Raw genomic sequence first — 113994 nt, 5'->3', positions numbered from 1 at the left:
GGCTGCCCGTCTTGCCGACGGAGAGGACCTCCAGCAGGCGGCGCCGCTCCATCGCCCGCCGGATCTTCGAGACCAGCTCGTCGCGGGAGACGGGCTTGGTCAGGTAGTCGTAGGCGCCCTTCTGGAGGCACTCGACGGCGGTCCGGGCGTCGTTGACGGCCGTCACCATGATGCACTCCGTGTCGGGGCTGGCGCTCTTGATGATCTCCAGGAGCTGGACCCCGTTGATCCAGGGCATCGTGATGTCGATGAGCGCAACGGCGTAGCGGTCGCCCTGCTGAACGGACTGCGCCGCGACGCGGGGGTCGCTCTCCACGCGGATGTCGCGGATGCCCGAGCTGATGAGGCCCCGCTTGACGCTGTCGAGGCAATCCATTTCGTCGTCGATGACAAGAACCATTTCGCTCATGTGTCCAGACTCCTCTTTACTCGGTTGGTTTGCCCGCGCCCCGTTGATCCGTCAGGTCGGGCAGCACGACGCGGAAGGTCGTGCCCCGGCCGATCTCGCTGTCCACGGCGATGGAGCCGCCGGCGGACTCGATGAGGTTCTTCGAGATGTAGAGCCCCAGGCCCGTGCCCAGCCCCTCCGCCTTTGTCGTGAAGAAGGGGTCGAAGATGCGGGAGGCCGTCTTGCGGTCCATCCCGCAGCCGTTGTCCTCAACCTCGATGACGAGCCCCCCGCCGTTCTCCCTCCGCCGCACGGTGAGCCGGATGCGGGAATCCGGCTTGTCCGCCGCCTGGGCGGCGTTGATCAGCAGGTTGATGAGGGGCTGCTCGATGGCGTCGGGGTCGGTGACCATCCCGGGCATGTCCTGCTGCACGTCCACCTCGAAGGTCCGCACCGTTTTTCGGATCTGCGTGTGGCAGATGGCGACGGCGCGTTCCACGACCTCCGTGGGCCGGATAGGCCGGGCACCCTTGTCGTCCCGCTTGCGCGCGAATTCCTTGAGCTTGGCCACGGTGGCGTTGATCCGCGTGGAGCCGTGCTCGATGTTCTCCAGCAGCTTCAGCACGTCCTCGCGGAAATCCGCGTACGGCATGCCCTGGACCTCGTAGGCGGGGTTCTTCGCGGCGTGCTCGTCCAGGACAGGCAGGATCTCCCGGATGTAGTCGCGCAGGATCGGCATGTTGAAGCTGATGAAGTTGTTCGGGTTGTTGATCTCGTGGACGATCCCGGAGACCAGCAGCCCCAGGGAGGCGAGCTTTTCGCTCTGGATCAGCTCCCTCTCCATCAGGCGCTGCCTCGTCCGGTCGGTGATGCGGATGATGGCCATGCTGTCGCCGGCCGCCACGGCGTGAACCGGATAGACGAACACCTCCTCGTACCGGGCGGCATCCCCCTTCGTCGCCAGCTCCCAGCGGGCCGGCTCCTGCCCGGCGATGGCGGCCTGGATGAGGTTGACCTCCTCCTGGCCGTAACGCTGCCGGAAGGGCTCCACGCAGGGGGCCCCGATCATCTCCCGGTAGAGCGTGGCGCCGAGGAACTGCAGGGCCGCCCGGTTGAGCATGATGACCGTCATGTCCTCACGGACCATGAGCAGCGGGTCGGAGATGCCGTCGAAAACCGACCGGAGCGTGTTGCGGCTCTCCCGGATCTGCTGCTCCGAGCGGACGCGGTCCGTGATGTCCCGGCCCACGCCCTGGTGCTCGACAAGGGCCCCGGCCTCATCGTAGATGGCCCGGCTGGTCCACTGCAGCCAGCGCAGCGTTCCGTCGGGTGCCCCGACGCGCAGCTCCAGCTGGAAGACGGGCCGATCCGGGGCCAGGGCGCCGTAGGCCGCCCAGAGTTTCTTTCGGTCCTCGCGCGGGATCGACGGCAGGTAGCGCGACCCGAGAACCCTGTCGCGGTCCTGTCCGAAATAGCGGCAGAAGGCCTCGTTGACGAAGGAGATCGTCCCGTCGGGCCCGAAGCGGCAGATGATCTCCGTCTGGTCCTCGACGATGGCCCGGTAGAGCTGCTCGCTCTTGACGAGGGCCTCCTCGGTCTTGCGGTGCTCCTCGAGCTCGATCCGCAGCAGCATGTTGGCCACGTCGAGCTCCCGGGTCTGCTCGGCGACCTGCTTCTCGAGGTCCTGCTTGGCGAAGAGCAGGATTCGGGCGGCCTTCTTCTGCGCCGTGATGTCCAGGGCCGTGAAGACGGCCCCGGCATCCGGGCTCTTCGGATCGATCGGGGCGGCACTCAGGTGGACGTCGATGACGGCGCCGTCCTTGCGCCTCCAGCGCGTCTCGACCGATCCTCCCATCCCGGCCCTGATTCCCGCATGCAATTCCCTGCCCACCCGTTCGTACTCCTCGCGGTCGGGGTAGAGGATGCGGATGCTCTGGTTCCTGAGTTCATGGCCTTCGTGTCCCGTGAGCGCGGTCATCCCCTCGTTGACCCAGCCCAGGACCTGGCCCTTGACCATGCCCACGCCGATGGGGGCCGTGCGGAGAATGCTCGCAAGCAGGGCCTCGTTCTTCCGCAGGGCCTCCTGGGCCTGCTTGAGCTCGCTGATGTCCGTGACGATGCCCGTCGAGCCGGCGATGCGGCCGTCCCGGACGAGCGGCCTCGACCGCGTCAGCGCCGGGAAGCGGCTGCCGTCCCTGCGGAGCATCGTGTACTCCTGGTAAACAAGCGGTGTTCCTTCCCGGATCAGCTTCATGTTTCGAAGCATCAGCTCCCGGTCCTCGGGAGCAACGACGGTGCTGAAGTTGACCCCCGCCGCCACTTCCTCGGCGGAGTACCCGAACATCTCCAGTGAGGCGTTGTTGGCGTAGTGCACCAACCCATGGAAGTCCGCCTCGTAGATGCCGACGGGCAGGTGATCGGCAAGTTCCCGGTACCGGGCCTCGCTGGCACGCAGGGCGGCCTCGGCCCGTTTCTGCTCCGTGACGTCGAGGGCCGTGACGACGACCCCCTTGCTCTCGTCGCCGGGGAAGACGGGTGCCATGCTCAGCAGCACGTCGATTGTCGAGCCGTCCTTTCTCGTCCAGCGGGTCTCCGCCGTCCCGATCGCGCCGCGCTCGATGCCCCGGTAGAACTCCTCTCCCACGCGGAGGAACTCCTCGTCGCTGTCATAGAGGATCCGGGCGGAGTTCCCCACCAGCTCTTCCGCTCCGTACCCGGTCATCTCCTGGTATCGGTCGTTGACCCACTTCGGGGTGCGTCTTTCACCGAAGGAGATGCCGATCGGGGCCGCCTGGAGGATGCTTTGCAGCTTGGCCTCGTTTTCCCGCAGCGTCTGCTGGGCCTGCTTGAGTTCCGTGATATCCGTCACGACCCCCGTGGACCCCACGATGCGGCCGTCCCGGACCAGGGGCCGCGCCAGCAGCAGGCCGGGGAACCGGCTGCCGTCCTTGCGGAGAAAGGTGTACTCCGCGTTTATGACGTCCTTGCCCTGGCGGACGCCCTGCGACCGCATCACGGCAACCTCGCGCTCCTCGGGGGCGATGACCCGGAGGAAATGAATCCCCTGCCGGACCTCGTCCTCCCCGTAGCCGAAGAGCTGCATAGCCTTCGCGTTGGCGTAGGTGAAGGTGCCGCCGAAATCCGCCTCGTAGATGCCCACGGGCAGCAGATCGGCCATTTCACGGTAGCGTTCCTCGCTGGCCCGCAGGGCCTCCTCGGCCTGCCGCCGCTCCGTCACGTCACGCACGACCCCGCCCACGCCCATCCGGCCCTCGCCGAGATCGACGGGGAATTTCGTGACCTCGAGGAACCGTCCGTTGAAGTGCAGGTCCTGGGCCGTCGCGCTGCCTCCGCCGGACAGGGCGGCCAGATCCCCTTCCCGGAACATGCGTGCCGATTCCTCGGGGAAGATCTCGAAATCCGTGCGTCCCCTGACGTCCTCTTCCCGGGTGCCGCAAAGCTCGCAGCACGCACGGTTCATGAAGAGGTAGCGCAGGGCGTCGTCCTTGAGGAAGATGATGTCCCGGGACGAGTCGATGAACTGCCTGAGCCGTTTCTCGCTAAGCCGACGGGCCTCTTCCGCCTTCCTGCGTTCCGTGATGTCCCGGGAGTACTCGATCACGCCCTCGAGTGCCCCGGTGTCGTGATTGATCAAGGGGTAGCTGAACACCTCGACCCACCCCTTGTTCTCCCCGTCGGCACCCGCGATGGGATGGACCCCCGAGGCGGCCTTTCGCGTTTCGAGGGTCTTCAGGGTCTGACAGCCCGTGCAGGGCCGTCTCCTGCCGTAAAAGGCCTCGTGGCACTTCCTGCCCGCAATCGGCCTGACGTGGGGAAACCGATCTTCGACCGTCTTGTTGACGCGCAGGATCGTCATGTCGGGCGCCACCACCATGATGCCGTCCTGGATGGCGTCGAAGACCCCGGCGAGGAAGCGCTCCCGGTCGCGGAGGGCGGCATGGGTCTCCCGGAGGGCCCGCTCCCTTTCCTCGCGCTCGATGGCGGCTCCGAGGATCTCCGATGCGGCCCCGAGGGGTGCGATCTCGTCTTCACTCCACTCGGTTTCCCCCGTGTAATCGGCAAACCCGATGAAGCCCCACCAGCGCTCGCCCGACAGGATCGGGACGACGGCGATGGCCATCTGCCTGTCGAGCTCCAGTTCCCCCACGACCTGTTCGGGGAAGCTGCCGATGGACCCGTAGATGGGCCTTCCCTCGCTCTTGGCGTAGACCCACTCCGAGAAGCGGACGGCCAGTTTCGAGTTCCGCAGGAGCTTCCGCCGGCCGCGCGCCCCGCGGGCCCGGGGGGCATGCCACTCATAGCTGCGCAGAACGGCGATCTCGCCCCCACCGCCGACGCGGTTCTCGCAGAGGAAGACGTGGGAGGCGTTCATGGCGGCGCCGAAGCGCTCCAGGACCCGTTCGATCCGTTCCCGCCAGGAGTCGCTCTTCAAAAAGACCTCGGCGGCATAGGTGACGGCCTCGAGGATGGCGGCCCGTTTTTCCAGGACCTCCTGGGTGTATTTGCGGAACGTGATGTCCCGCCCCACAGACTGGTACTCCAGGACGTTGCCGCTGTCGTCGAACAGGGCCCGGTACGTCCACTGGTTCCACAGGATGTCGCCGAACGCGTTCTCCACGCGGTATTCGACGGTGTCGACGGGGCGCTCCGGCCTGAGCCCCTGCAGGCGGGAGTAGACATTCTCGCGGTCGGCCTCGGAGACGGAGAGCAGGACGTTGCGCCCCTGCAGGTCGGCTTTCTCGAGGCCGAAGTACCGGCAGTAGGCCTCGTTGACGTAGGTCAGGGTGCCGTTGGGCTTGAACCGGCAGATCAGCTCCGTCCGGTCCGACTCACCCGGCGAATCGTGCGCGTCCCCCGTCCCGGCGGCCGTGCCGGGCTTCCGGCTGATCTCGTAGAGCGCGCCCTCGGAGAACACGGGGTTGCCGTCATCGTCCCGGATGTCCTTGACGACCCGGTAGAGCCTGCGGATCCGGCCGTCGCGGCCGAGGACGGCGCAATCGCTCTCCGACGCCGATTTGACGTCCTGCCCGGCAGGCGGAACCGCGGGGGCGGGTTTCGCACGCTCCTGACGCGGGCCCGCATCGGGGCGACTGCCCGATGAACGGTTTATGGCGGGGCGCCGGGCCGGCCTGTCCGCCGAGACGGCCTTTTGCAGCCGCTTTTCGGCATCGATCAGCTTCTCGATCAGGTCCTTCTTCGAGAGTTTCTCATACTTCGGCTTTTGCATCGTTTTCGCCGTTTCCGGAGGGAAAATTCGACAACACGACGTTCGTAATGCAAAACTCGAACCGGACGGCGCGGGGAAAGAAAATTGAGGGGCCGGGCAGACGGCCGACCGGCCCGCCGGGCGCTGCCCCGCCGCGGGGCCGGCGGACCCGGAGGCCGGCGGGGATTCAGTTGGAGTGATTCAGCGCGTAGAGGTCATACCCCCGCATGAAGACCCACTCGATATCGATCTCGTCCGCAAGGCAGGGGCGGATCGACTTGCTGCGCGGCAGGACCTTGCGGAGCTCGTCGACACAGGGAAGGGACCGTTGCGGCATGGCGACCCTGATCTCGGAGGGGGTGTCCTCCAGCACGATGATCCGGTTGGCCGTGCAGTACTTCTCGCCGATGACCCCCTGCAGGTGAGGGTACAGGACGACACGGTCGAGCGATATCTCCTGGATGCCCTGATCGGTTCCTCGTCGTTCCATCTCGGCTGGACCTCCTTGTGGTTCTTGCCGGTACCATGTGCGTCCGGCCTTGCCATCCCATGAGGCACAGGGCATGCCGGACGCGGAGCAGGAGTGCCGGATCGCCGTTATGCTATTCAAATCGGGATGTTATGCAATATCATGGGCAAGACGGCCCGAACCGGCCCGGAGCCGGGGGGCGTCCCAAAACGGCCTTCGAATCGGCAATGTCTTGAATATGAAGCAGATTTTAGATTGCTCCAAAATGGGAGGGTCCGTTCCGGCGGCGGTTCCCCGCAGGAGCGCACGCAGAAAAAAAGGCCGCGGTCGGCCGCGGCCCTCTTTTCTCGCCGGATTTGATTCCCGGCCTCGCTACTTCCTGTAGGGACCCGCCTTCGGGTTGTCGAGGTGGTCTTTCAGGTTCTTCTTCCGGTCGGCAGCCTCCTTGTCGATGGCGGCCTCGCGCCTCCTCAGTTCCGACTGGTCCGTAGTTCCGAGCCGGGTCTTCGGGGGGTTGTCACGGAGACGCTCCTTCTTCTGCTCCGCCTGCCTGTCGATTTTCTGACTTTGCTGTTTGTAGCGGTCCTCGCGGTCCTTCTGGGTCCACTCCTTTTTTTCCTCGTCCTTCTTCGCCTTCTTGCTCTGGGCAAAGGCGGGGTCAGGGGCCAGGCCCGAGAACGCCGCAAAGGCAATGACCGCCGACAGGTAAATCATCCACTTCTTCATAACTCCTCCCTGCGAAGTGATAGGCGGCGCAACCGCCGCCGACCCCAACGCCAGCAAGCACCGCACCTGCGGCACGGACGAGCGCGGACGCACAACGCGGGACCCGTGATCGAGGAATAAGGAAGATGATCAGCTTCGGCAGACTCGGGGCAACGACGGCAGGGGAAAAGAAATGGTGGAGATGAGGGGGATCGAACCCCTAACCTCCGCATTGCGAACGCGGCGCTCTCCCAATTGAGCTACATCCCCACTGTTTCCCGACTGTCGGAAGGAGAACCGTTTATACACCAGCGGAAAATCCCCTGTCAAGGACTTGTTCGGGGGAATTTGGGGGCACAGAACTTGCAAAATTGCTTCTCGCTTTTCCGATTTTCTTTCACGCTCATCCTGGAAGGGGACTGACCTATGGCAAGAATCGACGACCTGTTCGCCCTGCAGCACGACCGGGGCGCCTCCGACCTTCATCTCTTCGCCGGCTCGCCCCCGGCGCTGCGCGTCCGCGGCGACATGGAAAAGATCGCCGACGAGCCCCTCGACGACGAGGAGCTGCGCGAGATGCTCTTCGAGATCCTCACCCCCAGCCAGCGCAAGGAGATCGAGGAGACGGGCGACCTGGACTTCGGCTACGAGGTCGAAGGGCTCGCCCGCTACCGCTGCAACTACTTCAAGCAGAAAAACGGCATCGGCGCCGTGTTCCGCGAAATCCCCTCCACGGTCCTCACCATCGACCAGCTGGGCCTGCCGCAGGTGCTCAAGCAGCTGGCCATGCTGCCGCGCGGCCTCGTGCTCCTGACGGGCCCCACGGGCAGCGGCAAGTCGACGACGCTGGCGGCCATCATCGAGCACGCCAACGCGAACCGCAAGTGCCACATCGTCACGATCGAGGACCCCATCGAGTTCGTGCATCACCCCAAGCAGTGCATCATCAACCACCGCGAGGTGGAGACGCACACGCAGTCCTTCGCCAAGGCGCTGAGGGCCGCCCTGCGCGAGGACCCGGACATCATCCTCGTCGGCGAAATGCGCGACCTGGAGACGACGATGCTCGCCATCGAGGCGGCCAACACGGGCCACCTGGTCCTCTCGACCATGCACACCATGGGTGCCACGCGTACGATCGACCGCATCGTCGACATGTTCCCCGCGGACCAGCAGTCCCAGATCCGGACCTCGCTGTCGGAGTCGCTCAAGGGGGTCATGTCGCAGGCCCTCTTCAAGCGCATGGACAAGCCGGGCCGGATCGCGGCCCTCGAGATCCTCCTGGTGACGCCCGCGGCGGCGAACCTGATCCGCGAGCAGAAGACCTACCAGCTCATGACGGTCATCCAGACCGGAAGGCGGATGGGGATGATCTCGCTCGACGACTCCATCGCCGACCTGCTGCAGCGGCGCCTGATCAGCCCCGAGGAAGCCTTCGAGAAGGCCGTGGAGAAGGAACGCTTTGCCAAGCTCCTCAAGGCTCCCCCTCCGGAGTTCTGAGGGCCTCGAGGATTCTCCTCGCCTCGTCCGTCCGCCCGCTGGCGCTCAGGGCCTCCGCAAGCGAAAGCTTGTAGAAGGCATTGGCAGGGTCCGTCGCGCCCGCCCGGCGGAACGCCTCGGCCGCTTCGGGGGCGCGGTGCTCTTTCATCAGCCTGTTGCCCAGCCGGAAGTAGTAGGTCCCCTCGAAGTCGGGGTTGACGCCGACGGCCTCCCCGTAGGCCTCGAAGGCCTCTTCCAGCCGCCCGAGCATCACGAGGGCATCGCCCAGGTCGCACCGGTAGAGCGGCTCTTCGCCGGAGGCCGCCGCGGCCCGGCGAAACGCGCTCTCGGCCCTGCCGTAAGCGCCTGCCAGCATGTAGGCGTGCCCCATCTTGTTGAGAAACATCCCCTCCTTGCCCGGGAAATCGTTTTCGATGGCCCGGCTGTAGGCCGCCTCCGCCTCGTCGAAGCGTCCGGCGGCGATCAGCGCCCCGCCGACGGAGGCGTGAAAGACCGACGAGTCGGGCTCCTCGGCTGCCAGCTTTTCGAAGATCCCGAGGGCGTCGGCATGTCGGCCTGCGCGCAGGTAGGCATCACCCAAAGTGTGGCGCAGGTGGACGTCCTTCTTCTGGGCGGCCACGGCCCGCTCGCAGACCTCGACGAGACGGTCGTACTGCCCCGCCTCCCGGAAGAGGCGAACGAGCTCATCGAAGGCAAACCCCGTGAAGAGCTTTCTGGACAGCTCCTTCTGGAATAGCTTTTCGAACTGGGCCACCGCCTCCTCGACTTCGCCGTTGTCCTTGAGGGCCCAGGCCAGGCACAGGACGAAGGAGTCCATGTCGGGCTTCATGCGGATGAGCTGCCGGTAGACGGCGATCGCCTCCGGGTATCGCTTCTCCTTCATGTAGAGCTGCGCCATGCGCTCGTACTGCTCGGTATTGGTCTGTTCGGTCATCTCGTCTCTCCCTTCACACACACGGTGCTGCCAAGAATACATGCCCCAAACGCATCCGCTCGATGCGGGCACGACGTTGAGAAGTTAAGAAGGTGAGAAGCTTGGATTCGGTTCCGATAACCCGCAACGTGGCTAATTCTCACAAGTTCCTCGCTTCCGTGCTTCCTGACTTCCGGCCTTTTCCGGGGGAACGTATATACCCAATCCATTGGCGATGCAATCCAGAAAAACCTGCCCGCGCAGCGGCTGATTTTACCGTTGACAACGGGCAACCGAATAACTATATAGCCATATAGCAATATGAAGGGTGCTGCCATGAAGGATTTCATCCGGGTCATGAAGGCCCTGTCGGACCCGAACCGGGTCAAGGTGGTCAAGATGCTCCAGCACAAGGAGATGTGCGTCTGCGAGATGCAGGAGGCCCTGGGCATCGCCCAGCCGACGGTCTCCAAGCATTTGAAAATCCTCGAGGATGCGGGGCTCGTGCAGTCGAGGAAAGACGGGCTCTGGGTGAATTACCGGCTGGTTGACGGTGAGGCCAACCCCTATGCCGCCGAGATGCTCAGCATGATGGGAAGATGGCTCGGCGACGACCGCGAAATCCGGCAGCTCCTCCGCCAGCTTCCCGAAATCCGACGCGAGGAAGTGAGAAAGAAGCCGGCCGTAACGGGCGGAAAGGCCCACGGCAAGGTGTAAGCGGGACGGCAAGTCCCTCCGCTGATTGAAAGGAGTTTGTCCATGCTGATGGAATTGATCATGGCAGGTCTTCTCGCCCTGGAAGACTATGTCGCAACGCACGTGCTGACCTGCCTCGTGCCGGCCTTCATGCTGGCGGGCGCCATGGTGGCCTTCATCAACCAGGAGGCGATCCTGAATTACCTGGGCGAAAAGGCCAACAAGGTGAAATCCTTTTCGCTGGCCGGCGTGGCCAGCTTCTTCGTGGCCGCATGCTCCTGCACGGTCATCCCCGTTTCGGCGGGTTTGTATTACAGCGGGGCCGCCATCGGCGTGGCCTTCATCGTGCTCTGGGTCGCCCCCTCGGCCAACATCCTCTCGCTGGTGTACACGGGAAACATCCTGGGGGGTGAGATCGTCGTGGCGCGCGTGGCGGCATCCCTGGCGATGGCCTTTGTCGTCGGTTGGGTGATGACGCTGGCCTTCCGCAACGAGGTGCGCGAGGAGATCGCCGCGGAAGGGACCCGGGAGAAGGGGGAGATCGTCTCCCGGAGGCACGTGATCCTTCTTGTTCTCATCGTCGTTTCACTGCTTGCCCCGAACTATATCGGTCAGACCGGACCCTACTGGCAAAAGGTGATCATCTGGGGCATCGCAACCGTCATCCTGTTCGCCTACGCGCTCAAGATGTTCTCGAGAGACGAGATCAAGAGCTGGCTGCGGGAGACCTGGTGGTTTGTCCGGATCATCCTGCCGCTGCTCCTGGCCGGCGTTTTCGCCGTCGGTATCATCGGGAAGCTGCTGCCGGAAGAATGGATTCGCCAATGGCTGGGCGGCAACGGGGTTTTGGCCTCTTTCATCGCCACGATGATCGGCGCAATCAGCTATTTCGCCACCATGACGGAGGCCCCCTTCGTGGACACGCTGATGAAGCTCGGCATGGGGAAGGGGCCGGCGCTGGCGCTCCTGCTCACGGGGCCGGGCCTGAGCCTCCCGAACTGGATCGCCATCGCGCGGGTCTTCGGCCTCAAGAAGTCCGTCGTCTACGTCATCACGATCGTCATCCTCGGGACCCTTGTCGGATGGTTCTTTGGAAACTACATTCTCTAGTAGGAGGTGCCTGTCATGAAAATCCAGGTCGCCGGCCCGGGCTGCGCCCGTTGTGATGCCACGGAGAAAAACGTTCTCGAGGCATGCAGACAGCTGGGTCTCGACGCCGAGGTCACCCACGTCCGCGACATGCTCCAGATCGCCAAGCTCGGCGTCAGGATGACCCCGGCCGTCGTGGTGGACGGGAAAGTGGTCGTCGCAGGGAAGATCCCGTCGGTGGACGACCTCAAGCAGCTTCTTTCCGGCGTGCAATGACCCGATTCAGCCGTGCCTCGATGCCGGGAAGCCCGGCGGCTTGCCCACACCGGCACGACGGCATGGAATCGGGGGAAAAGACCTTGGGCACTCGGCATGACGCATCATCATGACCATCAGGGTTCCCCTGAGCTCTCCTGGGGCCGGCGGCTGATCGCCACCATGATCATGAACCTGATCATCCCGGCCGTCCAGATCGCCGGGGGGATCCTCAGCGGCAGCCTGGCCCTGGTGAGCGACGCGCTGCACAACCTGATGGACTTCGTCGCCGTGCTGATCAGCTACGCGGCCCTGCGCATCGGGCGGCGCGGCCCGTCGCTGGAGCAGACCTTCGGCTACAGGCGCCTGGAGGTGCTGGGCGCCGTGCTGAACGTGGCGCTGCTCTTCGGCGCCGGCTTCTACATCCTGGTCGAGAGCTGGGGCCGGTGGCAGGCCCCCAGGCCCATCGAGGGCGCCATCGTCATCGGGGCGGCGCTGATCGGGTTTGCGGCCAACTTGGTTGCGACCCTGCTGCTGCGTTCGGGCGCACGGGAGAACCTCAACATGCGCGGGGCCTTCCTGCACATGCTGACCGATGCCCTCACGTCCCTCGGGGTTGCCGTCCTGGGGGTCATCTGGCTCTATCGGCCGTGGTACTGGCTCGACCCGGTCGTCTCGACGCTGATCGTCGGCATGATCCTCTACAGCGGGTGGGATATCCTCAAGGAGGCCCTCGGCATCCTGATGAACGCGACGCCCCCGGGCATCGACCTGCTCAGCATCAAGCGCGAGGTGGAGTCGCTGGAGGGCATCGAGGAGATGCACCACCTGCACGTCTGGAGCATGTCCTCGGGGCAGGTTGCGCTGGCGGCGCATGTGCAGGTGAAGGACCAGATGCTGAGCCAGGTGGACGATCTGGCGGACCGGGTGCGGGAGAGGCTCCTGCATCGCTTTGGGATTCAGCACCCCGTGCTGCAGTTCGAGACGCGGGCCTGCAAGGGAACGGGGCTTCTGTGCTGCGACCTCCACGATCGGCCCCGTCATCCGCTGGACGCAGGGAGGGCGGACGAGGGCAAGGAAGGACATGGCTGAAAAGGACATCACGCAGATCGTCGTCAACGGAAACCGCATCGGCATCGTGGGGCTCAGGGCCGCCGCGGAGGCGATGGGGGAACCCTGGACCACAAAGGGCGACGATGCGATCCGGGCCGAACTGCTCCGCCGCCTGTCGGAGGCCAACTACATCCCGCGAAAGCTGATGGACGACTACGGCCGGGCCCTGCTGCGGGAGTACAGGAAAATCCGCGGCATGCCCGTCGATGAGGCCGAAGAGACCCCGGATGGCCTGGAGATCCGCATCCTGGGCCCCGGCTGCGCCCGCTGCGACCTGATGACGAAGGAGGTCATCGCAGCACTCTCCGAGATGGGCGTGGCGGCGGGCGTCGAGCACGTGACGGACATCCGGGAAATCGTCAAATACCGGGTCATGGGCTCGCCCGCCCTCGTCATCAACGGCAGGGTCGTCTCGGTGGGCCAGGTCCCCGACCGCGGGACGATCAAGAAGCGGGTCACCGAAGCCGCGGCGAAGGGGCGCGGCGGCAGTGAGGAAAAGCCGTTTCGCGACAGGGGCCGGTGAACCGACTCCGCCCCGATTGACGCCCGGGGCGGAGAGTTCGTTTCGTTTTGAAAGGAGGAGATTGCATGTCTTTCAAGTCCATGGGGTTCATCGGAGGCGGGAGGATCACGCGGATCATTCTCGAGGCATGGAATCGAAAAAGGATGCTCCCGGCAAGCGTCATCGTCAGCGACACGAGCGCCGAGGTCCTGCAGAAGCTCAAGGAGAAATTCCCGAAGATCCAGACCGTCCAGGGCGACAACGCGAAGGCGGCGGGCCAGGACCTGGTCTTCCTCGCCCTGCATCCGCCTGCCGTCGGGGGCGGGATCGCGGAGATCAGGGCAACGCTCAAGCCCGGGGCCGTTCTCGTCTCCCTCGCACCCCGGTTCACAATCAAGGCCCTTTCCGAGGGGCTCGGGGGATTCGACCGGATCGTGCGGATGATCCCCAATGCCCCGTCCATCGTGGGCGAGGGCTACAACCCCGTCGCCTTCGGCCCGGGCATTTCGAAACAGGAAAAAGAGGACCTCTCGAAGCTCTTCAAGAAGCTGGGCGACTGCCCGGAGGTGGACGAGGAAAAGCTCGAGGCCTACGCCATCATCACGGCGATGGGCCCCACCTACCTGTGGTTCCAGCTCTTCGAGCTCTACGAGCTGGGCAAGTCCTTCGGCCTCACCGACAAGCAGGCCTGGAAGGGGATCAAGAAGATGCTCAAGGGCGCCGTCGAGACCGTCGACGAGTCGGGCCTCACGCCCGAGGAGGTGATGGATCTCGTCCCCGTCAGGCCCCTGGGGGATGACGAGGCCGTGATCCGCAACGCCTACCGGACGAGGCTCACGGGTCTCTACCAGAAGCTCAAGGGATAGGTACCCCGTGAATTCCAATGCGTGTTCGAACAGGGCTCCTTCCGCGAAGAGACGGTTTTCGACCGCTCGAATGTTCGCTCCACTGCAGGCGCAAAAACTCGACCTTCAGTCTCAAACAGTTTGCGCTGCGGCCGTTTCGCTTCGCGAAGAGCGGGTACCGAAAACGCGTCTCACTTCGCTATCAAGAATCCTGTGCAATCAATCACCCGTGAATGAACGAAAGGAACTTTTCATGCAAAAAAAGAAGGTGCTCTTCGTCTGCATCCACAACAGCGCCCGCAGCCAGATGGCCGAGGCCTGGATGAACCATCTCTGCGGCGATCGCTTCGAGGCCGAAAGCGCGGGACTCGAGCCGGGGACCCTGAACCCGCTGGCCGTGGCCGTCATGAAGGAGGTCGGGATCGACATCACCGGGAAATCGACGCGGAGCGTGTTCGACGTGTTGAAGGCGGGGACCCTCTTTTCCCACGTCATCACCGTCTGCGACGAGTCGGCGGCCGAGGCCTGTCCCATCTTCCCGGGTCCGGCCAAGCGCGTCCACATGGGCTTCACCGACCCGGCCCGCGTGGAGGGGACAGAGGAGGAAAAACTCGCCCGGGTCCGGGTCATCCGGGATTCGATCCGCGAGGCCGTCGAGGAATTCTGCAGGCGGGAGGCCGGCCCGCGGGCGGGCTGACTGCGAGGGGAAGAAACCGGAAACCGACAGGGGGTGTGCGATGAAAGAGAGCCAGGGAGCGGTGCGGATCGAGATCCTGGACCCGCAGGGACTGCAGGGGGAGCAGCTGGAGCGTGACGTGCGTCAGCTCCTCGACGAGATGAAGATCCAGGGGCAGATCACCCGTGTGACGGAGGCCGGCCGGATCGAATCCTACGGGCTGCCTGCCACCGCGGGATTCGTCCTCAACGGCCGGATCGTTTCCGCGGGCAGCCTGCCCGACCGCATGCGCGTCAGGCAGCTTCTGCGGGATCTGATCGCGTCCGGGGAGTGCAAGGCCGGAGCCTGACGGGGCGCGCCCCCGGCGCGGATGCGGCTGCGGGACTGCTCGGCACGGCACTGCACGCAAAAGAGAGCGTCTGAAACACCGAATCCGGAAACGGGGCGGCGGGTGCATGGAGCGCCGCTCGGGAAACGGGGAGCATCATGAACGCGCTGGTCATCATGGCAATCGGTCTTCTGGTCCTCTCCCTGGTTTCCGGGATGCTGGGCCTCGGGGTGGCCTTCTCCGCCGTGCCGTTCCTGGGGCTTTTCCTGCCGGATCTCGTCCACCAGGTTCAGCCCCTGAGCCTTCTGCTCAACGGCATCACGGCCCTCTTCGCCGTCTTCGGGTTTGCCCGGAGCGGGCTCGTGGACTGGCGAAAGGCGGTCACGCTGGCCGTGATCACCACCCTGACGGCCCCGGCCGGCGCCTGGCTCGTCCAGTACGTGGACCAGGTGTACGTGTGGTTTGCCTATCTTGCATCGGTTCTCTACCTCTCGTACCGTCTTTTCCGGCCCGTGCAGGAGCGGCCGGGGCAGGAGAACTTCCGCCTCGCCCTCATCCTCGCCGTGCCCATCTCGGTGCTGAGCGGTTTCCTGGGCATCGGGCCGGGCTTTCTCCTGATGCCGACGTTGATCCTCGTGGGCTTCAACACCAAGATGGCCGCCGGGATCAACGCCTTCGCCGTCTGCCCGCCCTCGTTTTCGTCGCTCATCCCTCACATCGGGACGGCTCAATGGGACTTCAATCTGACCGTCACGCTGCTGATCGTCGGCGCGGCAGGCTCCTTCGTCGGCGCGAGGCTGACGAGCCTCTATGTGCCCGGCGGGCGTCTCAAGCAGCTCTTCGGCGTGCTGATCGTCATCATGACGGCCTACAAGATAGCCACCCTGTTCGGGTAAAGCCGCAGGCCCGTTCAGGGTACCTGGAATGAACGCGGCAGGGCCTCATATCCCCTTCCCTTGCGGATAGATAATATCCAGATGGACACTGGGAAGCGGATACCATGTATCCATTTCATCGGCCGCAGCGAGTTTCCTCCACAGTGAGAGTTCTGATTACATCAATATTATCAAGATGTTAATATGAAGCAGGCCTGATGGCACATCTTGTGTACCAAGCGGGGGTCAAATACACACCCGGAAGAAAAAAGGAGTTCACGTCATGAGAAGAGCATTCGCAGTTGCAGCGGTCCTCTCATGGTGGCTGCACTGGCAGCAATTTACCCTGCCCATGCCGCAAAAGGCTGCCCCGGAGGCAGTATGGGCTATGGCGGAGGATACTGCGGCGCGGCTCTACTGAACCAGCCGGGCCTGAACCTGACCGCGGAGCAGATCTCGAAGATCCGGGCCATGGACGAACAGTTCGTACGGGAGACCAAGCCCCTCCAGGACAAGCTCTGCAGCAACAGCAGTGACCTGAAACGCCTCTGGATGCAGCGCACGCCCGATCAGCAGAAGATCAGCGCCCGGCAGGCCGAGATCCGGGCGCTGAGGGATCGGCTGCAGGACAAGGCGACAGCCCATCGGCTGTCGGTCCTCAACGTGTTGACCCCGGAGCAGCGGGACAAGGTGCAGATGTACGGCGGGCCGGGGACGCACCGCCGGGCAGCCTGGCGATAGGCAAATCAGCCACAGCGAATTCGGATGCGAGGCAAGGCATGGCCGGTCATCGCGGAAGAAGCGGTGATGACCGGCCCTTGCCGGGGGCCATTGCGTGACGGGCAGGCGAGAAGAGAAACACCGCCGTGCAGAAGGCGGCGAAAACCACAGGAAGAAAGGAGAACGGACATGAAGAAAACGTACGTTGTATTGCTTGCGGCAGTCCTGGTTGTCGGACTCACGGCCGCCACGGCCTCGAGCGCGCCGTGGAAGGGGTACCGCGGCAGCGGCGGCTGGGGGACTGGTACGCCCTACAACCAGATGTACAACCCGGCCAATGTGGAGACCCTGTCGGGCGAGGTGGTCAGTATCGACAAGACAGTCCCCATGAAGCGGATGGATTACGGCGTTGCCCTCGTCGTCAAGACGGAGAAGGAAACGATCCCCGTCCACCTGGGGCCGGGCTGGTTCATCGAGCGCATCGAAAAGCCCTTCGCCGTCGGCGACAAGGTGGAGGTCAAGGGCGTGCGGGGTACCTTCCTCGGCAAGCCCGCCATCATGGCGGCGGAGGTCAAGCGCGGAGCGGACGTGCTGGTGCTCCGCGACGCGAACGGTGTTCCCGCGTGGGCGGGCTGGGGCTGGAAACGCTAGGGGCATCCGGGGACCCGGTGTCTTTTCGGAGCCGGGTCCCTTTTCATGACCGGCCGCATCACCACGAACAGCGGAAATCGCAGACAAGATGTTTCGGAAGAGCCTGCATGGAATTTCTCTCCTTCACTTCGCCTGGCCGATCCCGGTCGTGCTGGTTCTGAACGCGATTCTGCCGTCCCTGATCGGCGAGTTCACCTTTGTCAGCGGTGCCGCCGCTTTCTGGAAGGTCCCGGTCCGCTATCTTCGCCTCAGTCTTTTTCTTGTTGTGCCCCTCCTGATTCTTCCCCCCTTCTGCCCGCTCATGCGGCGGCTGCTGACCCGGGGGGACCGGGAACTGGTTCAAGTTGAAAAAGCCAGGGACCCCTGGCCCGTCAATCTCTGGTTCCTGCGCCCGCTGCAGGGGACCGGCCTCGCGCTGCTCTTCGGCACGAAGTTCATCGGGATGGTCCAGGAATACACGGGCACGTCCCTGGGCAAAGCCGCGATCCTGCCGCCATCGCAATTCTCGCCGGGCCGGTTTCTCGTCTCCACGGCCATCGTCGTAGCGGTCTCCCTCCTCCTGTCGTTTCTCTGGTCCCTCGACGATCTGGGCGTCAGGCACCGGAACAGGAAGACGGGGGAGGTAAAGATGGTCGGGAAGTATGTCGGGATGCTTTTGCCGGTCCTCTTCGGTTTCGGCGGCATCTTCGGAATCCTGCGAGACACTCCGTGGCCTCTCGCAGCATACTATGCCGTGCAGATGACCGTCGTTCTGTATCCGCCGTTTGCGACCCTTGCCGTCTGCCACGCGCTGTACCTGCGAAAGAAAGGCCCCCTGCTGCTGCAGCGCATTCAGTCGACTCCGGCCGACGCAGCATGAAGCGCCATTCCGGCATGATTTTCTGCGGATGACAGGCCTTCGAGGATTTCCACAACCGTCTGCACACAGGGCGCGCACACGTTCTTGAGCATCTCCTGCTCCCTGAACCGCCTCTGGCCTGCTTGCGTCGAGAGGTCGCAGCCGCTGAGCAGGGCCCGGCAGATGCAGCTGCCATGCCTTTCGGCAAAGCGATCCATCAGGTCCCTCGTCTTCGCATAGGTCATGTCCATTGCCGAGCGCTCATCGCTGCTCCCGCGGCCATGCCTCAACCCCAGGACGAGGATCCCTCCCGTGACGGCGCCGCAGACTTCCTGTTTGCGTCCCATGCCCGCACCCAGGCCGCAGGCGATCTTCAGGGCCGTGTCCGCGTCCAGGGCACTCTCGTCCAAGAACGCATACAGAACGGACTGCGCGCAGTTGTACCCGCTCGTGAACATTTCTACGGCGATGTCGGTCCTGCTCGGCACGGCTGCTCCTTGCGATGCTTCCGAGACGCTTCCGACTTGCATGCCCGAGGCAGACGGCCGTCACGACGGGGTGTGAGGCTTGGTTCCCGAGACCCTGACGCTGAGGACCGTCTCTGCGGCCTGCCGCGCCAGCTCTTCCACGGGGAGACTGAGGGATTCGGAGAGCCCCGAAAGCATGGGGTCCGTCGTGACGCAGTCCACGGGAAAGGGCGCCTCGTCATGGACCGTGACGTTCTCGAAGCCCGCCTGCCGCATGACCTCCAGGTAGTCCTCCTTGAGAGAGGCGCCCGCAACACAGCCGACGTAGGCCGCAACGGAGTTCTTCAGGGCATCCGGCAGCGGCCTCGCCAGCACGATGTCGGAGACCATGAGACGGCCCCCCGGTTTCAGGACCCGGAAGGCCTCGCGGAATACGCGGCCCTTGTCGGGGGCCAGGTTGATGACGCAGTTGGAGATGATGACGTCGACGCTGCCGTCTTCTACGGGGAGGTGCTCAATGTCCCCCAGCCGGAACTCGACGTTCGCGAAGCCGTCCTTCCGGGCGTTCTCCGTCGCCCGTTCGACCATCTCGGGGGTCATGTCGACGCCGATGACCCTGCCCGTCTTGCCCACCCGTCCGGCAGCCAGGAAGCAGTCGAAGCCGGCCCCGCTGCCCAGGTCGAGGACCGTCTCGCCTTCCTGCAATGACGCCAGGGCGATGGGGTTGCCGCAGCCCAGGCCCAAGTTCGCCCCCTCGGGGACCGCCGCGATATCCGACTCGGCATAGCCGATCTTCCTGCCGATTTCCGTGAGGGCAGGCCCCCCGCAGCACGAAGCCGACGGGCAGCACGAGCCGGACGCGGCGGCAATGCTCCCGTACTTTTCGCGCACGATGCTCTTGATGTCCTTTTCGTCCATATCATCCTCCGATGCGTGTCAGCGGGTCATCATGATGGGTTCGAGGAAGTCCTTCACCCTGTCGGCCAGGAAGTCCGCCCTGACAAGGGTAAAGCAGCAGATCTGCCCGTCCTTCTCCCAGCTGATGAGGGCGAACTTGTCGCCCGTCGCGATTCCCGCCCGCTCACGCAGCTCCTTGGGCAGGACCATCTGGCCCCGCTCGTCGACGCTGATGAGCGACTCCATGCGGCAGCGGGCCTTGAAGTCGCCCGGCGCGGAACAGCAGGCCTCGTCTTTTTTGCCTTTCGCCATGGGGCAGAACCTCGAATTCTGTGAATTATGATATATCAGATGAATCGGAATTATCTGATTCTACGGATGCTGTCAAGAATTTTCTCCGGTGGTCCAAGGGGGCGACAAGCGGGGCCGTCAGGGCACGCATCCCCTTCCGGCACCGGGACGCAAAAGACCCGGGGATGTTGTCTCCCCGGGTCTTGCGCGGCACCTCGTTCCTTTCAGGAGGCCGATTGGACGGCGCGGTCGGCCTGGCGCGCGGCAATGAGGACGGGGTCCCAGGCATTCGAAAAGGGAGGGGCGTAACTGAGGTCGAGGTTGATCATGTCCTGGACGGTCATGCCGGCATGCAGGGCCGTGGCAAAGATGTCGATCCGCTTGGCCGCCCCCTCGATGCCGATGATCTGGGCACCCAACAGCCGGCCGGAGCCCCTCTCAGCCAGAACCTTCACCGTGATGGGTCCCGCCTGCGGGTAGTAGCCCGCCCGCGTCGTGCTCTTGATCGTGGCCGCGGCGAACTCCAGCCCCATGTCCCGGATCTCGCGCTCCTGAAGACCCGTCCGGGCGACCTCCCACCGGCAGATCTTGCTCACGGCGGTTCCCACGACACCCGGAAAGGTGGCGTAGCCGCCGCCGAGGTTGATCCCGGCCACGCGGCCCTGCTTGTTGGCGATCGTACCCAGGGCGATGTGCACGGGCCTGCGGCTCACGAGATGAAAGGACTCGGCGCAGTCGCCCGCCGCCCAGATGCCCGGGGCACCGGTCTGCATGCGGTCGTTGACGCGGATGGCACCGCGCACCCCCAAGGGGACCCCGGCCCTCTGCGCCAGCGCGGTGTTGGGCCGGACGCCGAGCCCGAGGATGACGATGTCCGCGGGCAGGGTCCTCCGGTCGGTCACGACGGCCTGCACGCGGCCGTCGGCCACCTCGAAGGCCTCGAGCGACTCGCCGCGGTAGAGCTGCACGCCGACCTCGGCGACGGCGTCGGAGACGAGGGCCCCCATGTCCGGGTCGAGGGTCCCCATGACCTGCTCCGCCCGCTCCACGAGGGAAACCTCCAGCCCCCGGAGGATGAGCGCCTCGGCCATCTCGAGGCCGATGTAGCCGCCGCCCACGATGACGGCTCTCGCCGGCTTTTCCTCGTCCAGCACGCGGCGCACCGTGATGCCGCTCTGGAGCGAGTGCAGGCCGAAGACCCCCTTGGCCTCCCAGCCCGGGACCTTCGGGCAGAACGGCATTGCGCCCGTTGCAATGAGGAGGCTGTCGTAGGGCTCCCACCAGCCCTTTTTGCTCTGGAGGTCCTTCACCAGCACCCGCCGGTTCTTCGGGTCGATCTCCTCGACCTCGTGGTGAACGCGGGCGTCGATGCCGTACTCCGCCTTGAATGTCTCGGGCGTGACGGCGATGAGCTTGCTGAGGTCGTCGACAACCCTGCCGACGTAGTAGGGGATGCTTCAGGCCGAGTAGGAGGTGTGCGGGCCCTTCTCAAAGGCAATCACATCCAGGTTCTTGTTCAGCCGCTTCGCCTGGGCGGCGGCGCTCATTCCCGCGGCGTCCCCGCCGATGACCACGAGTCGCTCCTTCGCCATAATAGAGGACCTCCCGCAACGGATGATGATGGAATCCTAGCACAAAACGCCCGGCGGGGGGAACGGATTCCCGCGGTTGCGCGCCGATCAAACGTCGAGATGGAAAAAGAGACGGGCGAAATAGCTGATCCCGAAGGTCAGCGCGGCGACGCCGAGACTGATGGCGGCCATCTCGGAAAAGCGCTTCCGGAAGGGGATGTCCTGGGCGACGGACACGTAGGACGTGAACATCAGGATCACCAGCAGCGCATTCGCCAGCGTGCATGCGAGACTGAGATAGGGGTTGTCCAGCACGAGATACGGCAGGAGCAGGAACAGGACCGTGCCGAGGTAGGTCACGCCCGTGTAGATCGCCGCCCGCAGGGGATGTAGCACCTCGCCCTCGGACTTGATGGAAAGGTACTCCGATGCGGACATCGAAAAAGCCCCGGCGACGCCCGTGATGAAGCCCGCCAGGGCAATGAGCCGGATTTCCCCCAGGGCCAGGGTGAACCCCGCCAGGGCGCCCGTGAGCTCCACGAGGGCGTCGTTGAGCCCCAGGACGATGGAGCCGACGTACTTGAGCTTCTCGTCGTCGATGATCCCGATCAGCCGCTCCTCGTGGTCGGCCTCTTCCCCGGATACCCGGTCGAGGCCGGCAACGGCGCCCGACAGCTCGGCGTAGGCCGCCGCCGCGCCGCCTTCGCCCTTCTCCATGAGCTTGAGCCCGAAGGTGAGGCCCAGGAACCGCGCAACCAGGTAAAAGAGCCAGACCTTCCACCGGACGGGGGCGACGTCCGTCCCGGTCAGGTCCCGCAGGAAGTTGTAATGGGCCCGTTCGCAGTCCCCGATGTCCCGCAGGATCCGGGCGTTCTGCTCCTTCTGCGCAAGCGCCGCGAGCCGGTGGTAGACGTGAAATTCCGTGATCTCGTTTCTCTGGGCCTCCAGGATCCGTTCCCGGACGTCGGCCGGCAGCGTGCCGTGTTTCATGCTCTCCCCCACGACGGAGTCCCGCTCCGCCCGTTGCGGGCGCGGGGGGCAACCCCTCCGCGGCGGGACCTTGACCGCGGATTATAGGGTCTTTGCAGGGGGATTGCAATCCGGGAAAGGCGGAGAGAACGTCCGTGAAGGCGGGCTGACGGCGAAAAAAAAAGGCTGAAGGTCGTTGTCCTTCAGCCCCTTTCTCATTCGGCCCCTGCACTCAGGCCTGCTGCTCGAACGCGGTGTCCGGTGCGTCGGCCGTCCGCCCCTCCGTGCGGAACATGGACATCGTCGAGGCGAGCTCCTCGGCGGCGGCGGCGTTCTTCTGGGTCACCTGGCTCATCTCGTTGACGGCCTTGTTGATCTGGACGATCCCCTGGGACTGCTCCTGGGATGCCGCGGCGATCTCGGCCATGAGGGCGACCACCTTGGCCGCCGCGGCGGTCACCTCGTCGAAGTCGCCCCTCGTCGCCTGGGCCAGCCGCTCCCCGTCGCGAACCTTGCTCACGATGTCATCGATCAGCTCGGAGGTGTTCCGGGCCGACTCGGTGGCGCGCAGGGCGAGGTTGCGCACCTCGTTGGCCACGACGGCGAAGCCGGCGCCGGCCTCCCCGGCGCGGGCGGCCTCGACGGCGGCGTTGAGGGCCAGGAGGTTCGTCTGGAAGGCGATCTCGTCGATGCTCTTGACGATGTTCTGGGTCTGCCGGCTCGCCTCGGCGATCTGCTGCGTCGACGCGGCCAGCTGCGCCATGGACCGGTTGGCCTTCTCCATGATCTCGTTGGCCGCGCTCATGAGCCGGTTGGCCTCTTCCGTGTTGCCGGCGTTCTGCCGCGTCATCGACTCCAGCTCGTCCAGGGAAGCCGCCGTCTCCTCGAGGGTGGCGGCCTGCTCGGAGGCCGACTCGGAGAGGTTCTGGGCGATTTCCTTCGAGTGGCCCACGGCCTCGCCCATCTTCACGCGCATGGTGTTGACCGACTGCGCAAGCTGTCCGAGCTCGTCCGTCGACGCCGATGCGACCTCGTGGGTCAGGTCCCCCTCGGCGACGTGCTGCAGGACTTCCATCGTTTCCGTCAGGCGCTTCGAGATCATCCGCGTGATGAGCAGGCTCACCGTGACGGAAAAGACGACCACGACGGCGGCCACGAGGATGAAGTTCCGCAACATGGCGCTGAAGCCGGCCTTCGAGGCGCCGTGATTTTCCTTGCCGAGGCGGTCCTCCAGGGCCTGAAGCTCCGAGAGGGCCTTGTAGACGGCCTGGAACTTCCCGTCGACGGGGCCCATGAAGGTCAGGGCGACGCTGTAGTCCGCCATGGCCATGTCGAGGACCTTGACGGCCTGCTCCCGGTAGGGCTTGAAGTGGCCCAGGGCCGTCTCGAGGAGCTTCTTTTCCTCGGGCGTCAGGTTTTCCTGCTTCGCAAGCCCCTCGGCGAACTGCTGCGTCTCGGCGAGGGTCTTCAGCTGTTCCTTCACCAGGGCGTCGATGATCTTCTCGTCGGCGTTGGACCCGGCGAGGCTGACGATCTTGTAGAGATTCTTGTGGACGACGTTGACGTCGTTGATGATCCGCGCACAGCTCTGGTAGCCGACAAAACGGTTGTTGTAGAGGTCGTCGATCGCCGAGGACTGGCTCGAGAACCCCACGTATGCCATGGCCACGAGCACGACCATCGAGACCAGGACGACGAGGGGCGGGGCGAGCAATTTCTTCGTCATGGACAGGTTCGAAATCAGTTTCTTCATCCCGCAGATCCTTTCACCTGATCGGGCGGAAAAAGCCGGCAGGGGTCATGCCCTGCCGGCATCCGGATTCCTACTTGTAGGTCCCGCAGCAGAGGATGATGTCCCCCGCCTTGAGGACGTACGTCGTCTTGGCCTCGACCTTCTTGGTCTCGGGGTTGAGGTACTTGTAGTCCACCCAGCCGGAGCCCTTCGTCTTGGCCGTCTCCACGATCTCCTTGCGGAAGAGCTTGCCGTCCGTGTCCGGGACGTCCATGAGGTTCTTCCCGATGAGTTTCGGGTTCTTGGGGTGGGCGACGATCGTTGCGCTCATGTCGTAGGCAAAGACGTAGAGCTCGCCCTTGTCGAACTGCCCCTTGGCCTTGTTGATCTCCTTAATGGCCGCGTCCTTGCCGTTGGCCTTCACGAAGGCGGCGGCCTTTTCGACGAGGGCCTTCGCGTCCTTCTGGGACGCCGCGGCACCCGGCGCAAACGCCAGTCCGAACACGAAACACAGCGACAACGCACAAATCAGGACTCTTTGCATCGATCTACCTCCCTGTGGGAAATTGGCATTTCAAATTCCTCGCACCGAGGTGCCGGGAATCAGGAATGGGTTTGTCCGTTGATATACCCCGCACCAAGCTGCGGGGGATGCGCGTACAGTCGTTTTCACGTCAAAGATGTGACACGATTGAAACCGAAGACAGGGATTAGCATAATCCATGCCACACGGCGGAACTCGTCCGCTGCGCCTTCAAGCCCCGCCGGACCGCAGTCAAATAAGGTTTTGCAGCCCTCGGGCAAATGGTGTATGGTGCGCCTGTCCGCGGCGGGCCCGGGATGCCCTCCGCGAGGTGAACGGATCAAGGAGAGGACCGATGGCAGAAGACATCCGATGGGTCAGGACGCACTGCGCGCGCATGGATCACGGGGGCTGCACGCTTCTCGTGGGGGTCCAGGACAACAAGATCGTGAAGATCAAGGGGGACCCGACGGGGTTCCTGAGCAAGGGCTATACCTGCATCAAGGGGCTCGCCTCGGCGGACAAGCTCAACCACCCGGACCGGCTGCGCCACCCCCTGAAGCGGGCCGGCAAGCGGGGCGAGGGGAAGTGGACGCGCATCTCCTGGGACGAGGCCCTGGACACCGTCGCCCAGGGTCTACTCAAGGTCAAGGAACAGTACGGCGCCAAGGGTGTCGCCTTCGGCGTGGGGATGCCCAAGGGTCTCGACCACTTCATCCAGATCCGACTCGCGAACATTTTCGGCTCCCCCAACGTGATCGCCTCCCAGGACGTCTGCCACGCGCCCCGGGAGATCACGGGCGTGCACACCTGCGGGTTCTACCCCGTGGCGGACCTGCACTACCCGAGCAGGCTCGTCGTGCTCTGGGGCAGCAACATCACCTCCACCAACGAGGAGGGCGAGATCTGCAGCATGCTCATGAAGCAGATCAAGGACGGCACCGAGATCATCGTCATCGACCCCCGGCGCATCGACCTCGCGAGGAAGGCAAAGCACTGGCTCCAGCTGCGGCCCGGGACGGACGCGGCGCTTGCCCTGGGCTTCCTCCACGTCATCATCGGGGAGGGCCTCTACGACAGGGAGTTCGTCGAGAAGTGGACCCATGGCTTCGACGAGCTCGCGGCCCACGTGAAAGACTGGCCGCCCGAGAAGGTCTCCGAGATCACCTGGGTGCCGGCCGACACCATCCGCCAGGCCGCCCGGGCCTACGCCGCGGCCAAACCCGCCGCCATCCAGTGGGGCAACCCCATCGAGCACGTCACCCAAACCTTCGAGACGACGCGCGCCCTCATCTGCCTCATGGCGATCACGGGCAACCTCGACGTCCCGGGCGGGAACGTGGACCCCCGGGACCCGAAGATGCTGGGGCTCGCGCCCCTGGTGCGCGCCGACCTCATCCCCGACAAGCGCAAGGAGATGATCGCGAATGCCCACGGCGTCATCCCGCGGCTGATGACCAACGCGCCGGCCTTCTTCCGGAAGGCGATCCTGGAGGACAAGCCCTACCCCATCCGCGGCGCCTACATGATGTGCTGCAACCCCATGCTGTCCTACGCCGACAGCCGGCTCACCTACGAGGCCTTCATGAAGCTCGACTTCCTCGCCGTCGCCGAGATCTTCATGACCCCCACGGCGGCCCTGGCCGACGTGGTGCTGCCCGCCGCGACGCAGTTCGAGTTCAACGACATCGGCCACATCGGGATCGGCCACGGCTACATCCTGGCGCGGCCCAAGGTGGTGGAGCCGCCGGAGGAGTGCTGGCCCGACATCAAGATCATGAACGAGCTGGGCAAGCGCATGACGCCGAAGGAGCTCTGGAAGGAGGACTTCAACGAGTTCGCCGAGGACGTCGTGAAGCCCGCGGGCCTCACCTACGCGCAGTTCTGCGAGAAGGGCTACCTGAAGGGGCCCGAGCGGTTCAAGAAATACGAGGAGAAGGGATTCTCCACGCCGACGACCAAGGTCGAGCTGCGCCTCAGCACGGCGGAGAAGTTCAAGCTCTCGGCGCTTCCCACGTACAGGGGGCTCCCCGAGGCGGAGGACCCGGCATACCCCCTGGTGCTCACGAGCGCCAAGAGCCGCTACTACCTGCACTCCTCGTACCGGTGGGTCGAGAAGCTGCGCAAGATGAACCCCGACCCGAGGCTGGAGATCCACCCGGAGACGGCCGCGAAGTACGGCATCGCCGAGGGCGACAGCGTTCTCATCGAGACCCCCTACGGGAAGATCACGCAGAGGGCCTATCTCACGGATGCCCTCGACCCGCGGGTGCTCTGCGCAGCCCACGGCTGGTGGTTCCCCGAGGCAAGCCCCGAGACCCAGTACGACTGGCAGTCGGCCAACTTCAACATGCTCACGTCGGTGGGCAAGCTCGGCAGGGAATACGGGACGCCGAACCTCAAGGGGCTGCCCTGCCGGGTGAGCAAGGCGTAAACCCGGATCCAGGGTTCGGCAAGGGGAAACATTCAGCAGGAAACAGGGGCCGTCCTGATACGGACGGATCCTGGAAAACCCCGACCGCATGCGGTCGGGGTTTTCTCATGTTGACAGAACGCGGTGTGCGTCTCGCATTCCTTTTTCCCTAAGGTCTTGATTTCCAGTTTTCATCCTTTGTGCTACATTTCAAGCCAAAATCACCTTGAGGGAAAGCAATCGTGCAGATTCTCAAGGCGGGCGTTCTCTACTTTGCGCTCGCGTTCGGTGCGGGTTTTGTTCTCGGGACGGTCCGCATCCTGTGGCTTCTGCCGCAATTCGGCGAGAGAACGGCCGAACTGATGGAAGCCCCCCTGATGCTGATCGTAATCATCGCCTCGGCCCGATGGGTGGTCCGGCGGCTTGCCTTGCCGTCCCATACGTCCAGCAGACTCGGGATGGGCATGATTGCTCTCTGTCTCTTGCTGACCGTTGAATTCACGATCGTCCTGTGGCTTCGCGGCCTGTCGATAGGCGAGTACTTTGCGGCCCGCGATCCGGTGGCCGGCGCCGTTTACTTTGCCATGCTCGCGGTGTTTGCACTCATGCCGCTTGTGGTAGCCCGCAGATGAGGCTTCGATCCCGCTGAGCAAACGGCACCAGCGGACGATGCTCCGCAGTGCGGCTGATAAGAAACCCTCCGCCCTCCCCTGCCCGAATCGTGATTGAAAACGGGCAAGCACAGAAGAGCGCAGCCCCCGATTCTACATCAGACCGTATTTCTTCAGCTTCAGGTGCAGCGTGCGGCGGGTGATGCCCAGGCGGCGGGCGGCCTCGCTCTTGTTGCCCCCCGTCTCCTCGAGGGTCCTGAGGACCGCAGCCTTCTCCAGGGCTTCCAGGGATGCGTCCGTGACGGCCGGGGCATCGGCCGCCTGCCCGGCGGCCGCGGGCACGGTCTCCGCCTCGAGCACGGGCGCCACGTCCTGCTCGTCCAGGATGTCGGCCCGGCAAAGCACAACCCCGCGCTCAATCGTGTTCATCAGTTCCCGCACGTTGCCCGGCCAAGGGTAGCGCAGCAGGCGGTCCATGGCGCGCGGGGTGAACCCCTGGAGCGGCTTGCGGTTCTTCTCCGCAAAGAGCTTCAGGAAGTGCTGGGCCAGAAGCGGGATGTCCTCCCTGCGCTCCCTCAGGGCGGGAACGCGCAGGTTCACCACGTTGAGGCGGTAGAAGAGGTCTTCGCGGAACCGGCCTTCCGCGACGAACTTCAGCAGGTCGCGGTTCGTGGCGGCAAGCACGCGCACGTCGACCCGGATGAGGTCCTCGCCACCCACGCGGGTGAACTCCCGCTCCTGCAGGACCCGCAGGAGTTTCACCTGCATCCCCAGCGACATCTCGCTCACCTCGTCGAGGAAGATCGTCCCCCCGTCGGCCTGCCGGAACTTGCCCTCCTTGCGCCGGTCGGCGCCGGTGAAGGCGCCTTTCTCGTGGCCGAAGAGCTCCGACTCCAGCAGCGTCTCCGTGATGGCGGCGCAGTTGATGCGGATGAAGGGCCCCCTGCTGCGGGGGCTGTTGGCGTGGATGGCCCCGGCGATCATCTCCTTGCCCGTGCCCGATTCCCCCGAGATCAGCACCGTCGCCTCCGACGGGGCCACCTGGGCCACCAGGTCCAGCAGCCGGGTCATGGCCGCGCTGCGGCCGATCAGGTTCCCGCGGTCGAAGCGGGCCCCGAGGCTCTCGCGCAGCAGGCGGTTCTCCTCCCGCAGGTGCGTGTGCTCCAGGGCACGCTCCAGGGAGAGGCGCAGCTCGTCGAAGTCCAGGGGCTTCGTCAGGTAGTCGTAGGCCCCCTTCTTGAGCGCCTCGACGGCCGTCTCCACGGAGGCATATGCCGTCATGAGGATCACGGGCAGGGCTGGGTTGAAGCGGCGGATGGCCTCGAGGGCCTCGATGCCCGAGACGCGCACCATGCGAATGTCCATGAGGACCAGGTCGAGGGGCTCCTTCCCGACCGACTCGACGGCCGCGGCGCCGTCGTCGGCCTCTCGGACCTCGTAGCCCCAGCCGCTCAGCAGGGCCTTCAGCATCGTCCGGTGGGCATAGTCGTCGTCGACGACGAGGATCACATTCTTGGCGTTCATGTCTGCTCCTTCCCGGCCGTCCCGGCGGGCAGCAGGATCGTGAAGACCGTCCCCCTGCCGGGCTCGCTTTCCAGGCTGATCTCGCCGCCGTGGGACTCGACGATCCGGTGCACGATGGCAAGCCCCAGCCCCGTCCCCGAGGGCTTCGTCGTGAAGTAGGGGTCGAAGACCCGCCCGAGGTCCTCCTTCCGGATGCCCGTCCCGGTGTCGCCGACGGTGATGCGGAGGGTTCGGCCGTCCTGCAGGGCCAGGCCGACCGAGAGGACGCCTCCCTGTTCCATGGCGGCCAAGGCGTTGAGGAAGAGATTGAGGAACACCTGCGTCATGCGGTCCGGGTCAACGAGGACGGGCGGCAAGCCCGGGGCGGCCTCTATCCGCACGGCGATCCCCTTCTCGCGCGCCTGCCTCTCGATCGTGTCCGCCGCCTGCCGGACGAGGCCGGCCGCGTCGGTCGCCTTGCGCCTCAGCTCCACGGGGCGCGAGAATTCGAGAAGCTCGGTGATGACCCGGTTGAGGCGGTCCACCTCCTGGATCATGATATCCGCCATCTTCACGTCGTCGGGCACCCCGCCGTACCGCTGGCGGAAGTAGGTGGCAAAGCCCTTGATGGAACTGAGCGGGTTGCGGATCTCGTGGGCCACCCCCGCGGCGAGGCTCCCGACGGCGGCAAGCCGCCGGCTTCGCTCCACCTCGTCGCGCAGCCGCTGAAGCTCAGAGAGATCACGGAGAAGGGCGATGCGGCCGATCGGCACCCCCTCGTCATCCTTCAGGACCGCCGCGATCACCTCCAGGGGCACCGTCCTTCCTTCGCGGACCGTGCACGCGAACTCCCTCTCGACGATCGGCCGCTCCGGGACCAGGCCCCCCAGGATCTCGAGGCACGCAGGGGGAAGGATTTCCGCGGCGGGCCTGCCGAGCGCCTCTGCCGACGGCCGCCCGAACAGTCTTTCCGCCGTGTCGTTGAACACCGCCACCCTCCCGTCGGGATCGACGGCTACGAGCCCGACGGGCATGTGCGCCACGAGGCTGTCGGAGAGGGCCTTGACCCGGGTCAGCGAGGCCCGGACAGACCGGTAGCCCAGGGCAAGGAGAAGGGAGACGATCCCGGCCACGCTGATCAGCAGGAGCACCGAGGCCGTGATGACCGTGTTGCGGGTGTCCTGGGCGTGGGCCTCCTGCACGGGCGTCCTGTCGAGGCCCACGAAGATCACGTAGGCGGCGCCCTGCCTCTGGCCGCTGAAGCCCGCAAACGGCTCCTCCCGGGGCGCAAACCGGCGATAGACCTCGAAGGTGCTTGCCCCGTCGGCCCCCTCGATGATCCGCCACTGCGCATGGCCCTCGCGGGCAAGGGCCGTCAGATCCAGGCCCGTTTCATACACCTCGCCGATCACGCCGGGATCGCTGTCCGCGAGGATCCGGCCCTTCGTGTCGGTGATGGTGAAGTACTCCACGCCCGGCTGCTGGGCCGTCTCGATGAGGAGCTTCTGCAGCTGGAAGCTGCCCCACCGCATCCCCTCGCCGGCCCTCGCCCCCGCCTCGAAGGAGCGGATGATGGCCTCGCCCTTCTCCAGGAGAAGCCTCGTGCTCATGTCCCTGTGACGGGTGACATTCTCCCAGGTGAGAAAGGCAAACAGAGGGACCAGGAGCGCCACGGCACCGAGAATCACCCAGGGGGGCACGAGGAGCCACAGCCTTTTTCGCTCAGCGGTTCTCACAGGCTACCGTCATGCAAAACTCTTTGTCATTGTCCATGAAGTTCGCGAGTTGAGAATTCAAGAAGCTCAGGAGGAATCAAAGGCTCAACCCGCCCATGCATCCGGGAACCTCTCGCTCCGCACATCGAACATTCCCTGAATACTTTCTTCACTCCTGTATACACTTTATGGATACATATTATCCACTTTTTTATCGCACTCCGAGCGGCAGAACGGATGAATACACGAAAAATATATGCGAATTCGGCATCTTATAAATAAATGATTCAGATGGCACGATCGTTGCCCTATGGTCTGGGCAAGAAAACAACTTCAAAGGAGATTGAGACCATGAAAAAGATGATGATCGTTCTCACAGCCCTTCTTCTCGTGACGGCCTTCGTGATGCCCGCCGACGCGAGGGGTGGTAAAGGCCGCGGATACGGCTTCTGCAACGGCAATGACCTTTCGGGCGTGCAGGGCCTGAACCTCACGGCAGAGCAGAAAACGAAGATCGCCGACCTGCGGACCGCGCACCTGAAGGAGATCAAGCCCCTCGAGGACAAGATGCACAGCAAGAGGGGTGATCTCAGAATCCTGTGGCTCGAGAAGAGCCCTGACGAGGCGAAGATCCGCGCAACGGAAAAGGAAGTGCGGGCGCTGCGCGACCAGATCGACGACAAGAAAGCCGATTACCGCTGGTCCGTCTACAAGGTGCTCACCCCGGAGCAGCAGGAACTGCTGAAGCAGAACCGGGCGATCGGGCGCTGCTTCGGCCCCGGGCCGGGTGCCGGCAAGGGCATGGGCCCGGGCAAAGGCCCCGGTGCGGGTCCCAAGATGGGGTCCGGCATGGGCTACGGCATGGGCGGCATGCGATAAAATAACCGTAAACGCGAGACCTTCTTCACAGGCACTTCCCCCTTTGCAGGATCACCCGGCCCCCTCTGCCGGGTGATCTTTTTTTCTGACCGCAAGACCCGCTTGAACCCGATCCCCTCGAGGCGTTCTCGAATTCATTTGACTTTTTCACGGAAGCAGTTCAGAAAAAACGCCATCTTCTCCTTGCCGGCCTTCGCATCCGGCCGAACAGGAAAGCGGGACATGCTGAAGGACGAACTGGACCGTCAGCAAAGGCATTGGGACCGGGCCTACGCGGCCGTGATGGATTTCTTCGGCGAAGAGCCGAGCGGCGCGGCCCGAAGGGCGGCGGAACGCTACCTGGAAGGGGGCTGCAGCCTCCTGCTGGAGCTGGGCGCCGGGCAGGGACGGGACACCCTTTACTTCGCGGGCCTGGGGCTGCGGGTCTATGCACTGGATTACAGCGAAAGCGGGCTCTGGGGAATCATCGACAAGGGCGTCAAGACCGACCTGGGCGAGATGATCGCACCCGTCTTTCACGACCTCCGCAAACCGCTTCCTTTCGAGGATGCCTCGATCGACGGCTGCTTCTCCCACATGCTGTACTGCATGGCCTTCAGCCGGGCGGAGATCGGGTTTCTCAACGGGGAGGTCCGCCGTGTCCTCAAACCGGGGGGACTGAACATCTACACGGTCCGCCACAAGGGGGACGCCCACTACGGCCAGGGAACCCATCTCGGCGAGGACCTTTACGAGATGAACGGTTTTGTCGTACACTATTTCGACAGGGCCATGGTCGAGAGCCTGGCCGAGGGGTTCGACATCCTCGGCATCGAGGAGTTCGAGGAGGGTTCGCTCCCGCGGAAACTCTTCCAGGTCACGTTGCGCAAGAAGTGAAAATGGTACGAATCTTGAACAAAAGCATGGTCATGAAAACGACCCTCACCGGAAAAGAGAAGCTCAATATCCTGCTGTCCCTCGCCGGGATCGCGCTGGTGTTCGTCTACGCCTACTGCGGGGACTCGTGCTCGTACCTGCAGGGCTCACTCCTCGGGATCGACCTCAAGATCATGGGGGTCCTCTTCATGGGGACGCTCATCGTGCTCAGTCTCCTCGGCCTCGCGGATTACCGGCTCTTCCTGCTGTCGGCCGGCGTCGGGGCGGAGGCCTTTCTCATCGGCTTCCAGGTGCAAAACGACGTCTTCTGCCCCTACTGCCTGACCTTCGGGGCGGTCCTGCTGCTGCTCTTCGCGATCAACCTCGACTGGTCGAAGCGCAGGATGGTGGGAATCTTCGCCGCCTTGGGGCTGCTCACCTTCATCGTCTTCTTCGAAGGGTCCGCGACGCCCGCGTACGCGGCGGAGCCCGTAAAACCCGTCTTCGGGAACGGACGGGTCCACGTGCGGCTCTACAGCGACTACTTCTGCGGCCCCTGCTCGAGGCTCGACCCGGAGATCGCCCAGCCCATCGCGGATCTCGTGAAGAAGAACGCCATCCGGGTGACCTTCGTCGACACGCCGGTGCACCAGCACACGACGCTCTATGCCCGCTACTTCCTCTATGCGCTCAACGAGAAGAAGGACATCGACTACGCCAACAAGGCGCGCCATGCCCTCTTCCAGGCCGCAGCGCTCAACATCACCGAGCGGGAGAAGCTGGAGGAACACCTGAAGAAAAGCGGCATCAAGTTCAAGGTCTTCGACCCGACCCCGACCTTCAGCTTCCTGACGGGCTACCTCACCGAGGACAAGGTCCGCTCGACGCCCACCGCAGTGATCCTCGACAGCGGCCGGAAAAAGGTGGTCAAGGGTCCGGCCGACATCGCCCGGGCGATCGGGGAGATCCAGTAGGGGTGCGGAGCACCTGACGCTGACACCCTGCGCTAATCACGGCCACGGACGATCAGCACGTCGCAGGCCGCATGACGGATGACCCTGTCCGCCGTGCCCCCCAGGAGATGCTCCTTGATCCCCGCCTTGCCTCGCGGGGCCATGACGATGAGGTCAACGCCCCGGTCCGCCGCGTCCTGCACGATCTGCTCGTAGGGGACGCCGCTTCGGACGCTGGCCTCGACGGAGAGGCCCTTGGCCTCGGGGAACTTTCCGATGAACTTCACGACCTCGTCTCTCGAGGCCCTCTCGAGGTCGGCCTGCACGCGCTTGATCGTCGTTTCCTCGAGCCAGTATTCGCCGACGTTCAGCGGCAGCACCCTGACGACGTGGAGGACGGCGAGCTTCGCCGAGTAGGCCTTCGAGAGATCGAGGGCCTTGCGGAAGGCCCTCTCCGAATAAACGGAGAAATCTGTGGGCACCAGGATGGTTTTCGGCTGGAACATGGTTCACCTCCTCGCTTCTTCCCAAGACAATACCCGGGCGCCGATTTGACGCCCCGGGGCCGTCACGCCGCCCGCGCATGGCGGGGCTGAGCGCTTGCCGGCCGCTGCTTGCACCCTGCCGGCTGCCGGGCGCTCATCGGGCGGCGGATTACGCGGCGGTGACTGAGCCTGTGCGGTTACCCCGATGCCGGTACGCCTCGGGAATCGGACAATCGCGGCACCGCAACAGGTTGCTCTTGTAGACGTAATCGAAATAGTCTCCCTTCATCAGGTCCGAAAAATCCTCTCTTCTTGCCTGCAGCTTGCGCTGCCTGCAGCCCCAGAGAGTAATTCTCAGATCCCCCGGCTGGTAGGGGCACTTGATCATTCTTCTTCGATTTCTGCGAAGCCACTGTTCGATCTGATGGGATGTCATTTTCATGATCCGGACTCCTTTCCGCAGCCGACGATTCAGAAGGAACCATCTTCGACCTCCCGCAATGACGCCCGGCTGCGACCGGGTATTCGCGGGCCAAAGAGAGCGGGCCATGAAGACACGGAACGGCACGGCGGCGAAGAGAACACCGGGCATGTGGGGGGGGCGGAATGCAGCACACGGACGAAACGCACCGGATGACGGGGTGCCGGCTTCCCCCCGCACAGCGCAAGACGATCAAGGGGTGTTTACCTTTTTCCGCAGGAGGAAGTAGATCGTCCCCTTGTCGTCGATTCGGATCGGACGGGTCTCGACCGGGCAGGGAAGCTCTATGGTTCGACTGACGGCGTTGTTCCCCGCCGTGCCCCTCATCAGGAGGCAGTCCTCCACGATGGAAATCTGGATGTCCCCGGGATCGCCGTAGGTAAACGACAGGGCGATGACGATGGCCTTGACCCCGTCCCACATGGTCACCCGCGGGTCATCCCTCTCACTTCGGGTCACGTGGATCCACGGGGAGCGCTCGAAGCGGGTTTCCCGGCGTTCCCTTTCCCCGGACTGTCGCCCGGGCTGTCGGGCGGCTTCATGGACAGAGGGTGCCATGGGGTCATCCTCCTTTATCGGGCCGTGCCCTTGACGGATTGAAATGCAAGATACCTCTCGATGGTCTCCAGCATCGCAATCTCGTCCTTGAGGCTGCGGGGAGTGCTTTCGTTTTCCCCGAAAAAGCGCCTAATCGATGCCCTGAAGGACGACTGCGCGGCGCGGCTGTTCTGCCGCCCGGAATCCCTCCTCTTCAGGACGATCGAGACCAGCCCATTCTCGTTTTGCACATCGATATCATCGCCGTTGACCTCGTACGGCAGTTCCAGTACGTGGGAGAATGCCGCCGGGGCCTTTTTCGCCCGGTGGGTCCCCCCCTCCGCATTCGGCAACTCCGGGCGGAGAGTCCCGTCGAAGATCAAGCTCATGCCCTGCGCACGAATCCGGAGATCCTCGAGGCCGAGGTCACGCAGATCCGCCGAGATGAAAAGACCTTCCGACCCGGCCCACATGTATATTCTCGGGGGCTCCGTTCCCCCGGAGCCGTTCGGTTTGCCCAGGGGCACTGATTTGGTTCGGATCCGACTCAAGCCTTCCGCTCGGGGCAGGGGCACATCGGCCCGATACGCATGCCGGGACATGGGAAAACTCCTTTCAGGTCAGGGTTTCGAGGGCTTGTTTCCGGTCGTCGATGTGCTGAACAGATGCTGGCGGATGCGCGAAAACGCCGGTTACCGAATCGTGTTCGTGCGTCTCCTTATGCCCATTTGCTCTCTCAAGCATAATTGTCCGGATGGCAATATTGAAAAAATAATGGTTGAATAGTGTGCAAAAACACTATTTCAAAAAGGAGGAAAGGTAAGTCCTGAGATTGACTCTCTTGTTGGTCAGGCCCAGTTTTCTTCTCAGGTGGGCCCTGTGCGTGTCGATGGCAAACTTTGACAGGTCCATGAACTGTGCGATTTCCTTTGTCGTCTTGCCCTCCTTGATGAGATTGGCCACCTGGATTTCCTTCTGCGTGAGATTCAGGAACTGCATGGACAGCTTCTGCGCAAAGGGGGACATGATGCCCTGCAGGTTCGATTCCAGGATCTGGAGGCGGGTCAGGTCCTTCTGACCGGACAGGCTCTTTTTCAGCTCCCTGAGGTGCGGGATGACAAGCTCCTTGACGCTGGCAAGGATTCTTTTTTCCAGGTCCGTCTTGTCCTCTTCCCTTTGCTTGAGCAGCACGCGCAGCGCTGCATTCATCTCCTCCAGGGCATGGGTCTTGGACTTCAGCTCCTCGGCCATCGTCCTGAGGGTTTCCTCGTCCCGCTTTCTGTCCGTGATGTCCAGGAAGGACAGCACCGTTTTCTTCGTCCCCGGCATCATGGCGACCGTCGCGTAGACGTCCCGGATGCGCCCTTGCCTGTCCGTGTATCGAAACTCGTAGTTCCTCGGCGCCGCATCCGGGTCGAGCCTGCGCAGGCGGTGATACCCCATCACACGGTCCAGATCCTCTTTCCGGATGAGTTCCGTCCAGCTTTTCTTCCCCTCGATCTCGCCGGCCTCGTAGCCCGTTTGCGCCGTGAACTCCCTGTTGACCATGGATATGGTCGTGTCCTCCTCGACGATCATCATCGCCGCCGGTGTCGTCTCGAAGATCGTGCGGTACATGCCTTCCGATCTCTTGAGCTCATCCTCCACGCGCTTCATGTCCGTGATGTCGATCGAGGTGCCGACCCACTCGCGGATGCTCCCGTCATCCTCGAAGAGGGGGACGCCGCGGACCAGCCAGTGCCGGTACACCCCATCCTTTCTGCGTACCCGGTACTCGACCTCGTAGGCGCTCTTGGCTGCGACGGCCTTGCGCCATTCCTCCAGGGCACGCTCCCGGTCATCCGGGTGAATCGCATTTGCCCATCCCGCACCCTTGATTTCCTCCTCGCTCTGACCCGTGAAGGCCCTCCACGCGGGGAGATCCTCGACCAGTTCCCCGGCGGCATTGGTCGTCCAGCCCAGCTGCCCGGTCAACTCGATGTAGGAACGGTGGCGCTGCTCGCTCACGCGCAGGGCCTCCGCCGCCCGCCTGCGTTCGGTGATGTCCTCGACCATCTCGATCGCCGCCACGACCCGGCCCCTCTCGTCCGTAACGGGCGTCGCGATGATTCGGTAGTGCCTGACGGTTTCTCCCGACGGCGTGTCGGTGACGGCCTCGTGGACACGGCCGTCCCTGAGCGTGCGAATGGTGGGACAGTAGGGGCAGACGTCGTTTGCCGGCGGGTCGTTGAACGATTGGTAGCACAGGGGCGCGGCAGCCGGGTCCACGCCGGGGAACCATTCCCGCATCTGGCGGTTCAGGGTGAGGATCCGCATCTGCGGGTCGATCATGGCCACGCCGACGCCGATGTTTTCGATGATGTTGCGGTACTTCTCCTCGGCCTGCTTGAGCTCGAGCATGAGCCGCTTCATGGCCCCGCGGGGTTCGGCGGCGGATGCCCCCCGATCGCCCTTCGCCTTCGGTCCCGCCCGTATCCGTTCGGCTTTCCTCCGCTGCGCCATGATGTGCACCTCCTCGACGGATGCCAGTTCATTGTATCGGGCACAGAATGGGCTGCGCAAGGGCCTTCTGCAGGCTCTCCCGGTTGCCGGGGGCGCCCGGCTACAGGTGCTCCCACAGGATCTTGACCCCGATCCCGATGAGGATGAGCCCCCCGGCAATCTCCACTTTCCGGCCGAGCCAGGTCCCGATCCTCCCGCCGAACACCATCCCCGCCCACGTCATCGCGAAGGCCGTGACCCCGATCACGGCGCTCGGGTACAGGATCGCCCCCCCGACCAGGGCGAGGCTCAGGCCCACGGCCAGGGCGTCGATGCTGGTGGCGACGGCCAGCATCAGCAGGGTCCACCCGCGGGTGGGGTCCGCCCCCGGGACCCCGCCCGCCCCGTCTTCCCGGAAGGCCTCGACGATCATCTTCCCGCCCACGAAGAGCAGCAGCGCGAAGGCCACCCAGTGATCGTAGGCCTCGATGAGCTCCGCAACGGCGCGGCCGGCGGACCACCCGAGCAGGGGCATGGCAGACTGGAAGAGGCCGAAGGCGGCGGACATGCGCCAGACGGCCGCCCGGGGAGGGTTCACGAGCAGGACCCCCGTGGCGACGGCCACGCTCAGGGCATCGACGCCGAGCCCGATCGCGATCAGCAACACGGTCAAGAAATCCATGGCGCGCGCCCGCCCTGTTCAGCTCCGGTCCGGGGGGTTGAGATGACGAAGGATCGCCCCGGCCAGCTTCGCGGTGATCCCCGGGACTCTCATGAGGTCCCCGGTCCCCGCCCGCCGCAGCGCGTCCACGTCGCCGAAGTGCCGCAGGAGGGCCCTTTTCCTCGCAGCCCCCACGCCCGGGATGCCGTCCAGCACGGAGAGCGCGTTGCGCTTCTCCAGCCTCCGGCGGTGATGCGTGATGGCGAACCGGTGCGCCTCGTCGCGGATGCGCTGCAGGAGCAGCAGCGCCGCAGGGTGTTTCGCGAGGTAGACGGGATCCTTTCGACCCGCGAGGTAGACGTGATCCTGCTCCTTCAGGGAGGGCCGGCGGCGCGCGCCGCCCGCATCGCCGGCCTGCGGCGACCCCTTGGCCAGGCCGATCACGTCGAGATCCCCGATCCCGAGCTCGCGCAGGACCTTGACGGCCATGCCCACCTGCCCCCGGCCGCCGTCGACCATCAGCAGGTCGGGCAGGTCCTCCCGGCTCTCGAAGCGCCGCTTCAGGACCTCGTGCATGCCCGCGTAGTCGTCGGGCCCCTCGACGCCCCGGACGTGGTAGAGCCGGTAGCCCGACTTGTCGGGTCTGCCGTCCGAGAAGGACACGAGCGCCCCCACGGGCAGCTCGCCGCCGAGGTTCGAGATGTCGACGCCCTCGATCCGCCGGGGCAGCCTGCGCAGGTGCAGCTTGTCGCGCAGCAGGGCCAGGGCCGTCTCCTCGTCCATGCGGGCGGCCCGCTCGGCCTTGAATGAATCCTCGGCGTTCTGCCGCGCGAGCGCGGCCAGGTCCCGCCGCGGCCCCCGGCGCGGCACGATGAGCTCGACCTTCTTCCCCCGCTTCTCCGAGAGCCACTCGGCCAGGACGTCGCCGCCCTCGATCTCCGTGGGGATGACGACCTCCGCGGGGATGAAGAGCTCCCCGTCGTAATACTGCCCGAGGAGCGACGAGAGGACCTCGGCGTCGGCCGCCGCCGTCCGGACGGGGGCAAACTTCTTCGTGCCCAGGGTCTTGCCCTCGCGGATGCGCAGGATGCAGACCTGGACCTGGTCGTCCTCCCGGTACAGCCCGAAGACATCCTGGTCCTTGAAGTCGGCCGAGACCATCCGCTGCTTTTCCACCGTCGCCTCGATGGCCGCGATCTGGTCGCGCAGCCGCGCGGCCTCCTCGAACTCGAGGTTCTCCGCCGCCTCGGCCATCCTCTGCCTGAGCAGGTCGAGCAGCTTCGACCCCCGGCCCTCGAGGAAGAGAACGGCGTCGTCGATGAACTTCCGGTATTGCTCCTTCCGGACGAGCCCCACGCAGGGGCCGGCGCAGTTGCGCATCTCGTACTCGATGCAGGGGCGCCGGCGGCCCCTGAGTTCCCGGTCCTTGCAGGTCCTCAGGGGGAAGAGGCGGTGGAGGTATTTCAGCGTCTCCCTGGCCGCGAGCCCCGAGGGGTAGGGGCCGAAGTAGCGGGCCCCGTCCTTCTTCGTCTTGCGCACGAGCTGGAAGGCGGGGAACTCCTGCCGCGCGTCGAGGCGCAGGCTGTAGTACGTCTTGTCGTCGCGGAAGATGACGTTGTAGCGGGGCCGGTGCTCCTTGATGAGGGTGTTCTCGAGGAGGAGGGCCTCCTTCTCGGTGTGGGTGACGATGAAGTCCAGGTCCCGGACGCGGGAGACGAGAAACGGCACCATCGCGCGGGTGTCGGTCCCCTGGAAGTAATTGCGGATGCGGTTCCGGAGATTCTTTGCCTTGCCGACGTAGATGACCTCGCCCTTGCCGTCCTTCATGAGGTAGACGCCGGGCCGGGGGGGGATGGCCCCGACCTTTTGGTCAAGCGCCTCCTTCACGTCCGTTCGGGCGCTGTCTTTCTCTTCCGTTTCCATGGCTGCCGCCCCAAGGTCTCGGGCTCCGGGAAAAAACAGGACGGCGGATGTCAAGCCGCGCCCCTCACCCCGTTACCTTCTCACCCTCTTGCCTTCTCCTCGCTTGACGCTGCGGTTTGCGTTTCTCACCGGCCTCTCGCCGGGCTCCGTCTCATCGCCGGTCGGCTCGCCCCCGAACCCGATCTCCAGCTCGGTGAGCTTTCGGATGCGGTCGCGAAGCTCGGCCGCGCGCTCGAACTCGTAGTCCCGGGCCGCCGCCTTCATCTCCTCCCGCAGCCTGGCGATCAGCTCCGGGACCTCCGCGATGGAGACGTACTCGACCCTCGGCTCCATCACGGGCACCGTGACGTAGTCGGCCTCGTAGACGGAGGCCAGCACGCTGTCGAGGGACTTGCGGATCGTCTCCGGGGTGATCCCGTGCGCCTCGTTGTATTTCCGCTGGATCGCACGGCGCCGCTCCGTCTCGTCGATGCAGGCCCGCATGGCGTCGGTGATGCGGTCGGCGTACATGATGACCTGCCCTGCCACGTTGCGCGACGCCCGCCCGCTGGTCTGGATGAGGGAGCGCTCCGAGCGGAGGAACCCCTCCTTGTCGGCGTCCAGGATCGCCACGAGCGACACCTCGGGGATGTCGAGCCCCTCGCGCAGGAGGTTGACGCCGACGAGGACGTCGAACTTCCCCATGCGCAGGTCCCGGATGATGACGACCCGCTCCAGGGTGTGCACGTCGGAGTGCATGTACTTGACCCGCACGCCCAGGCTCCCATAGTACTCCGTGAGGTTTTCGGCCATGCGCTTCGTGAGGGTCGTCACGAGGACCCGCTCGCCCCGCTCGGCGCGCCTGCGGATCTCGCCCAGCAGGTCGTCCACCTGGTAGGTCACGGGGCGGACGACGATCTCGGGGTCCATGAGCCCCGTGGGGCGGACGATCTGCTCCACCACGCGGCCGCGGGCCTTCGCGATCTCGTACTCGGCCGGGGTGGCCGAGACGTAGAGGCGCTGCTGGGGGAAGCGCTCGAACTCCTCGAACATGAGCGGCCGGTTGTCCAGGGCCGAGGGCAGGCGGAACCCGTATTCAACGAGGGTCTCCTTCCGCGAGCGGTCGCCGCGGAACATGCCGACGAGCTGCGGCACGGTGACGTGGCTCTCGTCGAGGATGACGAGGGCGTCGGCGGGCAGGTACTCCATGAGGGTCGGCGGGGGCTCGCCGGGCTTGCGGCCGGTGAGGTGCCGGGAGTAGTTCTCGATCCCCTGGCAGTAGCCCATCTCCTCGAGCATCTCCAGGTCGAACCGGGTGCGCTGCTCGAGCCGCTGGGCCTCGAGGAGCTTGCCCTGCGACTGAAGAACCCGGAGCCGCTCGCCCAGCTCTTCCCGGATGGAGGCGAGGGCCGCCTTCACCGTGTCCCGCGTCGTGACGTAGTGGCTCCCGGGGTAGATGTCCGTCTTGCGGAGCCTCCCCAGCCTCTTTCCCCGGAGGGGATCCACCAGGGAGATCGCCTCGATCCGGTCGCCGAGGAACTCGACGCGGACGGCCTGCTCCTCCTCGTAGGCCGGGAAGATCTCCACCACGTCGCCGCGGACCCGGAAGGCGCCGCGATGGAAGTCGGTGTCGTTGCGCTCGTACTGGATGTCCACGAGGCGCCGCAGCATCGTGTCCCGCGGGATCTCCATGCCCTCCTCGAGGGACAGGGCCATGCCGAGGTAGGTCTCGGGGGCGCCGATGCCGTAGATGCAGGAGACGCTGGCCACGACGATCACGTCGCGGCGCGACAGGATCGAGCGCGTGGCCGAGTGGCGCAGCTTGTCGATCTCCTCGTTGATCGCCGAGTCCTTCTCGATGTAGGTGTCCGTCGTCGGGATGTAGGCCTCGGGCTGGTAGTAGTCGTAGTAGCTGACGAAGTACTCGACGGCGTTCTCCGGGAAGAGCGACCGGAATTCCTGGTAGAGCTGCGCCGCGAGGGTCTTGTTGTGGGCGATGACCAGGGCGGGCCGCTGGACGGCCTGGATGACGTTGGCCACCGTGAAGGTCTTGCCCGAGCCGGTGATCCCGAGCAGGACCTGGTGCGGGTGACCCCTCTCGAGGCCCCGGGCCAGCTTCTCGATGGCCTGGGGCTGGTCGCCCCGGGGCTCGAAATCGGAAACGAGCCGGAAGGGCCGCCTGTCGATGTAGTCGCCGCCCGCCGGTTGCCGGTTGTTTCGACCGCTCAACTCGTGACTCTCAACCCCTGTAATGGCCGGGCGCTTCGTGCCCCGGCTTCGATACTCTCTCACTATAATGGACCGGGGGGCCCGAGGCAAGCGGCAACCTCCCGTCCAATTAACCCTTGACAAACATTCGGGATAATGGTTTAAGAGTCACCTTTAGCATTTAACCTGACAGGACCCTGACATCATGAAAAAGACACTCACGACCATCACGAATCTCAAGCGCAAGCGGGCCCACGGATTTCGAGCCAGGATGGCCACCAAGGGTGGGCGGCTGGTTCTGAGCAGAAGGCGCGCCAAGGGAAGAAAGAGGCTGACCGTCTGAGCCGGGTCCGGAAAGAGTGGTAGGGTGAGCCCAGCCGCAGCAACCCCCCCAGCCCTCGAGGACAGGTACACGCTCACGAAGAGCGAGAGGATCCGCAGGCGAAGCGAGTTCAAGGCCCTTTTCGAGTCGGGCAAGCGGGTTCATTCGGAGTACCTGACCGTCATTCACTGCAGGAACACAACGGGCGTGCGGCGCCTCGGGCTCGTCGTCGGCAAGCGGGTGGGGAAAACGGCCGTCAGGCGAAACCGGATGAAGCGGCTCCTGAGGGAGTTCTTCCGCTTGAACAAGCACAGGCTTCCGGCCTCGCAGGATATCCTGATCGTCGCAAGGAAAGACTTCTCCTTCATGAAAGGCCAGGATCTCTGCAGGGAGCTGGAGAAGGTCCTCGCGGGACAAATGAAAGCCTGACCATGCTGAGGCATTTTTCCCAGACACTGTTCATCGCCCTCATCCGGGCGTATCAGGTCATCGTCTCCCCCATCCTGCCGCGCTGCTGCCGCTTTTACCCGACCTGCTCCGAGTACACCCTCCAGGCGATCCGCTTGCACGGGCCGCTCCGGGGGGTCCTGCTCGGCGTCCGGCGTCTGTTGCGCTGTCATCCCTTTCATCCCGGCGGCTACGACCCGGTCCGGTAAGCGAGCCCCAGGAGGCATTCATGAGCACGAACACGCGGACATTTCTGGCGATACTCCTGTCGTTCCTCGTCGTCTTCATCTACCAGTACTACGCGGCGCAGAACGTCGACACCCAGAAGCAGGAGCAGGCCCAAACCCAGACGGCGCAGCCCCCGGCCCCCGCGCCCGGGAGCGTGCCGGCTGCCGCAGCCCCCGCCGCGGCAGCCCCGGTGAAGGCCGCAGCGGCCGCCAGGGACATCCGGGTGGACACCCCGCTGTACACGGCCGTGTTCAGCACCCGCGGCGGCGGCCTGAAATCCTTCAAGCTCAAGGAGTACAAGGCCACCCTCGACGAGGGGAGCCCCCTCATCGAAATGGTCGCCGTCCAGGAGGGATCCGAGCTTCCCCTCTCCACGGCCTTCACCCATTCGACCGTCTCCCTGCCCGGCGATGTCGTCTACGAAACCGACCGGAAGGCGATCGACCTGACCGGCGAGCCGAAGACCGAGCGTCTCGTCTTCACCTATGCCGTGCCCGGCCAGTACCGAATCGAGAAGGAGTACACGTTCCAGCCCGACCGCTATTCCTTCCAGCTCGAGGTGCGTTTCGTCAACAGCTCGAACGCCGCCCTGAGCCAGAACCTTTCCATCCGGTGGTTCGAGGAGCTGGACAAGAAGGGGATGGAAGAGGAGGGGGCGATCGTCCAGGTCAAGAACTCGACGGAGCGGGTCACAGGGGCCAAGCTGACGGTCAAGGCCTTCGGGCCCGACATCCAGTGGGGCGGCTTCGAAAACAAGTTCTTCCTCGCCGCCATGATCCCCAAGCAGCCGGCGCTGACGACCGCCTCCCTGGCGCGCGACCCCCGTGCGCAGGTCCTCGTCAGCCTTGAGGGGCCCAAGAACGCAATCCCCCCGGGACAGACGGGGATCTTCAACTACACCCTCTTCGTGGGGCCCAAGGAATTCCAGCGCCTCAGGGCGGAGGGCGTGGGGCTCGAGGCGGCCATCAACATCGGCGACTGGATGAAGTGGCTCGCCATCCCGATTCTCTTCCTGATGCAGTTCCTCTACACGTACGTGGGCAACTACGGGATCGTGATCATCATCATCACCATCCTCACGAAACTGATTTTCTGGCCCCTCGGCAACAAGAGCTACAAGTCGATGAAGGAGATGCAGAAGCTGCAGCCCAAGCTCGAGGAACTCAAGGCGCGCTACAAGGACGACAAGCAGAAGCTCAACGCCGCCGTCATGGAGCTCTACAAGACGCACAAGATCAACCCGCTGGGGGGCTGCCTGCCGGTGATCATCCAGATCCCCGTCTTCATCGCCCTGTACCAGCTGCTGTCCTACGCCATCGAGCTGCGCCACGCGCCCTTTTTCTGGTGGATCCAGGACCTCTCGGCCAAGGACCCCTACTACATCACGCCGATCGTCATGGGGGCGACGATGCTGATCCAGCAGAAGATGTCGCCGCCCATGGGGGATCCCATGCAGCAGAAGATGATGCTCCTCATGCCCGTGATCTTCACGTTCCTGTTCCTGAACTTCCCCTCGGGACTCGTGATCTACTGGCTCGTCAACAACGTCCTGAGCATCGGCCAGCAGTACTACATCAACAAGTCTCCCACCGCGTGAGGTGCTGAACCATGAAGGTCCTCGAAATCGAAGGAAAGTCGATCGATGAAGCGATCGAGAAGGCGTGCCGGGAATTCGGCGTCCCCCGCGAGAAGCTCAACATCGAGATCCTCTCCGAGGGCACTTCGGGGTTTCTCGGTCTCGTGGGGTCGAAAAAGGCCAAGATCAAGGCCAGCCTGCTGAGCCTGGACATGAGCTTCGAGATGCCCGGTGAGAAGCAGGAACCGGCACCGGAGATGCCGGCGGCACGGCCCCCGGAGGCCCCCGAACGCCGGGAGGCGCGCCCGCCCCGGGAACACCGCCCGCCGCGGGAGACCCGCGAGCCCCACGAGCCGCGGCCCCCGAGGGCGCAGGCCGGGCAGCGGGAGGGCCGGCCGCCGCGGGAGCATCGCGAGCCCCGCGAGAGGCGTCCCCAAAAGACGCAGGGGGAGCAGCCGGAGACGCATCTGCCCAGGGAACAGCGGGATGGCCGGGCGGCCCCCGAGCCGCGGCCGGAGCCCGTGCCGTCGTCCCCGGAAACCCTGGAGGCGGCAAAGGAAGCCCTTCTCGGGATCCTTTCCCGCATGGGCATCGAGGCCGAGGTGACGGTGGAGGACACGCCCGACGCCGTCAGCCTCACCGTGAAGAGCGCCGACGAGGGGCTTCTCATCGGCAAGCGGGGCCAGACCCTCGACGCCCTCCAGTACGTCGTCAACAAGATCCTCGGCAAGCAGGGCCGTGAGAAGAAGCAGGTCGTCGTCGACACGGAGGACTACCGCAAGAAGCGCGAGGAAGCGCTCGTGGCCCTCGCGGAGAAGGTCAGCCAGAAGGTCCGCAAGACCCGCAAGCCCGTCACGCTGGGCAACATGACGGCCCGCGAGAGGCGGATCATCCACCTCACCCTGCAGAACGACGACTCCGTCGTCACGAAGAGCCGCGGTGAGGGCCCCAATCGCAAGATCGTCGTCAGGCCCGGCAAGAGCAGCCGCCCCTACAGCCCGAGACCCCGGTGACCCAGGCAGACACCATCGCGGCGATCGCCACACCGCCGGGCATCGGCGGCATCGGGATCGTGCGGGCAAGCGGACCCGACGCGGAGCGCATCGGGCAGGCCCTCTTCAGGTCCCGGAGGGCGCCGGGTCCCTTCCGCAACCGCCGGCTCACCCATGGGGAGATCGTCTGCCCCGTCACGGGCCGCGTGCTCGACGAGGTCCTCGTCGTCTTCATGCGCGCGCCCCATTCCTACACCGGTGAAGACACCCTCGAGATCCACTGTCACGGCGGCCCCCTCATTCTCGAGGAGGTCCTCCTGGCCGTCCTGAGGGCCGGGGCCCGCCCCGCCGAACCCGGGGAGTTCACGCGCCGCGCCTTTCTCAACGGCCGTCTCGATCTCGCCCAGGCCGAGGCCGTCCAGGAGATGATCACCGCCCGGTCGCCCCGGGGGCTCGACCTCGCCCTGGGGAACCTCCGGGGCGACCTGTCGCGCCGGATCGGGGAGCTGCGCGCATCCATCCTGGACATCCTCACCCTCCTCGAGGCCGAGATCGACTTCCAGGAGGAGGAAGGCCTCGAGGCAGCCCCGCGGGAGGGCCTTCTCGACGGGCTTCGCGACGTCACCGCGCGGATCGAGGAACTCACGACGACCTACGGCGAGGGCCGGATGGCCCGCGAGGGGGCCCGGGTCGTCATCACGGGGAAGGCCAACGTGGGAAAGTCCAGCCTCTTCAACCGCCTGCTGGGGGAGAGCCGGGCCATCGTGACGCCCCACGCGGGGACCACGCGGGACTACCTCGAGGAGGGTGCGACCATCCGGGGCATCCCGGTGCGGTACGTCGATACGGCCGGCATCCGGGCGGCGCAGGATCCTGCCGAGCAGGAGGGCATCGAACGGGTCTGGCAGCAGTCGGCGTCGGCCGACGTGGTCGTCATCGTGCTGGACGGAAGCAGCCCCCTCACGCAAGAGGACCGGGACGTCATCGCTGCGAACCGGGACCGGAACACCGTCGTCGCGATCAACAAGTCCGACCTGCCCGCGGTCCTCGAGGAAGACTCCCTTCCCGGGGAGCTCGCCGGGCGGGACATCTTCCGGGTCTCGGCCAAGACGGGGGAGGGCCTGGCGGCCTTCCGCGACGGCGTTCACACCGCCATCGGGCGTGCCGCCGGGCCGGGACACTCCGATGCGGTCCTGACGACCCTGCGGCACAAGATCGCCCTGGAGCGCGCCTTCGCGTGCCTGCGGAAGGCCGAGCAGGGCCTCTCCGGCGGGCTCTCGCCGGAGTTTGCCGCCTTCGACCTGCGGGAAGCCCTGGGCGCCCTGGGCGAGGTGACAGGCCAGACGGTCAGCGAGGAAGTGCTGGACCGCATCTTTGCCGCCTTCTGCATCGGCAAATAAGCGCCCCTCTCGTTTCAGTCCTCCCGCATCCCGTCCAGCAGGGCCATGCAGTTGTACCCGAGGACGCGGTGGTTGTATCCGCCCTCGAGGATGGCGAAAAACCCTGCGCCGCTCTTGCGGGCCGTCTCGCGGACCATCCGGCCGATGTCGGTGTAGTGCGACTCGCCGAGCACGCCGCCCCAGTCCTCGCGGGCGTAGTCGAAGCCGGCGGAAATCCCGATCACGTCGTATGTCTCCGCGGCCAGGGCCTTGTCGACCTGGCGGATGAAATCCGCCGGGGAGTTCGAGGACGGGTTGACGAGAGTGGCATAGCCCCTGCCGCCGAGGATGTTCACCGTCCCGTCGCCGAAGTGCAGATCGATGTCCAGGACGAGGGCCTTGCGGATCTTCCCGTCCCTCTTGAGCCTCTCCATCGCGATCGCCATGTTGTTGAAGAAGCAGAAGCCCCAGCAGCTGCCGGCCGAGGCGTGGTGGCCCGGGGGCCGGATGAGGCCGAAGCAGGGCTCCTTCATGCCGATCTCGGCGGCCTGGATGGCGCCCCCGGCGGCCAGTGCCGCGATCTCGTAGAGGCCGATCCGCCGGATGTACGCGATGTGAGCGGCCGTGTGGCAGGCGGCGATGTCCTCCTCGGCAGCCGGCCGGGCCTCCACGAAGGTCACCCTGTCCTTGATGACATCGAGGATCGCCTCCATGCGCCCCGAGGCGGCCGCCGGGTCGCTCGTGTAGGAATCGATGAACTTTTCGCTCCAGACCACTTTCATCCCTGCACCTCCTTACGAGAGCCTTGCACCTGGATTGCCGTTTTCTCTTCCCCCTCCCGGGGACATGCCCGATTGGGATACCGGCATCATGGAATGCGAGGGCAGGGATGATCCTCCGTGTCTTCCTGCCCCATCATCCCGACATTCCGCAACCCCGTCACGTCCCGGCCTTCCCTATGCGATGAAGCCCATCTGCACGAGCAGCTTGCGCGTCGTGGGCGAGAGGTTCAGCGCCGCGGCCTCCGCCGGCGACACCCAGCGCGCATCGCTCACGTCGTCCGCCGCACGCGGCTCTCCCCCCAGGTAATCGGCCAGGAAGTCGACGATGACGTAGTGGTACCTGATCCCGCCTTCGGTGTCCCTGTCGATGAAGTCAAAGACGTAGAAGGCATCCCTTGCCCGGACGGATATCCCCGTCTCCTCGAGGAGTTCCCGCTCGGCCGCTTCGCGCACCGTCTCCCCCAGCTCGACGAGACCCCCCGGTATGGCCCAGAAGCCTTTCCCCGGCGGGCTTGCCCGCTGCACGAGGAGGATCCTCCCCTCGTGGATCACGACGGCACCCACCCCGACCCGCGGCAGCTCCCGGTATGCACGCCCCGACTGTCCCTTCTCTTCGCTCATCGGCCCAAACGGTTCCTTTCCAGCAGGGCGAAAGCCCGGCGGGCCTCCCCGACAAACGCCCTCACCCGGGCGGGGTCCTTCGCCCCGTCGGGGGCCTCAACGCCCGTGTGGGCGTCGACGCCCGCGGGGCGTACCGCGAGGATGGCACGGCCCACGTTTCCGGGCGTCAGGCCCCCGGCGAGGATGACGGGCCTCGGCGCCGCCTCGACGATCCGCCGGCTCGCCGCCCAGTCGTGTGTTTTGCCCGTCGCCCCGCGCGCGCCCGTCTGCGGGTCCCAGGTGTCCGTGATGAAGGCATCGACGCAGGGCCCGAACTCCCGGGCGTCGCGCAGCAGGGCGTCGAGATTCCCCGGCCGCACGACGAGTGCCCTGACGAGGAAGAGTCCCGCGCGGCTCTGCTTGAGCCTGCGCGTCTCGGCGGCCGTGATGTCGCCGTGCAGCTGGACCCTGCGGCACCCGAGCCTGTCAGCAAGGCCCGCGATCTCCGATGCCCTGTCGAGGTACGTGATGAGGACGGCCCGTTCGCCGATGCCGAGGGAGGCGATGACCGCCCCGGCCTCTGCCTCGGGCAGGTCCTCGTCGTGAAGCTCCAGCCGCAGGGGGAATCCCAGCCAGTCCGCACCCGCCCGCAGGACCATCCGGGCCTCCTCGAGGTCCCGGATGCCGGCGATCTGGACGATGCCCTCCACGGGCTTATCCTCGGGCTGCATCGCTTCGGGAAACGGCGAACTCGAAACGCACCGTATCGAGCGGTTCAGGGCTCGTATTGTAGTTTCGCTCGATGAACGTCACCCGGTCCTTGCGGTCGACGTAGAGCAGCGTGGACGAACGGGTCCCGTAGACGGGGCTCGTGATGAAGCGCGCCGACAGGACCCGCTCCCATTCGAGCCCGACGCCGGTATCCGGCAGCAAGCGGTCCTCCGCGATGGTGCGGTCCGACAGGATGGCGAAGAGCGCCTCGGGGGAGGGGTCCTCTCCCCGGGACAGCAGATCGCCGAGGGCCTCCTTGCCCCGGGCCACCTTCGGCCAGGGCGTGTCGAGCAGGTGGTTGCTCAGGCCGTACAGCCCCGGCGTCAGCGCGATCACGCCGCCCTTTCGGTTGGAATAGTAGTAGAGCTCCCGGGTCGTCCCGACGATGAGATTGAAGCCGTTGTAGGCGGCCCCCTTGCGCCTGACCTGCTCGAGATACCCCGCCGGGTCGGCCTGCCCCAGAAGATAGTCCGTCAGCAGCAGGCCCCGCGAGGGCGCGTCGCTGCGGTGCGACGCGGGGTCGCGGTAATTCGTGATTGCGGCGAGACGCCCGGAGCGGGTGACGCCGAACCAGGTGCCGCCGCCCTGGAGGTCCCTGCCGGCCAGGAGCTCCGGTGCCTCGGGCCAGAAGGCGGCCGGCCTCGAGGGGCGATCGTAGAACTCGTCGCGGTTGGCGGCGATGATGAGGCGGTACTCCGGGTGGATCTCGAAGGCGCAGAAGAACAGGCACATCAACCCGGCTCCCCCCGGGCGGTCCCGCCGCCCGCGACAGACAGGTTCCGCTTCACCGCCTCGAGGACCCGCGGCATGATCTCCCCCGCCTTGCCGTGGATGACCACATCGGCCTGGTCGTCGAAGTCGGTCACGGTAAGGTTGACGATCGCCACGGCGGCCCCGGCCTCCTTGGCATACACCGGCATGTAGGCCGCCGGGAAGACCACCAGGGAAGAGCCCACGACGATGAGCAGGTCGCAGCGGCGGGAGTGCTCGACGGCCTTCCGGAGCGCCTCGGCAGGCAGCTGCTCCCCGAAAAAGATCACGTCGGGCTTGAGGATGCCGTCGCAGTCGGGGCACAGGGGCGCCGCGTCCTCGAGCCGGACGCGGGAAAGCAGATCCGCCATGGCGAAGCGCCGCTGGCAGCCCAGGCAGCGCGCATGGTTCATGGTGCCGTGGAGCTCGTAGACCCGTTCGGGCGCGCTGCCCGCCTTCTGGTGGAGGTTGTCGATGTTCTGCGTGATGACGCAGTCGAGCTTCCCGAGCCTCTCCAGCTCGGCCACGGCGAGGTGGGCCCCGTTGGGCTGCGCGTTGGCGATGAGTCCGCTCTCGATCAGCAGCCGCCACTGCTTGAGGCGCGTCTCGGCGCTCGCGAGGAACCGGTAGATGGTGAATTCCTCGGGGTCGAACCGGGACCAGATCCCGCCGGGGCTGCGGAAATCGGGGATGCCCGATTCGGTGCTCACCCCGGCCCCGGTAAAGACCACGACCCGCCTCGCGCCGGTGATCAGCTCGGCCAGCTTCTCGATTTTCCCGCTCAGTCCGTCCTCTGCCACAGGGCACATCCGGGCGCCGGTATCGCCCCGCGCGGACGGCGGGGCATCGCCTCAGCATGCATAGTACATTTCGGGGGAAAAGAAAAGGTGTCAGGTATCAGGCGGCAGGCGAGGCTTTCAGGGTCCTCAACCGGTCCCTGTTCCCCGCCGCCTCTGGCCTGCTGCCCGTCTCTTCAGGGATGGTGCAGGATTTCACGGATGCTTTTCGAGAGGTCCCGCAGCTTGAAGGGCTTCTGGATGAACCCGTCGCAGCCCCGCTGGATGATCTCCGTGGCCTCGCCGTCGATGCTGTACCCCGAGAGCAGCAGGCACTTCATGTCGGGGTTCATGCTCTTGAGGCGGTCGAACACCTCACCGCCGCCCAGGCCCGGCATCACCACGTCCAGCAGGACGAGGTCGATCGAGCTGCCCTGTCTCTCGTAGAGCCTGATCGCCTCCTCGCCGTCCCTGGCGGTCAGGACCTGGTAGCCCATGGTTTCGAGAAGGGCCCTGCCGATCTCGAGCACCATGTCCTCGTCGTCGACGAGGAGCACCGTCCCATGGCCCCGGACGATCCCCTCCTGGCCTCGCTGGGGCTGGGAGATTTTCTTGGACGAGGCCGGCAGGTAGATGGAGAAGGTCGCGCCCCGGCCGGGCTCGGACTCCACGTCGATGAACCCCCCGTGGCCCTTGATGATCCCGTAGGTCGACGCAAGCCCAAGGCCCGTCCCGCGGCCCATTTCCTTGGTCGTGAAGAAGGGCTCGAAGATCCGTTCCTTGGTCTTCTCGTCCATCCCGACGCCCGTGTCGCTGACCGACAGCAGGACATACTTGCCGGGTTTCGGGTTGTAGAGCTTGCCCTTCATCTGCTCGTGGGTCGTGTTCGCCGTCCGGATGGTGATCGTGCCGCCGCCCCGCATCGCGTCGGCGGCGTTGACGAGCAGGTTCATCAGCACCTGCTCGATCTGCCCGGTGTCGGCCTCGATGGGGGCAAGGGTCCTGTCGAGATGGAGCTGGACCCGGATTTCCTTCCTCGTCCGGCTGAAGGTCTCGCAGGCGTCCTGCACGGTCTGGTTGAGATTGATGGGTCTCACCTCGTAGCGGCCCTTGCGGGCATAGCCCAGCAGCTGGGCCGTGAGGCGGGAGCCGCTGTCGACGAGTTTCTCGATGTTGCGCAGCCGCTCGTAGTGCTCGTGCTTCGGGCTCAGGTCGAAGAGCATCAGCGAGGCGTTCCCCTGGATGGCCATCAGGAGGTTGTTGAAGTCGTGGGCGATCCCGCCGGCCAGGGTGCCGATGGCTTCCATCTTCTGGGCCTGGCGCAGCTGGGCCTCGAGGAGCTTCTTCTCCTCCTCGGCGCGCTTGCGCTCCGTGATGTCCCGGGCAATGCCGTAGATGCCGCGGATCTTGCCCCCGCTCTCCTCGGAGAACTCCTCCATGGCGGCGGCGCGCAGCTCCACGACGGAGATGCCGTCGCCGGTCGCGGGTTTCGTCCGGCAGCGCAGCCGCACCTCCATGCAGTCCGACAGGGGCCTCCCCTTGGCCGCGGCCTCGAAGAAGGCCCGGACCTTTTCAACATCCTCCTCGAAGACGATGGTGGAGAACGCCTTTCCCCGCAGCGAGGCGGTCTCGTAACCCAGGAGGCTCTCGACGGTGTCGTTGACGAAGAGGAACTCACCCTTCTCCCCGAGCGTGAAGATGATGTCGGGCGAGTGCTGCACGAGATGGCGGTACCGTTCCTCGGTGGCCGCGAGATGGTTCCGGAAGATGTCCCGCTCGGCCCTCAGCCGCTTCTGGTCGAGGGCGTTCTCCACGCGCCTGACGAGCTCGTCGTGCTCGAAGGGCTTGCCGAGATAGTCGTAGGCGCCCCGCTTCAGGGCCTCCACGGCCGACTCGATGGAGGCGTGGCCCGTCATCATGATGACCGTCACGTCGGGATACCGGTCCTTGACGAAATCCAGCAGATCGAACCCGTCCATCTCCGGCATCATGAGATCGAGGAGCATGAGGTCGCAGCGGTTGGTCTCCAGCCAGGCCACGGCGTCCCGCGCCGAAGGGCATGTCTCGATGCGGTAGTTGCGCTCCCCGAGCAGGATCCGGACGCTCTCGCACATCCGGATCTCGTCGTCCACAACCAGGATTCTGGGGGTTCCCGTCATTGCCTGCTCCGATTCACGTTTTTTTCGCGGGCCCATTCAGGGGAAAGCGCATCACGAAGATCGTGCCCCTGCCTTCCGCGCTGTCGCACCGGATCGATCCGCCGAGGTCCCGGACGATGCTGTGCACGACGGACAGGCCGAGTCCCGAGTGCCCCTCGCCCTTCGTCGTCACGTAGGGCTCGAAGAGCCTCTGCCGGACCGCCTCGGGCAGTCCGGGCCCCTCGTCCCGCACCGAGATCTCCACGGCCTGCTCCGCCTTGCCGTTGGGTTTGCCGGCCATCTCCTCGAGGCCCTTCGAGACCAGGCAGCGGGTCCGCACGAAGAGGTTGCCGCCCTGGGGCATGGCCTCGATGGCGTTTTTCAGGAGATTGATGAGGACCTGCTTCAGGCCGTTGCGGTCCGTGACCAGCCCCGGCAGCGCCGGGTCGAGATCGAGATGGAAGCGGATCCGGCTCGTCGCCGAAAAGGACTTGTCGATGATCACGACGAGGTCCCGGATGAGCCCGTTGACGTCCACGGACTGGCGCACGCGCTCCTTCTCGGCGGTGAGGTCCGTGAGCTGGCGGACGATGAGCGCGACGCGGTCGATCTCCTCGTTGACGATCCGCAGCTCGTCCTGGGCCGCGTTGTCGGCCCCGAGTTTCATGCCGAGGATCTTGAGGTAGTTCTTGATGATGCTCAGCGGGTTGTTCACCTCGTGGGCGACCTTGCGGGCGAGGGCCGACGAGGCGGCAAGGCGTCCCGCCTGGTAGAGCCGGGTCTGGGCCATGCGCATCTGGTCGAGCTTCAGGGCCATGGCCACCTGGTCGCCGTAGAGGTTCAGCAGCCTCGACTCGGCCTCGAGCGACTGGATGGTGGCCCGGTCCGCCCCGATCACGAAAACGCCCACCCTCTCCTTCTGGGCCGCCAGGGGCAGGCACAGGATCTCCTCGCCGCCGAGCAGGCGGATGAGCATTTCGTCCATGATCGTCAGGGGTCCCCGGCCGCGGAGCTCGCGGGTGCCCAGGATCGCCTTCCCGGTCAGGGCCTGCACGGGAAGCGCATCGCTGCGGCCCATGGGGATGGTCAGCTCCTGCCCGGGGGGAAGCCGCGAGCCGGCCGTGCCCTGCAGAACGAGCAGCTCGCGGTCCCGATCGTGGACGAAGAGCAGGACGGCAGGCGTGCCGAAGAGGATCTCGAGACCCCGCCTGGCGGCCCTGTGCAGGGCCTCGCGGTCGATGGCTTCCGTCAGGCCCTGCAGGGCGGCCTGCAGCAGCGCCACGTCCCGGACCCGGCCGTTGAGGGCCGCCTGCATCGTCTCGTCCCTCTCGTCGGGGGGCGGGGGCTGCGGGTCGACGGGGTCGATCGAAATGCCCAGAGACTCGGCGAGCTCACGCACCTCCTCCCGGGCGGCGGCGAGCATGTCCGTGACGTCGGCGAAACCGATCCCGAAGAGTTCCCGGACGGCCTTTTGCCGGTTGAAATCGGAATCGGGCATGTCGGCCAGCAGGTTCGCCGCATAGACGATCTTGACGAGCGGGAAGGCGCCGTGGATCCGCTCGAGCGGTTCGTGGTGGTAGCGCGCAGCGTCCGCCGTGAAGGCGTCGAGACCCCAGCGCGCGAGCAGCCAGGCGCCCACCTCGGCGTGGGTGATCCCCATCCGGGTCTCCCCTTCCAGCAGCAGCTCCGAGCGGCCTCCCGCGGCCGCGAGCACCTTGCCGTATTCCTCGGGGAAATGGACCCAGAGCACCAGGCGGCCCACGTCGTGCAGCATCCCCGAGAGGAAGGAGACCTCGGGGGCGCTGAAGGATGTCTTTTCGGCAAGCCTCCGTGCCAGCACGGCGCACAGCAGGGCATGGCGCCAGTAGAGCTTCATGTGAAACGGGCCCCGGCCGTTGACCCGCGAGAAGACCTGGTGGATGGACGCGCTCACGGCGATGCTGCGCACGGCATCGCGCCCCAGCTGGAACAGGGCGTCGTCGACGCGGGTGATCTTCTCCGCACGGCGGTAGAACGGGGAATTGACGACCGACAGGACCCTGCCCGCAAGGGCGGTGTCGCTGTTGATGATGCCGGCGATCTCCTGGATCGCCGTCTCCTCGCCGCGGCAGGCCTCCAGGAGCTTCAGAAGCACCTGGGGCAGCGACGGGAGGACCCTCGAGGCCGCAATCTGCGACAGAAACCGGCCCGCCTGGTCATTCGGATTTGACGGTCTGTTCTCCATAAAGGCAACCCGTGAACATAAAAGCAACTTTTATGCCGAACCCCGCGGCCGTCCTTTCTCACGCCTTTCCCCCGCGCCGTCTTCCGGATGGGGCCTGTCCGGCAGGATGACAGGCCGCCGCCGAAAGCAGCCGGGAGAGGCTGCGGGCCGCAGCCGGTGCGGGGCAAAGGGGGTTGCCGGGCCCTACGGCCGTCCCCCCGTCAGGGGGACAAAGCGGACGGGCAGAAGGCTTTTCGTCGTGACGTGTCCGTTCAGGTCCTTTTCGACCAGCATGATGTGCTGGATCGTGTAGGGGCTGCCCACGGGGATCACCATCCTTCCCGCTGCCTTCAGCTGGGCAATGAGGGGCGGCGGGATATGGCCGGCTGCCGCCGTCACCATGATGGCATCGAAAGGCGCCTTGTCGGGCCACCCGGCGTAGCCGTCCCCCGTCCGGACCTCCACGTTGCCGTAACCGAGGTCCCGGAGACGGGCCCTCGCCGATTCGGCCAGTTCGGGGATGATCTCGATCGTGTACACCTTCCGGTAGAGGGGCGACAGGACAGCCGCCTGGTACCCGGAACCGGTGCCGATCTCGAGAACGGTCCCCGAGCCGTCGGGCTGCAGGATCTCCGTCATGTAGGCCACGATGTAGGGCTGGGAGATCGTCTGGCCGTGACCGATCGGCAGGGGCCTGTCCTCGTAGGCGGACGACCGGAGGCCCTCCGGCACGAAGAGGTGGCGGGGCGTGGTCCGCATCGCCTTCAGGACGCCCTCGTGGCGCACGCCGCGGGCGACGATCTGTTCCGTGACCATCGCCTCGCGGAGCACGTCGAAATCCTTCACGGCGGGCTGCCCGAGGAACCAGCCGTCCGAGGAGCCCGCGAGGAGAACCGCCGCCAGGAGAATCGCCGCAGCAACGGCAAGCACCGCATTGCGAGGTTTCATGGCGCCGCCCCCTGTGGTATCCTTTCAGCCATGGGTTATGCGATTGCCGCCGACATCGTCATCGTGATCCACTTCCTGTGGATCGCCTTCGTGATCCTGGGATTCCCCTTCTTTCTGTGGGTCAACAGCGCCCGGTGGCGCCTCATCCACCTGGCCGCCGTGATTGCGATGGTCCTGATGCAGATCACGCGCTCCATCTGCCCCCTGACCTACCTCGAGGCCTGGCTCAAGTCGGAGGGGCGGGGGGCGGAGGTCTACCCGGGCAAGTTCATCATCGAGACGATCGAGCGCCTGATCTACGTGGACTCGGTCACCCTGGAGAAGATCACCTGGGCCACGGGCGCCTATCTCGGGCTCATCGTCCTGTCCTTCCGGTTCCGGCCGATCCCGAAAAAGAAGAAGGTGAGAAGTTGAGAAGGTGGGAAGGTTGGAAAGGCCGACGATATCGGTATCACGCAGTGGCTTTCCGTGTGCATCTTCCCACCGTCTTACCCTCTGGTGTTCTTATAACACAGTTGGCCGGCCGTGCAAGCACGGCCGGCTGCGGCAATCCCCGCTTGCATTCGCCCTGCCGATGGTTTACCTTGGCTCCCGGGTGAAGCCATGACCGAGAAGCCTGCCCTCCGCCGGGACATCCAGATGATCATGACCCTCGTCGAGGGACGCCGGGTTGTCGTCTTCCAGGACCCCTACGACCTGAGCCGCCAGCAGCTCGCCGTCGATGCGGGCGCGCTGCCGCTTCTCCAGATGCTCGACGGCCGGCACGACATCCGGGACATCCAGCGGGAACTGACGAACCGCAGCGGCGGGCGCCTCGTCTATCTCTCCGACATCGAGTCCTTTCTCGAGAGCCTGGACCGGGCGTATCTCCTGGACAGCGAGTCCTTCCGACGGGAGATGGAGTCGCTCTGCCGCGCCTTCGAGCGGGCGCAACACCGTCCCTGCGCCCATGCGGGGAAGTCCTACGACGCCGACCCGGAGAGGCTGTCGCGGTTCATCGAGGAGACGGAGGCGGAACTTTCCCGGATTGAGCCGTGGCCGCGCGAGGTGCACGCGCTGGTGGCCCCTCACATCGACATCCGGGTGGCCCGCCGCACGTATGTCGGCGCCTACAGGCACCTCAAGGGGAGGCGTTACGACCTCGTCGTGATCCTGGGGATCAATCATCACCTGCAGGACGGCCTTTTCTGCGTGTCGGCCAAGAACTACCTGACCCCGTTCGGCGAGCTCCGGACGGACCGGGATTTCATCCGTTCCCTCGAGGGCCGCGTGCCGCAGGGCACGCTCTCGCATAGCGACTTCGGCCACAAGATCGAGCACTCCATCGAGTTTCAGGCCCTGTTCCTGCGCCACTACCTCGGGGACACGCCGATCGTGCCCATCCTCTGCGGGGGCATGCACGAGTTTCTCCTTGCCCGACAGGACCCGTTCGAGGACGGCCGGTTCACGGGCTTCGCGGAGGCGCTGCGGGAGCAGGCGGGCAAACGGGGCAGCGTGCTCTTCGTGGCGGGGGTCGATCTGTCGCACGTGGGGCTGAAGTTCGGCGACAGGCTGCCCGCAGAGTCGATCCTGGCCCGCGCGCAGGCCAATGACCGGCGCATTCTCGACGCCCTGCTCGCCGCCGACGGGCGGGCGATCTTCGCAAACGCAGCGGAGACGGCCGATGCCTACAAGGTCTGCGGACTGCCCGCCCTCACCCTGACGGCCGAGCTCGTGAAGGGCAAGACGGGGGTCCTGCTCGATCACGGGACCTACCGGGAGGCGGCGACGTCGAGCGCCGTGACGTACGCGGCGGCGATCTTCACAAGCTGAGCAACGGGGTTCAGGCAGGAGACGGCAGGAACGGAAAAGCCCAAAAAAACGGCGGGGCAATCCCGCCGTTTCCTTTTCACCCCGTGCCCTTGCGCCTGGACCCTGCCCGTCATCCCCCCGCCGTCTGACCGAAGGCGGTATTGGCGTAGAGGTATTCCATCTTCTCCTTGTGCCTCATCTCCTCGCCGGCCATTCTCAGGAGAAGTTCCTTCACCGGCCCCTCGGGGTAGAGATCGGCAAGGGCCTTGTAGAAATGATGGGCGTTGATCTCCCGGTTGGCCGCAACGAGGAACACGTCCACGGAGTTCATGTCCTTCTTCACGTCGGGCTGCTTCAGGTGCTCGGCCACCTTGTAATCCACGGGCAGTTCGGGCCGCATGACGGCGTCGCAGGACATTTCCTCCCTGCACGTGACGAGAAAGGCCTTGTGCCTTGCCTCCTCGTCAGCGAGGTACTGCAGGGTGTCCCTGGCCGCCTTGTCCTCGACGACCTTGCTGAGGTTCAGGTAAAAGGTGTGGGCCTCTTCCTCCCTCTGGATGGCAAGATCGAGGACCGATCGCAGCGTGTCGCTTCCCATGACGCCTGCTCCCCTTCAAAATCTCTGCCCGCCTGTTGCTCCGCTTAGAAAAAGTAGTCCCTCCGCGGCCAAAGTGCAAGCGGAAACCCTTCCGGAAGAAAGCTTTCGATTGCCTCGGGAACACCGATCTGATAGAATCCCGACGCTTTTTGAAGGCGACCCCAGACCCTACCCGGAGGCAGTCATGACGGTGAAAACGAACGAGGACCATGTCTTTTACAGGACCCCGACCAAGTACTACCCCACCGTGGAGCGCGGCGAGGGCGTATACATCTACGACAAGGAAGGCAGGCAGTACATCGACGGCTCGGGCGGCGCGGCCGTGGTGAACATCGGCCACGGGGTGAAGGAAATCGAGGAGGCGATGCTGCAGCAGGCCAGCCGCATCGCCTTCACCCACGGCACGCAGTTCACGAGCGAGGCCGCCATCGGCCTCGCCGAGCGGATCGTCAGGATGTCGCCCCCGGGGCTCTCCCGGGTCTACTTCCTCTCGGGCGGCTCCGAGGCGGTGGAGACGGCCATGAAGATGGCGCGGCAGTACCAGGTTGACCGGGGCCTGCCCCTGAAGTACAAGGTCATCTCCCGCTGGGCCAGCTACCACGGCAACACCCTCGGTGCCCTGGCGCTGAGCGGGCACACGGGCAGGCGGCGCTACTACCAGCCGCTCATGCTGCACACCCCCCACATCGCGCCCTGCTACTGCTACCGATGCCCCCTGAACCTCACCCCCGAGCGATGCAGCGTCGAGTGCGCCGACGAGCTCGAGAAGGCCATTCTCTACGAGGGGCCCGATTCCGTGTCGGCGTTCATCGCCGAGCCCGTCGTGGGGGCCACGGCGGGGGCGCTCGTGCCGAAGGACGGCTACTTCCAGCGCATCCGCGAGATCTGCGACAAGTACGACGTGCTGCTCATCTCCGACGAGGTCATGTCGGGCGTGGGCCGGACGGGCCGCAACTGGGCCCTCGACCACTGGGGCGTCGTGCCCGACCTGATCGTGGCCGCCAAGGGGCTTGCCAGCGGCTACACCCCGCTCTACGTCGTCGTCGCCAAGGAGGAGATCCACCGGGTCATCAAGGAGAAAAACGGCACCTTCGTCCACGGCCACACCTACAGCCAGAACCCGCTGTCCTGCGCGATCGGCTCCGCCGTCCTGGATTACATGCAGAAGCACGACCTCGTCGCCGCCTCGGCAAGGAAAGGCGTCTACCTGCTGGAGAAGCTGCAGGGGCTCCGCAAGCATGCCATCGTGGGCGACGTGCGCGGCCTGGGGCTCTTTGCCGGCATCGAGTTCGTGAAGGACAAGAAGACGAAGGAGCCCTTCGACCCGAAGCTTCGGATCAACGTGCTGGTCGGCAACAGCGCCTTCGCCAAGGGCCTCATCTCCTACCCCGGCGGGGGCGGCGCCGACGGCATCAGGGGCGACCACAGCCTGCTGGCGCCCCCGTTCATCATCACCGAGGCCCAGATCGACAGGATGGTCGAGATCCTGGACGAGGCGATCGGGGAGACGGAGAAGAAGGTGCTCGGGTAAGCAGGGTATGGCGATGGATCGGGATTCTGGAGAGCGAAGTTAGACGCGTTTTCGTCAACCGCTCTTCGCGAAACGGAACGTCCGCAGCGCAAACTGTTTGAGCCCGGAGGGCGAGTTTTTGCGCCTGCAGTGGAGTGAGCGTTAGAGCGGTCGAAAACCGTCTATTCGCCGGAAGAATTCCGATCAAGAGCCGCTCTCATTTCGGTCAACGACATATCAACGCAGCAAGAGGATCTCGAATGGAAAAAGTCATCATCACCGCAGCCATCACCGGAAGCCGCATGATGCGGGACATCGCCCCGTACATCCCCATCACCCCCGACGAGATCGCCCAGTCGGCCATCGAGGCCTGGCAGGCCGGCGCGTCGATTGCCCACATCCACGTCCGCGACCCGGAGACGGGCCTTGGCAGCCAGGACATCAACCTCTTCCGCCGCGTCGTGGACCGGATCCGGGAGAAGACGGATCTCATCCTCAGCCTCACCACGAGCGGCATCCCCGGCCGGAACCTGCCGACGGCGGAGCGGCTCGCGCCGCTGCAGCTCAAGCCGGAGCTTGCCTCCTACGACGCAGGCTCGATCAACCTCGGCGGCAAGGCCTTCATCAACGACCCGGCCTTCCTCGACGAGGCGGCGAGGATGATGAAGGAGGCCGGGGTGAAGCCCGAGATCGAGATCTTCGACCTGGGCATGATGGTGACGGCCCTGCGACTGAGGGACGAGGGGAAAATCGACGAGCCGATGCACTTCCAGTTCTGCCTCGGGACCCCCTGGGGGGCGCCGGCCACGCTGAAGTCGTTCCTGCACCTCTACGAGCACATGCCCAAGAATGCCACGTGGTCCATCTTCGGCGTCGGGCGGGGCTTCCTGCCCATGGCCATGATGGGGCTGGTCATGGGAGGGCACATCCGGGTGGGCATGGAGGACAACATCTACGTCAACCCCGGCGTGCTCGCGAAGACGAATGCCGAGCTCGTGGAGCGGGTCGCCGTGATCTGCCGGGCCTACGGGCGCGAGATCGCCACGCCCGCGGAGGCGAGGAAGATCCTGGGTTTCACGAAATAGGGGCCCGCATATTAGGGAGGGCCGATAAAACAAAACGGCGGGGTCAATTCCCGCCGGTTTTGTTTTACTTTCAGTGTTTCAGGCCGTACTTCTTCATCTTGTACCGCAGCATCCTCTCGCTGATCCCCAGGATGCCCGCCGCCCTCGTCTGATGATGGTCGGCCTCCTCGAGGGCCTTGAGGATCATCTGCTTCTCCAGCTCCTCGATGGACTCCTTCAGCCTTCCCTCCCCCGCCGTCTCGGCGGCACCCGAGAAGCGGTCCCCGAAAGGCAGATCGGCCACCGTGATGATCGAGTCCCGCGCGATGACCACGGCCCGCTCGAGGATGTTGATGAGTTCGCGCACGTTGCCCGGGTAGTCGTACTTCAGCAGCTGGTCGCGGGCCTCCTGGCTGATGCCCTCGATGTCTTTCGCGTTTTCGGCGGCGAATTTCCTCAGGAAGTGGTCGATGAGGGCCGGGATGTCCTCCTTGCGCTCCTTCAGGGGCGGGATGTACATGTCCACGACGTTGAGCCGGTAGTAGAGGTCCTCGCGGAATGCGCCTTCCTTGACCCTCGCCTCGAGATCGCGGTTCGTGGCGGTGATGATCCGGACGTCGGAGCGGAGGACCTGGTTTCCGCCGACCCTCTGGAACTCCCGCTCCTGGAGGAAACGCAGCAGCTTGATCTGCACGGCCGGGGTCAGCTCCCCGATCTCGTCGAGGAAGAGCGTCCCCCCGTCGGCTTCCTCGAAGCGGCCGATTCGCCGTGCCGTCGCCCCGGTGAAGGACCCCTTCTCGTGGCCGAAGAGCTCGCTCTCGAGCAGCGTCTCGGGGAGGGCGCCGCAGTTGACCGCGATCAGCGGCCGCGCCTGACGCGGGCTCAGGTTGTGGATCAGGCGGGCGAAGAGTTCCTTTCCCGTCCCGCTCTCGCCGCGGATGAGCACCGTGGCCCGGCTCGGGGCGATCCTCCCCGCAAGGTTCACGAGGGTCTCCATCTGGGGGCTTCGGTAGACGATCTGATCGGCGGTGACCCCCGTCTCCTGGAGGCGCCGGCGCATCATCTCATTTTCCCGCAGCAGGATGCGACGCTCCGAGAGCCGGTTGACGTGGATCAGGAGCTCGTCGAGATCGATGGGCTTCGTCACGTAGTCGACGGCCCCCGCCTTCATGGCCTCGACGGCCGTCTCGATCGTCCCGTAGGCCGTCATCATGATGACGTCGATTTCCGGGTTGAGCTTCTTGACCTCCTGCAGGACCTGCAGGCCGTTCATGCCGGGCATCTTGTAGTCCATCAGGAGAAGGTCGAAGTACGACGCGCGGACCTCCGCAAGGGCCTTCTCGCCCGTTTCGGCCTCGGCCACGGTGTGGCCTTCCTTGCGCAGGAAGTCGCGGAGCATCTCCCTCTGGATCTGCCCGTCTTCAACGATCAGGATGCTGAGTTTCTTCATGCCTCTCCGTGCAGCCCGTCCCCTTCCTCTCCGGCACGGTGCGCCCTGCCGGTCGAATTATCACAATCGGCGGGACTTTGCCACACCCCGTCCGCCCCTCAGCGGGCGGGGGCCGCCGCGGAAGCCGGCCGGGTCGGCAGCGTGACCTCGAACGTCGTTCCCCTGCCGACCGCGCTCTGGACGCGGATGGTCCCGCCGTGGCCGCGGATGATTTCATAGGCGATGGGCAGGCCGAGGCCCAGCCCTTTTTCCTTGGTGGTGTAGTCGGGGTCGAAGATCTTCTCGACCTCCTCCGGCGCCAGGCCGGAGCCCGTGTCGGAGATCCGGACGACGGCCCGGTCGGCCGACGGCTTCTCGACGGCAATGTCGATGGAGCCCGGACCGTCGATGGACTCGATGGCGTTCTTGACGATGTTGATCAGGGCCTGCTGCAGCTTGTCCACGTCCATGGGGACCATGAGGGCGTCCGGCTCCGGCTTCAGGGTGAGCGTGATCCCGCGCGCCCGGGCCTCCTCGCCCATGAGCCGCGCCAGTTTCTGGATGACCTCGGTCAGCGAATAGTCGCGAAGCTCGAGCCGCCTGCTGCGGGAGAAGGTGAGGAAGTCCTCGATGATGACGTTCAGGCGGCGGATCTCGTCGCGGATGACCCCCGTGAGGCGGCCGAACTCCTGGCTCTTGTCCTCCTCGCAGGGAAGGAACTCCCGCTGGAGCCGCTGGCTCGCCATGCTGATGGCGTTGAGGGGGTTGCGGATCTCATGGGCCACGCCGGCTGCGAGCTGGCCGAGGGAGGAGAGCCGCTCCGACTGCTCGAGACGCTTGCGCATCTCGTCGAGACGGGCAAGGTGGCGCTTGTGGTTCTGGAAAACGAACCAGAGGGAGGACAGGCCCGCCAGAACGATGAAGCCCATCGAGAGGAAGAGGAAGTGGCGGTTGGTCTCCAGGATCTGGTCCATGCGGTCCCTCTGGAAGCCGACCCGGACGATCCCGACGGGACGCCCGTCCATGGTGAGCGGGGCCATGACCATGACGTGCTCCCGCTCGCCCAGGGTGACGCCGCGGGCGGTCACGGCAAGGGACCCGGCCAGGAGCTCTTTTTCCTGGGCCGTCATCTCCTGGATCGCCGGCTGCTCTCCCCTGGAACCCAGCACGGCGCCGCGGCCGTCCAGAACGGCCACGAAGACGACCCCCGGGGTTTGCGCCGCCTCGTCGACGGCCCGCTGCATTGCGATTCGAATGCCCCAGCGCTGCAGGGCAGCCTCGTCCAGGGCGACGATCACCGTCCCGTTGCCGCCGCTGCGCCGCAAGGCCACGACACCGCTGCGGCCCGCCCTCTCGGAGCGGCCGAAGAGGTCGATCACGAGATCCTTCTTCTTCTTCACGGCGGGCTCGGCGCGCAGGAGGATCTGCCTCGGGAGAGGCCGGCTCTGAAAGAGGGCACGGCCCGAGTCATCGACGACGGCCAGCAGCCAGAGCCCCTCCCGCTCCATCACCGCCTTGGCCTCTTCCGGGGGGATGACCCCGGACGGCCAACGGGCGTCGATCGAGCGGAGCACGTTGACCAGGGCACGGATCAGAGACTCCTGGGTCAGGAAGGTCTCGTCCGTCAGCGGGATGAGGGTCTCGCCGGCCGCCTCGCCCCGGAGCATCTGCATGATGCTCGTGTAGCTGACCAGGGCCTCCCGCTCGATCTTTTCGGCCACGTCGAGCCCCCTGACTTCCATGAAATTGACAAGGGAGCGGTCGAGCCGGTTGAGGTCCATGAGGCCCATGACCAGGATCAGGATCACGAAAATCGTGCAGGAAATGATCAGCGTGATGGGGCGCAGGAGGATCTGGCTGGCTGAGGGGATTTGATTCATCCGGCTATCCGGTGAGAAAAGGGGTTCTCCGGTTTGCTCATCGAACGGGCTTCTTCGTCGCCGGTTGCTGGTCCGCGGCGGAGTGCCAGCGCTGGAACTGCTCGGGTGTCAGGATCTTTCTCATCTCGATCTCGAATTCGATCTTTTCGCGGATCAGCTGGGTGTCGATGGCCTCGATCTCCTTTCCCTTGGCCCGGATGCTTTCCTCGGAGGCGGCAGGGTCGCGCAGGAGATCGCGGTACTGGATGCTCTTTCCAATGATCTCGCTGCGCAGCTTCAGGATCCGGTTCGAGTAGTGCGCCCGGATCCGTTTCATCTCCCTGTCCTGGGCCTCCGTGAGCTTCAGCTCCTTCACGAGGGAAACTTCGCGGCTCATCGCGTTCCCGGGATCGGGCCGCTGGTCGCGGCCGGCAACCTGCGCCTGGCTATCCGGGACGAGGCAGATCAACAGGAAAAGAACAGGAAGAATGCCTCTCAGCTTCATGACCGACTCCTCTTTGGGCGCCGGATCGAGCCGGCGCCGCCCTTTACCCGTTCCGCAGGGACGTCCCGGCGCGCGCTGAAACAGTGAACCCCATCATGATACAAATGTCAAGCATGGCTCCCGATTCTTGCTCCGGCCCGTTTCGACATTAATGTCGAGGATGTCGGCAGGCGCGCATCAATGCAAGTATTCAAAAATGATGAACTTTTTAAAAGCCGCCTGCCGCGGCCGACATTTCTTGCCTCCACGCCCCGTCATGCCCGGCGGGAGAGAAAGGCGAATTGAGGAAAATAGCGCGCAATATCAATGTCTTGTCCGAATGCCGTATTCATGGCACGCTCCCTGCAAAACTTCGAGGCACAAGGTAACTGCAAATGAGGTGCCCAACAACAGCGAGGAGGGCCTTCATTCAAGCGAAGCAGCCGATTAAGAGTTTCAAAAAAACAGTTTCAATCGCTTAAGAATCTCCTCCTTCACGAGCGATAAACTCCAAAGGGGAGGTCGAAAGACCTCCCCGCCCCCCCTCTTTTGAACCCCGATTTGCCTTCCCAATAAGACGGTATCCGGTTGCCGTGCTTGATTCCGTGCGAGCGAATTGCTTTGCGGGTTCGAGAGTGTGTCAAGCAGTCCGGGATCTCGGCCCCCGCCGCGGCGGAGACAGGCCCTGAGGGATGACTGTGAGAAATTCCCTCTACAATGCCTTGACAAGCGCCATAGCCGTGAGCAGAAAAAAAGGTGGCTACGGAGTGAAAAGGCGTCTATAATCGCCGCAACTTTACAGAAGGGGGAAAAACATGAGCAGCTACCAGGGAAGCGACATCTTTCAATTCGCCATCCGCATGGAAGAGAACGGCGAAAAGTTTTATAATTATGCAGCATCCATGACCAAGGACCCCAAGGTCTACGGCATATTCACCAAGCTGGCCTCCGAGGAGATCAAGCACCGCAAGCTCTTTGCCGACATGTTCTCCAAGATCGACACGGTCATGCCGAAGGAGAGCTACCCCGGCGAGTACATGGCCTACCTGCAGGCCAGCATCGACGGGAAGGTCTTCGTGATGTCGGCGGCCAAGGAGCTGGCCGACGTCAAGGACGTGGCCGCGGCGCTGGATTTTGCCATTGGACGGGAGCTCGACTCGGTTCTCTATTACTCGGAAATGAAGAAGTACGTGACGGAATCCGCCCAGGGCCTTCTCGATCAGGTCATCGACGAGGAGCGCAAGCACGTCGTGATCCTCTCGGAGATCAAGAAGAACCTGTAAGGGCCCCGCCGGGCAGCCTGGGAAGGGGCCCGGAGGCGGCCGCGTCGGCCGGCTCAAGGAGCGGCGGATTCGAGACGATAGACACATTGGGGATTTTTTCCGGACGGGCGCAGGGATGCCACCCACCCGGGAAGCGCCCGGCGCGCAGGGATGGATAAACAATGAAGAAGTTCAGCGGCGTCATCGCCGCAGCCGTCCGTGAGGGGGTTTCGGACATTCACATCACGGGCGCCCACCCGGTGGTGTTCCGCAAGAACGGCCAGATCCAGCAGGACCGCTCCATCAAGTGGAGCCATGCCGAGGTGGACGGGCTGGTCCGGAAGCTTCTCACGCCGCGGCAGATGCAGATCCTGCGCAGGGAGTGGTCCGTCGATCTCGCGGTCACCATCCAGAACGTGCGGCTGAGGCTCAACGTCTTCAGCGCGACGCGCGGGTTGAGCCTCGCCATCCGCCTGCTCCCGGGCGTCATCCCGACGATCCAGCGCCTCAACCTGCACCCTTCCCTGCAGCAGATCGCCGAGCTGCGTGCCGGGCTCGTCCTCATCTGCGGGGCCACGGGCACAGGCAAGTCGACGACGATCGCCGCCATCATCGACGAGATCAACCGCAGCCGGGCCGCCCACATCGTCACCCTCGAGGACCCCATCGAGTACCGGTTCGTCTCGAAACAGTCCTTCGTCGAGCAACGCGAACTGGGCACGCACATGCCCTCCTTCGAAAAGGGGCTCACGGACGTCCTGCGGCAGGACCCGGATGTGATCGTCGTCGGGGAGCTGAGAGAGCCTGAGGTCATGCGGCTGACCCTCAACGCGGCCGAATCGGGCCATCTCGTAATCGCGTCGCTGCACGCCACCAACGCGGAGGACGCCCTGTACCGGATGTTCAACTCCTTCCCCGTCGAGGCCCAGGAGGAGATCCGCTTCCAGGTTGCGTCCACGCTCGCCTGGATCGTGGTCCAGCAGCTCATCTTCCACGAGCGGCACGGGTTCCGGGTCCCTCTGCTCTCCATCCTGCGGGGCAACAACACGGTCCGGGGCATGATCCGGGAGAACAAGCTGCCGCAGATCGAAAGCGCCATCCAGACCGGGAAGGCCGACGGCATGTTCTCGATGGAGAGGTACCTGAAGGACTACCTGAGCGCGAAAGACTCCTTTTACCCGCCGGCCGAGAATTTCAAGCCTTCGGAGGAGACGTCCCGTGAGGTGATCTATCACTCACCGCTGCTCGAGGCGGAACCCGAACCGGCGGCGTCGAAACCGAAGAAGGCCCCCTTCGAAGACAAGTCCGTCATATTCCTCCACCCCGACGAGGCGGCGGAGAAGCACTTCTTGATCGACGAGAAGGCAACCGTCGACGAGCTGATCGCCCAGATCAGGGACTCGGGGAAGTTCAAAGAGTGAATCTACAATTTTTGATGCATCAGTTGCACCGGCCCAACAGCCTGCCGATTTTTTGACCCGCCGCCGTTTTTTACCCGTGTCAAAATAGACGCAACTAATTGATTTGGCTTATTTTATATTTTGAGTCCCTCGGGGCATGTGGCATGTTTCGTGCTAATAATACCTCCGCCGGAACCATGCGCTGTTGATCCTTTTTCCAGATGTGCACCTTCAGGCGGATTCCGCATCGCTGATTCCTAATGGATCCGGGGGGGAAAAAAGGATGAATAAGTTCAGCAAGGTCATCGCGACGGCCGTCCAGGAGGGCTGTTCCGATGTCCACATGACCGGGGGGCATCCGGTCGTCTACCGCAAGAACGGCCAGATCCATTTCGACACCTCCGGCAGGTGGACGCACGGCGAGATCGACGGGATCGTCAAGAAAATCCTCACGGCCAGGCAGCTGCAGACCCTGAGGAGCCGCTGGTCCGTCGACATGGCCATGACGATCCGGAACATCCGGATCCGGGTCAACATTTTCAACACGACGCGCGGTCTCAGCATCGCCATCCGTCTTCTCCCCGGGACCGTGCCGACCATCGAAAAGCTCAACCTCCACCCCTCGCTGAAACAGATCGCCGATCTTCGCGCCGGCCTGGTCCTCATCTGCGGCGCCACCGGGTCGGGCAAGTCGACGACGATCGCGGCCCTGGTCGACGAGATCAACCGCAACCGGGCCGCGCACATCGTCACCCTCGAGGACCCCGTTGAGTACCGCTACGTCTCGAGGAAGTCCTTCATCGAGCAGCGGGAGCTCGGCGCCCACATGCCGTCCTTCGAGCAGGGGCTCATCGACGTGCTGCGGGAGGACCCCGACGTCATCGTCGTGGGGGAATTGAGGGAGCCGGAGGTTATGCGGCTGACCCTCAACGCCGCCGAATCGGGGCACCTGGTCATTGCGACTCTCCACGCCACCCATGCGGAAGATGCCCTGTACCGGCTGTGCAACTCCTTCCCCCTCGAGGCCCAGGAGGAGATCCGCCACCAGGTCGCATCCACGCTGCAGTGGCTCGTGGTCCAGCATCTCGTCATCAAGGAAGACGTCGGGTTCCGCGTGCCCGTCCTTTCGATCCTCCGCGGCAACCAGTCCGTGAAGGGGATCCTCCGGGAGAACAAGTTCCCCCAGATCGAGAGCGTCATCCAGATGGGCAAAAGCGACGGCATGTTCACGACCGAGCGCTACGTCCGGGAATACCTGGCCAAGGTCAGCACGTTCGCATCACCCCAGGACATCTTCAAGCCCTCGGCGGAATCGTCCCAGGAAGAGGTGTACCACTCTCCCCTCATCGAGGGCGAACCCGCAGGGCCGCGCCCGACCGCACCGCCCCGAAAGCCGGAGCAGCCTCGTGGCGCATCCGCTTACGGCTCCCAGGCCTACCTGGATTTCGGCGCAGGGATCGGCGGGCATGAACTGCACAACGGTATCGGTCCCGAGCTGGCCCGCGGGCAGTCCCCGCCGCGGGCGGGGGGGAACGGGGAAAGGGCCGTGTCGGCCATCTCCCGGGACGGGGCTTTCGACCACCTCTACAGCCAGTCCATCGACGAGGGCGAAAAGGGCGGCTCCCACCTGATCATCGACGAGAAGGCCTCCATCGACGAGCTGATCGCGCAGATCAGCAACTTCGGAAGGCCCAAGGCCTAGGCTGGAGGCTGTTGAAAAAGGTCATCTGCTGCGTTGCTCTCCTTCCTCGTCGCTCAACATACGCATCCAGTACGCCTCGCTCCTCGGAATCTCGAGCGCCTTGTATCTGAACCTTTTTGAACAGCCTGACAGGTCAAGATCCCTTTCCCCTTCACTCCTTCATTCCCGCGCCCGTAGCACATAGCTTCGACACTGCACAGAAGAGAAAACCCGGCCGGGGCCGGGTTTTCGTCCACTCCAACCGTCTGCGCGCTACTGCTGGATGGGCAGCAGGAAGCCCTGACGCGTGATTCCATAGCCGGGGCCGAACTGCAGGGCGAAATCGTCGAACTCGGTAAAGTGTGCATCATTCCCAAAGGCGTGCAAGCCGATTTCGGAGCGGCCCGTCGGGAAGACAACGCCGCTCTGCGGGCTGTGGAAAAGGGCCCCGTCGGGACTCGCGAAGCGCAGCACGTCTCCCGCAGGCCCGGTGTTGTCCTTCGTGAAGAAGCCCGTCAGGCAGTAGCCGCCCGTGCGAACCAAGCCATTGACCCTGCAGCTGAGGGAGGTGTTGAGGTAATCGCCGAAACGCAGGAGAGTGAAGTTGTCCGTGTTGATCACGGTCTCTTCCGGGCTGTCCGGCGGCCACAGCACCGAGTTCCGCAGGATGGGGCCTCGATAGTTGTTGAAGGGGTTGACATCCGCAGGGGCATTGCCGTCCTGATCCCCCACGTAGAACATGAGCCAGTTGTCGCGCCGGCGGAAGACCTCGTCGCTCACGCCCCCGGGAACACCAACGGTTCCCGCATCGGTCCCGCCCGGAGGCTCGCCGACGAAAATCTTCGAGCCCGCGGTGAAGGGCGCCGTAGAGGGGTTCGAGAGAGGCTCACCCGAGATCCGCTCCAGCAGGAGCACCCCCTGCTCCGAACCGGAAGACCACAGGCGGCTGCCCGACTTGGCCGACCGATACAGGGGGCTCCGCATCACGCGGTACTTCGCATTTACCGGGCCGCCCGGCAGGTTGTTCGCAGTCTGGTAGACGGTCTCTCCGCTGCGGATCTCCCGGGCCGCCGTGCCGCCGCCGCCGACGAACGAGACAGAGGGCGCCTCGATGATCCGGGCCGTGAAGGTCGCAAAGCTGTCCAGGAAAGAAGAGGTCATGATTTGATAGTACTCGTTGCCCGACGTCAGCACCTGGTGGGCAAGCTTCGTGAATATGGGGTCCTGGACGATAACCGTCGTCGTCCCCGTGCCGTAGTCCGTGATGTCCACGAGCCCCGGCCAATTGCGATCGAACGTCACGGCCCCCTCCAGAGTGCTGAAGAGGTACAGGTACGTCAGCCCGCCGGACTCGATTTTACGGATGTAGTAATCGCGGCCCGCCGTGATCCCCGCGGGAAGGGCCCCGCCGGTGTTGATGAACCGGACCCGGTCGCCGTTTCGCCAGAACGTCTGGTTCGTGACGAAGGCATAGGTCCCCCTGCCCACGGGCGGCGGGTCGGCAATGGTCAAGGGCTCGATGGAGTGCGGGCTGGGCTCGAGCTGGGGGTTGACCTCCTTCTTGGCGTACTCCTTCGTCCAGACGAGCAGGATCGGCGTGTAGTTCACATAGCCCGGAATGTTCCCCAGGAAACCGAAGGGGATGCCGTCGTTGTCACAGCCGTATTGGTCGAACCCGGGTACCCCCCTGGCGTAGGTGAACCCCATGGCGTTGCCCTGCTCGTCCAGGCGGAAGGTAATTCCAAGGGCATGGCGAACGTTCGGGGTAATCAACGTGTAGAACGACTTCATCTCCAGGTCGTAGCTCAGGTAGTTGCCGGCACGGAGCCACTCCTGCTGGATCGCCGGATAGATGATTTCCCCGGACTCGAGGCGCGCTGCCGCCAGATTGAGTCCGACCTGGAACTCCCGGAACCGCAGGCAGCTGTCCGTGGGAGTGGTATTTGTGGTCTGCAGGGTGTCGACCCGCATCGTCGAGCCGTAGCTCGTCCCGGCCCTCAGGGTGCCGATGCGCCCGATGTTGTCCCCCGTGTACCAGTTCGCAAAATCCAGCATCTTGTCTTGGAACTTCTTCTTCGGTTCGGGCTGTGCCTTCGCGTACCCGATGGGCGTGTAGTAGGTCACCTTCCGGCTGACGGCCGAGGCTCCGGTGCCTATAGTGCCTGTTGACTCCAGGCGGACAAACTTCGTGAGCTCGACGAAGTTCTGATAGGGGGCGGTGGTGCCCGGGTCAACCATCGGTCCTGTCGGCAGGCTGCCCCCGTTGGGGTCTGTGATGCCTTTGAGACGGTTGCTCGCAAGGTCCCGCTGCCTGTAGGCGAGGACCCTCGGGCTCGCCTCGCCCTGGAACTTCACCGTGAAGATCCCGTTCTTCTCCGGGAAGGCCCGGGCCCCCGTGCCCGACACAAACGCCAGATCATATTGCCCGTTGCTGTCCGGGCCGATGAGCCGCAGGCTGTTCACGTTCCGGTCGGGGATGCAGACGGGGGTGATCGTCGACCCCACCCCGTACGCGGAATCCCAGCTCAGGATGTTTCCGCTCGCATCGATCTGGTAGAAGCGCACCGTGTTGGGCTCCAGGGTGCTCACGCCGGAGATGCGGTTGTACGTGATCACGTTGTCTGGTCTCTGGACTTTCACCCAGCTTCCCGAGTTGAAATCGGTTCCATCTACAGGGATACCGCCAAAGACCTTCGTCGTGAGCTCATGTCCGGAAGGGGGCTGCGTCGACTTGTAATAGTAGGGATAGACGTCAAGCCGGAACGCGCCGTCGCTGCCCAGGGAGAACGTCTTTGCGTGCAGTTCATTCTCCAGGAGGGCTTCCCGCGCCGCCTCGTTGGCCGCCTCGTTTCCCAGGTCCACGGCGATGTAGCGGCTGGCGGCATAGCGGAACCCCGATTCCGCGAGGTAGTAGGCCTTCATGGCGTTGTTGCCCGCCACCTGGCTCAGGGCCGACGTGCCGAACATCCCGATCATCACGGCGCCGAGGGCCGAAAAGACCACCAAGGCCGCAATCAGGGTGACGAGCATGGCCCCGCGCTGGCCCTGCAGGCGTGCCTTCAATCGCGGGGATCGCCGCGCAAGCGCCCTTGCGCTCAGGCGGGCAACCCCGAAGGACAGGAGGAAGATAAAGGGGATGATCACCGGACAGGTGAGAGCCAGGAAGGCAAACCCCGCCATCGGCGTGATCAGGAGCCGAACGAGCATGCAGGCAGCCGGCTTGTCCTCGATCGCCGCGGCAAGCGGCGGCCCGATTTCGTAATAGAAACGGACGAGGGCCTGCCCCGCGCCCGTCGGCAGGAGAACCCTGTCCCTGAACCGCCTCAAGACCTCGACGACGGGGTGATCCGCATCGCCGTATGCGGCGGTGGTGACGAAGCACTGCTTGTCTCTGTACTCGGGAGGTGGGGACGCGGCTGTGGGCAGGGGGCCGCCGCCCGAGTTGTTGTTGTTGCGGGGCGACACGGTCGTGAAGAAGGGGACGGTCCCGCCCGTGTCGGGACGTGCCAGGGCGAATTGAATGTTCACCGCAAAGAGATTCTTGACGTCCTGCCCCATGCTCCAGAGGCTCACCGTGCCTCCCGGGTTCGGGTTGTAGAGGATCGAGAACGCCTGCACCCCGTCGACGAGGACATCACCCCCGGTCGTCGGACAGGCCGTGTACGCGTAATCGGTGAACAGACGGACCGTGCCGCCCACGAGTGCCACGGCACGTCTGCCGTAGGGGCTTTCGTACACCATGCACGTGGCGCTGGCGTCCCGGACGTCGGAGAGCTCGATGATCTCGCGGGTCAGGCGGTTGAGCGCCAGCTGGGCCTTCTGGGTGATGGCATTGTTCTCCCGGGCGAAGACGTAGCTCCTCGTGGCCGTTATGACCGATGTGCCGGCAATCGACGCAATCAGCCCCACGAGGACGAGCGAAACCATGATCTCGATGAGGGTGAAGCCCGTGTTTCTTTTCATAATCCGCATCCCCGCTTCGCTACCGGGTGAACAGGGCGGTCACGGCCTGGTCGCCACGGCGGATTGTGACCTTGAGGACCCGCTGATTGGCGGGGTCCGTCTCCGGCTGCTCGGCGCCGGAGACGAACTTGATGTAATCGTTATAAACGATCTGGTAGGGCCCATAGTACGGGTAGCCCTCGTAGCCCGCGGGTTTCGCCGTGGTGTTCCCGTACGCGACGTAGTCCTTGAAGATGGTCAGAAAGTTCGACTGGGTGGCGGCCAGCCTCTTGTAGTCCGCGTTCATGTACTCCATGATGTGGGCGGCACCGGAGAGGTTCTGCACCCGGTAGACCGGGTCGGCGCTCCGGATGACGTTCGTTCCGACGAACTGGGCGAAAAACACCCCCATGATGGCGGCGATCACGATTGTGACGATCACCTCCAGCAGGGTAAACCCGCGATGTCCGAGGCTTGGTGCGGGCCCTTTGAGCTGCCTTGCCGTCCTCTCCATGTCTCTTTCACCTCCGCGGATCAGGGGATGAAGCCCGTGTTTTTCGTAACGGTGATGCTGCCGGCGGTCGTGGACAGGGTAATCGTCGCTGCGCCGGGGCTCCCAAAGGAGTCGAAGGTGATCTTGTTTCCCGAAGGCGGCGTGACCTGGATGGCGCCGAGCTGCATGACACCGTCCGACGACTCGACGCCGGGAAGGCGGATCACCGTGTTTTCATCGGTGCCCCTGAAGAGCCAGTACCGCGTCGACGACCCGAACTTGATCCCCCAGCTGCTCTCGGAGTTCATGGCCCTCGACTGGGCGTAGCGCAGATGGTTCTTCACGAGCTCCAGCTCGGCCGTCCGGGTGGGCGCGTCGTCGGAGAACAGCCTCGTGGCGGCAAAATAGGTGACAACCCCGAGCAGCAGGAGCACCACGATGATCTCGAACAGGGTGAACCCGCCCTGCCCGCAGGACCTGCCTTTTGGAATCACTCTACGCATACCGTTTCCCATAGTTCTGCAGGGTCCGGATCAGGAAAAAACCCGTGGGCAGCCCGATGAGCGCCGATAGCAGCGACGCATAGGCCGAAACGGGGACGCTCCATTCCAGGGACACGAAGACACCGTTGAGAACGGCAAAGCCGAGATAGACCAGGGCCCCGATCCGTGCCGCACGAAAGGCCAGATTGCCGTCTTTCAGCAGACAGAGGCCAATGGCCGCCATGCACGCGGCCGTGACGAGCGCGATCGGCGGCTGCCAGCGGAGCCAGCCCGGGTAAGCGTCCAAGCCGCGCAGGCCGGCCATCAGGATCACGCCGAGGACGGCATGGAAAACGCCCACCATGATGAAATAGAAGGAGCACTCCTGCCCGGACACGGGGGCGCGCAGGGCCCGGATCGGATCAAAGCTGACCGCGCGGGGCTTCAGCAGGGCCTCGACGAAAATCTTCCAGGGTGCCGGCCGATAGGCCCGGACACGGGCCATGACACGTTCACCCAGGCCGGCCGGCGGCTCGGGCGCAGGTTCCTCACACATCATCCGGGCGATCGCATCGAACTTCTCCCAACGGAGGCCTTCACCGCCGCTGCCGCGAAGGGGGCCCTTCCCGACCGGTTCCTCGACGATGGGTTCCCTGGTCCGATCGGGGTCCAAGTTGCTGAACCGCTCGGCGTCACGATTCGTCATGGTCAAACCCGTCTTCCTCCATCATCGCCCGGATCTTTTCCAGGCCCCGGTAGGCCTTCATCTTGGCGCCGCCCAGGGAATCGCCCGTCAGGCCGGCGATGTCCTCGAAACTCATCCCCTCGTAGAACCGCAGGACCAGGGTCTCGCGGACCGCGGGCGAAAGCCTCATCAGATAGCCCTGGATCCGCCGGCTCCGCTCCCGGCAAAGGGCCTCATCGGCCGGGCCGCCGCAGGGATCCGGTGCTTCCGGCATGCCCTGCACCGACTCTTCCTGCGGCATGGCCTTCCTTTTCCGGAGGTGGTTGCGGATCGTGTTGAGGCCAAGCGTGTAGAGCCAGGGGAAGAATCTCTCCCCCGGCCTGAAGCGTGCCAGGGACTGAAAGGCCCGGAGAAAGATCTCCTGGGTCAGGTCGTCGGCGTCCCGGATGTTGCCCGTCATCCGGAAGGCCAGCCGAAAAACCGGCCCTTTGTACGCATCGACCAGGTCGGCGAAGGCCTCGCGGTCCCCCGAAAGGACTCGACCGATGATCTCCCCTTCGTCGACCTGCTTCATATACAAATCGGACCGGAAAAAAGTCACATCCTAATTATGCATCTTCTGTGACAAAAAGGGCGCTCCCCGTCCTTATTAGACGATATTCGCCGGGGAGAAAAGCTTTTTTATATCGGAGCTTTCCCTTGATTTTTTCCAGGGGCCGTTATAGGGACATTTTATGCAACCCTTGCAACGGGAACGCGGGGCATCGGGGCCCGCAGGCTTTCCCGCGGATTGCAAGCAGGGAATCGGCTTGATTTTTTTGAATTATTGATTGTTGCACGCCTTATGCCGGATGCCTTTTGCCGGCTTTTCTGGCATGTTAGTTGAATAATAATCATAATAACCGGCCGGCAGGAATCGACGTTTTGCAAGCGATGCGCCGGCACTCTCCGCAAGGATGGAAACTGGGCCGTTGACCGCTGCGCCAGAATCACCTGTTGAAATCAGCATCATTCTGCCTGCCTTCCAGGAGGAACAGGGGATTGCCCCTTTGCTCGAGCGGCTCGGTGCGGTCATGGAGCCGCTGGGTCGCCCCTGGGAGGTCATCGTCGTCGACGACGGCTCCACCGACGGGACCGCCGCACGGGCGCGGGAGAAGGGGGCCCGGGTCGTCTCGCACCCCTACAACATCGGGAACGGGGCAGCCGTCAAGACCGGCATCCGCGAGGCCCGGGGCCGCGTGATCGTCATGATGGACGCCGACGGCCAGCATGACCCCGCGGACATCCCCCGGCTTCTCGAGCACGTGGGGACGCACGACATGGTCGTTGGCGCCCGCACGAAGGAATCGGAGACCAGCCTCCACCGGGACCTGGCCAACATGATCTACAACGGGTTTGCGTCGTATGTCTGCAATCGGCGGATCGAGGACCTGACCTCCGGGTTCCGGGCCATCAAGGCCCACGCCGCCCGAGCGTTTCTGTACCTGCTGCCGAACACCTACTCGTACCCCACGACGCTGACCCTGTCCATCGTCCGCTCCGGGAGGAGCCTGAAGTACGTCCCTGTGAAGACCTCGCGCCGCGTGGGCAAGAGCAAGATCCGGATCATCCGGGACGGCGTCCGCTTTTTCATGATCATCCTGAAGATCGCGACCCTCTTTTCGCCCATGAAGGTGTTCCTGCCGGTGAGCCTCGCCATGTTCCTGCTGGGACTCTCCTACGGCCTGATCCGCATCTTCTATTTCGATGCCCGCTACGGACCCACCTCGGCCATGTTGATGACCATGGCAGTCGTCGTCTTCATGGTCGGCCTGGTCTCCGAGCAGGTGGCCCAGTTGCGTTTCGACCGGAGCGAATGCCCGCCGAACGCTCCGGGCGGAGAGGAGGACCCCCGGGGAGGCCCTGCGCAGCCGACATGATCCACGTGTTTATCGGAACGAAGGCCCAGTTCATCAAGACGGCCCCCCTGATGATGGAAATGAATCGCCGAGGCCTCCCCTTCCATCTCATCGAAACGGGCCAGCACGCGGCCATCACGGCGGACCTGGCCGGCGAATTCGGCCTCCGCGGCGCCGACACGCATCTGCGGCCCCGGGCGGCGAACATCGCAACCCTCGGCCAGGCGGCGCTCTGGACGCTGGAGACGCTGCTGCGCCTCCTGACCCCCCGCGAGGACCTTGCCCGGACGATCTTTCGAGGGGACCGCAAAGGGGTCTGCATCATCCACGGGGACACGCTGACCACGCTCTTTTCGCTGCTCTATGCCAAGCGGTGCGGGATCCCGGTCGCCCACGTCGAGGCGGGGCTGAGAAGCCATCACCTCCTGGACCCTTTCCCCGAGGAGATGATCCGGCTCGTTGCCATGCGCTTCAGCGACATCCTCTTCGCCCCCTCGGACTGGGCCATGGACAACCTGGGCCGTATGGGCTACGGGGCGAAGTCGGTCCACGCCGGGGGAAACACCGTCATCGACACGGTCCGGTTCGCCCGGGCACGGCGCACAGGGCAGGACCGTCCCGCCGGGCCGTATGCCGTCGTCACGATCCACCGCACGGAAACCCTCTTCTCCCCGGCCCGCATGCGGGCGCTGACCGGCATCCTCGAGCGGATCGCCGGGGAGCGGCGTGTCCTGTTCGTCCTCCACGAGCCGACCCGCAGGCGGCTCGAGCGGCTCAACCTCATGGAGCGCCTGCAGCGCTGCGGGACAGTGGAGATGATCCCCCTGCAGCCCTATCTGAAATTCCTGGAACTCCTGGCCGGGGCCGATTTCGCGGTCACCGACGGGGGCAGCATCCAGGAGGAATGCTACAGCCTCAACATCCCATGCCTCATCATGCGGGCCAAGACGGAACGGATGGAGGGGCTGGGCGAAAACGCGATGCTGGCAGACTTCTCCCGCGAGAGGGTCGAGCACTTCCTGAAGGCCCTGCCGACCCTCAGGCGGCGGGGCGACGGGGACGAGGCGGTCTCCCCCTCCCGCACCATCGTGGATCACCTGGAGCGGTTTCTGGAGTCCCATGGCTGAGCCCGTTTCAACCTTCTCTGTCATCGTTCCCGTCTTCAACGGCGCGGAGACCCTGGAGGCCTGCCTCACGGCGCTCGTCGGCCAGGAATACCCCCGGGAGCGATTCGAGATCGTCGTGGTCGATGACGGCTCCACGGACGAGTCCGCCGCGATCGCTTCGCGGTTCCCCGTCCGGCTGATCCGGCTGCCGGAAAACCGGGGGCGCATCGAGGCGCGGATCCGGGGCGCCAAGGAGGCCCGGTTCGAGACGCTGGTTTTCAACGATGTGCGTGTGCTTCCCGGGCGGGGCCTGCTGAAGGCCATCGAGGCACGTGCGTACGAGCCCGCCATCCCCGATGTCCGCGACTACGACGGGAGCCTCTGGGGGTTTGCCCGTTTTTTCCACCTCCTGCGCTGCCGGATCTACGCCCCCTTCTACCCCCCCTCGGACGCGCGGGGCGATTACTGGATCACGGAGGAGAACTTCGACCGGGCGCCCAAGGGAACCGGATGCTTCGTGTGCAGCCGCGATCGCTGGCTTGCCAGCCAGCCGGACAACCGGGGAATGGAAACGAGCGATGACACGCGCATCCTCAGGACGATCGTCGCGACGAGGCCGATCCTGCGCTTCACCGGCGTCGAGGTGCGGTACATCCAGAGGACATCCGCCGGCTCCGTGCTGCCGCACGCCTTCCGGCGGGGACCGCTTTTCGCGGACTACTACCTCCGGCCCGGGGGGCGGTACTTCAGGCCTTACCTCGCAGTATGGGGGGTCATCGGGCTGGCCTCGCTGCTTGCCGCCCTGGACTCCCGGTTCGGAAAGGCGGCCGCCGGCCTGGGGATCGCCGCCTATGCGGGAGCCGTCGCCTACCTGAGCCGCAGGCTGAGCGACGTGGCCGTCGTGGCCGTCTGCCTGCCCGCCGTGGCGGCCGCTTTCGGCCTCGGGATCCTGAAATGGCAGGTCCGCAGAATCCTGGGTGCCTCGTGAGGCCCCGTCCATCAGGCACACGCCCCGTTCGGGGGAAAGGGGCTGACCCTTGCACGGCATGATCAAGACAGTCCTCCGGAACATGCGCAACCGGGCGGTCTCGGACCACCGCCGGTGCATCCTCGAGTGCCTCGAGCCCTCGGCGCGGGAAGTCGCCCTGCTCGACTGCGGCTGCGACGACGGGGAATGGACGCTGCGGGCAGGCGCCAGGATCGGCAACGCCCGCCTCTATGGCATCGAGATCGTGGACGAGCGGCGAAGGCACGCCGAGCGCAAGGGCATCGCCGCACGCCCGGGTGACCTCAACGAACGCTTCCCGTTTCCCGACGAGTTCTTCGATGCCGTCCATGCGAATCAGGTCATCGAGCACCTGGCCGACACGGATCGATTCATCGGGGAGATTCGGAGGACCCTGAAGCCCGGCGGCTATGCCGTGATCTGCACGGAGAACCTGGCCGGATGGCACAACATCCTCTCCCTCGTCCTGGGGTGGCAGCCCTTCTCCCTGACCAACGTGTCGGAGAGGCGCTTCCAGATCGGCAACCCCCTCGCCCTCCACCAGGGCGAGGAAGCCGAATCCCCGGGCAGCTGGCAGCACCGCCGCGTCTTCTCGTATCGGGGGCTGAGGGAGATCTTCCTCGTGCACGGGTTCACCATCGAGCGCACGCTGGGGTCCGGGTACTATCCCCTGCCGGGGTTTCTCGCCAAACTGGACCCGAGGCACGCGGCATTCCTCACCCTGAAAGTTCGAAAGCCTGCCGGAGAAGCGGATGGCAAACGCCGATCATAACGCCTGCGCGCAGGCAGCGGCCGATGCGCGATCGGGGAAGGCGCCGCGGGGCCGGGGCACCATCCGCTCGGCGGCGTCGCTGGCCGCACTCCTGGCCGCCGTCGCGGGAATCTGCGCCTATCTCTGGTACCACCCCGCTCTGGTCGGGCACCTGCTGCTCCTCTCCCCGTGGGACGCGCTGCTCCTGTCCGTCCTGGGCCTGCTCGCCATGGCGACGAACGGCATCTACCAGCGCGTGGTGTCGAAACAATTCGGGATCGACCTCGCCCCCAGGGAATGGTTCGGGCTGGCCGCCGTGACTGCGATGGGCAACTATCTGACCCCTTTCTCGGGCGGGCTCTTTGCGCGGGCGATCTACCTGAAGCGGCGTCACGACTTCCCCTACACCGACTTCGCGGCGGTGCTGGCCTCGAACTACATGATCGTGATCGCCGTCGTGAGCGTCACGGGGACGGCCGTCCTGCTCCCGCTGGCGGCGGAAGACCGGAGCCTGTGGCCGCTTCTCCTTTTTTTCGCCGCGGCGCTGTCCATCCTGTCGCTTTCCCTCTTCGTGCCGCTGAAGGGTCTCGCCGGGCGGCACCGGCTGCCGCTCCGCGCCCGTCAGGTCCTCGAGGGCTTCGCCCGCATGCGCCGGGACCGGGCGCTTCTCGCAAGGCTCCTCGGCATCACCCTGTTCAATGTCGCCCTCGGGGCGCTCCTTTACGTTGCGGCGTTTCACGCCATCGGGTCCCCCGTCCCCTGGCGGACGGCACTGCTGATTTACCTGTTGACCTCGTTTGCGTTTCTCATCAATATCACTCCCGGGAATCTCGGGGTGCAGGAAATCGCGGCAGGCCTGGCGGCGGCGCTGCTGGGCGCGGGCGGAGAGATGGGGTTTCTCGCGTCGCTCGTCATCCGCGCCGTGACGATTCTCCTCGCGTTCACGCTGGGCCCGATCTTCAGCTGCATCCTGACGAGGGAGCTCGCGGCCGTCCGGGACGGCGAGCCCTGAGCGCTGACCGCAGACGGCGCACCGTTCGGCCGAAAACGCCCGAGCCCGCATGTGCGGAGACACCATGCTGACAAAAGAAAATGGGTTCACGTTCCAAACAAGGATCGCGGTCACTCCCGACCGCGGGACCGTGTTCGCCTTCGCCGCGCTGCTCGCCGTCCTGCTGGCCGTCTACTCGAACAGTTTCCACGGGGACTGGCATTTCGATGATTACATCACGATCGTCGACAACCCCAGCATCCGCATGCAGTCCCTCGACTGGGACGAGCTGAGGAAATCCTTTTACGGGCCGACATACGGGACCGGCGCCCAGAGGGTCGCCCGTCCCGCCGCATACGCCTCCTTCGCCCTGAATTACCTCGCCGGGGGAACGGACGTCACGGGCTATCACGTCGTCAACTTCCTGATTCATGTCCTGTCGTCTTTCTTTCTCTTCCTGCTGATCCGGCTGACCCTGACGCTGCCTCCCATGCGGCAGACGCTCGGCGCCGTCGCGTACCCCATGGCGCTGCTGTCGTCGTTTCTCTGGGCCACAAGCCCCCTGCACGTCCACGCCGTCTCGATTATCGTGCAGCGCATGGCGAGCATGGCGGGGCTTTTCTACGTGACGGCCCTCTACTTCTACGCGCGGGCGCGCACGGCGCAGACGTTGCGCGGCCGTGTCGCGGGCGGCGCCCTCTGCGGTGCGGCCGCCCTGGCGGCGTTCGCCACCAAGGAAAACACCGCCGTCCTGCCTCTTGCCGTTCTGCTCTACGACGTTTTCTTCATCCAGGGAATCTCGGCGGGGACCTGGAGGCGCGCCCTGAAGTGGTCGCCCCTGCCGCTCGCCGTCGTGCTCGGGCTGGGCCTGCTGTACACCGACCTCACCATGGAGCGGGCCGTCTACGAGTCGGGGGTGAGGCCGTTTTCGCCGGTGGAGCGGCTCCTGACGCAGGCCCGGGTGTTCTGGCTGTACGTGTCGCTGCTCCTGTACCCGATCCCGTCCCGGCTGATGTTCCTTCATGACATCGAGATCTCCCGCAGCCTGATCGATCCCTGGACGACCGCTGCGGCCATCCTCGGGATCATCCTCAGCCTCGCGTTCGCAATCCTGAAGGCAAGGCAATATCCCCTGCTCTCCTTCGCGGTCCTCTTTTTCTTTCTCAATCACCTCGTCGAGGGGACCCTGATCCCCCTGGAGCTGATCTTCGAGCACCGCAACTACATCCCCTCGATGTTCTTCTTCGTGCCCATCGCGCACGGCATGGTCCTCTGTCTGGATCACTTCGCCTACAATCGGGGGTTCCAGTACTTCGTCGCCGGGTCGCTCGCGCTGCTCATGGCCTTTCAGGGGCACACGACCTTCGAGCGCAACGACGTGGTTCGCTCCGATGTCCACCTCTGGCTCGACAACGTCCGCAAGGCACCGAACCTCAGCCGTCCCCGTATCAACCTGGCGAAGCATTACTATGAAGCGGGAATGTACGAAGAGGCCTTCCGTGAACTGAAGGCGGCGGAGGCGCTGAACCGGGACTCGAACCTGCGCCAGATCGGACTTGCGTCCTACAATCTGGGGCTCTACTACATGGACAGGGTTGGGGACTTCGATCAGGCGGAAGCCCAGTTCCGCAAGGCCCTTGAGAAGTACCCCGGCCACCCGTTGTCGGTCGTCGGCCTCGCGACGGTGAAGCTGCGGAAGGGAAACATCGAGGGGGCCTCGAAGCTGTTGCGGGAAGCCGCCACCTATCATCCCCGTCACGGCGAGTTGATGACCGCCTACGCACTGGCCCTGCTGAAAAAAGGGGACCCGCATGGCGCCCAGAGGGCGGCCGCTCGGGCGAGGGCATCAAGGCCGGGAGATTATCACCCCCTCGAGATCTCGGGTGAGGCTTGGCGCATGATGGGGCAGTGGCAGAAGGCCGCTCAATGCTGGGAGGAGGTTCTGCGCCTCAACCCGTCAAGCCCGAGGGCTCACCTGGCCCTCGTGGAACTTTACGACCGGATGCGGGAGCAGCCGGCGCTGACCCGCATGGCTGTCCGCAGCCTGGCGCTCAAGGGCGATGCTCCGCTGGATGAGTGGCTCGCCGCCCTGGCGCGCAACAACCGGGTAGCGGCCTACGAGGTCAATCCCCGGCTGCTCGGCCGCCTTATCCGAAAGGAGATGATCCGGGAGCTGGAAAAAACGGGAAACGCATCGAAGCAGCGCCGGGCCGCTCCGTGAAGGAAAAACGGCTCATTGCGGCAATTGCCAGACGCTGCTGTTGGCCCCTCCGACGCCGGGTTTTCCCGTCGCGCTGACGAGGATGGAGAGGGAGTCCACGGAGGAGAAGCTCAACATGTAGTCGCCGATGCTGGTGGTGGCTCCGACGGCGTCCACGAGATCGGGCGCGGCGGGCGGCCTTCCGTTTTCGAGGAAGAGCCGGGCATAGTTCATGGAAAGACGGGCCTTGCCTTCCATCACGGCCTGGAGTGCCGCGCGATTCTTGGCATCCCGGGTGAGGTCGTAGAATTTCGGGATGGCAACGGAGGAAAGCGCCCCGAGGATGACGAGGATGGCGATCAACTCGATCAGGGTGAACCCCCTCTGGGACCCGGTCAAAGACATCAATTCGTTATGGCCTCGTTCTTTATGATTTGCACCCTGAACAAGACCGCATTTCCCGTCCCTGCACCGTCTGCGCGGCCCCGCCGGGCCGCAGCCCCCCAGAGAAGGAAGATCGGCTCGACGCAAGGCCGCGAAGGAGGAGCGGCCCCCGTCAGTCGATCCGTTGAAAGAAAAGGAGAACGAACGGTTATTGCGGCATTGTCCAGTTGCTTTGAGCCGTCCCTCGAACGTTTCGGGCAGCGACGCCTGTCGCGATGACTCTGATTTCATTCGCCGTGGTCGCGTTCACGTACTGCAGCGTGTAGTCGCCTGCATTCTGCAGGGCTGCCGATGCAGCAAATTGAGCCTGGAGAAAATCCCTCGTGTTCGTCGTTCCGATCAGCAGATTCCTGGCGAATTGATTGGATAATCTCGATTTCCCCTCCGCAACGGCCTGCATCGCGGCCTTGTTCGAGGCAACGTCGGTCAGGTCCATGAACCGGGGGATGGCCACCGCCGCGAGGATCCCGAGGATCACGAGCACGGCAATGATTTCGATCAGCGTAAAACCTTTCTGATTGCGCACTTTCGATCGCCTCCTTGACATGGTCAAATGCCCTCCTTCACGTGTAGACTTGTTCTCTCTCGAAACTCCGACAACCCCATTTATCGCACGTTCGTGCGGCGACCGGTTGGCGCGTCCGGGTTTCCCCTTCCCGTCGGCGCCCATCCGAAAGGCGGCGTATTTTAAATCATTTCATCCCGTATTGCCACAGTTTTTCGGTCCCCAGGGCCCTGGAGACCATCCCCGCGGTGCCTGCCGGCCGGCCGGGCCATGCGGGGTGAAGCCCCTGGTCAACGGGTGATCGGCCGCCGCAACCGGATGCCGGTCCTTCGAGATGACCTGCAAAATTGCGGAGCATCATCCGTGCCACGGCGCAGACCCGCACAGCCGGTAAACGGGAATGCCCGGCGTTATCGCTTACTTGAGCCCGCATTTTTTATGCCGAGAGGGCCCGAAACCTGCCTCCCGGGGCCGAAAAACTGCCATAAATTGTTGTAATGCCTACATTTTATGTAGATTTCTTGATCGACGTGACGTCGATGTTGTACTTTTTTACCCGGTGCCACAGGCTGCGCTCCTTGATCCCCAGGATCTGGGCCGCCTTGACCTGGACACCGTCCGCCCGGGTGAGGGCATCGATGATGAACCGCTTCTCGATCTCCGCGAGCCGGTCGTCGAGGTTGGCCTGCTCCGGCACCTCCTGCATGGCCTGGCCGACCAGGCCCCCCGAGATCTGGACCGGGAGGTGCTGGGGTTCGATGATGCCGTTTTCGGCCATCACGGCGGCGCGTTCGATCACGTTTTTCAGCTCCCGGACATTGCCCGGCCAATGGAACCCCATGAGGAGCTGCAGGGCCGAGGGCGAGATCTCGGCCGATTTCGGGGCCGTTTCCAGGAACCCCTGCACGAGAGCGGGGATGTCCTCCCGGCGGTCCCTCAGAGGGGGGAGGTGAAGGGAGAAGACATTGAGGCGGTAGAAGAGATCCTCCCGGAATTTTCCTTCCTGGACGAGTTTCATCAGGTTCTTGTTCGTCGAGGCGATGATGCGGATATCGACCTTGATGGGTTTCGTGCCGCCCACCCGCTCGAATTCCTTTTCCTGGAGAACCCGCAGGAGCTTGGCCTGCGTCGCCAGCGGCATATCCCCGATCTCGTCGAGCAGGATGGTGCCCCCGTGGGCCAGCTCGAACTTGCCCCGCTTCTGCGCCGTGGCGCCCGTGAAGGCCCCCTTTTCGTGGCCGAAGAGCTCGCTCTCCAGGAGCCCCTCGGGGATGGCGACGCAGTTGAGCTTGATGAAGGGCCCTTCCTTGCGGAGGCTGTGCTGGTAGATGCTCTGGGCGACCAGCTCCTTGCCCGTGCCGCTCTCTCCCGTGATGAGCACCGTGGCGTCCGTCGGGGCCACCTTGAGGATCTGGCTGAAGATCCCCCGCATGACCTTGCTCTGGCCGATGATCTCGGGGAAGAGCTCGCGCGCCTCGACCTTGGAGAGCAGGCTCGTGACCTGCTCGAAGATGATGTTGAACTGGCTGATGTCGTCGGCCTTCTGGTTCACGGCGCTCTGGAGCTGGGACTTCGGGAAGGCCGGCAGGTTCTCGGCGTCGCGGATGAATTTCTTGATGGGCCGCAGGATGAGCCACGTCACCAGCAGGGCGCACAGGAAGGTGAACAGCGCGATGCCGATCCCCCAGGTCCTGAGCATCCACGGCGTCTCGATCCGGTACTTCGTGTAGAAGTCGACGATCTGGTACGTGACGATCACGGCAAGGACCGTGATGCCGCTGAAGATGACCGGGATCAGGATGTAGAGGCTGATCTGGAACCGTGATTTCTGCATGTCGGCCTTAGAACCCCTTGGTGGCGATCTTGGTGAGATCCCACATGGGCAAGAAGACGGCAAGGGCGAAGAACCCCACGACGAAGGCCAGGCCCACGACCAGGACCGGCCCGATGGCGTCGGAGAGGCGCTTCACGGCGAAGGCCACCTCGTCGTCGTAGTGGACGGAGACGGCCTGGAGCATCTCGTCGAGCTGGCCCGACTCCTCGCCGATCGCGACCATCTGGATGACCATGGGGGTGAAGTACCGCGCGGTGCTGAGGGGCCCCGAGATCCCCCGGCCCTCCTCCACTCGGTCGCGCACCTCGTCGAACTCCCGGGCGATGGCCGTGTTGCCGATCGTCCCCGAGAGGATCTGCAGGGAGTTCATGACAGGCACGCCGCTGGCCTGGAGGATGGAGAAGATGCTGGCGAAGCGGGACATGGCCGATTTCACGAACAGGGGCCCCAGCAGGGGGATCCGCAGCAGGAAGGCATCCCGGACATAGCGTCCCTGCTCGGTCCTGAAGTAGTACGCCGCACCCGCAACCAGAGCAATCAGCACCGCGAGCGTGATCATCCAGTAATCCGTCAGGAGGTGATGGAGGAACAGGCTCACCCTCGTCGGCCACGGCAGCTCGACGCCCACGCGGGCGAAGATGCCCACGAAGCGGGGGATGACGTAGTTGAGCAGGACGAAGAAGGCGATCCCCAGGGCCGCCACGACGATGATGGGGTACTGCAGGGCCGACTTCACGTCGGACTTGATCTTGTGCTCGTGCTCGAGGATGTAGATGAGCCGCGCCAGGACCTCCGGGATCGTGCCGCTGGCCTCGCCGGCCTTGATCATGCTCCGGTACAGGGTGTTGAAGGTCTTGGGGTGCTTCGCCATGGCGTCGGACAGCGGGGAGCCCTCGCGGACGTCCTGGGAGATCTCCGTCACGATCTGCTTGAGCTTCGGGTTGGCCACCTGGGCTTCGAGGACTTCCAGGAGCCGCATGATGGGGACGCCGGCGATGAACATGGTGCGGAACTGCTTCGTGAAGAGGATGAGCTCCTGCATCGAGACCCCGCCCACCCGCTGCTGCAGGCCCGCCCAGGAGATCCCGAGCATGGCGGCGCGCTCCGAGGCGCCGGCGACCCGGGAAGGAATCCAGCCGCGGTTGAGCAGGAGCGTCCGGGCCGCGTCGGGCGAATCCGCCTCGATCGTGCCCGAGATGCTCGCACCGGTCTCGTTGATGGCGTCGTAGGAATATTTCGGCATCGCTGATTCTGTGATCCGCCGGCCGTGTCCAGTGAACCGTGAAAAATGGAAACGAGGGGGCTTCTCTCTTCGGCCCGGCCCTCTCCTCTCAACCCTCTGCTCTTCTTACACCATCACCGCCGCCGAGGCCTCCTCGATGGTGGTCACGCCGGAGAGCACCTTGCTCATCGCGTCGTCCTTGAGGGTCCGCAGCTTTCCCTTCTGCTTGAGGGTCCGGCTGATCTCCTGGGCGGCCATCCCCCGCAGGATCATGTCCTGGACCTCCTCGTCGTTGATGACGATCTCGAAGATCCCCGTCCGGCCGCGGTACCCCGTGCCCATGCAGGCCGGGCATCCCCGGCCGCGCTGGAAATTGGCCCCGTCGACCTGCAGCCCCCAGGCGGCGATCACCTTCTCGTTGGGCCTGTAGCGCTCCACGCAGTACGGGCAGATCGTCCGGACGAGGCGCTGGGCGAAGGTCGCCAGCAGCACCGACGAGACGAGGAACCGCTCGATGCCCATGTCGATGAGGCGCGTGATGGCCCCCGCGGCGTCGTTGGTGTGCACGGTGCTCAGGACCCGATGGCCCGTGAGGGCCGCCTGCACGGAGATGCCCGCCGTCTCGGCGTCGCGGATCTCGCCGACCATGATCACGTCGGGGTCCTGTCGCAGGATGGAGCGCAGGCCGCTCGCGAAGGTCATGCCGGCCTTGCGGTTGAGCTGGACCTGCCGGACCTTCTCGACGCGGTACTCGACGGGGTCCTCGAGGGTGATGATGTGGATGTCGGGCCGGTTGATCTCCCGGATGATGGCGTAGAGGCTCGTGCTCTTGCCGCTCCCCGTGGGGCCCGAGCTGAGGATCATCCCGTAGGGCTTGTTGATGATGGATTCGATCTTCTCGCGGTCCTCCTTGACCATGCCGAGCCGGTCGAGCGAGTAGACGCCGGCGCCCATGTCCAGCAGGCGCAGGACGAGGTTCTCGCCGTAGATGGTCGGGATGGAGGAGACGCGGACGTTGATCTCCTTGTTCTCCATCTTGACGGTGAAGCGGCCGTCCTGCGGGATGCGCGAGGTGGCGATGTCCATGTTCGCCAGGATCTTGATGCGCGAGATGATGGGCAGGAACATCTGCTTCGGCGGTGCGGGCACCTCGTGGAGCCGGCCGTCGATGCGGAACCGCACCTGCACGTTCTTCATCTGGGGGCTGATGTGGATGTCGCTGGCTCCCTCCCGGACGGCCTGGGAGATGATGGAGTTCACGAGGCGCACGATGGGCGCCTCCTCGGCCATCCCCATGATGGAGCTGGGGCTCACCTGCAGGTCGTCGGTGTACTCGGCGGCCGCCTCGGTGTCGACGCCCGAGTCGATCGTCATCTCCCCGAGGCTCTCCAGCACGCCGCCCAGCCCGGACTGCATGCCGTAGATCTGGCCGATGAGCTGGTTGAGCTCGCGCTCGGTGCAGACGACCGTTTCCACCTCCTCGTTGGTGAGCGACTCGATGTAGTCCAGGGCGTTGATGTCCACCGGGTCCGTCATGGCGATCGTGAGCAGACGGCCCTTCCGCTTGAGCGGCGCCACCTGGTACTTCTGGGCGGTCTCGGCGGGGAAGACGGCGGCGAGGCTCAGGTCGACGGGATACTTGTCGGGATGGTATTTTTCGATCTTGAGCTGCCGGCTCAGCAGGTCGACCATCTGGGTTTCCGACAGGATGCCCTGCTGGATCAGCAGCTTGCCGAGCTTCAACCCCGTCTTCTTCTGCTCGTCGAGAAAATGCCGCAGCTGCTCCTCGTTGAGGACCTCGGCATCGATGAGCATCTCTCCCAGCTTCTTTCGGACTCTCAAGGTGTTGCCCTTCCCTTCTTTCGGTTTTCGGGTCTGTCCGTGCCCGGCCCGGCGCAACGGCCGGCGGCGGTCAGCGCACCCCCTGCGCCGGCGCCTGCGGGGCGGCCCCCTCCCGCGGGAGGCTCTTCCGGAACAGGGGAGCCGCAGCCGGTCCGGCGGCGCCGGCCGGCGAGCCGGCGATGGCCGCCGCGGGCTGCCAGGGGACCGGCGGCACCGAGGCCAGGGGATGGACGGTCTTGTCCGAGATCCGCGCCTGGTAGGCCGGCAGCGCGCGCTCGCCCGAAACGCCGGTCCCGTCACGCCGTGCCGAGACCACCGTGAGAACAGCCAGGACGCAGACCGCCAGCACGGCGGCCACCCCCCACCCGATCCGGCGCCGCCTCCTTCGGTACGAGGCCCGGTTCCGGAGGCAGGACTGCACGAGCCGCCACCCCGCCCGCGACCGGTTGCGGACGATCATCGCCAGGATGACCTGGTGGCAGAGCATGACGACCTTGCGCGGCACGCCGCCCGTGGCCAGATAGATGGCCGCCAGGGCGGGCAGGGTGAACTCGACGGGGTCGTGGCCGGCCTGGCTCGCCTGGGCGATGCGGTACTCGATCATCCGGCGCATCTGGGTGAAATCGAGCGGCCCGAGGCGCAGGCAGACGTTCATCCGGTCGGCGAAGTTCTCGCGGCGCTCCAGGATCGCGTTGAACTCCGGCTGGGCGAAGATGACGATCTGCAGGAGCTTGAAGCGGTTCGTCTCGTAGTTGAGGAACTCCCGAAGGATCTCGATGCAGAACCCGGGGAGCTTCTGCCCCTCGTCGATGATGAGGACGACGATCTTGTCCTCGTCGATCCCCCTGCGGAACAGGTACTGCTTGATCGCCTCCTTGAGCTGCCACTCCGTGAGGCCATGGGCGGAGTCCACGGCGCCCAGCATCCGGGCGATGCCCGCGAGGAACTGGATGGGCCCCCCGAAATCGGGGTCCATCAGCAGGTGGAACTCCACGGTGTCGTCCCCGTGGAGCTTGCGGATCAGCATGCGGGAGAGCGTCGTCTTCCCCGTCCCCACGTCCCCGATGACGACGTTGAGCCCCCGGCGCAGCCGGATGGAGATTTCCAGCTGCTGGAGGCAGTTGACGTGCTGGGGGGCCTCGAAGAAGAACTCCGGCTCCGGGGAATTGGAGAAGGGTTCCCGGTCGAGGTTGAGGATCTCGAAGTAACTCATGGCTGTTTGCCCGGGCTCTCCCCGGGGGCCTCCTTCGGCGCCGGGGCCGCGGCGGGCGCGTTCGCCGCCGGTGCGGCGGCAGGCGGCGCCTGCAGGGCGGCCGACGCCTTCAGGATGTGGGGCGTAATGAAGATGAGCACCTCCTCCATCGTCTCTGACCGGTCCTCGCTCTTGAACAGGTACCCGATCCCGGGGATGTCCTTGAGGCCGGGGAACCCCGAGTCGCTCAGCAGGCTCCGCTGCTTCGTCAGGCCGGAGATCACGATGGTCTCCGAGTCCTGGACGATGAGGGTGGTCTCCGTCTGCTTCTTGATGATGAAGGGGTTGCCCTGGACGGTGCGGGTGGAGTCCACCTCGTCCTTCTTGACCTTGATCTTCATCTTGAGGTTCTTGCCGTCGATGACGTGGGGCGTGATCTCGAGCCGCAGCACGGCGTCCTCGAACTTGACCTCCTGGGTCACGACGCCGCTCGAGGTGCTCGTGGCCACGTAGGGGACCCGCTCGCCGTTTTCCGTGTAGGCCATCTGGTTGTCGAGCGTCGTGATGGAGGGGCTCGACAGGATGTTGAGCTTCCCGTCCTTCTGCAGGGCCTGGAGCTGCATCTCGAGGACGCTGCCGCCGATCGTCCCGAAGATGAGGCCGAGGGACCCCGCGCCGCCCGCGGCGGCGATGGCCGCGGCGTTGGCCGGGAAGTTCACCCCGAAGCCCTGGCCGGCAATGCCCGTCGACCCGAAGGTCGGCGTGTAGCTGCCCGCCGTCGGGGGTGTCGTCGTCGAGCCGCCCGACCCTCCGGGGGTGATGTAGTAGTTCTGCCCTCCCCAGCGGTTGGCGTAGACGCCGCCCCACTGCACGCCGAGGGCCCGTGCCGTGTCCTTCGAGGCCTCGACGATGTTGGCCTTGATGAGGATCTGGGCGGTCGGCTTGTCGAGCCGCTCGATCATGGGGATCATCCGTTTGAGATCGTCCCGGGTGGCCTGGATGATCATGGAATTCGTGTGCTGGTCGACGAGGATGGAGCCGCGGACCTTGCCGTCCCTGTCCTTCGTGAGGAGTTCCTTGAGGCTGTCGCGGAGCTTCGCGGCGTCGGCGTAGTCCACGGAGACGACCATGGTGAGGAGCTTCTGGCCGCGGATGCGGTCCCGGGCGGCCTCGAGCTTGATGTCCCGCTCCATGTCCTCCGCGGTCATGATGCGGATGATGTCGCCCTCCCACGCGTAGGAGAGGCCGTTGGTCCTCAAAATCCCGAGGAAGGCCTGGTCCCAGGGCTTGTTCACGATGTTGATGGAGGTCTCCCCCTTGATGCCGGAGCGCAGCATGATGTTCACGTCGGCCGCCTGCGCCAGGGCCCGCAGGATCACGTTGATGTCCACGTTGTGCATCCGCAGCGTCACGCGCCGCGTCGGCAGGGGCTTTTCCTTCCGGGCCGCCTCGTCCGTGACGAGTTCGTCCTCCTCGAGGGGCGGCAGGTCCATGATCCGCGCCCGCGGCGTCGGCGAGTGGCCCTTCGAGGTCTCCGCCATGGTGCTCCACTTTTCGAAGAAGGGGTCCTTCGCCTGCTTGAGGTCCCTCGCGCAGCCCGCAAGCGTCAGGCCGATCAGCGGGATGAACCACCAGCACATCCACCGGGTAAGGGCTCTGGGTTTCAAGGCCTGTCTCCTCTAGAAGGTTTCGTCCTTCAGTTTGATGACGATGTTTCTCTGGTTCTGCCGGTCGTTGATCACCACTTGGGAGGCATCCACGCTCCTGAGATAGAAGGCGCTGCCGAAATCGAGCTTCTCGCCGACCTGGTACGTGTTGCCGTTGATGACGGCGAGTTTCTTCTCGCCCATGTCGACAAACCCCGAGTAGACGATGTCCGGTCCGCCCGCACCCCCGGGCCCCGCCTTGGCCGCGGCGGGCTGGACCTTCTTGTAGAAGGGGTCTTTCGCCCAGGCCGCTTCCGCCCTGGCGATCACGTAGCTCTCGGTCGGGGAGGATGCCACCTTCTTGAGCTCCGCGGCGATCTCCTGGATGATCTTCTCCGACCCCGTGTACTGATCCGCCGGCTTGGCCCCCGGCTTCGTGATCGCGGGCGATAGGTAGTACGCGAGGGCAAAGAGGATCGAGAAAATCATGACGCCGACGATGATCTTTTCACGCTTGCTCATGGAGCCCTTTCCCCTGTCGTCCGTGCGGATGCCTGCGGCGGCCGGTCAGCCGACGGCGAGCCACACCTTGAGCCGGAACTCCTTGGTTCCCGGCAACTGCTGGATCTCGATCTCCTCGATCTTCTCGAGGTAGGGCCGGTCGCCCAGCTCGATCAGGAAATTCCGGAAGTGATAGTAGTCCCCCTTCAGGGTCGCATGCACGAGCATGACCGGCGAGCCCCCGACCAGGGAGTTGATGTCGGGGTTGAGGGACACGAGATCGAGCTTCGCCTTCTGGGCCATTTCGCGGAAGATCAGGGGGATCTGGTCCCTCTGCTCCGCGGAGAGTTTCGCCTTCGCCGGCAGCGGGAGATGCCGCTCCGCCCTGACCTTCATCCGGTCGAAGAGCTGCTTGGTCATGGGCGCATAGCTCTGGTGGGTGTTGATCTTCGTGTTCAGATCGTGGATCTCCGCGTCCAGCCGTGCGATCGTCCGGTGGTTGTAAAACCCGATCCAGACGAGAATCAGGATGATGACGAGCCCCGCAATCAGCAGCGTCAGGCTTCGCGTCGCAAAGGGCATGTGTTTCCTCAGTTCCATGGCTCACCAGGCTAGAGCTTGATGTTCAGGACGAAGTGCAGGACTTCCCCCTCGGCCTTGTTCTGCTGCAGCGCCTCGACGACGCTCCGCTGCACGGTGGCCTCCTTCACCAGGGGAGACCCCTTGAGCCTCAGCACGTAGCTCGACAGGGTGCCCTCGAGCATGCTCCTTTCGCCCATGACGATCCCGTCGATCTCCAGGGTCCTGGCCGCGGCCTCGGCCGGCTTCGCCGGCGCAGGGCCTTTTTCCGCCGCCTTGGCCGCGGGCGGGGCTTTCGTCTCGGGCTTGCCCAGGCTCGTCTTGATCTTCAGGAACCGGACATTCTCGGGCGTCAGGGCGGACAGTTCGCTCAGGACGGCCATGCCCAGGTACCGCTCGCTGTACTCCTTCTTCAGGCGCCGCTCCTCCCTGTCCTTGGCCGCCAGCTGGAGGATCAGCTTCGTGTCGACCATCAGGTTGAGCGACGAGAGCTGCTGGTTGAGATCGGCGATGGCCGCTTTCTTCTTCGACGCGATGCGCTCCTGCCAGGCGAAGGTGCCGAGGCCCACAATGATGAAGGCAGCCAGGGAGAACAGGATGGCGCGGTTCACCCGGCCCACCGTGGCCATCTTCTCCTTTTCCTTGTAGGTGAACAGGAGGTTGGGCGTCCTCGTGTTGTCCGACAGGGCGAGGCCCACCGCTACGGAGAGGGCGGCCTTCTCGGAGGACGTCGCGGGTGCCGTGTACCCGGAGATGTACGGAATGGAGGGGTCCAGGGGGTCGATCACCCCGCTCTCGATCCCCAGCTGCTCCCCGATGTAGTCGATGAGGGGCCGGTAGGCGTTCACGACGCCCGAGATGTAGACCCGGCTCACCTTCTCGCCTCCCAGGTTGGCGAAGGTGCGCTCCACCTGGCGGACGAGGCGGTCGAGGGCCGGGCGGACCATGTCGAAGATTTCCTCTTCCGAGAGGTCGTGTCCCGCATCGTCGGGGGTCAGGGCCGGCGCGTCGGGGTCGAGGCTCATGATGAGCTTGTGGGCCTGCGTGGGCGTGATGGTGAAGTCCATCGCCGCGGCACCGCTCCACCGCATGTCCCGGGCCGGGGGGCGCCTTCGGTCCGTGTAGCCCTCCACGAGAGACTCCACCATGCTGTTCATGCCGGTCTTGATGTCCCGGGTCAGGATCAGGCTGCCCCGGGAGTAGATGTCGATCCGTGCGCCGTCGCGGCCGATGTAGAGGCTGGCGAGGGTTTCGCCGTAGGTCGGCATCCACTTGGTCCGGAAGAGGTTTTGAATGGCGAAAGGGGCGATGGTGAGGCCGCTCAGGGGATAGCCCGCGTCGTTGAAGAGCTCGACGACGGCCTCCACTTCGCGCCTCGGCACCGTGTAGACCATGACGGAGGTCTTCTTGATCCCCTGCTCCACCACATCGGACTGGACCTCGAAATCGAGGATCGTGTCCGAGTCCTCGAAGGAGAGCTCCCGCTTGGCCGTCCAGTAGATGGCGTTCTCGAGCTGCTTTCGCGGGACCTTGGGGACCTTGATGAACCGGACATCCACCTTGGACGAGGACATGAGGTTCCAGAGCTGAAGGCCCTTGGCGGGACCGCAGAATTTCCCGAGCTCGGATTTCAGGAAGCCCGTGAACTCGTGCGTCCCCCGGGTGATCGTGGAGGGTACGGGCACGCGCCGGAAATCGACGAGCCGCCACTGATCGGCGGCGGTCTCTTCCACTTTCACCATCTGGAGGACCTGGTGGCCGATGTCGATGCCAACCGTGACGGGTCTCTGGAACGCGGGGGCGAGGGACGAGAAGGGGCTTGCCTTTTTTCTCTTCGGCACGACGGGCCTGTAGGAAGACTCTGCATCGGGAGCCGCCTTCGCTTTTCCCCGGATGACGTTGAGAAGTTTTTCCGTGGAGGAAATTTCCCGATTGGAGGCCATGCTCACCTTCTTGTCGAAAAAAGTCCCTGGCGGCCGGCAACCGTCAGCGCTGCCGGAACCCCTGAGTCACGAAAGCAAAAATCCCCAAAACCCCTCCAGAACAGGGGCCCCAGGCGGTCCATCAAAAATCGCGAATAATACCAAACAGTTACGCACAAAAAGAAAAGCCTTTGAAACCATTATCTATTTTGCTCTTTTTGTCAAGCTTTTTTAGGACCCGGAAACGACTGCAACGATTGCACAATATATGCCATAAAACAAATACTTACCCTTGACGGGGGATGGCGGACGCGCTGCCTCCATTTCACATCCACAAATTTTGCAGGCCCGCGCCGCCGGGCTCCCACCCCTTGCCGGGGATGGCAAAAGGCTCGGCGTAACGAGAACTTCCCGCAAAACCGGGTGACACCGACCCGGAAAATCTGCTATGGGAATGTCTCGAGCTGATGCAAACGCTGAAAAGCCGCGGCGCGGACACAGCATGACCGGGGAGAGAGCGATGAGACAATTTTCCGTCAGGACGCAGGCACGAACCCAGATGATCGACATCACGGGCCAGGTCCGGTCGGTCCTCCGGGAAAGCGGAATCGAAAGCGGAATCTGCTGCGTGTTCGTCCCGCACACGACGGCGGCCGTGACGATCAACGAAAACGCGGACCCCGACGTGCCCAGGGACATCCTGTCCCAGATGGACAGGACAATCCCCCTGCGGGGCGATTACCTGCACGGCGAGGGTAACTCGGCGGCCCACATCAAGGCGTCGCTTTTCGGGGCGTCGGAAACAATCGTCGTGGAAAAGGGAAGCCTCGTTCTCGGGACCTGGCAGTCGATCTTCCTCTGCGAGTTCGACGGCCCCCGGACGAGGCAGGTGTTCGTCAAGGTCATTCCGGGATGACGGATGAAGGCCGCGATGACCGGCAGCAGAGACTGAAAGACGGCCCGCGGCCAAGAGATCCGCACTCTTCTCATGCCGGTTGCCCCGCTCAACGGGCGGGGATCAACGGGAGGGTGAAGGCAGGCGGCGGGAAAGGTCGGCGGCGATGGACGGGGTCACCGTAACGATTCTGGGTTCCGGCACCATCGTGCCCTCTCTGCGGAGAAGCCCCAGTGCCCTGCTGCTCGAGGCTGCCGGCCGGAAACTCCTAATCGACATCGGCCCCGGCACGATGCGGCGGCTGCTCGAGGCGGGGACGGGCATCGGCGAGATCGACTGGGTTCTCATCACCCACCTTCACCCCGATCATTCAGGCGAGCTGGCCTCCTTCCTGTTTGCCACCAAGTACCCCGAGACCTACAGGAGGCGCAGCCCCCTCACCGTGGTCGGCGCCCGGGGCCTGCGGACGCATCTCGACGGGCTTGCCGGCGTGTACGGCGATTGGGTTGTCCTTCCCGAGCACCTCTTTTCCCTGAGGGAGCTGGACAGCCGCATTCCCGATGCCTGGGCGGCCGGGCCGATCACCGTGCGGTCACGGCCGATGGCGCACACGGAGATGAGCATCGGGTACCGCGTCGAGGCGCCCGGGGGCGTGGTGGTGGCCTACTCGGGCGACACGGGCCCCTGCGAGGCGCTGGTGGAGCTTGCCCGGGGGGCCGATCTCTTCCTCTGCGAGTGCTCGCTGCCCGACGGGATGCAAGTCGAGGGACACCTGACACCGTCCCAAGCAGGGGCCGCCGCGGCAGCGGCGGGGGTCCAGCGGCTCGTCCTCACCCACTTCTACCCGGAGTGCGATGCGGCCGACATCGAGGCCCAGTGCCGGAGGACATGGCAGGGCCCGCTGACGCTGGCCGAGGACCTGATGAGGATCCGGCTCCCCTCGGACCGCTGAAACCCGGTGCGGCGAACGGCGGGGACAAAGAAAAGCCGGCTTGCTTTCGCTTGCCGGCTTTTTTCTCACTTCTTTCCGCTCTTGATGGGGACCTTCCTGGCCTTGGTCTTCGCCTCCGCCGTCTTGGGCAGCCTGACGGTGAGCACGCCGTTCTTGAATTCGGCGTCGATTTTCTTGAGATCGATCCCCTCGGGCAGCGGGACCGTGCGCTGGAAGGTTCCGTACGAGCGCTCCACGTGGTAGAAGCTTTTGCCCTTCTCCTCCTTCTCTTCCTTCTTCTCCCCCTTGAGGGTCAGGGAATTGCCCGCCAGGAGAACCTCCACGTCCTTCTCCTCCATGCCGGGGAGCTCGGCCGTGATGCGGTATTCCTTCTCCGTCTCCTCGAGGTCCATCTTCGGTGTGAACCCGCCCCAACGCTCCTCGGCCGTGCGAAGGGGCCTGAGGTCAAATCCGCGGAAGAAATCGTCGAAGAGGCGGTTGACCTCCCTTTGGAGGGAGAAGAGAGGAAACTCTTCCTCGCGTCTCGCCGGCGGGGTCGCCTTCGCCTGGCCCGCCGGGACCACATCCTTGATCTTGTTCGCCATGGTGTGCCTCCTTTCCACGGGATAGCAATGCCTTTACGCTGACTTCACGCTGATCTTCCTGAGCTTCACGGGCTCCGCCTTGGGGAGGGTGAGCTTCAGGACCCCGTTCTTCACCGACGCCTCGATCTTGTCGCGGTCGATCTCGTCGGACAGGGTAAAGGCCCGCTCGTAGTCGCCCGCCTCGTATTCCAAGTAGGCGGCGCGGTAGCCTTCGTATGACGCGGGCTGGACCCTGCCCGTGAGGGTCAGCACGTTCTTCTCGAGGGTGATGTCGACGGACTTTTCATCCACACCGGGCATGTCCGCCAGCAGGACGATGGCATCCTTGGTTTCGTGGATGTCGACCCGGGGGATGAACACCTTCATGGACTTCGTCCTCTCCGTTTCAACGGGCGAGGAAGCCTCTCTCTTCTGGATATCTTTCTCAGCCATGAGGGTTGCCTCCTTTCGTCACTTCTGCGTCTTGATCGCGATCTTTCTGGGCTTGTCCGCCTCCGCGCGCGGCAGCCTGACCGTCAGAACCCCCTTGTCGTAGCTGGCCTCCACCTTGCCGGAGTCCACGGCGTAAGGAAGACGGAAGCTCCGGGTGAATTCGCCGCTTGCGCGCTCCCGGCGATGGGACACCTCATCGGGCTTGAGCTCCTCCGGCTTTCTCGAACCGGAGAGCCTAAGGACGTTCTCGGCGACCGTGATGTCGAGACTCGCCGGGTCGACCCCGGGAACCTCGGCCGTCACGATGACATCCTGATCGGAAACCCAGATGTTGACCGCGGGGAACGTGGCATAGGGTGCGCTCTCTGCCGAGAGAAGACGGTTGACGTCCCGCTGCAGCCGCTCCATTTCCCGCCAGGGGCTCCATACCCTTCCGAATCGACCAAATTCCGGCCAGAACATCTCGCTTCAACCTCCTTTCACGGTTTGTGGTTTCGCCCGGGGATCCAACCTTTTCGATGCCCCCGCTCTGCGTTTTTGCGGATAAATTAAACCCGGTTTTCGGCTTGTCAAGACCGGCGGAAGGAGGGGTTGAGGGGGCAAGAGGCAGGAAAGGCCGGGTTCTCGGGGGGGTCACGACGGCCGGGCAGTCAAGGGAGCCGCCGGAGACATTCGAGGCAGCAGCGGCTAGAGCACAAGGGCGCCCCGGTAGAAGAAGTACAGTCCGATCAGCTGGATCACGTGGTAGATATCGTTGTGGTTGAAGTGGCGGCCCAGTTGGAAGCCGCTGCGCTGGACGGCGGCGGCGGCGAAGCTGACGAGAATCCCGACGGCGATGAGCTTCGCCCCCGGCGAGCCCGTGGTTACGTAGCTCAGCCCCATGGCCCCCAGCACAAACGCCATGGCGATGGAGTAGAAGACGATGACATTGCGGAACCGGTAGTCCCGCCAGATCCATGCGGCATAGACGAGGGAGAGGCCCAGGACGGTCCACCGCAGGATGTCGGCATCATCGGCCGGGAGCAGGTGATAGAAGGTCCCGGCCAGCATGGCCGTCACGGACGTGCCGACGGCGATGCCCGTGATGCGCCACAGAAGAGGCACCCACCGGACGAGGGCCGTGTGCCGGGTGGCGTGGATGGTCGCCCCCGCGAGGGTCCCCAGGGCTGTCAGGAAAAACGACAGGGCGAAATAGCGGTGCACGGGCGTATCGGATACGCCCAGGATCCTCGTGCCTGCCCAGGCGGCCGCCACCGCGAGGAGGACATCCGTCAGGACGGTCATCGGCTCGGGGCCGAGGACCCCGTGCTGCCGCTCCCGATCGCTCATGCCCCCTTCTCCAAGCGACGGATCACGAATCGCTCGTCCTCGCCCTCGCCGAAGATGCTGACGGGGTTGGGCACGGCCGAGTAGACCCGCAGGAGATCGCCGGTGGCGACCCGAAAGCTCTTCGTGGGGACGGCGGGGTTGAACATGAAATGCCCGGCCCGCAGGATTCCCTCGTCCACGTAGAAGGGCAGCGCCGGGTCCCGGTGCCCGAAGGGGGGCACCGAGCCGGGGTCGCAGCCCGTCACCTCCATCAGTTCCTCCCGGCTGGCGAAGCGGATGTCCTTCGTGCCGAACTCCTTCTTGAAGAGCCTCGCCTTGATCTCCTTCTCGGCCGTGGTCACGAGCAGGTAGTATCTTCCCTTGGCCTTCAGGAGGATGCACTTGCTGCTCGCCCCGCTCCAACCCGCCTGCCCGCGGTAGGCCAGCGACTCTTCGCAGGAGCCCACAGGCGGGTGATCGATCTCGTCGTAGGGGATCCCCATCCGCTCGAGAAGGCCCCGGATGGCCTGGCAGATTTCCTGTGACATGTCCGCTCCTTCTCGCTTTCGCCCCTCTCTTAGCAGAAATCCCCCTTCCTGATAAGCGGAAATCTGTGCTACTCTCGCAGGCGCACGACCGCAACGGAGGGGCCCATGAAAACCTTCAAGATCGCCACGTACAACGTCAACTCGGTCCGCAGCCGGCTTCCCATCGTGCTGTCATGGCTCGAGAAAAACCGGCCCTCGGTGCTGTGCCTCCAGGAAACCAAGACGGAAGACGCCAAGTTCCCCGTCAAGGAATTCGAGGAGGCCGGCTGGAGCGTCGTTTTTCGCGGGGGCAAGGGCTACAACGGCGTGGCCATCGTGTCCTCGCTGCAGGCCGAACAGGTGGCCCTCGGCCTCGACGACGGAGGACCCGCCGACGAGGACCGCCTCATCCGGGCCGTCTTCTCGGGGATCGCCGTGGTCAACACCTACGTCCCCCAGGGCGTCGAGCGGGAGAGCCCCAAGTTCGCCTACAAGCTCGAGTGGTTCAGGCGCCTTCGGAAGTTCTTCGCGAAGCATTACAAGCCGGATCAGATGGTCCTGTGGTGCGGGGACCTCAACGTGGCCCGCGAGGAGATCGACGTGCACAACCCGAAGAGGCTCCTGGGACACGTGGACTTCACGCCCGAGGTCTGGGAGGGTTTCGATCACGTGAAGGAATGGGGGTTCGTGGACGTCTTCCGCAAGCACCACCCCGGCGAGCCCAACCAGTATTCCTTCTTCGATTACCGGGTGCCCAAGTCGGTGGAAAGGGGGCTCGGCTGGCGCGTGGATCACATCCTGGCCACAGCGCCGCTGGCGAAGAAGTCCGTCGACTGCTGGATCGACCTGGGGCCGAGGAAGGCCGAGAAGCCGTCGGACCATGCCCCCATCGTGGCGGAGTTCAAACTGTAGTAACGAAGACAAATCCGCCCCCGCCCGCCTTTTCAAACGGAGGGGGCCGCAACTCCCCCTTTTGAGGCTGTGTCGCAATAGGGAGTAGGGGCTGAGTTCTTTGACAAAAAAATATCCGTAACGCACCTCGAAGGATCGCCAACCCCGGCCCGGTGTGCTAGAGTGCTCCGCGAAAGGAGATGCGCTCATGCCTATCGAACCGGCGACCGTCTGCAACTGGGGCTGCTGCCCGCCAGCATCGAGGACTACGTGTCCCCCGAGGACCCGGTACGGGCCTACGATGCCTTCGTGGAGGCCTTGGATCTGCCGCAACTGGGCATCGAGGTGGACCCCAACCAGGTCGGCAACGCCGCCTACGATCCGCGCGCGATGCTCAAGCTGCTGGTCTACGGCTACTCCTACGGGGTACGCAGTTCCCGCAAGCTCGAACGGGAGTGCCACCACAACCTGGCCTTTGTGTGGCTGATGGCCGGGCTGAGGCCCGACCACAAGACCATCGCGGAGTTTAGGCGCAACCACAAGGCGGCCCTCAAGCAGGTGCTCCGGCACTGCGCCCGGCTCTGCATCAAGCTCGACCTAATCGCGGGCAACGTGCTGTTTGTCGACGGCACAAAGATCCGGGCCAATGCCTCACGCTACCGCAGCCATGACCGGGCCTGGTACGAGAAGAAGCTGGCCGATCTGGATCGGCGCATCGAGCAGCTGTTGCAGGACTGCGAGGCCATCGACCGCCGGGAGCGGCACATGGACTCGTACGTGGCGATGCGAAAGGACCTTGCCCAGACGAACACGCTCAAGGACCGGGTCCAGGAGGCCCTGCGGGGCTTCGAGGGAGGCAGCCACCGGCACGTCAACCTCACCGACCCGGACTGCGCCCTGATGAAGAGCGTCCAGGGCAGCCACGCGGCCTACAACGTCCAGTTGGTGGTGGATGACAAGCAGGGGCTTCTGCTGCAGGCCGATGCCGTCGAAGAGACCAGTGATGTCAACCAGTTCGCCCGGCAGATCGAGGCCGCCAACGCGCTGCTGGAGAGTCCCTGCGAGACGGCCTGCGCCGATGCCGGCTATGCCGACACGGCGGAGCTCGAGAAGATCGACCGCCAGGGGATCCGAGTGATCGTGCCTTCACAGCGGCAGGCGAGGAAAGAGCCGGAAAAGCCGTTCAGCAAAAGCCATTTTGCGTATGACCCAGAGCAAGATGACTACAGCTGCCCTGAAGGTCACAGGCTCCGGTATGAATCGACGGAAAAACGCACGGGCAAGCGGCACTACGTGATCACCGACGCGGCCATCTGCCACGCGTGCCGGCACTACGGGAGCTGCACCCAGGCGCGCAGGGGGCGCAAGATCATCCGGCTGCCCAACGAAGAGGTTAAGCTCAGGCTGGAGGCCCAGTACGAGGAGGCCGCCTCGCAGGCCGTCTACGAGAGGCGCAAAACCCGGGCCGAGCATCCCTTCGGGCACATCAAGCGCAACCTCAAGGTCGATGCCTTCCTGCTACGGGGGCTCGAGGGGGCGCGAGCCGAGGTCTCGATGCTGGCCAGTTGCTTCAATGTGGCTCGCCTGATCTCGCTGCTCGGGGTCAACGGGCTCATCGAGAGGCTCCGGGCCCTCGGAAGGCCCTGCTTCGCACCGGCATGAGGCTCAACGGCGCCTTCAAAGGGCCCTGAACCATCAAAACCTGCCCGACAGACCGTGCGCGGATAGACGTTACGGATATTTTGTTGTCAAAGAACGGGTAAACAACTCGTCCCCTCTTGACTGTTGCGACACAGCCTCTTTGTAAAGGGGGATGGGGGATTTGTACGGAGCCTCTCTGCACCCTCATGTCTGAACGATCCTCTGAAGCACGCAAAACTTCCATCCTGAAAGACGGTATTCGCGCCGCCTGGCCCATCTGCCTGGGCTACATCCCCATCGGGCTGGCCTTCGGCGTCCTCGCCCAGAAGGCGGGACTCTCCGCGGCTGCCGTGGGGCTCATGTCGGCGCTGGTCTTCGCGGGCAGCGCCCAGTTCATCGCCGTTGCCATGCTGGGGACGGGGGCGGGCATCGCCGCCATCGTCGCCACGACCTTCGCCGTCAACCTGCGCCACCTGCTCATGAGCTCGGCTCTCTCCGTCTTCCTCAGGGGGCTCCGGAAACGGTGGCTGACGCTTTTCGCCTACGGAGTCACCGACGAGAGCTTCGCCGTGAACCTGGCGAGGTTCAGGGAAGGCGGCTGGGACTGGAAGCGGGCCCTGACGGTCAATCACGTCACCAACGCGGTGTGGGTGACGAGCACCGTGGCGGGCGCCCTGGGCGGGGCCCTGATCCCGGCCCATGCCCTCGGGATCGACTATGCGCTCATGGGGATGTTCCTGTGCCTGCTCGTCTACCAACTGAGGGGGAGGATTTACGTCCTGACCGCCGCGATCGCCGGGGCGTCGGCGGTGGCGATCTCGCTGGCCGTCCCCGGGAACAGCTACATCGTGGCTGCCTCGGTGATCGCCGCCACGGCGGGCCTTTTCATTCGGAGGCGATGGCCCCGGGTCGCACGGGAGAAGGGTGCGTCATGATCACGCAGGACTACCTTCTTCTGTGCCTCGGCATGGGCCTCGTTACCTATCTCCCCCGCTGGGCGCCCCTCGTGGCCCTCTCGCGGCGGTCACTGCCGCGATGGCTCGAGGAGTGGCTCGATCTCATCCCCGCGGCGATCCTCAGCGCCCTGATCCTCCCGGCCCTGGTGACAGCCGGCGAGCCGAGGCAGCTCTCGCCCTGGAACAAAGACCTGCTCGTGGCGGTGCCCGTGTTCCTGTTCGCCCTGCGGACCCGGTCCCTGGGCGGCACCGTCGTCCTGGGGATGACCCTCTACTGGCTGGCGGGGCAGGTTCTCGGATGATCTACGCCAAGCTCTTCCTCACGGCCGTGTTCTGGGGCGGGACCTTCATCGCGGGCCGCATCCTCGCACAGGAGGTCGAGCCCTGGTCGGGTTCGTTCCTGCGGTTCCTCGTGGCCTCGGTGTGCATGTTTCCCCTGGTACGGCACTTCGAGGGACGCCTGCAGACTCTGAATCGGAGGCAGTTTCTCCTCCTGTTCCTCTCGGGGATGACGGGCGTTTTTTTCTACAATGTCTTCTTCCTCACGGGCATGCAGACGGTGCAGGCGGGGCGCGCCTCGGTCATCGTCGCCTCCAACCCGGTGTTTATCTCCCTGTTCGCTGCGCTTCTGTTCCGGGGGGAAAGGATGACCCCACTGAAGGCCTTGGGGGTCGCGCTCTCCGTTGCCGGGGCCGCCTACGTCATCACGCGGGGAAACCCCGGGGAGATCTTCCAGGGGGCCATCGGGCGGGGGGAGCTGCTCATCTTCGGCTGCGTTGCAAGCTGGGTGTCCTACTCGCTCATCGGCAAGGTCGTCATGCGGGACGTGATGCCCGTCTCGGCGGTGACCTACGCCTGCCTCATCGGATCGACAGCGCTTCTGCCGCCGGCACTCTTCGAGGGGATGGCCGGCAACCTCGGCAGCTATTCGCCTTCCGCCTGGCTCTCGATCGTCTACCTCGGCGTCTTCGGCACCTGTCTCGGCTTCATCTGGTATTACGAGGGGATCCGGCAGATCGGCCCGTCGAGGGCGGGGGTGTTCATCAACGTCGTGCCCATCAGCGCCGTGATCATGTCCTTCTTCCTGCTCGGCGAGACGATCGACGCCTCGCTGCTCGCCGGCGGGGCCCTGGTGCTTGCGGGCATCTACCTTACAAACCGTCCCGCCGCCGGCGCATGATGCAGGGACCGCAGCCGGCAACGAAAAGGAAAGCAGGGCCGTGACAAGCCCTGCTTTCTTCTATTCCAGAACACGGGGGGTTCCGTGCTCCTCGATCGCTTACCCGGTGCCCACGACGGCGAAAAGCGCCGCGGCCACCCTACCGGTGATCAAACCGGCCGTCCGGCCGCCAAAACGCCGGGTGGCCCTGATGGTGACGCCTCCAGTGCTTCACATGCCCCGGGGGCACATGCACGTAAACCGGTCGTGCAACCACCACGGGCGCGGGCCTGACGACGACCACGGGTGCCGGCCGCACCACAACCGGGTGCGCGTAGACAACCGGCGGAGGGAAGTGCCCGATGGAGAACTGGCCGTAGAACCCCGGCTGGCCGATGCTGACGGACACGCCGACGTCGGCAGCCTGCGCCGCCGTCGCGGCAACGAGGGTGATTGCCATGGCAAACAGAATGCGTTTCATGTTCGGTTCCTTTCCGCTGTGCTGATTCTCTCCTGTTTTACCTGTCCTGCCGTTTCCGTTGAATCGCTCCGTTTGACGGGTAAAACGAATACCGGGACATTCGGTTTACAGCCTCTGGACCCGGGCCGACCCGAGACGAGGTTTCAGGTGAAATTCGACGGCATTTCGTGGTATTGGGTTATCATGATCGATACCGGCATTGAACGACGGCAATAGGAGGTGGATGGACATGATGAGGGGGAAATGCATCGCAGCCATCATTGCACTGGGGCTTTTCATCGGTGCGGCGGGAATCGCAGCGGCCGCCTCGCAGGACAAGTACGCCCTGCCCGAGCCCTACCTGGCCTGGGAAAAGGCCTACCTCAAGGAATTCCCGGAACTGCAGGGGCTCATGGACGTCATGATCGCCACGGCGGTCCAGCAGTTGAAGGAACCTGAGGGCGATATCCTTCACAACCGGGTGTGCTCGGCGCTGGCTTACGAAATGGGCAGGCCGTTGACCCGGCAGGAACGGAAGCTGGCCGTCGCGGCCGATATCCTCCACAACATCAGCAAGGAGGACAAGGGGGCTGTCTTGACCAACCCCGACGTGTTCCGCAAGTGCTCGGAGATGGTCGCAAAGCTGAAGAAGGCAGGGTACTTCAAGCCGTCACCCGGCTTCTGGGGTGACGAGGCGCTGCTGAAAAACCCGAAGGTCGGGGCCAATCTCGCGCTGATTCACCACATCACGGGCGCCCTGACGGCCGGAGAGATCGCCCGCCGGGCGGGAGGATTTTCCGAGAAGGACATCGAGATGATGCAGGTCACCATCATCGAGCACTCCACCGGGTACTGGTACTTCCGGGATTCCGTGGATCAGGCGGCGGGCCGCAAGGGCGCCTGGCAGGCCGTCTTCCCGGAGCCGGAAAACGAGTCGGCCAAGATCGCCCATGACGCCGACCTGATCTCCCAGTTCGTCTACGAGTCGGTGGTCCCCGCAGGGAGCAAGTGGCGCGAGCTTGCCAAGAAGCGCTGGAATGCCAAGGACACGAAGGAGGAAGCCCACATCGTCTACTACGTGTTCCTCCGTCTCTACGAGGAGGCCAAGACGGAAAAGGGGAAGGCCCTGGCCAGGCAGGATTGGGAGAAGATCCGGCCCGAGCTGGTGAAGCTCATGGGCCTGAAACCGGATGAGGACCCCGTCAAGGTCCTCGGCGTGCCGAAGATCTTCCAGTAACAGACAGAAAGGACCGCGGAAATGAAAAAGCCCCGGCGGCTTCGGCTGCAGGGGCTTCCTTTTCACAAAAAGGGGGACAGTCCCCTTTTTATTCAGTCCCGCTTGGAAAGCTTCCTCGCGATCACGTTGGCGATGATCACCAGGGCCGTCGAGATGAAGATCATGATGATGCCAAGGGCCGAGAGCCTCCCCCACAGCCCGTCCTCGGCGAAGCGGAGGATCTGGACGGCCAGCACCTCCGTGCCGGGCCGCGACAGGACGACGGAGAGGCTCAGTTCACGGACGAACATCGTCGCCATGAGGATCCAGCCCGAGGCGATCCCTGGGACGAGCAGCGGAAGGACGATCCGGCGCATGGTGTAGAGAGGCCCACCCCCGCAGACCCGAGAGGATTCCTCGAGGTGGCTGTGGATCTGGACGAAGGCGCTCGTGAGGGGCCGCAGGCCGTAGGGCAAGTACGTGGCGATGTAGCCGATGAGAAGGGCCCAGATCGTGGAGTAGAGCGGCGTCTGGACGAAGAACCACATGAAGCCGACCCCCACGACGATCCCCGGGAAGGAAAAAGAGAGGAAGCTCAACGACTCGAGCAGGCCCGAGGCCTTCGTGCGGACCTTGACGATGACATAGGCCACGAAGAAGGAAAGGATCATTCCCAGCGTCGCCCCGCCGATGCCGAGGGTGAGGCTGTTCTTCAGGGCCAGCAGCGAGACGGGGTCCCTGAGGACCGTGACCCAGTGCCTTAAGCCCATCGCCGCGAAGGCCTTCGCGCCGGGGGTCATCACGTAGGGCACGAGCGACGTGTAGAAGAGCACGAGGATCGGCAGGACGATGAGCACGAAGGACAGCAGGGCCACGACCGCAAAGAGCGGATAGCGGGCGCCCTTGAGGTCGATGACGCTGGGCCGGTACCCGCGGCTGGAGATGGTCACGTACTTCTCGCCCTCCCGGGTCAGGCGCCGGTACAGGACGATGAGCGTGATGGAAGCCGCCAGGGCGCTCATGCCCACCGCCGCCGCCATCCCGTAGTCGGCGGCGTAGCCCGTGGCGACGATGCTGTAGATGTGGGTGGCCAGCACGTAGATCCGCCCCGGCATGCCGATGACCGACGGAACGGCGAAGGAGGCGAGGCTGCGGACGATGACGAGCGTCAGGGCCGCGAGAATGGCCGGCCGCAGCACGGGCAGGGTCACCCGGCGGAGGGTCCGCCAGTTCGATGCCCCGCAGACCCGCGAGGACTCCTCGAGGGAAACGTCGAAGGCCGACATGGCCGGCGCGATGACGAGGTAGGCAATGGGCAGGTCAAGCAGCCCCTCGACGAGGATCATCCCCGTGAGCGTGTAGATATTGAGCGCCGCCCCCTCGATGCCGAGCTGCCGAAGAAAGAGATTGATCATGCCGTTGGAGGGGTTGAGCAGCAGCACCCAGCTGACGGCAAACAGGATGTGAGGCACCATCATCGGGATGAGCGAAATGACGCCGAACATGAACTTGCCGGGGATGTTGGTCCGCGTGTTGAGGTAGGCCAGGAAGAGGGCGAGCCCCGTTGCGACGATGGCCGAGCCCAGGGTGAAGATGACCGTGCTGAGGAGGATCTCGGCGAAGGCCGGGTCCGTGTAGGCCGCGACGTACTTCTCGACGGTGAAGGCGCCAAAGGCGCCCAGCTCGCTGCTGAAGCTCCCCAGGACGAGCATGACGACGGGACAGAGCGTGAGGAAACCGACAATCGCGATGAGGCCCGTCGTCAGCGCCGAAGACGTTTTTTGCATGGCCGTTCAGTGCATGAGGATCGAGCAGTGCCGCGGGTCGAAGTGGAGGGCGATTTCCTCGCCCTCGCGGATGGCCGCCGTCGGCTCGATCCGGAAGATGAGCAGCGTCTCGCCGACGCGGATTTCCCCCTCGTAGGCATCGCCCACGAAGACCAGGGACTCGACCTTCCCCCGGAAGACATTCTCCCCGTCGCCCCGGCCTTCCGTCAGCACGCGGATGAACTCGGGCCGGATGCACACGGTGACCGCCTGCCCCATCGCCGCGCCGGCCTTCCGGGCGCAGGCTATGGGACCGATTGCGGAGTCCACCCTTGTGCCCGTCTCCCCCGAGGCCGCGACCGTGCCGGGGATGAAGTTGGCATGCCCAATGAAGTCCGCCACGAACTGCCTGTCGGACTCGAAGTAGATCTCGCGGGGCGTCCCCGTCTCCACGATGCGGCCGTTTCGCATGACCGCAATCAAATCGGAGAGCGCCAGGGCCTCGATCTGGTCATGGGTGACGTAGACGGCCGTGATCTTGAGCTCCGTGAGAAAGCGGCGCAGCTCCTTGCGCGTCTCCTCGCGCAGCTTCGCATCGAGGTTGCTCAGGGGCTCGTCGAAGAGGATCACCTTCGGCTCGGCGACGAGGGCCCGCGCCAGGGCCACGCGCTGCTGCTGGCCGCCGGAGAGCTTGGTGGCGGGCCTCTTCTCGAAGCCGTCGAGCCGGACGAACTGCAGGGCCCGGGCGACCTTGCGGGCGACGGCCTCCCTCGGTTCGTTGCGGGCCTGCAGCGGGTAGGCGACGTTGTCGAAGACGGTCATGTGGGGCCATATGGCGTAGGTCTGGAAAACCATGCCCAGGCCCCGCCTGTCGGGCGGGACAAAGAGGCCCCGCTCGGCCGAGAAGACGACCTCGTCGCCGATGGCGATCTCGCCCGAATCGGGTGACTCGAGGCCGACGATGCAGCGCAAGAGCGTCGTCTTGCCGCAGCCGCTGGGTCCCAGGAGGGTGAAGATCCGGTTCGACGGGATCACCAGGTCCACGTCGACCAGTGCCTCGATCCGCTTGCCCTCCGATTCGTAGTATTTGCTGACGTTCTTGACGCGGATTTCCATGAATGCGCCCTGGACGTTTTCCCCTGCGTCACTTCTCCGAACAAGCGGCCCTTCCCGGATTTCCCCCTTCGACCGGGGACGCGTCCCGGCAGGGTGTGCAACCATGCATGGTGCGTTCCCGACCGGGCCGCCCCGCGAAGCGGACCGAGGCGGCAAAAAGGGGGAAGACAGGTTTCCGCCCCCGTGGCGACGGCCAGCCTACTTCGCGAAGATCTTCTTGAACTCGGCCCCCCACTTCCTGATCTCGTCGTCGGAGAGCTCCCGGATCGGGATGACCTTGGCCTTGTCGATCCCGGCAATAGGCGGGTAGACGCCCGGGGCCAGAACGTACTCGCCCACCTGCTCGGCCATGATCTTCATGGCCTCCCTGGACAGCCAAAAGTCCACGAAGAGACGCGCGGCGTTGGGGTGGGGTGCCTTGGCGGTGATGCCGATTGCGCGCGGGGTGCCCATCATCGGCTGCGAGACCCTCGCCCAGTCGAGCGGCGCCGGGGCCTTGGTGACGATGTACTTGGGCATGGATATGCCGATGAGCTTCTCGCCCGTTTCGATGGGGGCGGGCGTGGGGCCGAAGGAGGCCACGAACATCGGGTTGTTGGCCGCCAGGCCCTTCAGGAAGGCCCGCCACTCGGCGTCGGACTTGATCACGTTCTCCCTGAGGCCCACGAGCCAGGAGATGGTCGTCGGGTGCGTGGCGGGGTCGGCCATGACGATCTTGTTCTTCCACTTCGGGTCCGTCAGATCCTGGTAGGTCCTGGGGACGTCGGCCGCCTTGACGAGGTCCTTGTTGTAGATGAGGGCGACGTACTCGATGCCGAAGCTCTGGATCATCCCGTCCTTGTTGGCCCATTTCGGGTAACCCGCCGCGGCGGGGGACACGTAGGAGGCGATGACGCCCTTGCTCTTGAGCAGCTCCATCACCGGGATGGGCGCCTGCAGGACATCGGCCGTGAGCTTGCCCGCCGCGTGCTCCGTCAGGATGGTGGCGATGAACTTGCTCGTCGAGAGCCTCGTGTACTCGGCCTTGATGCCGTACTTGTTCTGGAACGCCTCCATCACGGGCTCCACGGAGGTCATGTTGGCGTAGAAGGCCACCTTCCCCTCGGCCTTCGCCTTTTCAACTGAGGACTGCGCAAAAGCACAGGGCGCCGCGGCAAGCATCATCATTGCGACGAGAACTGCGATCTTCTTCATGGCTTCATCCTCCTTCGCTGAATGCCCCATAACGATTCGTCTTTTCTCACCCGGAGCGGGTATCATAGTACGATTTTCCCCCTGCATCCACGGAAAAGAAAGACCGGGACCGGACTGCACCATTTGTGCCGTCTGCAGCAGGCGATGTCGTGGGAAAGGCAGGACCGAAACGCCCTGCCCTTCCCACGCCGAATCCCGTCATCCGCGGGTTGCCCCGCGCCCGCCTCAGCGGACCGTGAAGGCCGACTGGATCTGCTCGGAGAGTTGACCCGACTGCACCGTGCTGGTCACCACGTACAGCCCCTTTTTGGCACCGGCGGGAAGCGTCAGGGGGATATTGGACGTGAAGGTCCCACCCTTGCGGGTGACGGTCACGGAGGGGTTCCCGACGAGACTGCCTTCATGGCGGATTTCACGCGTCTCGACGACGGAGAGCTCCGTCGCCTCCGTGGGCGTCAGCACGGCATAGGTCAGCTTCATGTCGACTGTGCCGCCCGGTGCGACGGTCTGCGGCACGACGGACGCATTCTCGATGCGAAGCATGGGGCCTTGGGTCGACCGGTAGCCATACTGGTTGGCCGTCTCGCTCCGCGTCCTTTTCTGATCGGAGTAATAGTGGCCGATGGCCCCGCCGACGAGCGCCCCCAGCAGGCCGCCGATCACGGCGCTCTTCGTGTCGCCGCCCACAACGGCACCCAGCACCGCCCCGGCGGCGGCACCGACTCCAGCTCCCGTAGCGGCGCCCTTGTGCTCCTCGGGGACGGTCGCGCATCCGCTCACAAGCAGAAATACGCAAACGGTCACTGACGCAATGGTTCGTTTGATCATTTTCGTACCTCCTTCCGGGCGAAAAGTGTGTTGCCGGGTGGACGAAGGACAATACGCGTGGATTCGATTATACTGTGCTTGCCCGTTCCTGGCCAGCATCAACTTGATGACTCGAAATGGGGGTTAGACAGAAAAAGCAAGGCAGGGCCTGTCTCGACCCTGCCTTTTCTTCCTTACGCGCTGCGGCGTGGCGCGTGTTTGTCCCCGGTTCTTCCCTGCCCGGCGGCCTACTGCACGGTGATCGTCTGTGTGGCCGTCGCCCCTTTGCTGTCCCTGACCGTGATGGTCGCCGTCCCCCTGGCCTTCGGGGTCATCTGGAACTGCGTGGCGTTGACCTGCGTCAGGGTGAGCTGGTTGCCTGAGACGCTCGCCGTGTAGGGCGGTGCGCCGCCCTGAACCGAGAGGACCCGGATGGCGGCCGTACCCGTCGCGCCGAGTTGCAGCGTGTTGGACGACACGAGGATCTTCAGCGGTTCGACCGGGGCGGTGATCGTGACGGTGTGCTGCTTCGTCGTGCCCTTGGCGTCCTTGACCGTGACGACCGCCGTGCCCGCCGCTTTCGCGGTCAGCGTGTATTTCTTGTCGTCGACCCTGCTGACCGCGAGCTGGCCGCCTGACACCGTGACCGTGAAGGGGGCTGCGCCGCCCACCAGGGAGAGCGTGCCCGTCGAGCCCACCGTCAGCGTCGACGGCGCGGCGAGCGTCAGCACGGGCAGGTCCCGGACGATCAGCGACAGCTCGCGGGTCGCGCCGCCGCTGTCCCTGGCCACGATGCCGACGACGCCCGCCTGGCGGCCCGTGACGCTGTACTGCCCGGTTGCCTGCTGCTGAATGGTCACCGCGCCGGGGTTGCTCGCGGTCACCGTGTAGGGGGGCTTGCCGCCCGAGACGCTCAGGGGGGTCGTCTGCCCCACATCGATGGCCCTCGGCTCCGCCGTAAGCTGGGGAAACGACAGGGTGACCCACTCCTTGACGGTGATGGTCCTGCTCGCCGTCTGCCCCTGGCCGTCCCTGACCGTGACCGTGCCCTGCCCGGCCGCCTTTGTCGTGAGCGTGTAGACGGTCCGCCCGTAGGCGTCGTTGCCCTTGAGCGCCGCCGAGAGGTGCGGGCTGGTCGTCACCGTGTAGGGAGGGTTGCCGCTGCCGATGATCAGCTCGCCTTTGCCGCCCACGAGAATCGTGGAGTCGCCCGAGAGGCTCAGCGGCTTGGTCGTGCTCACGTGCACCGTGCCCTGCACCTTCGCACCCGCCGCATCCGTGACGGTGATCTGCGTCGACCCGGGGGCCACCCCCCAGACCATGTAGATGTTCGTCCTGGCTTCGACGCGGGCAATTCCGGGGTTGGCCGACACGACCGTGTAGGGTGCCTTGCCGCCCGAAACGCCGAAGCCTCGCCCCTGGCCGACCGCCACGGGGTTCGATGCGTCGGGCAGCGCGCCGAGGGCAAGGGGCTGCACCCCGGGGTCGTAGACCACGATCTCGCGGACCAATGTGTTGCCCTTGGTGTCCTTGACCGTGAGAATGGTCGTCCCGACCGCCTTGGGGATCACGTTGAAGGAGACCTGCGCCCCCGGGTAGGAGGGCTCGATGGCGACGATGGGCTTCGTCAGGCTGAAGGAGTAGGGCCGGGTTCCGCCGTTGATGTTCAGCGGGTAGGAGCCCTGCTTGATGCTCAGGCGGGTCGAGTAGGAATAAAACGAATGGCCGTCGCCGGCCACGACGCGGAGCGCCTCGGCGGCATCGGCAGGGGGTACCAGCCCCGGGCAGGTCAGGGCCGGCAACAAGACAGCCAGAAAAACGACGGACAGCGAAAACACCCTTCGAGACGAAAAGCGGATCATGGGTTCTCTCCCTTTCTATGGACTCAACTCCCTATAGCGGGGAGCGTCTTGACGTGCTGTGTTTTTGGTGATCCCGCTCAGCCTCCCCCCGATCCGCCCCTCGGCGGGGAGGACAGCAGTGGACAAGGGGGGCGGCAGAAATCACTGCGGCGCCCTGCGGACCAGCTCGAAGCGCAGCGGCTTCGCTTCGCCCTGGCGTTCCACTTCGATGGTCACCTGAGTGCCCGCCTTCCCGCGGACAAGGCTGGCGATCTGAGAGCCGTTCATCCCGCTGACATCCTCGCCGTTCACCTTCAGGAGGCGGTCGCCGGCCCTGATGCCTGCCGCTGCCGCGGGCATGCCCTCGACGACGCTGACCACGACTCGCGGATCCTTTTCCGCCAGGTTGATCCCGACGAGGCCCACGGTCTTGTCGAAGGCCGGCTTCAGGAAATCGGGGACGGACGTGTTTTTCACCTTGCCGGGTTTGAAGAGCACGATCTCCTCGGGCATCTCGCCGGATTTGTTCACACCGGTGCAGGTCTCCAGCCCGAAGAAAACGCCGGTGTATTCCGCGTTGTAGCGCGAGCGGACGAACTTGAGCCGGATCTTCGCCCCGTCATCTTCCACCGTCCCCGTGAACTCGGACTGGTCGCCGGGAATCGTGCAATCCGATTTTTCGTCTTTGTACGGAGCCCTTCTCCAGATTCCCTTGATGGCAGCGCCATCCATGGTCCCCGTGAAGACCTCCTCGCTTTTGCCTTTTCCTCTGAAATCGATCGCCCCGAAGGCCCCGTTGAACTTGACGTCTACTCCCGTGGCATTTCCCGTCCACCGGGCCGAGAAATCCGAGCCGGACACCGTGACGGTGAAAGGCCCCCTGGCGCTGTCCCATGCCCCCCCGAGATCGGCGACCTGTGCTTGCTGCTCGGCCCGGTACTCCAGCTTGTAGAGCTCGTCTCGGACCTTCCCCGCATCCGGGCCGTCGGGGGCGAGTTCCAGGAAGCGCCTGTAGCTGGCGATCGCGCCCTGGTAGTCGCCCGCCTTCGTCTGCGCGGACCCGAGGTACACATGAATGTCGGGCCAGTTCGGGGCCAGCCTTGCCGCCTGTGCGTACTCCCGCACGGCCCGCTCGAAGTCCTTTGGCGCCTTGGCCATCTCCTCGGCGGCCATCCCGCGCATCAGGTAGCGCCGGGCCTCCTCGGGAACGGCCTGGCCGAGACAGACGGCAGTGCCGGCAAGCAGAAGAGTCATCAACGTCAGGCAGCAGACACATCGTCGAACCATTCGAGTCCTTCCTCCGTTTCCATTCTTCCGCGGTACGGGTTTGCCCGCAACTCGCTGTATTCCTTCTCCTCGTGCGGATTGACCGCGCCGCGGAGAATCTTGCACATTTTGTGCCCTTCCGGGTGCGGCGCCCGCATCGGTTTCGGAATGCTTCTGCAGCCGGAATCTACAGGAATTTCGGGGGGAGTTTTGGGTTTCCGGGGAAGTGGAAACCCGGCAGGACGATGACCGATGAGGTGCCGTGGGCGACGAGCTTTCCTTTGCCGTCGAGAATTTCCGCCTCGCCGAGACCCAGGGTGCGGCCCAGCCGGATCCGCCTTCCGCGCGCCGAGAGCTTCCCGTTGGCAACGGGGGCCAGGTAGTTCACCTTCAGGTCCACCGTCGTGATCCCCGCGGACTCGTCGAGCTCGGCAAAACAGGACCAGAAAACGGCCGTGTCCGCAAGCGAGGCGATGACGCCGCCGTGAACGTTCCCGTACACCTGCAGGTGGTGGTCACGCGATTGAAGCTCGACGAGGGCCTCGCCCGCACCGAGCCCGGCGATGACCATGCCGAGGTGGCGGAAGTACGGGCTTTCGTTTGCCAGGGCCGTGACGGCCTTCACGTATTCGGGATTGAGTCTTTTCATGGCACCTTGGCGGGGTGCGGTTCGTCACCCTGACCCCGGCCCCCTCCTCCCGGAGGCTGTGTCGCAATAGGGAGTAGGGGCTGAGTTCTTTGACAAAAAAATATCCGTAACGCACCTCGAAGGATCGCCAACCCCGGCCCGGTGTGCTAGAGTGCTCCGCGAAAGGAGATGCGCTCATG

The 113994-nt window shown here is 64.7% G+C and carries 108 protein-coding genes and 1 tRNA gene (1 of these 109 only partly in view); 45 read left to right on the top strand and 64 right to left on the bottom strand.

Annotated features, from left to right (window positions below; translation table 11 throughout):
• The 5 genes from HPY67_05375 to HPY67_05355 form a co-directional block, all read right to left on the bottom strand.
• On the bottom strand, positions 1-409 hold the beginning of the coding sequence (locus HPY67_05375; GenBank protein NPV04147.1) for a sigma-54-dependent Fis family transcriptional regulator. Its footprint begins 959 nt before the window's first position; only the first 409 of its 1368 coding nucleotides appear in the window; it begins with the start codon at positions 407-409; the stop codon falls past the left edge of the window.
• A 16-nt stretch (positions 410-425) separates the two neighbouring features.
• On the bottom strand, positions 426-5636 hold the full coding sequence (locus tag HPY67_05370; GenBank protein ID NPV04146.1) for a PAS domain S-box protein: 5211 nt from the start codon (positions 5634-5636) through the stop codon (positions 426-428).
• Positions 5637-5802: 166 nt separating this feature from the next.
• A complete protein-coding gene (locus HPY67_05365) occupies positions 5803-6105 on the bottom strand; it encodes a hypothetical protein (protein ID NPV04145.1) in 303 nt (100 codons plus the stop codon).
• Between the two features lie 351 nt (positions 6106-6456).
• Positions 6457-6810 carry a hypothetical protein gene (locus HPY67_05360; GenBank protein ID NPV04144.1) on the bottom strand — a complete coding sequence of 118 codons (354 nt, stop codon included), beginning with the start codon at positions 6808-6810 and terminating at the stop codon, positions 6457-6459.
• 173 nt (positions 6811-6983) lie between these two features.
• Positions 6984-7059: transfer RNA gene (locus HPY67_05355), tRNA-Ala, on the bottom strand.
• 156 nt (positions 7060-7215) lie between these two features.
• Here HPY67_05355 and HPY67_05350 point away from each other — a divergent pair.
• Positions 7216-8289 (top strand): type IV pilus twitching motility protein PilT, encoded by a 1074-nt coding sequence (locus tag HPY67_05350; GenBank protein NPV04143.1) that lies wholly within the window; start codon positions 7216-7218, stop codon positions 8287-8289.
• Here HPY67_05350 and HPY67_05345 read toward each other — a convergent pair.
• Positions 8264-9223 (bottom strand): tetratricopeptide repeat protein, encoded by a 960-nt coding sequence (locus HPY67_05345; GenBank protein NPV04142.1) that lies wholly within the window; start codon positions 9221-9223, stop codon positions 8264-8266. The two genes, HPY67_05350 and HPY67_05345, sit on opposite strands and share 26 nt — an antisense overlap.
• A gap of 315 nt (positions 9224-9538) precedes the next feature.
• Here HPY67_05345 and HPY67_05340 point away from each other — a divergent pair, with 315 nt between their 5' ends.
• The 12 genes from HPY67_05340 (at position 9539) to HPY67_05285 (ending at position 17811) form a co-directional block, all read left to right on the top strand.
• Positions 9539-9919 carry a winged helix-turn-helix transcriptional regulator gene (locus tag HPY67_05340; protein ID NPV04141.1) on the top strand — a complete coding sequence of 127 codons (381 nt, stop codon included), beginning with the start codon at positions 9539-9541 and terminating at the stop codon, positions 9917-9919.
• A gap of 45 nt (positions 9920-9964) precedes the next feature.
• Entirely contained in the window at positions 9965-11008 is a 1044-nt protein-coding gene (locus HPY67_05335; GenBank protein NPV04140.1) for a permease, read from the top strand.
• Between the two features lie 15 nt (positions 11009-11023).
• Entirely contained in the window at positions 11024-11263 is a 240-nt protein-coding gene (locus HPY67_05330; protein NPV04139.1) for a thioredoxin family protein, read from the top strand.
• Between the two features lie 96 nt (positions 11264-11359).
• Positions 11360-12334, top strand: coding sequence for a cation transporter (locus HPY67_05325; GenBank protein ID NPV04138.1), 975 nt, complete (start codon positions 11360-11362; stop codon positions 12332-12334).
• A 253-nt stretch (positions 12335-12587) separates the two neighbouring features.
• Positions 12588-12878 carry a thioredoxin family protein gene (locus HPY67_05320; GenBank protein ID NPV04137.1) on the top strand — a complete coding sequence of 97 codons (291 nt, stop codon included), beginning with the start codon at positions 12588-12590 and terminating at the stop codon, positions 12876-12878.
• A 65-nt stretch (positions 12879-12943) separates the two neighbouring features.
• The gene (locus tag HPY67_05315; GenBank protein ID NPV04136.1) at positions 12944-13723 is read left to right on the top strand and encodes an NAD(P)-binding domain-containing protein; all 780 of its coding nucleotides are present in this window, start codon (positions 12944-12946) and stop codon (positions 13721-13723) included.
• Between the two features lie 232 nt (positions 13724-13955).
• Entirely contained in the window at positions 13956-14399 is a 444-nt protein-coding gene (locus tag HPY67_05310) for an arsenate reductase ArsC (GenBank protein ID NPV04135.1), read from the top strand.
• Between the two features lie 40 nt (positions 14400-14439).
• Complete coding sequence (locus HPY67_05305) at positions 14440-14727, top strand: thioredoxin family protein (protein ID NPV04134.1); 288 nt, start codon at positions 14440-14442, stop codon at positions 14725-14727.
• 137 nt (positions 14728-14864) lie between these two features.
• Positions 14865-15602, top strand: a complete 738-nt coding sequence (locus HPY67_05300) for a sulfite exporter TauE/SafE family protein (GenBank protein ID NPV04133.1) — start codon at positions 14865-14867, stop codon at positions 15600-15602.
• Between the two features lie 297 nt (positions 15603-15899).
• Positions 15900-16322, top strand: coding sequence for a periplasmic heavy metal sensor (locus HPY67_05295; protein ID NPV04132.1), 423 nt, complete (start codon positions 15900-15902; stop codon positions 16320-16322).
• A 168-nt stretch (positions 16323-16490) separates the two neighbouring features.
• Positions 16491-16952: a DNA-binding protein gene (locus tag HPY67_05290; protein ID NPV04131.1), complete on the top strand. Its 462-nt coding sequence runs from the start codon at positions 16491-16493 to the stop codon at positions 16950-16952.
• 148 nt (positions 16953-17100) lie between these two features.
• Positions 17101-17811: a hypothetical protein gene (locus HPY67_05285; GenBank protein ID NPV04130.1), complete on the top strand. Its 711-nt coding sequence runs from the start codon at positions 17101-17103 to the stop codon at positions 17809-17811.
• Here HPY67_05285 and HPY67_05280 read toward each other — a convergent pair.
• The 7 genes from HPY67_05280 to HPY67_05250 all read right to left on the bottom strand — a co-directional run bounded on the left by HPY67_05280 (position 17784) and on the right by HPY67_05250 (position 24261).
• Complete coding sequence (locus HPY67_05280) at positions 17784-18278, bottom strand: C_GCAxxG_C_C family protein (protein NPV04129.1); 495 nt, start codon at positions 18276-18278, stop codon at positions 17784-17786. The genes HPY67_05285 and HPY67_05280 overlap by 28 nt on opposite strands.
• Positions 18279-18338: 60 nt before the next feature.
• Positions 18339-19175: an arsenite methyltransferase gene (locus tag HPY67_05275; GenBank protein NPV04128.1), complete on the bottom strand. Its 837-nt coding sequence runs from the start codon at positions 19173-19175 to the stop codon at positions 18339-18341.
• 18 nt (positions 19176-19193) lie between these two features.
• The gene (locus HPY67_05270) at positions 19194-19466 is read right to left on the bottom strand and encodes an AbrB/MazE/SpoVT family DNA-binding domain-containing protein (protein NPV04127.1); all 273 of its coding nucleotides are present in this window, start codon (positions 19464-19466) and stop codon (positions 19194-19196) included.
• 203 nt (positions 19467-19669) lie between these two features.
• Positions 19670-21037 carry an FAD-dependent oxidoreductase gene (locus HPY67_05265; protein ID NPV04126.1) on the bottom strand — a complete coding sequence of 456 codons (1368 nt, stop codon included), beginning with the start codon at positions 21035-21037 and terminating at the stop codon, positions 19670-19672.
• A gap of 87 nt (positions 21038-21124) precedes the next feature.
• A complete protein-coding gene (locus HPY67_05260; GenBank protein NPV04125.1) occupies positions 21125-22006 on the bottom strand; it encodes a rubrerythrin family protein in 882 nt (293 codons plus the stop codon).
• Positions 22007-22217: 211 nt separating this feature from the next.
• Positions 22218-23738: a HAMP domain-containing protein gene (locus HPY67_05255; GenBank protein ID NPV04124.1), complete on the bottom strand. Its 1521-nt coding sequence runs from the start codon at positions 23736-23738 to the stop codon at positions 22218-22220.
• A 70-nt stretch (positions 23739-23808) separates the two neighbouring features.
• Positions 23809-24261 carry a cache type 2 domain-containing protein gene (locus HPY67_05250; protein NPV04123.1) on the bottom strand — a complete coding sequence of 151 codons (453 nt, stop codon included), beginning with the start codon at positions 24259-24261 and terminating at the stop codon, positions 23809-23811.
• A 334-nt stretch (positions 24262-24595) separates the two neighbouring features.
• On the opposite strand from HPY67_05250, the gene HPY67_05245 reads away from it, so the two are divergent.
• Positions 24596-26674, top strand: a complete 2079-nt coding sequence (locus tag HPY67_05245; protein ID NPV04122.1) for a molybdopterin-dependent oxidoreductase — start codon at positions 24596-24598, stop codon at positions 26672-26674.
• 218 nt (positions 26675-26892) lie between these two features.
• Positions 26893-27285 carry a hypothetical protein gene (locus tag HPY67_05240; protein ID NPV04121.1) on the top strand — a complete coding sequence of 131 codons (393 nt, stop codon included), beginning with the start codon at positions 26893-26895 and terminating at the stop codon, positions 27283-27285.
• Positions 27286-27417: 132 nt separating this feature from the next.
• Here HPY67_05240 and HPY67_05235 read toward each other — a convergent pair whose 3' ends face one another.
• A complete protein-coding gene (locus HPY67_05235) occupies positions 27418-28788 on the bottom strand; it encodes a sigma-54-dependent Fis family transcriptional regulator (GenBank protein NPV04120.1) in 1371 nt (456 codons plus the stop codon).
• Positions 28785-30503 carry a PAS domain-containing protein gene (locus HPY67_05230; GenBank protein NPV04119.1) on the bottom strand — a complete coding sequence of 573 codons (1719 nt, stop codon included), beginning with the start codon at positions 30501-30503 and terminating at the stop codon, positions 28785-28787. The genes HPY67_05235 and HPY67_05230 overlap by 4 nt, the downstream gene beginning before the upstream one ends.
• A 330-nt stretch (positions 30504-30833) precedes the next feature.
• Between HPY67_05230 and HPY67_05225 the strand changes: the two genes are divergently transcribed.
• The 3 genes from HPY67_05225 (at position 30834) to HPY67_05215 (ending at position 33190) form a co-directional block, all read left to right on the top strand.
• A complete protein-coding gene (locus HPY67_05225) occupies positions 30834-31361 on the top strand; it encodes a Spy/CpxP family protein refolding chaperone (GenBank protein NPV04118.1) in 528 nt (175 codons plus the stop codon).
• A 222-nt stretch (positions 31362-31583) separates the two neighbouring features.
• On the top strand, positions 31584-32237 hold the full coding sequence (locus tag HPY67_05220; protein NPV04117.1) for a class I SAM-dependent methyltransferase: 654 nt from the start codon (positions 31584-31586) through the stop codon (positions 32235-32237).
• 32 nt (positions 32238-32269) lie between these two features.
• Positions 32270-33190, top strand: a complete 921-nt coding sequence (locus tag HPY67_05215; protein ID NPV04116.1) for a thioredoxin domain-containing protein — start codon at positions 32270-32272, stop codon at positions 33188-33190.
• A gap of 32 nt (positions 33191-33222) precedes the next feature.
• Here HPY67_05215 and HPY67_05210 read toward each other — a convergent pair whose 3' ends face one another.
• The 8 genes from HPY67_05210 to uvrB all read right to left on the bottom strand — a co-directional run bounded on the left by HPY67_05210 (position 33223) and on the right by uvrB (position 41903).
• Positions 33223-33675, bottom strand: coding sequence for a universal stress protein (locus HPY67_05210; GenBank protein NPV04115.1), 453 nt, complete (start codon positions 33673-33675; stop codon positions 33223-33225).
• Between the two features lie 148 nt (positions 33676-33823).
• Complete coding sequence (locus HPY67_05205) at positions 33824-34096, bottom strand: hypothetical protein (protein NPV04114.1); 273 nt, start codon at positions 34094-34096, stop codon at positions 33824-33826.
• 231 nt (positions 34097-34327) lie between these two features.
• Positions 34328-34693, bottom strand: coding sequence for a hypothetical protein (locus tag HPY67_05200; protein ID NPV04113.1), 366 nt, complete (start codon positions 34691-34693; stop codon positions 34328-34330).
• Positions 34694-34707: 14 nt separating this feature from the next.
• Positions 34708-35145: an Hsp20 family protein gene (locus HPY67_05195; GenBank protein NPV04112.1), complete on the bottom strand. Its 438-nt coding sequence runs from the start codon at positions 35143-35145 to the stop codon at positions 34708-34710.
• 325 nt (positions 35146-35470) lie between these two features.
• Positions 35471-37174, bottom strand: a complete 1704-nt coding sequence (locus HPY67_05190) for a PAS domain S-box protein (protein NPV04111.1) — start codon at positions 37172-37174, stop codon at positions 35471-35473.
• Between the two features lie 100 nt (positions 37175-37274).
• On the bottom strand, positions 37275-37835 hold the full coding sequence (locus HPY67_05185) for a manganese efflux pump (protein ID NPV04110.1): 561 nt from the start codon (positions 37833-37835) through the stop codon (positions 37275-37277).
• Positions 37836-37853: 18 nt separating this feature from the next.
• Complete coding sequence (uvrC, locus tag HPY67_05180; GenBank protein NPV04109.1) at positions 37854-39737, bottom strand: excinuclease ABC subunit UvrC; 1884 nt, start codon at positions 39735-39737, stop codon at positions 37854-37856.
• Positions 39738-39809: 72 nt separating this feature from the next.
• Positions 39810-41903 carry an excinuclease ABC subunit UvrB gene (uvrB, locus tag HPY67_05175; GenBank protein NPV04108.1) on the bottom strand — a complete coding sequence of 698 codons (2094 nt, stop codon included), beginning with the start codon at positions 41901-41903 and terminating at the stop codon, positions 39810-39812.
• 226 nt (positions 41904-42129) lie between these two features.
• On the opposite strand from uvrB, the gene rpmH reads away from it, so the two are divergent.
• From rpmH to mnmE, 6 genes are read left to right on the top strand one after another with little or no spacing between them, the layout of a single operon-like run.
• On the top strand, positions 42130-42267 hold the full coding sequence (rpmH, locus tag HPY67_05170) for a 50S ribosomal protein L34 (GenBank protein NPV04107.1): 138 nt from the start codon (positions 42130-42132) through the stop codon (positions 42265-42267).
• 24 nt (positions 42268-42291) lie between these two features.
• Entirely contained in the window at positions 42292-42675 is a 384-nt protein-coding gene (gene rnpA, locus HPY67_05165) for a ribonuclease P protein component (protein NPV04106.1), read from the top strand.
• Positions 42676-42677: 2 nt separating this feature from the next.
• A complete protein-coding gene (yidD, locus tag HPY67_05160) occupies positions 42678-42902 on the top strand; it encodes a membrane protein insertion efficiency factor YidD (protein ID NPV04105.1) in 225 nt (74 codons plus the stop codon).
• 20 nt (positions 42903-42922) lie between these two features.
• Entirely contained in the window at positions 42923-44518 is a 1596-nt protein-coding gene (gene yidC, locus HPY67_05155) for a membrane protein insertase YidC (protein NPV04104.1), read from the top strand.
• An 11-nt stretch (positions 44519-44529) separates the two neighbouring features.
• The gene (locus HPY67_05150) at positions 44530-45510 is read left to right on the top strand and encodes a KH domain-containing protein (protein NPV04103.1); all 981 of its coding nucleotides are present in this window, start codon (positions 44530-44532) and stop codon (positions 45508-45510) included.
• Entirely contained in the window at positions 45507-46889 is a 1383-nt protein-coding gene (mnmE, locus tag HPY67_05145; GenBank protein NPV04102.1) for a tRNA uridine-5-carboxymethylaminomethyl(34) synthesis GTPase MnmE, read from the top strand. Before HPY67_05150 ends, mnmE begins: the two co-directional genes overlap by 4 nt.
• A 14-nt stretch (positions 46890-46903) precedes the next feature.
• Here the strand turns inward: mnmE and HPY67_05140 are convergent, their stop codons facing one another.
• The 8 genes from HPY67_05140 to HPY67_05105 all read right to left on the bottom strand — a co-directional run bounded on the left by HPY67_05140 (position 46904) and on the right by HPY67_05105 (position 55836).
• The gene (locus HPY67_05140; protein NPV04101.1) at positions 46904-47650 is read right to left on the bottom strand and encodes a histone deacetylase family protein; all 747 of its coding nucleotides are present in this window, start codon (positions 47648-47650) and stop codon (positions 46904-46906) included.
• Between the two features lie 174 nt (positions 47651-47824).
• Complete coding sequence (locus tag HPY67_05135) at positions 47825-48271, bottom strand: NUDIX hydrolase (protein NPV04100.1); 447 nt, start codon at positions 48269-48271, stop codon at positions 47825-47827.
• Complete coding sequence (locus HPY67_05130) at positions 48268-48981, bottom strand: phosphoribosylanthranilate isomerase (protein ID NPV04099.1); 714 nt, start codon at positions 48979-48981, stop codon at positions 48268-48270. The genes HPY67_05135 and HPY67_05130 overlap by 4 nt, the downstream gene beginning before the upstream one ends.
• On the bottom strand, positions 48965-49753 hold the full coding sequence (locus tag HPY67_05125) for an NRDE family protein (GenBank protein NPV04098.1): 789 nt from the start codon (positions 49751-49753) through the stop codon (positions 48965-48967). Before HPY67_05125 ends, HPY67_05130 begins: the two co-directional genes overlap by 17 nt.
• Positions 49753-50580, bottom strand: coding sequence for an NAD-dependent deacylase (locus HPY67_05120; protein NPV04097.1), 828 nt, complete (start codon positions 50578-50580; stop codon positions 49753-49755). Before HPY67_05120 ends, HPY67_05125 begins: the two co-directional genes overlap by 1 nt.
• 164 nt (positions 50581-50744) lie before the next feature.
• Complete coding sequence (locus tag HPY67_05115) at positions 50745-52706, bottom strand: response regulator (GenBank protein ID NPV04096.1); 1962 nt, start codon at positions 52704-52706, stop codon at positions 50745-50747.
• 13 nt (positions 52707-52719) lie between these two features.
• Positions 52720-54909, bottom strand: a complete 2190-nt coding sequence (locus HPY67_05110) for an HDOD domain-containing protein (protein NPV04095.1) — start codon at positions 54907-54909, stop codon at positions 52720-52722.
• A 183-nt stretch (positions 54910-55092) separates the two neighbouring features.
• Positions 55093-55836, bottom strand: a complete 744-nt coding sequence (locus tag HPY67_05105; GenBank protein NPV04094.1) for a protein-L-isoaspartate(D-aspartate) O-methyltransferase — start codon at positions 55834-55836, stop codon at positions 55093-55095.
• A 30-nt stretch (positions 55837-55866) separates the two neighbouring features.
• On the opposite strand from HPY67_05105, the gene HPY67_05100 reads away from it, so the two are divergent.
• Both HPY67_05100 and amrB read left to right on the top strand, forming a co-directional pair.
• Positions 55867-56250 carry a DUF2784 domain-containing protein gene (locus HPY67_05100; protein ID NPV04093.1) on the top strand — a complete coding sequence of 128 codons (384 nt, stop codon included), beginning with the start codon at positions 55867-55869 and terminating at the stop codon, positions 56248-56250.
• A 189-nt stretch (positions 56251-56439) separates the two neighbouring features.
• Entirely contained in the window at positions 56440-57648 is a 1209-nt protein-coding gene (amrB, locus tag HPY67_05095) for an AmmeMemoRadiSam system protein B (protein ID NPV04092.1), read from the top strand.
• Positions 57649-57757: 109 nt separating this feature from the next.
• Here the strand turns inward: amrB and HPY67_05090 are convergent, their stop codons facing one another.
• Positions 57758-58225, bottom strand: a complete 468-nt coding sequence (locus HPY67_05090) for a ferritin family protein (protein NPV04091.1) — start codon at positions 58223-58225, stop codon at positions 57758-57760.
• A gap of 184 nt (positions 58226-58409) precedes the next feature.
• Between HPY67_05090 and HPY67_05085 the strand changes: the two genes are divergently transcribed.
• Together HPY67_05085 and HPY67_05080 are read left to right on the top strand one after the other, a co-directional pair.
• The gene (locus HPY67_05085; GenBank protein NPV04090.1) at positions 58410-59756 is read left to right on the top strand and encodes an aspartate aminotransferase family protein; all 1347 of its coding nucleotides are present in this window, start codon (positions 58410-58412) and stop codon (positions 59754-59756) included.
• A 239-nt stretch (positions 59757-59995) separates the two neighbouring features.
• Complete coding sequence (locus HPY67_05080) at positions 59996-60820, top strand: 3-keto-5-aminohexanoate cleavage protein (GenBank protein NPV04089.1); 825 nt, start codon at positions 59996-59998, stop codon at positions 60818-60820.
• A gap of 70 nt (positions 60821-60890) precedes the next feature.
• Here HPY67_05080 and HPY67_05075 read toward each other — a convergent pair whose 3' ends face one another.
• The 3 genes from HPY67_05075 to HPY67_05065 all read right to left on the bottom strand — a co-directional run bounded on the left by HPY67_05075 (position 60891) and on the right by HPY67_05065 (position 64592).
• The gene (locus HPY67_05075; GenBank protein NPV04088.1) at positions 60891-62249 is read right to left on the bottom strand and encodes a sigma-54-dependent Fis family transcriptional regulator; all 1359 of its coding nucleotides are present in this window, start codon (positions 62247-62249) and stop codon (positions 60891-60893) included.
• 98 nt (positions 62250-62347) lie between these two features.
• Positions 62348-64108, bottom strand: coding sequence for a hypothetical protein (locus tag HPY67_05070; GenBank protein NPV04087.1), 1761 nt, complete (start codon positions 64106-64108; stop codon positions 62348-62350).
• A 37-nt stretch (positions 64109-64145) separates the two neighbouring features.
• Positions 64146-64592, bottom strand: a complete 447-nt coding sequence (locus HPY67_05065; protein ID NPV04086.1) for a periplasmic heavy metal sensor — start codon at positions 64590-64592, stop codon at positions 64146-64148.
• Between the two features lie 794 nt (positions 64593-65386).
• Between HPY67_05065 and HPY67_05060 the strand changes: the two genes are divergently transcribed.
• The 3 genes from HPY67_05060 to HPY67_05050 all read left to right on the top strand — a co-directional run bounded on the left by HPY67_05060 (position 65387) and on the right by HPY67_05050 (position 68935).
• Positions 65387-65854, top strand: coding sequence for a ferritin family protein (locus HPY67_05060; protein NPV04085.1), 468 nt, complete (start codon positions 65387-65389; stop codon positions 65852-65854).
• Between the two features lie 161 nt (positions 65855-66015).
• Positions 66016-67254: a PilT/PilU family type 4a pilus ATPase gene (locus HPY67_05055; protein ID NPV04084.1), complete on the top strand. Its 1239-nt coding sequence runs from the start codon at positions 66016-66018 to the stop codon at positions 67252-67254.
• Between the two features lie 262 nt (positions 67255-67516).
• Positions 67517-68935: a PilT/PilU family type 4a pilus ATPase gene (locus tag HPY67_05050; GenBank protein NPV04083.1), complete on the top strand. Its 1419-nt coding sequence runs from the start codon at positions 67517-67519 to the stop codon at positions 68933-68935.
• Between the two features lie 252 nt (positions 68936-69187).
• Here HPY67_05050 and HPY67_05045 read toward each other — a convergent pair whose 3' ends face one another.
• The 6 genes from HPY67_05045 to HPY67_05020 form a co-directional block, all read right to left on the bottom strand.
• Positions 69188-72877 carry a type II secretion system protein gene (locus tag HPY67_05045; protein ID NPV04082.1) on the bottom strand — a complete coding sequence of 1230 codons (3690 nt, stop codon included), beginning with the start codon at positions 72875-72877 and terminating at the stop codon, positions 69188-69190.
• A gap of 19 nt (positions 72878-72896) precedes the next feature.
• On the bottom strand, positions 72897-73370 hold the full coding sequence (locus HPY67_05040; GenBank protein NPV04081.1) for a prepilin-type N-terminal cleavage/methylation domain-containing protein: 474 nt from the start codon (positions 73368-73370) through the stop codon (positions 72897-72899).
• A 20-nt stretch (positions 73371-73390) separates the two neighbouring features.
• Positions 73391-73852 carry a prepilin-type N-terminal cleavage/methylation domain-containing protein gene (locus HPY67_05035; protein ID NPV04080.1) on the bottom strand — a complete coding sequence of 154 codons (462 nt, stop codon included), beginning with the start codon at positions 73850-73852 and terminating at the stop codon, positions 73391-73393.
• On the bottom strand, positions 73845-74537 hold the full coding sequence (locus HPY67_05030) for a hypothetical protein (protein ID NPV04079.1): 693 nt from the start codon (positions 74535-74537) through the stop codon (positions 73845-73847). Before HPY67_05030 ends, HPY67_05035 begins: the two co-directional genes overlap by 8 nt.
• Positions 74524-75090: an RNA polymerase sigma factor gene (locus HPY67_05025; protein NPV04078.1), complete on the bottom strand. Its 567-nt coding sequence runs from the start codon at positions 75088-75090 to the stop codon at positions 74524-74526. Before HPY67_05025 ends, HPY67_05030 begins: the two co-directional genes overlap by 14 nt.
• A 249-nt stretch (positions 75091-75339) precedes the next feature.
• Entirely contained in the window at positions 75340-75528 is a 189-nt protein-coding gene (locus HPY67_05020; GenBank protein ID NPV04077.1) for a hypothetical protein, read from the bottom strand.
• Here HPY67_05020 and HPY67_05015 point away from each other — a divergent pair.
• From HPY67_05015 to HPY67_04990, 6 genes are all read left to right on the top strand, one after another.
• Positions 75473-76435: a glycosyltransferase family 2 protein gene (locus tag HPY67_05015; GenBank protein NPV04076.1), complete on the top strand. Its 963-nt coding sequence runs from the start codon at positions 75473-75475 to the stop codon at positions 76433-76435. The genes HPY67_05020 and HPY67_05015 overlap by 56 nt on opposite strands.
• Positions 76432-77541 carry a hypothetical protein gene (locus tag HPY67_05010; GenBank protein NPV04075.1) on the top strand — a complete coding sequence of 370 codons (1110 nt, stop codon included), beginning with the start codon at positions 76432-76434 and terminating at the stop codon, positions 77539-77541. Before HPY67_05015 ends, HPY67_05010 begins: the two co-directional genes overlap by 4 nt.
• Complete coding sequence (locus HPY67_05005) at positions 77534-78508, top strand: glycosyltransferase family 2 protein (protein NPV04074.1); 975 nt, start codon at positions 77534-77536, stop codon at positions 78506-78508. The genes HPY67_05010 and HPY67_05005 overlap by 8 nt, the downstream gene beginning before the upstream one ends.
• 58 nt (positions 78509-78566) lie before the next feature.
• Positions 78567-79298, top strand: coding sequence for a class I SAM-dependent methyltransferase (locus HPY67_05000; protein NPV04073.1), 732 nt, complete (start codon positions 78567-78569; stop codon positions 79296-79298).
• Entirely contained in the window at positions 79279-80289 is a 1011-nt protein-coding gene (locus HPY67_04995; GenBank protein NPV04072.1) for a flippase-like domain-containing protein, read from the top strand. The genes HPY67_05000 and HPY67_04995 overlap by 20 nt, the downstream gene beginning before the upstream one ends.
• A 64-nt stretch (positions 80290-80353) precedes the next feature.
• Complete coding sequence (locus tag HPY67_04990) at positions 80354-82489, top strand: tetratricopeptide repeat protein (GenBank protein NPV04071.1); 2136 nt, start codon at positions 80354-80356, stop codon at positions 82487-82489.
• A gap of 12 nt (positions 82490-82501) precedes the next feature.
• Here the strand turns inward: HPY67_04990 and HPY67_04985 are convergent, their stop codons facing one another.
• The 10 genes from HPY67_04985 to pilM all read right to left on the bottom strand — a co-directional run bounded on the left by HPY67_04985 (position 82502) and on the right by pilM (position 94176).
• On the bottom strand, positions 82502-82873 hold the full coding sequence (locus HPY67_04985; GenBank protein ID NPV04070.1) for a prepilin-type N-terminal cleavage/methylation domain-containing protein: 372 nt from the start codon (positions 82871-82873) through the stop codon (positions 82502-82504).
• Positions 82874-83060: 187 nt separating this feature from the next.
• Complete coding sequence (locus tag HPY67_04980; protein NPV04069.1) at positions 83061-83459, bottom strand: prepilin-type N-terminal cleavage/methylation domain-containing protein; 399 nt, start codon at positions 83457-83459, stop codon at positions 83061-83063.
• A 466-nt stretch (positions 83460-83925) separates the two neighbouring features.
• Positions 83926-85251, bottom strand: coding sequence for a sigma-54-dependent Fis family transcriptional regulator (locus HPY67_04975; GenBank protein NPV04068.1), 1326 nt, complete (start codon positions 85249-85251; stop codon positions 83926-83928).
• Between the two features lie 7 nt (positions 85252-85258).
• Positions 85259-86494 carry a type II secretion system F family protein gene (locus HPY67_04970; GenBank protein ID NPV04067.1) on the bottom strand — a complete coding sequence of 412 codons (1236 nt, stop codon included), beginning with the start codon at positions 86492-86494 and terminating at the stop codon, positions 85259-85261.
• A gap of 105 nt (positions 86495-86599) precedes the next feature.
• Entirely contained in the window at positions 86600-88288 is a 1689-nt protein-coding gene (locus tag HPY67_04965; protein ID NPV04066.1) for a type II/IV secretion system protein, read from the bottom strand.
• 97 nt (positions 88289-88385) lie between these two features.
• Positions 88386-89528 (bottom strand): AAA family ATPase, encoded by a 1143-nt coding sequence (locus HPY67_04960; GenBank protein ID NPV04065.1) that lies wholly within the window; start codon positions 89526-89528, stop codon positions 88386-88388.
• Complete coding sequence (gene pilQ, locus HPY67_04955; GenBank protein ID NPV04064.1) at positions 89525-91147, bottom strand: type IV pilus secretin PilQ; 1623 nt, start codon at positions 91145-91147, stop codon at positions 89525-89527. The genes HPY67_04960 and pilQ overlap by 4 nt, the downstream gene beginning before the upstream one ends.
• A 39-nt stretch (positions 91148-91186) precedes the next feature.
• Complete coding sequence (locus tag HPY67_04950) at positions 91187-91675, bottom strand: hypothetical protein (GenBank protein NPV04063.1); 489 nt, start codon at positions 91673-91675, stop codon at positions 91187-91189.
• Between the two features lie 45 nt (positions 91676-91720).
• The gene (locus HPY67_04945; GenBank protein NPV04062.1) at positions 91721-92254 is read right to left on the bottom strand and encodes a hypothetical protein; all 534 of its coding nucleotides are present in this window, start codon (positions 92252-92254) and stop codon (positions 91721-91723) included.
• Between the two features lie 11 nt (positions 92255-92265).
• Entirely contained in the window at positions 92266-94176 is a 1911-nt protein-coding gene (pilM, locus tag HPY67_04940; protein ID NPV04061.1) for a pilus assembly protein PilM, read from the bottom strand.
• 499 nt (positions 94177-94675) lie between these two features.
• Between pilM and HPY67_04935 the strand changes: the two genes are divergently transcribed.
• Together HPY67_04935 and HPY67_04930 are read left to right on the top strand one after the other, a co-directional pair.
• Complete coding sequence (locus HPY67_04935; GenBank protein NPV04060.1) at positions 94676-95071, top strand: YjbQ family protein; 396 nt, start codon at positions 94676-94678, stop codon at positions 95069-95071.
• A gap of 145 nt (positions 95072-95216) precedes the next feature.
• On the top strand, positions 95217-96002 hold the full coding sequence (locus HPY67_04930) for an MBL fold metallo-hydrolase (protein ID NPV04059.1): 786 nt from the start codon (positions 95217-95219) through the stop codon (positions 96000-96002).
• 65 nt (positions 96003-96067) lie between these two features.
• On the opposite strand, the gene HPY67_04925 is transcribed toward HPY67_04930, so the two are convergent.
• The 5 genes from HPY67_04925 to HPY67_04905 all read right to left on the bottom strand — a co-directional run bounded on the left by HPY67_04925 (position 96068) and on the right by HPY67_04905 (position 98874).
• On the bottom strand, positions 96068-96586 hold the full coding sequence (locus HPY67_04925; protein ID NPV04058.1) for an Hsp20/alpha crystallin family protein: 519 nt from the start codon (positions 96584-96586) through the stop codon (positions 96068-96070).
• 33 nt (positions 96587-96619) lie between these two features.
• On the bottom strand, positions 96620-97018 hold the full coding sequence (locus HPY67_04920) for an Hsp20/alpha crystallin family protein (protein NPV04057.1): 399 nt from the start codon (positions 97016-97018) through the stop codon (positions 96620-96622).
• Positions 97019-97036: 18 nt separating this feature from the next.
• Complete coding sequence (locus tag HPY67_04915) at positions 97037-97480, bottom strand: Hsp20/alpha crystallin family protein (GenBank protein ID NPV04056.1); 444 nt, start codon at positions 97478-97480, stop codon at positions 97037-97039.
• Positions 97481-97705: 225 nt separating this feature from the next.
• A complete protein-coding gene (locus tag HPY67_04910; GenBank protein ID NPV04055.1) occupies positions 97706-98347 on the bottom strand; it encodes a hypothetical protein in 642 nt (213 codons plus the stop codon).
• On the bottom strand, positions 98344-98874 hold the full coding sequence (locus HPY67_04905) for a hypothetical protein (GenBank protein NPV04054.1): 531 nt from the start codon (positions 98872-98874) through the stop codon (positions 98344-98346). Before HPY67_04905 ends, HPY67_04910 begins: the two co-directional genes overlap by 4 nt.
• Positions 98875-98979: 105 nt before the next feature.
• On the opposite strand from HPY67_04905, the gene xth reads away from it, so the two are divergent.
• From xth to HPY67_04880, 5 genes are all read left to right on the top strand, one after another.
• Positions 98980-99765, top strand: a complete 786-nt coding sequence (xth, locus tag HPY67_04900; protein ID NPV04053.1) for an exodeoxyribonuclease III — start codon at positions 98980-98982, stop codon at positions 99763-99765.
• A gap of 162 nt (positions 99766-99927) precedes the next feature.
• On the top strand, positions 99928-101406 hold the full coding sequence (locus HPY67_04895) for an IS1182 family transposase (GenBank protein NPV04052.1): 1479 nt from the start codon (positions 99928-99930) through the stop codon (positions 101404-101406).
• Between the two features lie 185 nt (positions 101407-101591).
• Complete coding sequence (locus tag HPY67_04890) at positions 101592-102320, top strand: AzlC family ABC transporter permease (protein ID NPV04051.1); 729 nt, start codon at positions 101592-101594, stop codon at positions 102318-102320.
• Complete coding sequence (locus tag HPY67_04885; protein NPV04050.1) at positions 102317-102643, top strand: AzlD domain-containing protein; 327 nt, start codon at positions 102317-102319, stop codon at positions 102641-102643. Before HPY67_04890 ends, HPY67_04885 begins: the two co-directional genes overlap by 4 nt.
• Positions 102640-103521 (top strand): DMT family transporter, encoded by an 882-nt coding sequence (locus HPY67_04880; GenBank protein NPV04049.1) that lies wholly within the window; start codon positions 102640-102642, stop codon positions 103519-103521. The genes HPY67_04885 and HPY67_04880 overlap by 4 nt, the downstream gene beginning before the upstream one ends.
• A gap of 139 nt (positions 103522-103660) precedes the next feature.
• Here HPY67_04880 and HPY67_04875 read toward each other — a convergent pair whose 3' ends face one another.
• Positions 103661-103981 (bottom strand): hypothetical protein, encoded by a 321-nt coding sequence (locus HPY67_04875; GenBank protein NPV04048.1) that lies wholly within the window; start codon positions 103979-103981, stop codon positions 103661-103663.
• Positions 103982-104210: 229 nt separating this feature from the next.
• On the opposite strand from HPY67_04875, the gene HPY67_04870 reads away from it, so the two are divergent.
• Positions 104211-105197 carry a hypothetical protein gene (locus tag HPY67_04870; GenBank protein ID NPV04047.1) on the top strand — a complete coding sequence of 329 codons (987 nt, stop codon included), beginning with the start codon at positions 104211-104213 and terminating at the stop codon, positions 105195-105197.
• A 92-nt stretch (positions 105198-105289) separates the two neighbouring features.
• Here the strand turns inward: HPY67_04870 and HPY67_04865 are convergent, their stop codons facing one another.
• From HPY67_04865 to HPY67_04835, 7 genes are all read right to left on the bottom strand, one after another.
• Positions 105290-106963: an iron ABC transporter permease gene (locus HPY67_04865; GenBank protein NPV04046.1), complete on the bottom strand. Its 1674-nt coding sequence runs from the start codon at positions 106961-106963 to the stop codon at positions 105290-105292.
• A gap of 6 nt (positions 106964-106969) precedes the next feature.
• On the bottom strand, positions 106970-108058 hold the full coding sequence (locus HPY67_04860; GenBank protein ID NPV04045.1) for an ABC transporter ATP-binding protein: 1089 nt from the start codon (positions 108056-108058) through the stop codon (positions 106970-106972).
• A gap of 198 nt (positions 108059-108256) precedes the next feature.
• Positions 108257-109252, bottom strand: coding sequence for an extracellular solute-binding protein (locus HPY67_04855; protein NPV04044.1), 996 nt, complete (start codon positions 109250-109252; stop codon positions 108257-108259).
• 225 nt (positions 109253-109477) lie between these two features.
• Positions 109478-110080 carry a glycine zipper 2TM domain-containing protein gene (locus HPY67_04850; protein ID NPV04043.1) on the bottom strand — a complete coding sequence of 201 codons (603 nt, stop codon included), beginning with the start codon at positions 110078-110080 and terminating at the stop codon, positions 109478-109480.
• A gap of 227 nt (positions 110081-110307) precedes the next feature.
• The gene (locus HPY67_04845) at positions 110308-111921 is read right to left on the bottom strand and encodes a hypothetical protein (protein ID NPV04042.1); all 1614 of its coding nucleotides are present in this window, start codon (positions 111919-111921) and stop codon (positions 110308-110310) included.
• A 141-nt stretch (positions 111922-112062) separates the two neighbouring features.
• Positions 112063-113187, bottom strand: a complete 1125-nt coding sequence (locus tag HPY67_04840) for a PDZ domain-containing protein (GenBank protein NPV04041.1) — start codon at positions 113185-113187, stop codon at positions 112063-112065.
• A 166-nt stretch (positions 113188-113353) separates the two neighbouring features.
• Positions 113354-113815: a PaaI family thioesterase gene (locus HPY67_04835; GenBank protein ID NPV04040.1), complete on the bottom strand. Its 462-nt coding sequence runs from the start codon at positions 113813-113815 to the stop codon at positions 113354-113356.
• Positions 113816-113994 lie beyond the last annotated feature (179 nt).

The organism is Syntrophaceae bacterium (genome assembly GCA_013177795.1).
GTDB lineage: Bacteria > Desulfobacterota > Syntrophia > Syntrophales > UBA2192 > UBA2192.
The sequence above is the reverse complement of the archived record's forward strand: the minus strand, read 5'-3'. Positions and strand labels throughout refer to the sequence as shown.

Bases quoted from the DNA above. Each gene is read 5' to 3' on its own strand.
- HPY67_05370 (NPV04146.1), bottom strand. From the start codon at position 5,636: ATGCAAAAGCCGAAGTATGAGAAACTCTCGAAGAAGGACCTGATCGAG.
- HPY67_05365 (NPV04145.1), bottom strand. From the start codon at position 6,105: ATGGAACGACGAGGAACCGATCAGGGCATCCAGGAGATATCGCTCGAC.
- HPY67_05360 (NPV04144.1), bottom strand. From the start codon at position 6,810: ATGAAGAAGTGGATGATTTACCTGTCGGCGGTCATTGCCTTTGCGGCG.
- HPY67_05350 (NPV04143.1), top strand. From the start codon at position 7,216: ATGGCAAGAATCGACGACCTGTTCGCCCTGCAGCACGACCGGGGCGCC.
- HPY67_05345 (NPV04142.1), bottom strand. From the start codon at position 9,223: ATGACCGAACAGACCAATACCGAGCAGTACGAGCGCATGGCGCAGCTC.
- HPY67_05340 (NPV04141.1), top strand. From the start codon at position 9,539: ATGAAGGATTTCATCCGGGTCATGAAGGCCCTGTCGGACCCGAACCGG.
- HPY67_05330 (NPV04139.1), top strand. From the start codon at position 11,024: ATGAAAATCCAGGTCGCCGGCCCGGGCTGCGCCCGTTGTGATGCCACG.
- HPY67_05325 (NPV04138.1), top strand. From the start codon at position 11,360: ATGACGCATCATCATGACCATCAGGGTTCCCCTGAGCTCTCCTGGGGC.
- HPY67_05315 (NPV04136.1), top strand. From the start codon at position 12,944: ATGTCTTTCAAGTCCATGGGGTTCATCGGAGGCGGGAGGATCACGCGG.
- HPY67_05310 (NPV04135.1), top strand. From the start codon at position 13,956: ATGCAAAAAAAGAAGGTGCTCTTCGTCTGCATCCACAACAGCGCCCGC.
- HPY67_05305 (NPV04134.1), top strand. From the start codon at position 14,440: ATGAAAGAGAGCCAGGGAGCGGTGCGGATCGAGATCCTGGACCCGCAG.
- HPY67_05300 (NPV04133.1), top strand. From the start codon at position 14,865: ATGAACGCGCTGGTCATCATGGCAATCGGTCTTCTGGTCCTCTCCCTG.
- HPY67_05295 (NPV04132.1), top strand. From the start codon at position 15,900: ATGGTGGCTGCACTGGCAGCAATTTACCCTGCCCATGCCGCAAAAGGC.
- HPY67_05290 (NPV04131.1), top strand. From the start codon at position 16,491: ATGAAGAAAACGTACGTTGTATTGCTTGCGGCAGTCCTGGTTGTCGGA.
- HPY67_05275 (NPV04128.1), bottom strand. From the start codon at position 19,175: ATGGACGAAAAGGACATCAAGAGCATCGTGCGCGAAAAGTACGGGAGC.
- HPY67_05270 (NPV04127.1), bottom strand. From the start codon at position 19,466: ATGGCGAAAGGCAAAAAAGACGAGGCCTGCTGTTCCGCGCCGGGCGAC.
- HPY67_05260 (NPV04125.1), bottom strand. From the start codon at position 22,006: ATGAAACACGGCACGCTGCCGGCCGACGTCCGGGAACGGATCCTGGAG.
- HPY67_05255 (NPV04124.1), bottom strand. From the start codon at position 23,738: ATGAAGAAACTGATTTCGAACCTGTCCATGACGAAGAAATTGCTCGCC.
- HPY67_05250 (NPV04123.1), bottom strand. From the start codon at position 24,261: ATGCAAAGAGTCCTGATTTGTGCGTTGTCGCTGTGTTTCGTGTTCGGA.
- HPY67_05245 (NPV04122.1), top strand. From the start codon at position 24,596: ATGGCAGAAGACATCCGATGGGTCAGGACGCACTGCGCGCGCATGGAT.
- HPY67_05235 (NPV04120.1), bottom strand. From the start codon at position 28,788: ATGAACGCCAAGAATGTGATCCTCGTCGTCGACGACGACTATGCCCAC.
- HPY67_05225 (NPV04118.1), top strand. From the start codon at position 30,834: ATGAAAAAGATGATGATCGTTCTCACAGCCCTTCTTCTCGTGACGGCC.
- HPY67_05220 (NPV04117.1), top strand. From the start codon at position 31,584: ATGCTGAAGGACGAACTGGACCGTCAGCAAAGGCATTGGGACCGGGCC.
- HPY67_05215 (NPV04116.1), top strand. From the start codon at position 32,270: ATGAAAACGACCCTCACCGGAAAAGAGAAGCTCAATATCCTGCTGTCC.
- HPY67_05210 (NPV04115.1), bottom strand. From the start codon at position 33,675: ATGTTCCAGCCGAAAACCATCCTGGTGCCCACAGATTTCTCCGTTTAT.
- HPY67_05205 (NPV04114.1), bottom strand. From the start codon at position 34,096: ATGAAAATGACATCCCATCAGATCGAACAGTGGCTTCGCAGAAATCGA.
- HPY67_05200 (NPV04113.1), bottom strand. From the start codon at position 34,693: ATGGCACCCTCTGTCCATGAAGCCGCCCGACAGCCCGGGCGACAGTCC.
- HPY67_05195 (NPV04112.1), bottom strand. From the start codon at position 35,145: ATGTGGGCCGGGTCGGAAGGTCTTTTCATCTCGGCGGATCTGCGTGAC.
- HPY67_05190 (NPV04111.1), bottom strand. From the start codon at position 37,174: ATGGCGCAGCGGAGGAAAGCCGAACGGATACGGGCGGGACCGAAGGCG.
- HPY67_05185 (NPV04110.1), bottom strand. From the start codon at position 37,835: ATGGATTTCTTGACCGTGTTGCTGATCGCGATCGGGCTCGGCGTCGAT.
- uvrC (NPV04109.1), bottom strand. From the start codon at position 39,737: ATGGAAACGGAAGAGAAAGACAGCGCCCGAACGGACGTGAAGGAGGCG.
- rpmH (NPV04107.1), top strand. From the start codon at position 42,130: ATGAAAAAGACACTCACGACCATCACGAATCTCAAGCGCAAGCGGGCC.
- yidD (NPV04105.1), top strand. From the start codon at position 42,678: ATGCTGAGGCATTTTTCCCAGACACTGTTCATCGCCCTCATCCGGGCG.
- yidC (NPV04104.1), top strand. From the start codon at position 42,923: ATGAGCACGAACACGCGGACATTTCTGGCGATACTCCTGTCGTTCCTC.
- HPY67_05150 (NPV04103.1), top strand. From the start codon at position 44,530: ATGAAGGTCCTCGAAATCGAAGGAAAGTCGATCGATGAAGCGATCGAG.
- HPY67_05140 (NPV04101.1), bottom strand. From the start codon at position 47,650: ATGAAAGTGGTCTGGAGCGAAAAGTTCATCGATTCCTACACGAGCGAC.
- HPY67_05135 (NPV04100.1), bottom strand. From the start codon at position 48,271: ATGAGCGAAGAGAAGGGACAGTCGGGGCGTGCATACCGGGAGCTGCCG.
- HPY67_05130 (NPV04099.1), bottom strand. From the start codon at position 48,981: ATGCAGCCCGAGGATAAGCCCGTGGAGGGCATCGTCCAGATCGCCGGC.
- HPY67_05125 (NPV04098.1), bottom strand. From the start codon at position 49,753: ATGTGCCTGTTCTTCTGCGCCTTCGAGATCCACCCGGAGTACCGCCTC.
- HPY67_05120 (NPV04097.1), bottom strand. From the start codon at position 50,580: ATGTGCCCTGTGGCAGAGGACGGACTGAGCGGGAAAATCGAGAAGCTG.
- HPY67_05115 (NPV04096.1), bottom strand. From the start codon at position 52,706: ATGACGGGAACCCCCAGAATCCTGGTTGTGGACGACGAGATCCGGATG.
- HPY67_05110 (NPV04095.1), bottom strand. From the start codon at position 54,909: ATGGAGAACAGACCGTCAAATCCGAATGACCAGGCGGGCCGGTTTCTG.
- HPY67_05105 (NPV04094.1), bottom strand. From the start codon at position 55,836: ATGAAACCTCGCAATGCGGTGCTTGCCGTTGCTGCGGCGATTCTCCTG.
- HPY67_05100 (NPV04093.1), top strand. From the start codon at position 55,867: ATGGGTTATGCGATTGCCGCCGACATCGTCATCGTGATCCACTTCCTG.
- amrB (NPV04092.1), top strand. From the start codon at position 56,440: ATGACCGAGAAGCCTGCCCTCCGCCGGGACATCCAGATGATCATGACC.
- HPY67_05090 (NPV04091.1), bottom strand. From the start codon at position 58,225: ATGGGAAGCGACACGCTGCGATCGGTCCTCGATCTTGCCATCCAGAGG.
- HPY67_05085 (NPV04090.1), top strand. From the start codon at position 58,410: ATGACGGTGAAAACGAACGAGGACCATGTCTTTTACAGGACCCCGACC.
- HPY67_05080 (NPV04089.1), top strand. From the start codon at position 59,996: ATGGAAAAAGTCATCATCACCGCAGCCATCACCGGAAGCCGCATGATG.
- HPY67_05075 (NPV04088.1), bottom strand. From the start codon at position 62,249: ATGAAGAAACTCAGCATCCTGATCGTTGAAGACGGGCAGATCCAGAGG.
- HPY67_05070 (NPV04087.1), bottom strand. From the start codon at position 64,108: ATGAATCAAATCCCCTCAGCCAGCCAGATCCTCCTGCGCCCCATCACG.
- HPY67_05065 (NPV04086.1), bottom strand. From the start codon at position 64,592: ATGAAGCTGAGAGGCATTCTTCCTGTTCTTTTCCTGTTGATCTGCCTC.
- HPY67_05060 (NPV04085.1), top strand. From the start codon at position 65,387: ATGAGCAGCTACCAGGGAAGCGACATCTTTCAATTCGCCATCCGCATG.
- HPY67_05055 (NPV04084.1), top strand. From the start codon at position 66,016: ATGAAGAAGTTCAGCGGCGTCATCGCCGCAGCCGTCCGTGAGGGGGTT.
- HPY67_05050 (NPV04083.1), top strand. From the start codon at position 67,517: ATGAATAAGTTCAGCAAGGTCATCGCGACGGCCGTCCAGGAGGGCTGT.
- HPY67_05045 (NPV04082.1), bottom strand. From the start codon at position 72,877: ATGAAAAGAAACACGGGCTTCACCCTCATCGAGATCATGGTTTCGCTC.
- HPY67_05040 (NPV04081.1), bottom strand. From the start codon at position 73,370: ATGGAGAGGACGGCAAGGCAGCTCAAAGGGCCCGCACCAAGCCTCGGA.
- HPY67_05035 (NPV04080.1), bottom strand. From the start codon at position 73,852: ATGCGTAGAGTGATTCCAAAAGGCAGGTCCTGCGGGCAGGGCGGGTTC.
- HPY67_05030 (NPV04079.1), bottom strand. From the start codon at position 74,537: ATGACGAATCGTGACGCCGAGCGGTTCAGCAACTTGGACCCCGATCGG.
- HPY67_05025 (NPV04078.1), bottom strand. From the start codon at position 75,090: ATGAAGCAGGTCGACGAAGGGGAGATCATCGGTCGAGTCCTTTCGGGG.
- HPY67_05015 (NPV04076.1), top strand. From the start codon at position 75,473: ATGGAAACTGGGCCGTTGACCGCTGCGCCAGAATCACCTGTTGAAATC.
- HPY67_05020 (NPV04077.1), bottom strand. From the start codon at position 75,528: ATGATGCTGATTTCAACAGGTGATTCTGGCGCAGCGGTCAACGGCCCA.
- HPY67_05010 (NPV04075.1), top strand. From the start codon at position 76,432: ATGATCCACGTGTTTATCGGAACGAAGGCCCAGTTCATCAAGACGGCC.
- HPY67_05005 (NPV04074.1), top strand. From the start codon at position 77,534: ATGGCTGAGCCCGTTTCAACCTTCTCTGTCATCGTTCCCGTCTTCAAC.
- HPY67_05000 (NPV04073.1), top strand. From the start codon at position 78,567: ATGATCAAGACAGTCCTCCGGAACATGCGCAACCGGGCGGTCTCGGAC.
- HPY67_04995 (NPV04072.1), top strand. From the start codon at position 79,279: ATGGCAAACGCCGATCATAACGCCTGCGCGCAGGCAGCGGCCGATGCG.
- HPY67_04990 (NPV04071.1), top strand. From the start codon at position 80,354: ATGCTGACAAAAGAAAATGGGTTCACGTTCCAAACAAGGATCGCGGTC.
- HPY67_04985 (NPV04070.1), bottom strand. From the start codon at position 82,873: ATGTCTTTGACCGGGTCCCAGAGGGGGTTCACCCTGATCGAGTTGATC.
- HPY67_04980 (NPV04069.1), bottom strand. From the start codon at position 83,459: ATGTCAAGGAGGCGATCGAAAGTGCGCAATCAGAAAGGTTTTACGCTG.
- HPY67_04975 (NPV04068.1), bottom strand. From the start codon at position 85,251: ATGCAGAAATCACGGTTCCAGATCAGCCTCTACATCCTGATCCCGGTC.
- HPY67_04970 (NPV04067.1), bottom strand. From the start codon at position 86,494: ATGCCGAAATATTCCTACGACGCCATCAACGAGACCGGTGCGAGCATC.
- HPY67_04965 (NPV04066.1), bottom strand. From the start codon at position 88,288: ATGCTCATCGATGCCGAGGTCCTCAACGAGGAGCAGCTGCGGCATTTT.
- HPY67_04960 (NPV04065.1), bottom strand. From the start codon at position 89,528: ATGAGTTACTTCGAGATCCTCAACCTCGACCGGGAACCCTTCTCCAAT.
- pilQ (NPV04064.1), bottom strand. From the start codon at position 91,147: ATGTGCTGGTGGTTCATCCCGCTGATCGGCCTGACGCTTGCGGGCTGC.
- HPY67_04950 (NPV04063.1), bottom strand. From the start codon at position 91,675: ATGAGCAAGCGTGAAAAGATCATCGTCGGCGTCATGATTTTCTCGATC.
- HPY67_04945 (NPV04062.1), bottom strand. From the start codon at position 92,254: ATGGAACTGAGGAAACACATGCCCTTTGCGACGCGAAGCCTGACGCTG.
- pilM (NPV04061.1), bottom strand. From the start codon at position 94,176: ATGGCCTCCAATCGGGAAATTTCCTCCACGGAAAAACTTCTCAACGTC.
- HPY67_04935 (NPV04060.1), top strand. From the start codon at position 94,676: ATGAGACAATTTTCCGTCAGGACGCAGGCACGAACCCAGATGATCGAC.
- HPY67_04930 (NPV04059.1), top strand. From the start codon at position 95,217: ATGGACGGGGTCACCGTAACGATTCTGGGTTCCGGCACCATCGTGCCC.
- HPY67_04925 (NPV04058.1), bottom strand. From the start codon at position 96,586: ATGGCGAACAAGATCAAGGATGTGGTCCCGGCGGGCCAGGCGAAGGCG.
- HPY67_04920 (NPV04057.1), bottom strand. From the start codon at position 97,018: ATGGCTGAGAAAGATATCCAGAAGAGAGAGGCTTCCTCGCCCGTTGAA.
- HPY67_04915 (NPV04056.1), bottom strand. From the start codon at position 97,480: ATGTTCTGGCCGGAATTTGGTCGATTCGGAAGGGTATGGAGCCCCTGG.
- HPY67_04910 (NPV04055.1), bottom strand. From the start codon at position 98,347: ATGAGCGATCGGGAGCGGCAGCACGGGGTCCTCGGCCCCGAGCCGATG.
- HPY67_04905 (NPV04054.1), bottom strand. From the start codon at position 98,874: ATGTCACAGGAAATCTGCCAGGCCATCCGGGGCCTTCTCGAGCGGATG.
- xth (NPV04053.1), top strand. From the start codon at position 98,980: ATGAAAACCTTCAAGATCGCCACGTACAACGTCAACTCGGTCCGCAGC.
- HPY67_04890 (NPV04051.1), top strand. From the start codon at position 101,592: ATGTCTGAACGATCCTCTGAAGCACGCAAAACTTCCATCCTGAAAGAC.
- HPY67_04885 (NPV04050.1), top strand. From the start codon at position 102,317: ATGATCACGCAGGACTACCTTCTTCTGTGCCTCGGCATGGGCCTCGTT.
- HPY67_04880 (NPV04049.1), top strand. From the start codon at position 102,640: ATGATCTACGCCAAGCTCTTCCTCACGGCCGTGTTCTGGGGCGGGACC.
- HPY67_04875 (NPV04048.1), bottom strand. From the start codon at position 103,981: ATGAAACGCATTCTGTTTGCCATGGCAATCACCCTCGTTGCCGCGACG.
- HPY67_04870 (NPV04047.1), top strand. From the start codon at position 104,211: ATGATGAGGGGGAAATGCATCGCAGCCATCATTGCACTGGGGCTTTTC.
- HPY67_04865 (NPV04046.1), bottom strand. From the start codon at position 106,963: ATGCAAAAAACGTCTTCGGCGCTGACGACGGGCCTCATCGCGATTGTC.
- HPY67_04860 (NPV04045.1), bottom strand. From the start codon at position 108,058: ATGGAAATCCGCGTCAAGAACGTCAGCAAATACTACGAATCGGAGGGC.
- HPY67_04855 (NPV04044.1), bottom strand. From the start codon at position 109,252: ATGAAGAAGATCGCAGTTCTCGTCGCAATGATGATGCTTGCCGCGGCG.
- HPY67_04850 (NPV04043.1), bottom strand. From the start codon at position 110,080: ATGATCAAACGAACCATTGCGTCAGTGACCGTTTGCGTATTTCTGCTT.
- HPY67_04845 (NPV04042.1), bottom strand. From the start codon at position 111,921: ATGATCCGCTTTTCGTCTCGAAGGGTGTTTTCGCTGTCCGTCGTTTTT.
- HPY67_04840 (NPV04041.1), bottom strand. From the start codon at position 113,187: ATGGTTCGACGATGTGTCTGCTGCCTGACGTTGATGACTCTTCTGCTT.
- HPY67_04835 (NPV04040.1), bottom strand. From the start codon at position 113,815: ATGAAAAGACTCAATCCCGAATACGTGAAGGCCGTCACGGCCCTGGCA.